At 60.0% G+C, this 114837-nt stretch carries 103 protein-coding genes and 1 pseudogene (2 of these 104 cut by a window edge); 70 read left to right on the forward strand and 34 right to left on the reverse strand.

From position 1 onward, the window contains the following. From L4X63_RS04190 to gltA, 9 genes are all read left to right on the forward strand, one after another. Positions 1 to 639: the 3' portion of a CoB--CoM heterodisulfide reductase iron-sulfur subunit B family protein gene (locus L4X63_RS04190; RefSeq protein ID WP_250677331.1), read on the forward strand. It extends 249 nt beyond the left edge of the window; the window shows 639 of its 888 coding nt (coding positions 250-888); the start codon falls outside the window, past its left edge; its stop codon occupies positions 637 to 639. Positions 640 to 834: 195 nt separating this feature from the next. Beyond that, positions 835 to 2832, forward strand: a complete 1998-nt coding sequence (locus L4X63_RS04195) for a CoB--CoM heterodisulfide reductase iron-sulfur subunit A family protein (RefSeq protein ID WP_250677332.1) — start codon at positions 835 to 837, stop codon at positions 2830 to 2832. 153 nt (positions 2833 to 2985) lie between these two features. Continuing rightward, positions 2986 to 3489: a hydrogenase iron-sulfur subunit gene (locus tag L4X63_RS04200; RefSeq protein WP_250677333.1), complete on the forward strand. Its 504-nt coding sequence runs from the start codon at positions 2986 to 2988 to the stop codon at positions 3487 to 3489. Positions 3490 to 3568: 79 nt separating this feature from the next. Then, entirely contained in the window at positions 3569 to 4513 is a 945-nt protein-coding gene (locus tag L4X63_RS04205; RefSeq protein ID WP_250677334.1) for a 4Fe-4S dicluster domain-containing protein, read from the forward strand. A 12-nt stretch (positions 4514 to 4525) separates the two neighbouring features. Then, the gene (locus L4X63_RS04210; RefSeq protein ID WP_250677335.1) at positions 4526 to 5536 is read left to right on the forward strand and encodes a 4Fe-4S dicluster domain-containing protein; all 1011 of its coding nucleotides are present in this window, start codon (positions 4526 to 4528) and stop codon (positions 5534 to 5536) included. Positions 5537 to 5657: 121 nt separating this feature from the next. Further along, positions 5658 to 6500 (forward strand): FAD/NAD(P)-binding protein, encoded by an 843-nt coding sequence (locus L4X63_RS04215; protein WP_250677336.1) that lies wholly within the window; start codon positions 5658 to 5660, stop codon positions 6498 to 6500. Between the two features lie 146 nt (positions 6501 to 6646). Beyond that, complete coding sequence (locus L4X63_RS04220) at positions 6647 to 7543, forward strand: DMT family transporter (RefSeq protein WP_250677337.1); 897 nt, start codon at positions 6647 to 6649, stop codon at positions 7541 to 7543. A 126-nt stretch (positions 7544 to 7669) separates the two neighbouring features. Then, positions 7670 to 8518 carry a sulfide/dihydroorotate dehydrogenase-like FAD/NAD-binding protein gene (locus L4X63_RS04225; RefSeq protein ID WP_250677338.1) on the forward strand — a complete coding sequence of 283 codons (849 nt, stop codon included), beginning with the start codon at positions 7670 to 7672 and terminating at the stop codon, positions 8516 to 8518. Further along, positions 8515 to 9945, forward strand: a complete 1431-nt coding sequence (gene gltA, locus L4X63_RS04230; protein WP_250677339.1) for an NADPH-dependent glutamate synthase — start codon at positions 8515 to 8517, stop codon at positions 9943 to 9945. The genes L4X63_RS04225 and gltA overlap by 4 nt, the downstream gene beginning before the upstream one ends. Here gltA and L4X63_RS04235 read toward each other — a convergent pair. Continuing rightward, entirely contained in the window at positions 9938 to 10231 is a 294-nt protein-coding gene (locus L4X63_RS04235) for a GIY-YIG nuclease family protein (protein ID WP_250677340.1), read from the reverse strand. The genes gltA and L4X63_RS04235 overlap by 8 nt on opposite strands. A 220-nt stretch (positions 10232 to 10451) precedes the next feature. Here L4X63_RS04235 and L4X63_RS04240 point away from each other — a divergent pair, with 220 nt between their 5' ends. From L4X63_RS04240 to L4X63_RS04250, 3 genes are all read left to right on the forward strand, one after another. Next, a complete protein-coding gene (locus L4X63_RS04240; protein WP_250677341.1) occupies positions 10452 to 11900 on the forward strand; it encodes a flagellar assembly protein A in 1449 nt (482 codons plus the stop codon). Beyond that, positions 11897 to 12346: a response regulator gene (locus L4X63_RS04245; protein WP_250677342.1), complete on the forward strand. Its 450-nt coding sequence runs from the start codon at positions 11897 to 11899 to the stop codon at positions 12344 to 12346. The genes L4X63_RS04240 and L4X63_RS04245 overlap by 4 nt, the downstream gene beginning before the upstream one ends. A 435-nt stretch (positions 12347 to 12781) precedes the next feature. Then, positions 12782 to 13294, forward strand: coding sequence for a type 1 glutamine amidotransferase domain-containing protein (locus L4X63_RS04250; protein WP_250677343.1), 513 nt, complete (start codon positions 12782 to 12784; stop codon positions 13292 to 13294). A 70-nt stretch (positions 13295 to 13364) separates the two neighbouring features. On the opposite strand, the gene L4X63_RS04255 is transcribed toward L4X63_RS04250, so the two are convergent. The 12 genes from L4X63_RS04255 to rpmH form a co-directional block, all read right to left on the reverse strand. Continuing rightward, positions 13365 to 13787 carry a bacteriohemerythrin gene (locus L4X63_RS04255; RefSeq protein ID WP_250677344.1) on the reverse strand — a complete coding sequence of 141 codons (423 nt, stop codon included), beginning with the start codon at positions 13785 to 13787 and terminating at the stop codon, positions 13365 to 13367. Between the two features lie 132 nt (positions 13788 to 13919). After that, positions 13920 to 15152 (reverse strand): LL-diaminopimelate aminotransferase, encoded by a 1233-nt coding sequence (locus tag L4X63_RS04260; RefSeq protein WP_250677345.1) that lies wholly within the window; start codon positions 15150 to 15152, stop codon positions 13920 to 13922. Positions 15153 to 15310: 158 nt separating this feature from the next. Then, positions 15311 to 16114 (reverse strand): 4-hydroxy-tetrahydrodipicolinate reductase, encoded by an 804-nt coding sequence (gene dapB / locus L4X63_RS04265; RefSeq protein ID WP_250677346.1) that lies wholly within the window; start codon positions 16112 to 16114, stop codon positions 15311 to 15313. Between the two features lie 13 nt (positions 16115 to 16127). After that, positions 16128 to 17000, reverse strand: coding sequence for a 4-hydroxy-tetrahydrodipicolinate synthase (gene dapA / locus L4X63_RS04270; RefSeq protein ID WP_250677347.1), 873 nt, complete (start codon positions 16998 to 17000; stop codon positions 16128 to 16130). A 196-nt stretch (positions 17001 to 17196) separates the two neighbouring features. Continuing rightward, entirely contained in the window at positions 17197 to 18450 is a 1254-nt protein-coding gene (gene lysA / locus L4X63_RS04275) for a diaminopimelate decarboxylase (protein ID WP_250677348.1), read from the reverse strand. A 480-nt stretch (positions 18451 to 18930) separates the two neighbouring features. Further along, positions 18931 to 19581 carry a 16S rRNA (guanine(527)-N(7))-methyltransferase RsmG gene (gene rsmG / locus L4X63_RS04280; RefSeq protein ID WP_250677349.1) on the reverse strand — a complete coding sequence of 217 codons (651 nt, stop codon included), beginning with the start codon at positions 19579 to 19581 and terminating at the stop codon, positions 18931 to 18933. Further along, positions 19578 to 21452, reverse strand: coding sequence for a tRNA uridine-5-carboxymethylaminomethyl(34) synthesis enzyme MnmG (gene mnmG, locus L4X63_RS04285; RefSeq protein WP_250677350.1), 1875 nt, complete (start codon positions 21450 to 21452; stop codon positions 19578 to 19580). Before mnmG ends, rsmG begins: the two co-directional genes overlap by 4 nt. 230 nt (positions 21453 to 21682) lie before the next feature. After that, positions 21683 to 23050 (reverse strand): tRNA uridine-5-carboxymethylaminomethyl(34) synthesis GTPase MnmE, encoded by a 1368-nt coding sequence (gene mnmE / locus L4X63_RS04290; protein ID WP_250677351.1) that lies wholly within the window; start codon positions 23048 to 23050, stop codon positions 21683 to 21685. 175 nt (positions 23051 to 23225) lie between these two features. Further along, positions 23226 to 24839, reverse strand: coding sequence for a membrane protein insertase YidC (gene yidC, locus L4X63_RS04295; protein WP_250677352.1), 1614 nt, complete (start codon positions 24837 to 24839; stop codon positions 23226 to 23228). Between the two features lie 18 nt (positions 24840 to 24857). Beyond that, entirely contained in the window at positions 24858 to 25070 is a 213-nt protein-coding gene (yidD, locus tag L4X63_RS04300; protein ID WP_250677353.1) for a membrane protein insertion efficiency factor YidD, read from the reverse strand. Continuing rightward, positions 25060 to 25410, reverse strand: coding sequence for a ribonuclease P protein component (gene rnpA / locus L4X63_RS04305; RefSeq protein WP_250677354.1), 351 nt, complete (start codon positions 25408 to 25410; stop codon positions 25060 to 25062). Before rnpA ends, yidD begins: the two co-directional genes overlap by 11 nt. Before the next feature lie 9 nt (positions 25411 to 25419). Next, positions 25420 to 25569: a 50S ribosomal protein L34 gene (rpmH, locus tag L4X63_RS04310; protein ID WP_183360100.1), complete on the reverse strand. Its 150-nt coding sequence runs from the start codon at positions 25567 to 25569 to the stop codon at positions 25420 to 25422. 271 nt (positions 25570 to 25840) lie between these two features. Here rpmH and dnaA point away from each other — a divergent pair, with 271 nt between their 5' ends. The 6 genes from dnaA to L4X63_RS04340 all read left to right on the forward strand — a co-directional run bounded on the left by dnaA (position 25841) and on the right by L4X63_RS04340 (position 38812). Continuing rightward, entirely contained in the window at positions 25841 to 27214 is a 1374-nt protein-coding gene (dnaA, locus tag L4X63_RS04315; protein WP_250677355.1) for a chromosomal replication initiator protein DnaA, read from the forward strand. A 220-nt stretch (positions 27215 to 27434) separates the two neighbouring features. Beyond that, positions 27435 to 28553: a DNA polymerase III subunit beta gene (dnaN, locus tag L4X63_RS04320; RefSeq protein WP_250677356.1), complete on the forward strand. Its 1119-nt coding sequence runs from the start codon at positions 27435 to 27437 to the stop codon at positions 28551 to 28553. 336 nt (positions 28554 to 28889) lie between these two features. Then, the gene (gene recF, locus L4X63_RS04325) at positions 28890 to 29984 is read left to right on the forward strand and encodes a DNA replication/repair protein RecF (protein ID WP_250677357.1); all 1095 of its coding nucleotides are present in this window, start codon (positions 28890 to 28892) and stop codon (positions 29982 to 29984) included. Between the two features lie 12 nt (positions 29985 to 29996). Continuing rightward, entirely contained in the window at positions 29997 to 32393 is a 2397-nt protein-coding gene (gyrB, locus tag L4X63_RS04330) for a DNA topoisomerase (ATP-hydrolyzing) subunit B (protein ID WP_250677358.1), read from the forward strand. Positions 32394 to 32742: 349 nt separating this feature from the next. Next, positions 32743 to 37587 (forward strand): Ig-like domain-containing protein, encoded by a 4845-nt coding sequence (locus L4X63_RS04335; RefSeq protein WP_250677359.1) that lies wholly within the window; start codon positions 32743 to 32745, stop codon positions 37585 to 37587. A gap of 37 nt (positions 37588 to 37624) precedes the next feature. Further along, positions 37625 to 38812: a hypothetical protein gene (locus tag L4X63_RS04340; protein WP_250677360.1), complete on the forward strand. Its 1188-nt coding sequence runs from the start codon at positions 37625 to 37627 to the stop codon at positions 38810 to 38812. Between the two features lie 279 nt (positions 38813 to 39091). Here the strand turns inward: L4X63_RS04340 and L4X63_RS04345 are convergent, their stop codons facing one another. The 3 genes from L4X63_RS04345 to L4X63_RS04355 are packed head-to-tail and all read right to left on the reverse strand — an operon-like array spanning position 39092 to position 40992. Next, positions 39092 to 39733, reverse strand: coding sequence for an OmpW family outer membrane protein (locus L4X63_RS04345; protein ID WP_250677361.1), 642 nt, complete (start codon positions 39731 to 39733; stop codon positions 39092 to 39094). A 39-nt stretch (positions 39734 to 39772) separates the two neighbouring features. Next, complete coding sequence (locus L4X63_RS04350) at positions 39773 to 40312, reverse strand: FlgO family outer membrane protein (protein WP_250677362.1); 540 nt, start codon at positions 40310 to 40312, stop codon at positions 39773 to 39775. Beyond that, positions 40309 to 40992 (reverse strand): hypothetical protein, encoded by a 684-nt coding sequence (locus L4X63_RS04355; protein WP_250677363.1) that lies wholly within the window; start codon positions 40990 to 40992, stop codon positions 40309 to 40311. The genes L4X63_RS04350 and L4X63_RS04355 overlap by 4 nt, the downstream gene beginning before the upstream one ends. 381 nt (positions 40993 to 41373) lie before the next feature. Between L4X63_RS04355 and L4X63_RS04360 the strand changes: the two genes are divergently transcribed. The 23 genes and pseudogenes from L4X63_RS04360 (at position 41374) to L4X63_RS04465 (ending at position 72489) form a co-directional block, all read left to right on the forward strand. Next, complete coding sequence (locus L4X63_RS04360; RefSeq protein WP_250677364.1) at positions 41374 to 43209, forward strand: TonB-dependent receptor plug domain-containing protein; 1836 nt, start codon at positions 41374 to 41376, stop codon at positions 43207 to 43209. An 8-nt stretch (positions 43210 to 43217) separates the two neighbouring features. After that, positions 43218 to 44072 carry an ABC transporter substrate-binding protein gene (locus L4X63_RS04365; RefSeq protein ID WP_250677365.1) on the forward strand — a complete coding sequence of 285 codons (855 nt, stop codon included), beginning with the start codon at positions 43218 to 43220 and terminating at the stop codon, positions 44070 to 44072. A 354-nt stretch (positions 44073 to 44426) separates the two neighbouring features. Then, positions 44427 to 46931: a DNA gyrase subunit A gene (gene gyrA / locus L4X63_RS04370; RefSeq protein ID WP_250677366.1), complete on the forward strand. Its 2505-nt coding sequence runs from the start codon at positions 44427 to 44429 to the stop codon at positions 46929 to 46931. A 166-nt stretch (positions 46932 to 47097) separates the two neighbouring features. After that, the gene (locus L4X63_RS04375) at positions 47098 to 48624 is read left to right on the forward strand and encodes a HEAT repeat domain-containing protein (RefSeq protein WP_250677367.1); all 1527 of its coding nucleotides are present in this window, start codon (positions 47098 to 47100) and stop codon (positions 48622 to 48624) included. Positions 48625 to 48831: 207 nt separating this feature from the next. Beyond that, a complete protein-coding gene (locus tag L4X63_RS04380; RefSeq protein WP_250677368.1) occupies positions 48832 to 49839 on the forward strand; it encodes an NAD(P)H-dependent glycerol-3-phosphate dehydrogenase in 1008 nt (335 codons plus the stop codon). A 121-nt stretch (positions 49840 to 49960) separates the two neighbouring features. Continuing rightward, the gene (locus L4X63_RS04385) at positions 49961 to 52231 is read left to right on the forward strand and encodes an ATP-binding protein (RefSeq protein ID WP_250677369.1); all 2271 of its coding nucleotides are present in this window, start codon (positions 49961 to 49963) and stop codon (positions 52229 to 52231) included. After that, the gene (locus tag L4X63_RS04390; protein ID WP_250677370.1) at positions 52218 to 53753 is read left to right on the forward strand and encodes a hybrid sensor histidine kinase/response regulator; all 1536 of its coding nucleotides are present in this window, start codon (positions 52218 to 52220) and stop codon (positions 53751 to 53753) included. The genes L4X63_RS04385 and L4X63_RS04390 overlap by 14 nt, the downstream gene beginning before the upstream one ends. Positions 53754 to 54173: 420 nt before the next feature. Continuing rightward, complete coding sequence (locus tag L4X63_RS04395; RefSeq protein WP_250677371.1) at positions 54174 to 55238, forward strand: PAS domain-containing sensor histidine kinase; 1065 nt, start codon at positions 54174 to 54176, stop codon at positions 55236 to 55238. An 18-nt stretch (positions 55239 to 55256) separates the two neighbouring features. Further along, entirely contained in the window at positions 55257 to 57395 is a 2139-nt protein-coding gene (locus L4X63_RS04400) for a hybrid sensor histidine kinase/response regulator (protein WP_250677372.1), read from the forward strand. A 391-nt stretch (positions 57396 to 57786) separates the two neighbouring features. Continuing rightward, a complete protein-coding gene (locus tag L4X63_RS04405) occupies positions 57787 to 58713 on the forward strand; it encodes an ABC transporter ATP-binding protein (RefSeq protein WP_250677373.1) in 927 nt (308 codons plus the stop codon). 514 nt (positions 58714 to 59227) lie between these two features. After that, entirely contained in the window at positions 59228 to 59983 is a 756-nt protein-coding gene (locus L4X63_RS04410; protein WP_250677374.1) for an ABC transporter permease, read from the forward strand. Positions 59984 to 60485: 502 nt separating this feature from the next. Continuing rightward, positions 60486 to 61565 (forward strand): radical SAM/SPASM domain-containing protein, encoded by a 1080-nt coding sequence (locus L4X63_RS04415; RefSeq protein ID WP_250677375.1) that lies wholly within the window; start codon positions 60486 to 60488, stop codon positions 61563 to 61565. A gap of 334 nt (positions 61566 to 61899) precedes the next feature. Further along, positions 61900 to 62919, forward strand: coding sequence for a uroporphyrinogen decarboxylase (gene hemE / locus L4X63_RS04420; protein ID WP_250677376.1), 1020 nt, complete (start codon positions 61900 to 61902; stop codon positions 62917 to 62919). Between the two features lie 254 nt (positions 62920 to 63173). Further along, entirely contained in the window at positions 63174 to 65201 is a 2028-nt protein-coding gene (locus tag L4X63_RS04425) for an ATP-binding protein (RefSeq protein ID WP_250677377.1), read from the forward strand. Between the two features lie 646 nt (positions 65202 to 65847). Beyond that, positions 65848 to 66129 carry a hypothetical protein gene (locus tag L4X63_RS04430; protein WP_250677378.1) on the forward strand — a complete coding sequence of 94 codons (282 nt, stop codon included), beginning with the start codon at positions 65848 to 65850 and terminating at the stop codon, positions 66127 to 66129. Continuing rightward, entirely contained in the window at positions 66130 to 66462 is a 333-nt protein-coding gene (locus L4X63_RS04435; protein WP_250677379.1) for a hypothetical protein, read from the forward strand. A gap of 193 nt (positions 66463 to 66655) precedes the next feature. Further along, entirely contained in the window at positions 66656 to 67033 is a 378-nt protein-coding gene (locus L4X63_RS04440) for a hypothetical protein (RefSeq protein WP_250677380.1), read from the forward strand. Between the two features lie 132 nt (positions 67034 to 67165). Further along, positions 67166 to 68278 carry an HNH endonuclease gene (locus tag L4X63_RS04445; protein WP_250677381.1) on the forward strand — a complete coding sequence of 371 codons (1113 nt, stop codon included), beginning with the start codon at positions 67166 to 67168 and terminating at the stop codon, positions 68276 to 68278. Between the two features lie 189 nt (positions 68279 to 68467). Beyond that, positions 68468 to 69088, forward strand: a complete 621-nt coding sequence (locus L4X63_RS04450) for an NIPSNAP family protein (RefSeq protein ID WP_250677382.1) — start codon at positions 68468 to 68470, stop codon at positions 69086 to 69088. Positions 69089 to 69264: 176 nt separating this feature from the next. Beyond that, positions 69265 to 69360: pseudogene (locus L4X63_RS23845) on the forward strand (zinc-ribbon domain-containing protein); the annotation flags it as partial. Between the two features lie 54 nt (positions 69361 to 69414). Next, positions 69415 to 71226 carry a hypothetical protein gene (locus L4X63_RS04455; RefSeq protein ID WP_250677383.1) on the forward strand — a complete coding sequence of 604 codons (1812 nt, stop codon included), beginning with the start codon at positions 69415 to 69417 and terminating at the stop codon, positions 71224 to 71226. 213 nt (positions 71227 to 71439) lie between these two features. Continuing rightward, positions 71440 to 71877 carry a nucleoside deaminase gene (locus L4X63_RS04460; RefSeq protein ID WP_250677384.1) on the forward strand — a complete coding sequence of 146 codons (438 nt, stop codon included), beginning with the start codon at positions 71440 to 71442 and terminating at the stop codon, positions 71875 to 71877. Between the two features lie 108 nt (positions 71878 to 71985). Continuing rightward, on the forward strand, positions 71986 to 72489 hold the full coding sequence (locus L4X63_RS04465; protein ID WP_250677385.1) for a hypothetical protein: 504 nt from the start codon (positions 71986 to 71988) through the stop codon (positions 72487 to 72489). A 142-nt stretch (positions 72490 to 72631) separates the two neighbouring features. Here L4X63_RS04465 and L4X63_RS04470 read toward each other — a convergent pair whose 3' ends face one another. Together L4X63_RS04470 and L4X63_RS04475 are read right to left on the reverse strand one after the other, a co-directional pair. Continuing rightward, a complete protein-coding gene (locus tag L4X63_RS04470) occupies positions 72632 to 72913 on the reverse strand; it encodes a DksA/TraR family C4-type zinc finger protein (RefSeq protein ID WP_284694456.1) in 282 nt (93 codons plus the stop codon). A 277-nt stretch (positions 72914 to 73190) separates the two neighbouring features. Continuing rightward, the gene (locus tag L4X63_RS04475; protein WP_250677386.1) at positions 73191 to 73790 is read right to left on the reverse strand and encodes an outer membrane protein; all 600 of its coding nucleotides are present in this window, start codon (positions 73788 to 73790) and stop codon (positions 73191 to 73193) included. Positions 73791 to 74133: 343 nt separating this feature from the next. Here L4X63_RS04475 and L4X63_RS04480 point away from each other — a divergent pair, with 343 nt between their 5' ends. Further along, complete coding sequence (locus tag L4X63_RS04480) at positions 74134 to 74940, forward strand: hypothetical protein (protein WP_250677387.1); 807 nt, start codon at positions 74134 to 74136, stop codon at positions 74938 to 74940. A 332-nt stretch (positions 74941 to 75272) separates the two neighbouring features. Here L4X63_RS04480 and L4X63_RS04485 read toward each other — a convergent pair whose 3' ends face one another. Further along, a complete protein-coding gene (locus L4X63_RS04485; protein ID WP_250677388.1) occupies positions 75273 to 75713 on the reverse strand; it encodes a hypothetical protein in 441 nt (146 codons plus the stop codon). 401 nt (positions 75714 to 76114) lie between these two features. On the opposite strand from L4X63_RS04485, the gene L4X63_RS04490 reads away from it, so the two are divergent. The 3 genes from L4X63_RS04490 to L4X63_RS04500 all read left to right on the forward strand — a co-directional run bounded on the left by L4X63_RS04490 (position 76115) and on the right by L4X63_RS04500 (position 77718). Beyond that, the gene (locus tag L4X63_RS04490) at positions 76115 to 76576 is read left to right on the forward strand and encodes a YehS family protein (protein ID WP_250677389.1); all 462 of its coding nucleotides are present in this window, start codon (positions 76115 to 76117) and stop codon (positions 76574 to 76576) included. Between the two features lie 65 nt (positions 76577 to 76641). After that, a complete protein-coding gene (locus L4X63_RS04495) occupies positions 76642 to 77268 on the forward strand; it encodes a LysE/ArgO family amino acid transporter (RefSeq protein WP_250677390.1) in 627 nt (208 codons plus the stop codon). Positions 77269 to 77373: 105 nt separating this feature from the next. Next, positions 77374 to 77718: an HIT domain-containing protein gene (locus L4X63_RS04500; RefSeq protein ID WP_250677391.1), complete on the forward strand. Its 345-nt coding sequence runs from the start codon at positions 77374 to 77376 to the stop codon at positions 77716 to 77718. A gap of 6 nt (positions 77719 to 77724) precedes the next feature. On the opposite strand, the gene L4X63_RS04505 is transcribed toward L4X63_RS04500, so the two are convergent. Continuing rightward, a complete protein-coding gene (locus L4X63_RS04505; RefSeq protein WP_250677392.1) occupies positions 77725 to 78237 on the reverse strand; it encodes a P-loop nucleotide/nucleoside kinase family protein in 513 nt (170 codons plus the stop codon). Positions 78238 to 78472: 235 nt separating this feature from the next. Between L4X63_RS04505 and L4X63_RS04510 the strand changes: the two genes are divergently transcribed. Both L4X63_RS04510 and L4X63_RS04515 read left to right on the forward strand, forming a co-directional pair. Continuing rightward, positions 78473 to 78889, forward strand: coding sequence for a hypothetical protein (locus L4X63_RS04510; RefSeq protein WP_250677393.1), 417 nt, complete (start codon positions 78473 to 78475; stop codon positions 78887 to 78889). 74 nt (positions 78890 to 78963) lie between these two features. Beyond that, on the forward strand, positions 78964 to 79272 hold the full coding sequence (locus L4X63_RS04515) for a YciI-like protein (RefSeq protein ID WP_250677394.1): 309 nt from the start codon (positions 78964 to 78966) through the stop codon (positions 79270 to 79272). A gap of 465 nt (positions 79273 to 79737) precedes the next feature. Here the strand turns inward: L4X63_RS04515 and L4X63_RS04520 are convergent, their stop codons facing one another. Further along, complete coding sequence (locus L4X63_RS04520) at positions 79738 to 80355, reverse strand: hypothetical protein (RefSeq protein WP_250677395.1); 618 nt, start codon at positions 80353 to 80355, stop codon at positions 79738 to 79740. Positions 80356 to 80509: 154 nt separating this feature from the next. Between L4X63_RS04520 and L4X63_RS04525 the strand changes: the two genes are divergently transcribed. The 4 genes from L4X63_RS04525 to L4X63_RS04540 all read left to right on the forward strand — a co-directional run bounded on the left by L4X63_RS04525 (position 80510) and on the right by L4X63_RS04540 (position 83895). Then, positions 80510 to 80836 (forward strand): hypothetical protein, encoded by a 327-nt coding sequence (locus tag L4X63_RS04525; protein WP_250677396.1) that lies wholly within the window; start codon positions 80510 to 80512, stop codon positions 80834 to 80836. A 409-nt stretch (positions 80837 to 81245) separates the two neighbouring features. Beyond that, the gene (locus L4X63_RS04530) at positions 81246 to 81893 is read left to right on the forward strand and encodes a methyltransferase (protein ID WP_250677397.1); all 648 of its coding nucleotides are present in this window, start codon (positions 81246 to 81248) and stop codon (positions 81891 to 81893) included. 91 nt (positions 81894 to 81984) lie between these two features. Next, positions 81985 to 82449, forward strand: a complete 465-nt coding sequence (locus tag L4X63_RS04535; protein WP_250677398.1) for a YaiI/YqxD family protein — start codon at positions 81985 to 81987, stop codon at positions 82447 to 82449. A gap of 66 nt (positions 82450 to 82515) precedes the next feature. Next, positions 82516 to 83895, forward strand: coding sequence for a phospholipase D-like domain-containing protein (locus tag L4X63_RS04540; RefSeq protein ID WP_250677399.1), 1380 nt, complete (start codon positions 82516 to 82518; stop codon positions 83893 to 83895). Positions 83896 to 83925: 30 nt separating this feature from the next. On the opposite strand, the gene L4X63_RS04545 is transcribed toward L4X63_RS04540, so the two are convergent. Further along, positions 83926 to 84279, reverse strand: a complete 354-nt coding sequence (locus tag L4X63_RS04545; RefSeq protein WP_250677400.1) for a DUF134 domain-containing protein — start codon at positions 84277 to 84279, stop codon at positions 83926 to 83928. A gap of 3 nt (positions 84280 to 84282) precedes the next feature. Next, complete coding sequence (locus L4X63_RS04550) at positions 84283 to 84687, reverse strand: NifB/NifX family molybdenum-iron cluster-binding protein (RefSeq protein WP_250677401.1); 405 nt, start codon at positions 84685 to 84687, stop codon at positions 84283 to 84285. A gap of 300 nt (positions 84688 to 84987) precedes the next feature. On the opposite strand from L4X63_RS04550, the gene L4X63_RS04555 reads away from it, so the two are divergent. The 6 genes from L4X63_RS04555 to L4X63_RS04580 all read left to right on the forward strand — a co-directional run bounded on the left by L4X63_RS04555 (position 84988) and on the right by L4X63_RS04580 (position 92754). Then, entirely contained in the window at positions 84988 to 85335 is a 348-nt protein-coding gene (locus tag L4X63_RS04555; protein WP_250677402.1) for a glutaredoxin family protein, read from the forward strand. Positions 85336 to 85372: 37 nt separating this feature from the next. Next, on the forward strand, positions 85373 to 85618 hold the full coding sequence (locus L4X63_RS04560; protein WP_250677403.1) for a hypothetical protein: 246 nt from the start codon (positions 85373 to 85375) through the stop codon (positions 85616 to 85618). 121 nt (positions 85619 to 85739) lie between these two features. Further along, positions 85740 to 89873 carry a DUF3857 domain-containing protein gene (locus tag L4X63_RS04565; RefSeq protein WP_250677404.1) on the forward strand — a complete coding sequence of 1378 codons (4134 nt, stop codon included), beginning with the start codon at positions 85740 to 85742 and terminating at the stop codon, positions 89871 to 89873. Between the two features lie 178 nt (positions 89874 to 90051). Then, positions 90052 to 90252, forward strand: coding sequence for a hypothetical protein (locus L4X63_RS04570; protein ID WP_250677405.1), 201 nt, complete (start codon positions 90052 to 90054; stop codon positions 90250 to 90252). A 4-nt stretch (positions 90253 to 90256) separates the two neighbouring features. Next, on the forward strand, positions 90257 to 90988 hold the full coding sequence (locus tag L4X63_RS04575) for a DUF429 domain-containing protein (protein WP_250677406.1): 732 nt from the start codon (positions 90257 to 90259) through the stop codon (positions 90986 to 90988). 68 nt (positions 90989 to 91056) lie between these two features. Next, a complete protein-coding gene (locus L4X63_RS04580; RefSeq protein ID WP_250677407.1) occupies positions 91057 to 92754 on the forward strand; it encodes a DUF3592 domain-containing protein in 1698 nt (565 codons plus the stop codon). 139 nt (positions 92755 to 92893) lie between these two features. Here L4X63_RS04580 and L4X63_RS04585 read toward each other — a convergent pair whose 3' ends face one another. Beyond that, complete coding sequence (locus L4X63_RS04585) at positions 92894 to 93073, reverse strand: hypothetical protein (protein ID WP_250677408.1); 180 nt, start codon at positions 93071 to 93073, stop codon at positions 92894 to 92896. Positions 93074 to 93239: 166 nt separating this feature from the next. Between L4X63_RS04585 and L4X63_RS04590 the strand changes: the two genes are divergently transcribed. The 5 genes from L4X63_RS04590 (at position 93240) to L4X63_RS04610 (ending at position 99285) form a co-directional block, all read left to right on the forward strand. Continuing rightward, positions 93240 to 93752 carry a MaoC family dehydratase gene (locus tag L4X63_RS04590; protein ID WP_250677409.1) on the forward strand — a complete coding sequence of 171 codons (513 nt, stop codon included), beginning with the start codon at positions 93240 to 93242 and terminating at the stop codon, positions 93750 to 93752. 447 nt (positions 93753 to 94199) lie between these two features. After that, positions 94200 to 96935 (forward strand): carboxypeptidase regulatory-like domain-containing protein, encoded by a 2736-nt coding sequence (locus tag L4X63_RS04595; protein ID WP_250677410.1) that lies wholly within the window; start codon positions 94200 to 94202, stop codon positions 96933 to 96935. 135 nt (positions 96936 to 97070) lie between these two features. Further along, positions 97071 to 97652, forward strand: coding sequence for a LemA family protein (locus L4X63_RS04600; RefSeq protein ID WP_250677411.1), 582 nt, complete (start codon positions 97071 to 97073; stop codon positions 97650 to 97652). Between the two features lie 14 nt (positions 97653 to 97666). Continuing rightward, positions 97667 to 98737, forward strand: coding sequence for a M48 family metallopeptidase (locus L4X63_RS04605; protein ID WP_250677412.1), 1071 nt, complete (start codon positions 97667 to 97669; stop codon positions 98735 to 98737). 26 nt (positions 98738 to 98763) lie between these two features. Next, positions 98764 to 99285: a M48 metallopeptidase family protein gene (locus tag L4X63_RS04610; protein WP_250677413.1), complete on the forward strand. Its 522-nt coding sequence runs from the start codon at positions 98764 to 98766 to the stop codon at positions 99283 to 99285. A 176-nt stretch (positions 99286 to 99461) separates the two neighbouring features. On the opposite strand, the gene L4X63_RS04615 is transcribed toward L4X63_RS04610, so the two are convergent. After that, positions 99462 to 100985: a carboxypeptidase regulatory-like domain-containing protein gene (locus L4X63_RS04615; RefSeq protein WP_250677414.1), complete on the reverse strand. Its 1524-nt coding sequence runs from the start codon at positions 100983 to 100985 to the stop codon at positions 99462 to 99464. A gap of 288 nt (positions 100986 to 101273) precedes the next feature. Here L4X63_RS04615 and L4X63_RS04620 point away from each other — a divergent pair, with 288 nt between their 5' ends. Next, the gene (locus L4X63_RS04620; protein ID WP_250677415.1) at positions 101274 to 102056 is read left to right on the forward strand and encodes an enoyl-CoA hydratase/isomerase family protein; all 783 of its coding nucleotides are present in this window, start codon (positions 101274 to 101276) and stop codon (positions 102054 to 102056) included. Positions 102057 to 102077: 21 nt separating this feature from the next. On the opposite strand, the gene L4X63_RS04625 is transcribed toward L4X63_RS04620, so the two are convergent. The 4 genes from L4X63_RS04625 to L4X63_RS04640 all read right to left on the reverse strand — a co-directional run bounded on the left by L4X63_RS04625 (position 102078) and on the right by L4X63_RS04640 (position 105727). Then, positions 102078 to 102926: a YitT family protein gene (locus L4X63_RS04625; RefSeq protein ID WP_250677416.1), complete on the reverse strand. Its 849-nt coding sequence runs from the start codon at positions 102924 to 102926 to the stop codon at positions 102078 to 102080. Between the two features lie 9 nt (positions 102927 to 102935). After that, on the reverse strand, positions 102936 to 103958 hold the full coding sequence (locus L4X63_RS04630; protein ID WP_250677417.1) for a DUF3187 family protein: 1023 nt from the start codon (positions 103956 to 103958) through the stop codon (positions 102936 to 102938). A gap of 240 nt (positions 103959 to 104198) precedes the next feature. Then, a complete protein-coding gene (locus L4X63_RS04635; protein WP_250677418.1) occupies positions 104199 to 104975 on the reverse strand; it encodes a roadblock/LC7 domain-containing protein in 777 nt (258 codons plus the stop codon). 29 nt (positions 104976 to 105004) lie between these two features. After that, positions 105005 to 105727 (reverse strand): DUF4388 domain-containing protein, encoded by a 723-nt coding sequence (locus L4X63_RS04640; RefSeq protein ID WP_250677419.1) that lies wholly within the window; start codon positions 105725 to 105727, stop codon positions 105005 to 105007. Between the two features lie 443 nt (positions 105728 to 106170). Between L4X63_RS04640 and L4X63_RS04645 the strand changes: the two genes are divergently transcribed. Together L4X63_RS04645 and L4X63_RS04650 are read left to right on the forward strand one after the other, a co-directional pair. Continuing rightward, positions 106171 to 106353, forward strand: coding sequence for a hypothetical protein (locus L4X63_RS04645; protein ID WP_250677420.1), 183 nt, complete (start codon positions 106171 to 106173; stop codon positions 106351 to 106353). A 77-nt stretch (positions 106354 to 106430) separates the two neighbouring features. Next, positions 106431 to 106748, forward strand: coding sequence for a hypothetical protein (locus tag L4X63_RS04650; RefSeq protein ID WP_250677421.1), 318 nt, complete (start codon positions 106431 to 106433; stop codon positions 106746 to 106748). A 123-nt stretch (positions 106749 to 106871) separates the two neighbouring features. Here L4X63_RS04650 and L4X63_RS04655 read toward each other — a convergent pair whose 3' ends face one another. Next, positions 106872 to 107660 (reverse strand): SDR family NAD(P)-dependent oxidoreductase, encoded by a 789-nt coding sequence (locus L4X63_RS04655; RefSeq protein ID WP_250677422.1) that lies wholly within the window; start codon positions 107658 to 107660, stop codon positions 106872 to 106874. A gap of 146 nt (positions 107661 to 107806) precedes the next feature. Between L4X63_RS04655 and L4X63_RS04660 the strand changes: the two genes are divergently transcribed. Together L4X63_RS04660 and L4X63_RS04665 are read left to right on the forward strand one after the other, a co-directional pair. Next, on the forward strand, positions 107807 to 108298 hold the full coding sequence (locus L4X63_RS04660) for a macro domain-containing protein (protein WP_284694457.1): 492 nt from the start codon (positions 107807 to 107809) through the stop codon (positions 108296 to 108298). Further along, positions 108295 to 108702 (forward strand): NUDIX hydrolase, encoded by a 408-nt coding sequence (locus L4X63_RS04665; protein WP_250677423.1) that lies wholly within the window; start codon positions 108295 to 108297, stop codon positions 108700 to 108702. The genes L4X63_RS04660 and L4X63_RS04665 overlap by 4 nt, the downstream gene beginning before the upstream one ends. A gap of 197 nt (positions 108703 to 108899) precedes the next feature. Here L4X63_RS04665 and L4X63_RS04670 read toward each other — a convergent pair whose 3' ends face one another. The 4 genes from L4X63_RS04670 to L4X63_RS04685 form a co-directional block, all read right to left on the reverse strand. Beyond that, entirely contained in the window at positions 108900 to 109205 is a 306-nt protein-coding gene (locus L4X63_RS04670; RefSeq protein ID WP_250677424.1) for a c-type cytochrome, read from the reverse strand. A gap of 55 nt (positions 109206 to 109260) precedes the next feature. After that, positions 109261 to 110721: a hypothetical protein gene (locus tag L4X63_RS04675; RefSeq protein WP_250677425.1), complete on the reverse strand. Its 1461-nt coding sequence runs from the start codon at positions 110719 to 110721 to the stop codon at positions 109261 to 109263. 230 nt (positions 110722 to 110951) lie between these two features. Continuing rightward, entirely contained in the window at positions 110952 to 111602 is a 651-nt protein-coding gene (locus L4X63_RS04680) for a response regulator (protein WP_250677426.1), read from the reverse strand. Further along, positions 111580 to 113034, reverse strand: a complete 1455-nt coding sequence (locus L4X63_RS04685) for a sensor histidine kinase (RefSeq protein WP_250677427.1) — start codon at positions 113032 to 113034, stop codon at positions 111580 to 111582. Before L4X63_RS04685 ends, L4X63_RS04680 begins: the two co-directional genes overlap by 23 nt. A gap of 222 nt (positions 113035 to 113256) precedes the next feature. On the opposite strand from L4X63_RS04685, the gene cowN reads away from it, so the two are divergent. From cowN to L4X63_RS04700, 3 genes are all read left to right on the forward strand, one after another. Further along, positions 113257 to 113559 (forward strand): N(2)-fixation sustaining protein CowN, encoded by a 303-nt coding sequence (cowN, locus tag L4X63_RS04690; protein WP_250677428.1) that lies wholly within the window; start codon positions 113257 to 113259, stop codon positions 113557 to 113559. Positions 113560 to 113580: 21 nt separating this feature from the next. Next, a complete protein-coding gene (locus L4X63_RS04695) occupies positions 113581 to 113988 on the forward strand; it encodes a PaaI family thioesterase (RefSeq protein WP_250677429.1) in 408 nt (135 codons plus the stop codon). 191 nt (positions 113989 to 114179) lie between these two features. Further along, positions 114180 to 114837: the 5' portion of a radical SAM protein gene (locus L4X63_RS04700; protein ID WP_250677430.1), read on the forward strand. The gene runs 86 nt beyond the window's last position; the window shows 658 of its 744 coding nt (coding positions 1-658); it begins with the start codon at positions 114180 to 114182; its stop codon lies off the right edge, out of view.

Here is a 114837-nt window from a genome sequence, read left to right on the forward strand (position 1 = left end):
GCCGCCTGCTTCTCGCGGTTGAAGCACGCCCAGCACAAGATCACCCACGACGAGACCCGCCGCCGCCAGGTGGAAACCGCCATCGACGGTCCCGCCGACGTGAAGAAGCCGGTCAAGCACATCCTTGAGATCCTGGCCCGCGAAGTCGGGCTGGCGAAGCTTGAGGAGAATGTGAAGAAGCCGCTCCTGGGGCTGAAAGTTGCCTGCTACTACGGCTGCCTCCTCACCCGGCCGCCCGAGGTCCCCGAGCTCGATGACTGCGAGGATCCGAGCATCATGGAAGATATCCTCCGCGCGCTCGGTGCCGAGCCGGTCCAGTGGTCGCACCGGATGGAATGCTGCGGCGCCAACTTCACCCTCTCCCGTCCCGGGGTCGTGATGAAGCTCTCCAACGCCATCCTCGATTCGGCCCAGTTCGCCAAGGCCGACTGCATCATGGTCGCCTGCCCGCTCTGCCACGGTAACCTCGATATCCGGCAGGAAAGCATCGAAAACAAGAACCAGGCCAGCTACGAGCTGCCGATCTTCTACTTCACCCAGCTGGTGGCACTGGCCCTGGGCGTCCCCTCTACGGATCTCGGCTTCGACAGCGTCATCATCGACCCGCGGCCCCTTTTGAGGGAAAAGCAGCTCATTTAATTGATTTCCCTTGGCTCCATGTCCCCCCTCCACTTGAGGGAGGGGGTGAGGGGGTGGGGGAATTTGCAACATTGTCCATAGCTTGCAGCTTCACCCACCCCCCAGCCCCCTCCCATCAAGGAGGGGGGGGCTTTCAGTTAGTGGAAGGGGGACAGGGGGATTTGATTCAGCTACGGCTTAATCCCTGAGGAACCTATGTCTAGAATCGGTGTTTTTGTGTGCCACTGCGGCGAGAACATCTCCCGCACGGTGGATGTGGAACAGGTAGCGGCAGCCGCCGGGAATATCCCGGGGGTGGCGTTCTCGTGCGACTACAAGTACATGTGCTCCGACCCGGGCCAGAACCTTTTGAAGAAGGCGATAGCCGAGCACAACCTGACCGGCGTGGTGGTGGCTGCGTGCAGCCCGCGCATGCACGAGAAAACCTTCCGGAAGGCAGCAGGCGCGGCCGGACTGAACCCGTACGTCTGCGAGATGGCCAACATCCGCGAGCACTGCTCATGGGTACACGAGAACCGGGAGATGGCCACGGCCAAGGCCTCCGACATCGTCCACCTCATGGTCGAGCGGGTCAAAAAGGGGAAATCCCTCGCCCCCATCACCGTCCCGGTTACCAAAAAGGCACTGGTCATCGGCGGCGGCATTGCCGGCATCCAGGCGGCTCTCGACATTGCCGACGCCGGCCACCAGGTGCTGGTCGTGGAACGCGAACCCTCCATCGGCGGCCACATGGCCCAGCTCTCCGAGACCTTCCCGACGCTTGACTGCTCGCAGTGCATCATGACCCCCAAGATGGTCGATGTCGCCAACCATCCCAACATCACCCTCTACTCCTATTCCGAAATCGAGAAGGTCGAAGGGTATATCGGCAACTTCCAGGTCACCGTCCGCAAGAAGGCCCGCTCGGTAGACGAGTCGAAGTGTACCGGCTGCGGCGTCTGCATCGCCAAATGCCCCAAGAAGAAGATCCCCAACGAATTCGACCAGGGGCACGGGATGCGGAGCGCCATCTACGTCCCCTTCCCGCAGGCGGTTCCCAACACCCCCGTCATCGACCGCGAGAACTGCACCATGTTCCAAAGCGGCAAATGCGGGGTCTGCGCCAAGGTCTGCGGACCGGGCGCCGTCGATTACCAGCAGGAAGACACCCTCACCGTGGAATCCATCGGCGCCATCGTGGTGGCCACCGGCTTCAAGCTCTACTCCATCGACCGCAAGCCGGAAGGGAGCATGATCCAGGGGTACGGCGAGTTTGGCTACGGCACCATCCCCGACATCGTCGACGGCATGACCTTCGAGCGCCTGGCCTCCGCCTCCGGCCCCACCGGTGGCAAGATCCTCCGCCCCTCGGACGGCAAGGAACCGAAGCAGATAGTCTTCATCCAGTGCGTCGGCTCCCGGGCCAGGGAGAAAGGGATCTCCTACTGCTCGAAGATCTGCTGCATGTACACCGCCAAGCACACCATGCTCTATCACCACAAGGTTCATGACGGGCAGGCCTACGTCTTCTTCATGGACGCGAGGACACCGGGCAAGGGGTACGACGAATTCTGGCGCCGCGCCGTCGAGGAAGAGGAAGCGGTCTACATCAGGGGGATGGTCTCCCGGATGTACCAGAAGGGGGACAAGATAATCGTCATGGGGAGCGACACGCTGGTCGGCGTCCAGGTGGAGATCGAGGCCGACATGGTGGTGCTCGCCACCGCTGTTCAGCCCCAGGAAGGGGCGGATCTCCTGGCCCAGAAGCTCGGCATCTCCTACGACAAGTACAACTTCTACTCCGAGGCCCACGCCAAGCTGAAACCGGTCGAATGTGCCACCGCCGGCATCTACCTGGCAGGCGCCTGCCAGGGACCGAAGGATATCCCGGATACCGTCTCGCAGGCCTCCGCCGCGGCGGCCAAGGTGATGACCCTCTTCGCCAAGGACCAGCTGGAGCGCGACCCGGTGGTGGCCAAGGTCAACGAGAAGTACTGCGTCGGCTGCTTCGCCTGCAAGAAGGTCTGCCCGTACGGCGCCATCGAGGAGAAGGAGATCAAGGACCGCCAGGGGAACGTCGTCAAGGTGATCGCCTACGTGAACCCCGGCGTCTGCGGCGGCTGCGGCACCTGCCAGGCCACCTGCCCCTCCAAGACCGTGGAGCTCGACGGCTACACCGACGAGCAGATCATGGCGATGATCGAAACGCTCTAGGAAGTTTCAGCCGCAAGCATCGTCCCCCCCTTGTTAAAGGGGGGACAGGGGGGATTTGCCTTTCCCCCAGCCAACAAGAAAGCAAAAAGCAAATCCCCCTAAATCCCCCTAAATCCCCCTTTAACAAGGGGGACTTGTTACCGAGGATTACGCATGCACGCTGAACAGGTTAAACACGATTTCGAGCCGAAGGTGGTGGCTTTCGTCTGCACCTGGTGTACCTATGCCGGGGCCGACCTGGCCGGCACCAGCCGGATGCAGTATCCCCCCAACGTCCGGGTGCTGAAGTTTCCCTGCACCGGCCGCATCGATCCCGTCTTCATCCTGCGCGCTTTCCAGAAAGGTGCCGACGGGGTGCTGGTCTCCGGCTGCCATCCGGGCGACTGCCACTACATGGCCGGTAACTTCCACGCCCGCCGCCGCTTCGCCGCCTTCCGCGCCCTGCTCGACTTCGTCGGCGTCGACCTGAACCGGCTCCAGTTCTCCTGGGTTTCCGCCGCCGAGGGCGGGAAATGGGTAGAGGTGGTGACCGAACTGACCGAGCGGGTGCGCGGCATGGGGCCGATGAAGGAATTCAAGGAGCTCGAGCTCGAGGAACAGTGGTCTGCCTCCCTATCCACTCCGGAGCTGAAAGCCGCCTACGACAGCATCACCTGAAGGCCCGGGAATCTTCCCGTTTCACATTCATTCCTGCGTCTTGGCCGCATGAGGCGGGCGCCAGAGGGTGCGATATTTCATGAATGCTAAAGCACAGAAAGCAAAAGGGTGCGGGATTGAGCCGGCCTACTACGATGCCGTTACACAAGCGATCCGCAGCGAGGCGGTAAAGGTCCTCAAGGAAGGCGCTGTCTCCGCGGTGATCGGCTACCTCCCGGGGCGCCGCAAGTCGGCAGCGGTGCCCGCCGTGGTGACCACCGAGGAGGAGGCCGGAAGACTGATCTTCTCCCCCGCCTGCGTTAACAACCTCTCCCTTTACCTGACCAAGGCCAAGAAAGGGATCCTTCCCGGCGGAAAGATCGGCATCGTCGCCAAGGGGTGCGACCTGCGGGCGCTGGCAGGCCTGATGGGGGAATCCCAGATCAAGCGGGACGACCTTTTCATCATCGGCATCAACTGTGCGGGTGTCCAGGGGGCCGTCGCCGCCGGTAACGGGCAGCTGACCGAGGCATCCATCGCGAAGAAGTGCCGCGAGTGTACCGCTCATACTCCCGAAGGGGTCGATTTCGTGGCTGGCACCCTCCCCCACCTCGACGGGCTCACCCCCCTGGAGGCCGAGGAGCTTGCCCGCATCGAGGCGATGCCCCAGGCCGAGCGTTGGGCCTACTGGAAGGAGCAATTCTCCCGCTGCATCCGCTGCATGGCCTGCCGCCAGGTCTGCCCCTTCTGCTACTGCGAGCAGTGCCTGTGCGACAAGAACCGCCCCCAGGCGGTCGAATCGTCTCCCCGGCCGGCCGGCAACACCGCCTGGCATATCGTGCGCGCCATGCACCTGGCCGGGCGCTGCGCGGGGTGCGCCGAGTGCGAGCGCTCCTGCCCGATGGACATCCCCCTGAACCTCCTCAACCGCCGGATGGCCCAGGAACTCAAGGAACTGTACGACTACGAGGCGTCGATGGCTCCCCAGGAAAAGGGGCCGCTCAACCAGTACAAGGAAGACGACGACCAGTCGTTCATCAAGTAGTCGAGGAACCCTATGCCGCAGATAATCACTGAAGCCAATCTCCGCAGCCTGATCGACAGCCTCGTTAAGGAGTCCAAGCTGGTGGTGGGTCCCAAAGAGGCCGGCTCCATGGTCCTCTACCAGCCGCTTTCCAACGGAGCCGACCTGAAGCTCGGCGCCCTCCCCCGCCGCTCCTCCAAGGAACTCTTCTTCCCCATCTGCGAGGACATCCTCACCTTCGGGAAGGAGGATGGGGTGACCAAGGTGAAGGACGTGGACCGTGCGTCCTTCCCGGACGCCGTCCTCATCGGCGCCCTCCCCTGCGACGCCGGCTCCCCCTCCATCCTCGATGCCGTCTTCTCATGGGATTACAACGACGACTTCTACCTCGAGCGCCGCAAGAAGAGCACCATCGTCGGCATCGCCTGCACGAGCTGCGACGACGCCTGCTTCTGCACCGCGGTCGGCTACGCACCGGATTCACCGGCGGGAAGCGACCTCTTCCTCACCCCGCTCAAGGATGGCTCCTACGCCTGCAACGCGGTAACCGAAAAGGGAGAGAAGCTGGTGAGCGCACATGGCAGCTTGTTCAAGGAGGGCGCGGCAGCCGATGCGGCCCCCTTGGCAGCTCCCGATACCGCCAAACTGGATCTGGCCAAGATCAAGGAGTGGCTCAACACTCACTTCGAGGATCCGCTTTGGCAGAGTATCGCCGATGTCTGTCTCGGCTGTGGCGCCTGTGCCTTTATCTGCCCCGCCTGTCACTGCTTCGACATCAACGACGAGGGGACTCCCGACCATGGCACCCGCCGCAAGCACTGGGACGCCTGCGGCTTCGGAAAGTTCACCAACCACGCTTCCGGACATAATCCGCGCGACATCCAGAACAAGCGCTACCGTAACCGGATCATGCACAAGTTCAAGTACTACGACGACAAGTTCGGCAAGACGCTCTGCACCGGCTGCGGCCGCTGCATCAGGGCCTGCCCGGTCGGGATCGACATCGGGGATATCCTCAACAAGATCAATGTCCAAGCCGGGTAGATAAGGTGTGAAGTCCCCCTTTGGAAAAGGGGGATTTAGGGGGATTTTCCCCTGCCGTTTCCAACTGCAAATCCCCCCCTGCCCCCCCTTTTTCAAAGGGGGGAAGTTTTGAGGCCAAGACATGTGCCAGTCGAAGAATATATACCTTCCCAACCTCGCCACTATCGAAGCCATCGTCGATGAGACGCCGGACGTCAGGACGTTCCGCCTGGTTTTCCAGGACGAGAATGTCAGGGAGAATTTCAGCTTCCGCGCCGGTCAGTTTGCCGAGTACTCCGCTTTCGGCGCCGGTGAATCGACCTTCTGCATCGCTTCGGCTCCCACCAGGAAGGGGTACATCGAGTGCTGCTTCCGGAGCGTCGGCCGGGTGACCGAGGAGCTTCGCAGGCTCGAGGTCGGCGACACTATCGGCGTGCGCGGGCCCTACGGCAATTCCTTCCCCATCGAAGATTTCTACGGCAAAAACCTCGTCTTCGTTGCCGGCGGCATCGCGCTTCCGCCGCTTAGGACCGTGATCTGGAACTGCCTGGATCTCCGCGACAAGTTCGGGGACATCACCATCGTCTACGGAGCCCGCTCCGAGGCGGACCTCGTCTACAAGCGGGAGCTGGCCGAATGGCAGGAACGTTCCGATGTCAGGCTGGTGAAATGCGTCGATCCCGGCGGCAACGGGCCCGGCTTCGACGGCAAGGTCGGGTTTGTCCCCAGCGTCCTCGAAGAGGCCGCTCCCAGCGCGGAGAACACCATTGCGCTCGTCTGCGGCCCCCCGATCATGATCAAGTTCACTCTCCCGGTACTCGAGCGCCTCGGCTTCACCGACGACGCAATCTACACGACACTGGAGAACAGGATGAAGTGCGGCGTCGGCAAGTGCGGCCGCTGCAACGTCGGCAACGTGTACGTCTGCAAGGACGGCCCGGTCTTCACCGCCGGACAGGTGAAGGCGATGTCGCAGGAATTCTAGCTCTCTCCTCCTTTGCCAACTCTCCCCCCTTTAACAAGGGGGACTTTCATCTTCAGTCCGTATACTCACCTTCCTCTTGACTTCCCCCTGCGGTTAGGCCAATTTAGCCTCTGTTCCACATCCTACGTCTTCTTCCGACAGGTACCATGCCTTACCTCCTCCTCACCCTAAGCGCCCTCATCTGGTCCGGGAACTTCGTCATCAGCCGCGCCATGAATGCGGTCATCCCACCGGCAGGCTTCGTCTTCTGGCGCTGGGTCATTGCCATCATCGTACTCGCCCCTATCGCCCTACCCAGGCTCCGCAAGGAGTGGCCTATTATCCGGGGCAACCTTCGCTTTGTCTCCCTCTGCGGCCTCTTCTCCGTCACTCTTTTCAACTTCCTCATCTACACGGCGATGCATTACACGACCGCCATCAACGCCGCCCTGGTAAACTCGGCCATCCCGGTCTTCATCCTCATGTTCGCCCGCATCATCTTTTCCCAGCGGGTCTCCTTGCGCCAGCATCTCGGTATCGCCCTGTCCCTCTGCGGCGTCGCCGCCATAATCCTTCAGGGCGACCTTTCCCGCCTCCTCATGCTCCATTTCAACCGCGGGGACCTGCTGGTCCTCGTCGCTGCAGTGGTATGGGCCCTCTACTCCGTGCTCCTAAGGAAATTCCCTGCCGGATTAAACCCTTTCGTCTTCCTCTTCGCTATTTCCGTTGCCGGGCTCGTCTTCCTCATCCCCTTCTACGCCTGGGAGCTCGCTTCCGGCCACTTCCTCACCATCAATACCGCCACCATCCTCAGCATCGGCTACGTCGGGATCCTCGCCTCGGTGGTGGCCTTCTCCGCCTGGACGAGCGGTCTGCGCAGCGTCGGCGCACACCTGGGGGGCCAGTTTATCCATCTCATGCCCGCCTTCAGCACGATACTGGCCGTCCTCTTTCTTGGCGAACGGCTCCGCATGTTCCACGTAGCAGGCATCGTGCTCATCTTTGCCGGTATCCTCTGCGCCACCTTCCGTGTCCAACCCGCCGCAGCCGCCAAACCCAAATAGGTCTTTCTCCCACCACCTTACGGTTTTACCCTCGAACTCGGTATACGGCGTATACGTCCTTGCCACTTCCTCCCCTGCTGCTATTTTAAAGCCATAGCTTTCTATCCCACTTCACAGGTGACCTCGATGTTCCAAGTGATCAGCAACGAGATCCTCGCCGAGAACCTCCACAAGATGGTGGTTTCCGCGCCCCTCATCGCCCGTGCAAGGAAGCCCGGCCAGTTCGTTATCGTCCGTCTCGCCCAAGGGGAAGAGCGCATCCCGCTGACCATCGGCGATGCGGACGCCGAAAACGGCACCATTACCCTCTTTGTCCAGGCGGTCGGGGCCTCCACCCTCAACATCGTCCATACCGCGCCCGGCGGCTTTATCCGCGACGTGGCGGGCCCCCTCGGCATGCCGACCGAGATCCGCACCTGGGGGCGTGTCGCCTGCGTCGGCGGCGGTGTCGGCACCGCCGTCCTCTTCCCGCTGGTCAAGGCGCTGGCGGCGGCCGGCAACAGGATCACCACCATCATCGGCGGTCGCTCCGAGAAATTCATCATCCTGGCTGACGAGTTGCGCCCCCTGTCGGAGAACCTGATGACTACCACCGAGGATGGCTCTCTCGGAGAGCGGGGAATGGTGACCTCTGCCTTGACAGCGCTCATATCCGATCCCGACCGGCGTCCCGAGGCCGTCTTCGCGGTCGGCCCGGTCCCGATGATGAAAGCGGTGGCGGAGGTAACCCGCCCGTATGGAATCGAAACCATCGCCAGCCTGAATCCCATCATGATCGACGGCACCGGGATGTGCGGCGGCTGCCGGGTACGGGTCGGGAACGAGACCAAGTTCGCCTGCGTCGACGGTCCCGAGTTCGACGCCCACCTGGTCGATTTCGACACCCTGGGCGACCGGCTTCGCTGCTACCGCGACCAGGAGGCGGCCAGCTTTTCCGCCGCCAAATGTAAACTTTCGCAGGAGGTACCCTCATGACCGCTTCGCTCTCTGTGAAAGAACGGATGGCCATCCACCGGGCCGAGATGCCGGAGCTTCCCGCCGGCGTCCGTAGCGGCAACTTCAAGGAAGTGAACCGTGGACTGAGCCAAGATCAGGCCGTCCTCGAAGCCCAGCGCTGCCTGCAGTGCAAGCATCGCCCGTGCGTCAACGGCTGCCCGGTCGCCGTTTCAATTCCCGAATTCGTCGGCGCCCTCGCCGCTGGCGAGCTCCCCAAAGCCGCCTCCATTCTCAGGGGAGATAACGCCCTTCCCGCAGTCTGCGGCAGGGTCTGCCCTCAGGAAACCCAGTGCGAGGCGCTCTGCGTCCGCAAGGTGAAAGGGGAACCGGTCGCCATTGGCTACCTCGAGCGCTACGTCGCCGACTGGGCCATGGCCCATCCCGATGAGCTCCCCCCGATCACCCCTCCTGCCAAAAGCGGGTTTTCGGTGGCCGTCATCGGTTGTGGACCGGCCGGGCTGACCGCCGCCGGGGAACTTTCCCGGATGGGACACGCCGTGACCATCTACGAGGCGCTGCACGATACCGGCGGCGTGCTCCGCTACGGCATTCCCGAATTCCGCCTTCCCAAAGAGATCATTGACCGCGAGGTCCGGATCCTGACCTCCCTGGGAGTTTCCATAGAGTGCAACGTCATCATCGGCAAGACCCTCTCCCTCGCCGATCTCAGCCGTACCTTCCATGCCGTCTTCATCGCCAACGGGGCAGGCCTCCCGGTCATGCTCGGCATCCCCGGGGAAAACCTCAAGGGAGTCTATGCTGCCAACGAATACCTCACCCGGATCAACCTGATGGAGGCAGGCCGGCACGAAAGCGCCGCCACACCCGTCCTGAAGGCTTCTGAAGTCGCCGTTATCGGCGGGGGAAATACCGCTATGGATTGCGTAAGGACGGCGCGAAGGCTCGGTGCCAAGCGGGCGATGATCGTCTACCGGCGGGGGGAGGAAGAGATGCCCGCCCGGGTCGAAGAGATCAAGCACGCCAAGGAGGAAGGGGTGGAGTTCGTCATGCTGACCGCTCCCATCGATGTCATTCCGGCGCCGGATGGGTGGGTTGGAGGATTGAAATGCATGCGGATGACGCTGGGCGAGCCTGACCAGTCGGGGCGCCGCCGCCCGGTCGCCATCCCCGGCTCGGAATTCGTCCTTCCCGCCGGAATCGTGGTGAATGCGGTGGGTACCTCGGCCAACCCGCTCTTGACCGCCACCGCCCCCGATCTCTCCCTCAACAAGTGGGGGAATATCACCGTCGACGAACATGGACAGACCAGCATTCCCGGCGTCTTTGCCGGTGGCGATATCGTGCGGGGAGGAGCCACGGTTATTTTGGCCATGGGAGACGGCAAACGCGCTTCCGCCGCCATTGACCGCTATCTTCGTGAAAAGGTGGCCGGAAGACTCAGGTGATCGGCGGGATAGGTGAACAAAGCACGGTGCCTGCAACGTTCTCCGGCGCCGCGATCATGCGATCCTTCTCGCGCCGGGTAAGGCTTTTCAGGTAACACTCTCTCTTGCTTGCCGAGCTGCGGTCATGTTCCCTCTCAAGGTAAACCAGGCGCTCCGGACGGCGGCCGCGGAAGTACTTCGCGCCGCGTCCGGTTGCGTGCTCGTTGAAGCGCCGCTTCACATCGGTGGTAATACCGGTATAGAGGCTCGCGTCAGAGCAAAGAATCATGTAGACCTGCCATTTCATACGCTTCCCTTACCCCATTTCTCCTTCTTTGTCTAATCCATTCTCCCGGGCGGTGCGCCCCGGCTCTCGCCCCGGTACGCCAACTCCACGTTTCTCGATCGCTCCAGCTCCCCTTTGCGCCCTTCCCGCTCTTAAATTACTAATTTACTAAAGAAGAGTATCCCGATGCCGATATAAGAGCCGTAAGGTAGACGATTTTCTCCCCTTTGGCAGGTATTTTATGACCCCAGCCACGACTGAAAGCACGTTAGCCAAGCGGCTGGACCTGACCGGACCCGGTTTCAGGCTGGAGCTCTCCTTTGCTCCCGATCATTCCACCTGCCTCGCTTCCTATCAGCCGGGTGAGGGACCTTTCCTCGGCGAGAAGGACCTGTCCAATTTCCTCTCCGATTCCGGTCTCGGAACCAGCGTCCTTGAAGAGGCGGTGGAGCAACTCCTCGTCCATGCCCAGGAGAACAGGGCCGTTGAGGGGCTGGTCCTTGCCCAGGGCACCCCGATGGTTCCCGGAGAGGATGGCCGGATAGCTCTGTCCATTGGTAGTGGAAAAGGGACCGGCGAGGAAAGCCAGGAGAGCGAAAACGTCGTCGACTTCCACCAGGTCCAGGAATTCATCAACGTCCAGACCGGCGACGTGGTTGCCACCGTCCTGCCCGCAGGGGATGGCACTCCGGGGGTCACCGTGTTCGGCACCGAGATCCCTGCTCCCCCTGGCAAGCCGTTGGCCGTGAAACTCGGCAAGAACGTCGCCCTGGGCGATGACGGCATGACCATCCTGGCCACCGGTTCGGGCCGCGTCTTCCTTCAGGGAAACGAGATATCGGTCGAGGACGTCTACGAGGTGCGCGGCAACGTCGACTTCAAGATCGGCAACATCAACTTCAACGGCTATCTCGAGGTCACCGGGGACATTCTCGACGGGTTCAAGGTTTGCGCCAGCAAGGGGATCAAAGTCGCCGGCAACATAGGCGCCTGCAGCGTCATCTCGGACGGCGACATCGTCTTTTGCGGGATGAACGGCCAGGGAAGCGGTGAAATCCGCTGCGGTGGCAACCTCAAGGCTAATTTCATCTACGAGACCAAAGTGGAGGTGAAAGGGGACATCCTCGTGGAGTCCGAAATCCGCCTTTGCGGCATCAAGTGCTTCGGTGCCGTGCGGGTCAGCAAACGCGGCATCGTCGGCGGCGAGTGCGTCGCCCTGGGCGGCGTCGATGTCGGCACCCTTGGGAGCGTAACCTCGCTCCATACCCGGGTCGTGGTCGGCATCAACTACCGCGACCTCGAGGAGATTTCCCGCTGCTTCGAGGATCTTAAGGAGATCGCCAACCGGCAGAAGGATCTGGAGCTTTCCAAGAACGGCCGGGACGAATGCCTGAAAGAGCGGGCGGTCGTCGCCGGACGGATCAGGGACATTCGCACCCGCGTCTACCCTGACGCAAATCCCAAGATCAATGTGCGCAACGTTCTGTATGGAGGGGTGACTGTCAGCCTCGACATGCTTTCCGAGGAGTTCAGAGAGGAGCGCCCCGGCCCCTTCTCCATGATCGAAAACAAGGTGGAAGGTGGCCCCCGCTTCCTCGGCTTGACTGACCTGTCGTTCAAAGCCGGCGACATAGAAGCAACCTTCATTCGCCAGGCCGAGATTGACCGAAAACGGGTGAATACGCCGTGAAAATACTCATCGTCGACGATTTGGAGATCAACCGTCTCATCCTGGATGCCATGCTGCGCGGCCTTGGCGAGACTTTCATGGCCGTCAACGGGGCCGAGGGAGTTTGGGCCGTGGAGGAAGCTCTGGCGGCCGAAGATCCCTTCGATCTCATCTGCATGGACATCGTCATGCCCGAGATGGACGGGCTGGAGGCGCTGCATACCATCAGGGCGGCCGAAAAGCGCCACGACGCCCAACGGTCGGTGATCATCATGGTTACCGCCAGCCACAGCCCCGAGCACATGTTACAGGCACTGGAAAACGAAGGATGCGACGGGTTCGTGGCCAAGCCGGTGCTCTGGCAGACCCTGCACGAGATGATCAGCCGCTTCGGACTGATTGCCGAGGAAAGCTGGGCCTATCCCGGCGACCCGGCCTGCGATGCAGTCTGCCTTGAAATGGACTGAGTATCGGCTGTCATCGTCGTCTCCTGGAAACAGCAAAGCCGGACCTTTAGGATCCGGCTTTGTTTGTTATGACACCTGCAGGGTCACCCGCAGTAGTTAATATTTCGCCTTGTAGTAGGCCCTGCACTGGGCAACTACCAGTGCGGCCGATGCTGCCAAGGTTACCGCCAACGTCCACTCGACAAATCCTATCATCGGTTTACCCTCTGTCTGTCTGCTGCCGCTTTGTTCCTGCGACTCGTTCACTATATTCTACCAGATCACTCTTATTTTTTGATATTGATTTTCAGCTGGAAGCGGTTACGGTCCCCGTGGCAAGCATCCGGGAGTTATATTAGTACCCCTTCCCGGCCCATTCTTGGTAAAATCTTAAGTAGCGGCAGATGCCGCTGTTTAATTTTCACGTCATTCCAGCAACTAACGATGGAGGTTCACATGACAGCCAAGAACGTACTCATTCTAAGTGCCAACGATTTCGAGGACACCGAGTTGCTCGTTCCCCTGTACCGCCTGCGTGAGGCCGGGTTCAACGTGGATGTAGCCTCCGAAAAACGGGACGCCATCCGCGGGAAACATGGGTACGAAGTGCCGGTGACCAAGATCTTCTCCGAAATATCGCCTGATGACTACGATGTCCTCGTCCTCCCCGGCGGCAAGGCACCCGCTGCCATTCGGGACATCCCGAAGGTCCAGGAGATAGCCAGAGCCTTCCTGACCGGAGGCAAACCGGTAGCGGCGATCTGCCACGGGCCGCAGATTCTCATCTCGGCCGGACTCCTGCGCGGCCGCAAAGCGACCTGCTACAAAACGGTAGCCACCGAACTGCGTGAATCCGGAGCCCTGTACGAAGATGCCGAGGTCGTGGTCGACGGTAACCTGATAACCTCTCGTGAGCCGGGTGATTTGCCGGCCTTCGACCGGGAACTGATGAGAATGATCGGCGACTAGAAGAACGAGGCAGGTGGTAAGGGTGAAGGGGGCCTCCCCCTGAACGCGGGGGAGGTTTCCAAGGCTTAAGTCAGTTTGCAGGCCCAGGTAACGCTGCCGAAGCATCGGTCAGCAGATGGCAGGCCAGGGTGACGTCCATCTTTTTAATGTGATTGGTGATCCACTCCTCCAGGAAGCTTATGGTTTCCAGCGACAGGTACTGGACTCCCTTGTCGTGTTCCTTCCGAAGCGCACCTACCTTGTTGAGAAAAAAGGCATGCTCCCTTCTATGAGCGGCTATCTCAGGATATACCCCGTCCAGCATCCAGAGTTCCTCACTCCGGAAGTGGTACTTCGTGTATTCCTGCAATTCGTCCAGCACCGGTCCAATGTCTATTACCCCATCCACAAAATCCTGGTGAACCTTCCCGAGGATACCTACTAGTTTTCGGTGATGGGTGTCGATCTCCTGGCACCCCAGCACCAGTGCTTCGTTCCACTCCAAAATCTTCATAACATCCTCCTTACCACCCTCTTTTCGGGCTGCGGGCCGAATTAGTTTAATGAAACATTGCAGCCGCGGATGGGGGATAAAAAAAGGCGGCCCTTTGTGGGGGCCGCCCTGGTGAATCTACCGGTGATGATGTTACTTCAGGTTCTTCTTGATCCTCTCCACCGCTTCGATGACGTTGTCGCGGTTGCCGAAGGCGGAGAGGCGGAAGAAGCCTTCACCGCTCGGGCCGAAGCCGCTGCCCGGGGTGCCGACGACGTTGCACTCGGTGAGGAGCTTGTCGAAGAAGTCCCAGGAGGTCATCCCGGCCGGGGTCTTGAGCCAGATGTAGGGGGCGTTGACGCCGCCGTACACGGTCAGGCCGGCAGCGGACAGGCCTTCGCGGATGATGCGGGCGTTCTCCATGTAGTAGTCGATGACCGCCTTGGTCTCTTTCCACCCCTCGTCGGTGTAGACGGCGGCAGCGGCCTTCTGGACCGGGTAGGAGGCACCGTTGAACTTGGTGGTCTGGCGGCGGAGCCAGAGCTTGTTGACGCTGTACTTCTCGCCGGTGGAGGTGGTTCCTTCCAGCTCTTCCGGTACGATCACCAGGCCGCAGCGGACGCCGGTGAAGCCGGCGGTCTTGGAGAAGGAGCGGAACTCGATGGCGCACTTCTTGGCCCCCTCGACCTCGTAGATGGAGTGCGGGATGGCCGGGTCGGTGATGAAGGCTTCATAGGCTGCGTCGAAGAGGATGATGGAGTTATTGGCCAGGGCGTAATCGACCCACCCTTTCAGCTGCTCCTTGGTGGCCACGGCGCCGGTCGGGTTGTTCGGGAAGCAGAGGTAGATAACGTCCACCTTCTCCTTCGGATAGGCCGGGAAGAAGCCATTCTCTTCGTTGCAGGGCATGTAGACGAGCCCTTTGTAGTAGCCTTTCTCGTCGGCTTCGCCGGTGCGCCCGATCATGACGTTGGTGTCGTTGTAGACCGGGTAGACGGGATCGCCGATGGCGACGGTGTTGTCCAGGGCGAAGATGTCCAGGATGTTGGCGCAGTCGCACTTGGAGCCGTCGGAGATGAACATCTCGGTGGTCTTCAGCTCGACGCCGAGCGGCTTGTAGGACTTCTCGATGATCGCGTCGATCAGGAAGTCGTACCCCTGCTCCGGGCCGTACCCCATGAAGGTGTCGGCCTTGGCGAGATCGTCGACCGCGTCGTGGAACGCTTTGAGGACGGTCGGGGTAAGCGGCTGGGTGACGTCGCCGATGCCGAGGCGGATCACCTTGGCGTCGGGGTTGGCAGCGGCAAAAGCGCGGACCCTGCGCCCGATCTCCGGGAACAGGTAGCCGGCCTTAAGTTTGAGGTAGTTGTCGTTAATCTGTGCCATCAAAATCTCCTTCGGAAATCAGTACTTGCTTCAATCAAATCTCCCCCCTTGTCAAAGGGGGGCCGGGGGGGATTTGCCGTGGTAAACCACAAGCAAATCCCCCTAAATCCCCCTTTGACAAGGGGGACTTAAGGGTCAAAGCGTTCGGGTGCGCCCGTTTACCGCAGCCCGAGGACGTCCTGCATGTCCCAGACGCCGGGTTTGGCGGTTACCACCCATTTGGCGGCGCGGACGCTCCCGCGGGAGAACATGTCGCGGGTGTGCGCGCGGTGGGTGATTTCGACCCGCTCGCCCATGCCGATGAAGTAGACGGTGTGCTCGCCGACGATATCTCCGCCGCGTACGGTTTGCATCCCGATTTCCTCGTGGGTCCTTTCGCCGCAGATCCCTTCACGGTGGTAGTTAGCCACCTTGTTGTAGTCGCGGCCAAGGGCGTTGGCCACCACCTCTCCCATCCGTACAGCGGTACCGGAAGGAGAATCCTTCTTCATGCGGTGGTGAGCTTCAACGATCTCGACGTCGAAGTCTTCCCCGAGGATCTTGGCCACGTCGGCCAGGACCTTGAAGCAGACGTTGACGCCGACCGACATGTTGGGAGCGATGACCACCGGGATCTCCTTGGCGAGTTCGGCGGCCAGGGCGCGCTCCTCAGGGGTGAACCCGGTGGAGCCGATCACGATGGACTTCTTGTTAAGTGCGCAGACTTCCAGGTTTTTCAGGGAAACCTTGGGGGTGGTGAAGTCGATCAGGACGTCGCACCCCTGCACGACGGCGTTGAGGTCGTCGCTGATGGCGACCCCGATGGCCCCGAGGCCGGCGTTGAAACCGGCATCCTGGCCCACCATCGGGTGGCCGGGACGCTCGAGGGCACCGGAAAGCTCGGCACCGTCCGCTTCCTTGATAGCGGCGATGATCCTTCCACCCATGCGGCCGGCGGCACCGCAGACAGCTATTTTAACCATGACGTTTCCTCTCTTAGATCAGGCCGTACTGCTTCATGATGGCGGAGAGCTTGGTGTTGCTCGCCTCGGTCAGCGGAGCCAGCGGCATACGCACCTCGGCGCTGATTTTGCCCATCAGGGAGAGAGCGGTCTTGACCGGCACCGGGTTGCTCTCGATGAACATGGCGTTGGAGATCTTCAGAAGATGCAGGTGCAGCCTCTTGGCCTCCTCCATGTTGCCGGCGAAGAAGGCGTCGACCAGCGAGGAGACTTCCTTCGGCATGATGTTGGCGGTCACCGAAATGACCCCTTTTGCGCCGCAAGCCATCATCGGAAGGGTGATGAAGTCGTCGCCGGAGAGGACGGTGATGTTGTCGCCGCAGAGGTCGAGGACCTCGGAAGCCTGCTGCAGGGAGCCGGTGGCCTCCTTGATGGCGACGATATTCTTGTGCTTGCAGAGGCGGGCAACGGTCTCCGGAAGGAGATTCACGCCGGTCCTGCCCGGAACGTTATAGAGGATCTGCGGGAGCTCAACGGCGTCGGCTACCGCCATGTAGTGGCGGTAGAGCCCTTCCTGCGAAGGCTTGTTGTAGTACGGGGTGACCAGCAGGGCGCCGTCGGCCCCGAGCTCCTTGGCATGCTGGGTCATCTCGATCGCTTCGCGGGTGCTGTTGGAGCCGGTGCCGGCGATGACCGGAACGCGCTTGTTGACCTGGTCGACGACGATTTCGATCACGCGGTCGTGCTCGTCGTAATCGAGGGTAGATGCCTCGCCGGTGGTGCCGCAGGGGACAATGGCGTCAGTGCCGTTATCGATCTGGAAATCGACCAGCTGACGCAGCTTCTGCTCGTCAACCTCACCGTTGGTGAACGGGGTGACAATGGCTACGATACTTCCTTTAAACATGGGCTACCTCCTATTGGTGCCGCTAGTACGGTAAATGGATCACTTTGGGCCCGGGTCGGTGCCGAACTAAAGCAGACTTCTACCTAAAACTCCCCCCTTTGAAAAAGGGGGGCAGGGGGGGATTTGCCTCTGTAAGACCAAACCAAATCCCCCTAAATCCCCCTTTTTCTAAGGGGGACTTCCTGGGACTCCTCCGTTACAGGAAGGACGGGAGCTTCTCGCCCTTCACGAGGTCGGCCATGGTTTCACGCTCGCGGATGACCTCGAACTTGTCACCGGAGACCATGACTTCGGCAACTCTCGGACGGCTGTTGTAGTTGCTGCTCATGGTGAAGCCATAGGCGCCCGCGGACATGAAGGCTATCAGGTCGCCCTGCTTGAAGTTCGGAATTTCACGGTCTTTGACGAGGAAGTCGCCGGACTCGCAGATCGGGCCGACCACATCGGCCACCAGCACGCCGTCCTGATCCTTCATCACCGGTTTTACCCCGTGGAAGGAGCCGTAGAGGGCCGGACGGGCCAGGTCGTTCATGCCGGCGTCGACGATGACGAAGTTCTTTTCCTCGCCTTTCTTAGTGAAGAGGCACTTACCGACAAGAATGCCGGCGTTGCCTACAAGATTCCTCCCCGGCTCGAACAGAAGATGCAGTCCAAGCTCCTTGGTTTCTTCGAGGATCGACGCGCCGTAAGCCGAGGGCAGCGGCGGTTCCTCATCGTTGTACTGGATGCCGAGTCCGCCACCCAGGTCGAGATATTTCAGGTTGATACCCATGCCACGAAGCCCTTCCACGAGACGCTTGAGCTTCTTGATAGCGTCCACGAACGGGGAGACCTTGGTCAGCTGGCTGCCGATGTGGCAGTCGATGCCGAGGATCTCGATATTGGCCATCTTCTGCGCGCGGGCGTACTGCTCGAGGGCGCGCTCGATGTTGATGCCGAATTTGGCCTTTTTGAGGCCGGTGGTGATGTACGGATGAGTTTCGGGGTCGACGTCCGGGTTGACCCTGATGGCGATGCCGGCTTTCTTCCCAAGACGGCCTGCCACCTCGTTGATCCGGTCGAGCTCCTGCTCCGACTCGATGTTGAAGAGGAGGATGCCGCTCTCGATGGCGTACTCGATCTCGTCATCCCTCTTGCCGACGCCGGAGTAGACGACCTTCTTCGGATCGACACCGGCAGCCAGGGCACGGTAGAGCTCCCCGCCGGAGACGATGTCGACACCGCCGCCCAGGTTGATGAAGTTCTTCAGGACGGCCAGGTTGGAGTTGGCCTTCACGGAGTAGCAGATGGTATGAGGCACGGAGGCGAAGGCCTCGTCCATGGCCTTGAAGTGACGGGCAAGGGTTGCCTGGGAGTAAATGTAAACCGGGCTGCCTACCTTGGCGACGATCTCCTTGATCGCGACGTCTTCCGCGTAAAGCTCGTCACCCTTGTACTGAAAATGATGCATTGGTTCTTCCCCTTTCGAGCTATCTAAAATTTGGAGCGTAAACAATAAAAGTTTTTGTTTTTAACATAGAACCCGGTGCGTTGTCAAAAGTATTGCTCTTCCGTTCTAACAGTGTTTTGCCGCGCTTACCTCTTGCCTTGCAGCAGAGCATGAGACGGTAGGCCTGGGGGACCTGACTGGGCGAATCTGCCTAAAAAATAGGCTTCCATATTTGCCACACAGCAGCATTTCTCAACCTAAGACAATCCGCAGGCAGAGTTTTGACTATGGAAGGGAATTTGCCCCGTTTTTGGTCCAATTTCGACTACCACACTCATTCGATTAATATAATTTAACCGATTTCTTTGACTTATCTATGTCCTGATGACGGTGCGACTCTAATTCACTCTGACGACACCCATTTCGTCAGGCTCTGTCACTTTCCTCGGCTGCCCTAAGCGCACCCTCCCTTTAAGGGGAGGGTCGAGGTGAGGAGGAGGGTTACCCTTTCCTGATCAGCACGAGACTGCGGTGCTCGTCCGAACAGGGGAGCGGAAACTCGATGACCTTTTCGATCCGCGCTCCCATCTTGGCCAATTCATTTTCCGCCGCCGAAGCCTCCTCGGCACCGTTACGTCCCTTCATCGCCACGATGGTCCCGGTCTCCTTCAAAACTGGCAGTGCCATGGATACGAACAAGGGAAGCTCGGAGAATGCGCGGGAGACAACCCAATCGAAACTTTGGGCATATTCGTCGGTCAGAGTTTCCGCCCTGACATGCCGGGCATCGAAGCCTGCAAACTTCAAAAGCCTGGCAGCCTGCTTCTGAAAACTGATCTTTTTCACTACCGCATCGACGGAGATTACCTCCAGGCCGGGTATAGCTATCTTGGCAGGTATGCAGGGAAAGCCTCCACCGGAGCCGATATCGAGCATTCTGCCACCGGTGACCACTTTCAGCAGGCTAAGAGAATCGACGAAATGTTTTACCGCAATACCCTCATCATCGAAAATGGCGGTGAGGTTGATCTTCCGGTTCCACTTTTTGAGCTCTTCAGCGAAGAGATCGAGAGCTGCAAACTGAGCGGAAGAGAGCGTAATGCCCAACTCCCCTACCCCTTTAACCATCAGATCCTTGGCCCGCTGGTTCATTTCGCACTCCGGGCTTTCAGCGCAATCGACAGAATGGTGATCCCGGCGGGCGTCACGCCAGGGATGCGCGATGCCTGACCAAGGGTATCGGGGCGGAACTTGGCGAGCTTTTCCCGTACCTCGGTGGAGAGGCCCAAGAGACCGGAGTAGTCCATGTCGGCAGGAATGGGAGTCCCTTCCAGCTTGGCCGAACGGTCGACCTGTTCGAGCTGGCGGTCGATGTACCCCTTGTACTTGATCTGGATTTCGAGCTGCTCGCGGATCGTTTCGGGAAGCTCCATGATCTCCGGATAGATGCGGGCCAGCTCCTGGCAGGTGAAATCCGGGCGGCGGAGAAGTTGTTCGTAGCTGATGGCGTTCTGCATTCCGGACAACTGCCACTCCTCCAGAAGCTCCTCCCCGGCGGCGGACGGGCTCAACCGCAGCTTACCGAGCCGCTCGAGCTCGCTCGCCACAAGCTCCTTCTTGGCGACAAAGCCGTTCCAGAGGTTATCCGGCACCAGGCCGACGGCATGACCCTTCTCCCGCAGACGAAGGTCGGCGTTGTCTTCCCGGAGAAGCAGCCGGTATTCGGCCCGGGAAGTGAACATACGGTACGGCTCCTTGGTCCCCAGGGTCACCAGGTCGTCGATCATGACCCCGATGTAGGCCTCACTACGGCCAAGTACCAAGGGCTCCTTTCCCTGGACCCTGAGGCCAGCGTTGATACCGGCCATGAGCCCCTGCGCCGCAGCCTCTTCGTAACCGGAAGTCCCGTTGATCTGGCCGGCGTGATAGAGGTTGCGCACCAGCTTCGTTTCCAGGGATGCGTGCAGCTGGATCGGATTGACGTAATCATACTCGATGGCATAGGCCGGACGCATGATCTCGACGTTCTCCAGCCCTTCGATACTGCGGTAGAAGGCCCACTGGATATCGATGGGAAGCGAGGTGGACATGCCGCTCGGGTAGACCTCAACCGTGTCGCGCCCTTCCGGCTCCAGAAAGGTTTGATGCCGGTCCTTCTCCGGAAAGCGGACCACCTTGTCCTCGATGGAAGGACAATACCGGGGGCCGATCCCCTCGATGATCCCGGCGTAGAGCGGGGAGCGGTCCAGGCCGCTGCGGATAATCTCGTGCGAACGCGGGTTCGTGTAGGCGATATGGCAGGGGACCTGCGGCTGCTCTATCGAGGTATTGGAGAACGAGAAGGGGATCGGCCGCTCGTCGCCGTACTGCGGTTCCAGTCTCTTGAAGTCGATGGTCCTGCCGTCAAGCCTTGCCGGAGTACCGGTCTTCAGGCGGCCGACCTCGAAACCGTAGGCGTTGAGGGAATCGGACAGGCCGATGGAGGGGAGATCCCCTGCCCTGCCGCCGGGATAATGCACCAGGCCGATATGGATCAGGCCGCGCATAAAGGTACCGGTGGTAAGAACGACGGTCTTGCCGGCATACCTCACACCGCCGCGGGTGTCGATACCGGCGACGGCTCCATCCTCGAGGTAAAGGGCGGTCGCCTCACCCTGCTTCAGGTCGAGATTATCCTGCTGCTCCATCACCTGCTTCATCCGGAGCCGGTATTGCTGCTTGTCCGCCTGGGCGCGGGAGGCACGCACGGCCGGTCCCTTCTTGGTATTCAGGATGCGGAACTGAATACCGGTGGCATCGATATTACGCCCCATCTCGCCACCCAGCGCATCGATTTCCTTCACCAGGTGCCCCTTGGCCAACCCGCCGATTGCCGGGTTGCATGACATGAGGGCAATAGCATCCAAGTTAATGGTTAGCATGAGGGTCGAGCACCCCATCCGGGCCGCAGCCAACGCAGCCTCGCAACCGGCGTGTCCGGCTCCCACCACAATGACATCATATTGCTTGTCGTAGACTATCAAGTGCGTACTCCGAAGTTTGTTTCTGGATACAACCTTTTCCTCACCTCACCGTTCCCCTTGAAAGGGAGCGAGAGTCCAGAATGCGGAAAGAAGTATGGAATAGATGAGACGACCAAAAATGTTTCACGTGAAACATACTCCAGCGCCCCACTCCTTTATGCCTGCCTGCTCCCCTTTAAGGAAAGGGTTAGTGTCAGGCTAGGTGAAAATGTTTCACGTGAAACATTCCGCTACTTGCCGATACAGAAGCTGGAGAAGATCCGGTCCAACACATCGTCGGCGGTAGTTTCCCCGGTAACCTCACCGACGGCAGCCAAGGCGTCACGAAGATCGATGGCCAAAAGCTCCATAGTGAAGCCTGCCTCCAGGTTCCCGATGAACGTCTCCAGGGAGAAACGGGACTTCAGCAACGCGTCCCGGTGGCGGGCCTTGGATACCGCGACGAATTCGCGGCCATCGACCGCCTTTCCATGCATGAAAGCATCGGCAATAGCCTTTCTAAGCTCGGGGATACCACTACCAGTTGCGGTCGAGATACTAACCGCCACAGCATGTATGGAATCCGGCAGGACCGCCACGGTAGGAAGGTCCCCTTTATTGACCACGGCGATCATCGGTTTGGTACCGACCGCTTCCAGGATAGCGGCATCCTCTTCGGTAAAGGCACCCGAGCCGTCGACGACGAAAAGAACCAGGTCGGCGCGGGGGATCCGTTCCAGTGTTAGCCTTACACCTTCCTGTTCCACCTGGTCTTCGGAATCCCGGATACCGGCGGTATCGAGAAGCTTGACCGGGAGACCGTTGATGTTGACGACCTCCTCGATGAGATCCCTGGTGGTCCCCGGGACGGCGGTTACGATGGCGCGCTTCTCTTTCAGAAGGGTGTTAAGCAGACTCGACTTCCCGACGTTCGGCTTCCCGGCTATCACGACCGAGACCCCGTCACGGATCACCCGCCCTTCCTCGAACCCGGAGATCAAGGCATCGAGTTCATCCAGGGCAGGCCGGACGCGGGCCAGGACATCGGTATCGACGGCGACATCGACATCGTCTTCGGGGAAATCGACCAGCGCCTCGACGTAGGCCAGGGCATACAGTATCCCCTCCTTGACCGTCTCGATCCTCTTGGAAAGAAGCCCCTCCCGCTGATGCTGGGCGAGAGAAAGCGAGGCGTCGGTTTTGCTGGCGATAACATCCATAATGGCTTCGGCCTGCACGAGGTCGATCCGCCCGTTGAGGAAGGCCCGCTTGGTGAATTCGCCGGGCTCTGCCAACCTGGCACCCTCCCCCACCACCAGCGACAGGATCTTGGAGACAACCAGGGTGCCGCCATGGCACTGGATCTCGACAACATCCTCACGCGTGTAGGAATTGGGCGCCTTCATGTACACCGCCATCGACTCGTCAAGCACGTCTCCGGTGGCGGGTACAACAATCTCGCCATAAGAAAAACGGTGGCTTTTTAGGCCACCGTCGGACTTCATTTTAAAGATGGAGTGGGCAATCGCCAGAGAGGAAGGGCCACTGATCCTGACGATCCCGATTCCCCCCTCCCCTACGGGAGTGCTTATTGCCGCTATCGTGTCACGCACATACATGCTAAACCGCCTACCTTTGCCCCCTCCCCTTTCCTTAGGAATAGGGTCCCCCCCTTGTTAAAGGGGGGACAGGGGGGATTTGCCTGTAACTATTTCTCCTGCCGGCTACCCTCTACCCGAAGCCCACTCCCTCAAGGGGCGGGGGAACCAGGATCGAAAAGGGAAACCGGGCCGCCTACGCGTTCACCGTCTTGTTGATGTAGTACTGCTGGGCGATGGTGAGAACGTTGTTCACCAGCCAGTAGATAACCAGACCGGACGGGAAGTTCAGGAACATGAAGGTGAACACCACCGGAAGCGCCAGCATCATCTTGGCCTGGACGGGGTCCATGTTGGTCGGGGTCATCTTCTGCTGGATGAACATGGTGATCCCCATGATGATCGGGGTGACCAGGTACGGGTCCTTCGCGGAGAGGTCGGTGATCCAGAAGTAGAAAGGCGCATGGCGAAGTTCGATCGAGTACATGAGCGCCCGATAGAGGCCGAAGAATACCGGGATCTGGATGACCATCGGGAGGCAGCCCCCCATCGGGTTCACCTTGTGGGTCCGGTACAGTTCCATCACTGCCTTGTTCATGGCGTCGCGGTCGTTCTTGTACTTCTCTTTCAGCTCAGTCATCTTCGGCTGCAGCTTCTGCATATCCTTCATCGACTTGTAGCTCTTATGGGTGAGCGGGAAGAAGAGAAGCTTAAGAATGAAGGTGATGATGATAATGGCCAGGCCGTAGTTGCCGACGTAATTATAAAGGAACTTCAGGGCATAGACGAGCGGCTTCGCGATCGGTCCGAACCAGCCATAGTCGATGGCCTCCTCCAGACGGTGACCCTGGGCTTTGAGAATGTCGAGATCTTTGGGACCGAAGTAGAGAGTGTAGTTGACGGAGCCGGTCTGCCCGGGAGCGACGGATACGGTCGGGGATGTGATATCGCGAACGAGGGTATCGCCGTTCGGGTGGGTGATCCTTACGTTGGCGATACTGCCGTTGTCGGCGATCACGGCATCCATGAAGTACTTCTCGGAGAAGGCGGACCAGATCACGCCATTGCTGAACTGCAGCGGAGACTTCTGAACCTTGTCGAGTTTTTCGGTCTGCACCTTGTTGTCGGCCAGAGTGAAGGGGCCGTACACCTCGTACCGGCTCTCACCTTTGTGGGCGATGACACGGTCGTTGGCCAGCAGGTGAATGGTGCCGTCGATCTTGGCGGCCCCGCCGTTCTGAACCTCCTCGGTCAGCCCGATGTGATAAACGTTGCCGCCAAAGCTGTAGACCTTGCGGAAATGAATCCCCTGGGGAGTGACGGTGGTGAACTCGAGAGTTCCCTTGGAGCCGTCGGCAAGTTTGAGGTTTTGGCCCGTGCTATTGTAGACGGTCTGGGGGGTGATCCCGAACTCGCGGGAATCGGAAAGCGAAGTATACCTGTCGGGAGTGGTCTCGTTGACAAGCACGATGTCACTGGTTTTGGGATCGAGAGTCTCTTTGTACTTCTTCAGTACGAGTTTCTTCAGACCGCCGCCCTGGGTGGAAAAAACCGCCGTATAAAGGTCGGTGTCGACGGTGATATCGCGCGCGGTGGCGGATCCCTGCGGGGCTGCCGGTACGGGGGTGGCGGGAGTGGCCGCTTGGGCTGCCGGAGCGGCAGCGGTTGCGGGGGCACCGGTCTTGGGGGCAGAAACGGCAGCAGGCTGGTTGGCTACCGGGGCCGCCACCTTGGGCGCGGGGAAAATCGCGGAGTAACCATAAACTACCGCGATGGAGAGCAGTATCGCAATGACGACTCTTTTTTCCATTAAGTTCTCCTGAAGGGACTACTTGACCGGATCATAACCGCCCGGGTGGAATGGATGACAACGCAGAATCCGGGCGGCCGTGAGCCAGAGCCCTTTGAGTGGACCGTATTTTTCTAGTGCTTGTAAAGAGTATGACGAACAGGAGGGGTAGAAACGGCAGGAAGAGGCCTTGAACGGAGAGATGTACCTCTGATAGAGAACAACCAGGCCTATTAAAATCTTAGTTAGCATGTCTTTTACGCAGCCGCCCGAAGGCGGCTGCTAATTCGTCCGAGACCTGGTGATAGTCAAGCACGTCTGCCCCTTTTTTGGCAACAATGTTAATGTCGGCCTGCAGGAAAAGAGACTTGTTCTGCCTGTAAAACTCCCGAAGCCTTCTTTTGATCCAGTTGCGAACGACGGCGTTCCCGACTTTCTTGCTTACCGTGAGGCCGACCCGGGTGCCATCCCCCTTTTCCTTCCAGAGCAGAAGAAAATGGGGAGTGTGCAGTTTCGAGGCACCCTGGTTGAACTGAAGAAACTCGGGACGCCGGCGCAGCCGTTCCGCTTTGGAAAAAGATGATCCGGACAAGAAGAGAAATTACTTGGTGGCGATGCCTACGGCAAGCCGCTTCCGCCCTTTAGCCCTTCTCCTCTTGATAACGAGGCGGCCGTTTTTGGTGGACATGCGGACCAGGAAACCGTGGGTCCTTTTGCGGGAGGTATTGCTGGGCTGAAACGTTCTTTTCATCTCTATGACTCCTTAAGGGTGGTAATATACAGTGATTTTAAAGGCAAGTAGTGAACTTAAACACAAAGAGCTACCCATGTCAAGGTGTTTTTCCCTGGCCAAGTTTTGCCTTGCAAAATAGGGGTGTCAATGCTAGTCTGCCGCTGTTATAAATTAGCACTGTTTTATCCTGTGCAAAACCTCATAAGCACCTGAAATCCTCGCCGATATTTATTTTCAACAGCTGTTGATAAGACTGTGCAAAACAGCTATCCAAAAAAGGTTTCTCTCCATGGAAAATGTTTGGCTAGAAGCCCTGGCAAATCTTAAGAAAGTACTCACCGGACAAACCTATACCACCTGGATCGACCCCATGAAGTACATGGGAGCCACCGATGACACCATAGTCCTGGAAGTACCGAGTTCCTTCTTTCAAAAATGGGTCACCGACAAGTACCTCCCGATGATCAAGGAGTCTATCTCCGCGGTGACTGCCACCGATTACCAGATAGAGTTCCACATCGCCGAGACCAAGCCGGATGCGAAAGCGGCACCCAAGGCCGAGAAGGAACCGAAGGCCGCCAGGGAAAGAGTTAAGGACAAGGATGCCGAGAAGGTCAAGGAGCTGGAGAAAAAGCCCGACCTGGCCGGCAACCTCAACCTCAAGTACACCTTCGAATCGTTCGTCTGCGGCCCGAGCAACCAGTTCGCCTACGCCGCCTCCCAGGCGGTCGCCAACAAGCCGGCCACCAACTACAACCCGCTCTTCATCTACGGAGGCGTCGGTCTGGGCAAGACCCACCTGGTCAACGCCATCGGCAACGACATCCTCGCGAAGAACCCCAAGGCCAAGATCTGCTACTACTCGTCCGAGAAGTTCATGAACGAGATGATCAACTCGCTCCGCTATAAGAAGATGGACGAGTTCAGGAATAAGTTCCGGAAGATGGACCTGCTCCTCATCGACGACATCCAGTTCATGGCCGGCAAAGAGGCGACCCAGGAAGAGTTCTTCCACACCTTCAACGCCCTTTACGAATCCCACAAGCAGATCGTGGTCACCTCGGACAAGTTCCCCAAGGACATCCCCGGTCTCGAGGAGCGCCTCAGGTCCCGTTTCGAGTGGGGGCTGATCGCCGACATCCAGCCGCCGGGGGTGGAGACCAAGGTCGCCATTCTGAAAAAGAAGTCCGACATGCACCAGGTGAACCTCCCGGACGACGTTGCCCTTTTCCTCGCCGAAGGGGCCACCAGCAACATCCGCGAGCTCGAGGGGATGCTCATCCGCCTGGAGGCCTTTGCGAGCCTCACCGGCCAGGCCATCACCCTCTCCATGGCCCGCGAGGTCATGAAGGACATCATCGTCGAGAAGACCAAGGACATCACCGTCGAGATGATCCAGAAGATGGTGGCCGAGCACTTCCGCATCAAGGTTTCCGAGCTCAAATCGGACAAGCGCTTAAAGACCCTGGTGGTTCCCCGCCAGATTGCCATCTTCATCTGCCGCGAGCTCACCAAGGCCTCCTATCCGGAGATCGGGGACAAGTTCGGCGGCAAGGACCACTCCACCATCATCCATTCGGTAAAGAAGGTGGAGAAGCAAATGGCGGCCGACGCAGATTTCAAGTCGACTGTGGAAGACATAAAGAAAAAGCTGTTTATGTAGCACGGGATAAGTGTGGATAACTCGGCCCAAGAAAGGCTTCGACCCTCCGCCTGTGCAGAACCCGGCAAAACTCCCGATTCGTTCCCGGAGTTTCCCTCATCATAAACGCAAGTCAAATCAACAGGTAAGGGGCCTTATCAACTTTTCAACAGGCCCTATCAACTACTACTGAATTGATATATTAAACATAATAAAAGAAGCGAGGGGGGAAAGGAGAGACATGGAATTCAGGATAAGCAAAGAGATCTTTTTGAAGGCACTCCAGAGAATCCAGGGCATCGTGGAAAAGCGCAATACCATGCCGATCCTCTCCAATGCACTTCTTGAAGTTCAGAACGACCTCCTCTACATCACTGCTACCGACCTCGAAGTCGGTATGAAGAGCTCCTACCCGACTACCGTCATCCGCGAAGGGAAGATCACCGTCTCGGCCAAGAAACTCTACGAGATCGTGAAGGAGATGCCGGACGAGGAGATCCACTTCTCCACCAAGGACAACGACTGGGTCGAAATCATCTGCGGCAAGGCACGCTTCAACATCGTCGGCCTGTCGTCCGAGGAGTTCCCGTACTTCCCGAAAGTGAAGGACGAGAACTTCCTGGTCTTCAAAAACGAGATCCTGGCCGACATGATCGAGAAGACCTCCTACGCGATCTGCTACGACGAGACCAAGTACAACCTGAACGGGGTCTTCATCAAGGCGGTCGAGGAAGCCGGAAGCGCAATGATCCGGATGGTCGCCACCGACGGCCACCGTCTCTCGGTCGCCCAGAAGGAGTTCACCGGCAACATCGGTGCCGAGCTCGGCAAAGGTGTCATCTTCCCGAAGAAAGGTATCTTCGAGTTGAAGAAGATGGTCGAGGAAGAGGCCGGCGAGATCATGCTCGGCTTCATGGACAACTCGGCGGTCATCAAGAAGGGGAACACCGTGGTGGTCATGCGGCTCATCGACGGCGAGTTCCCGGACTACACGAAGGTCATCCCGTACCAGAACGACCGTATCGTCCAGGTGAGCCGGGACAAGTTCCTGCACTCCTTGAAAAGGATGGCCATCCTCTCCAGCGAGAAGTTCAAGGGGGTCAAGATCGACGTGGATCCCGAGCAGATGATCATCTCCTCGAACAATCCGGAACTCGGCGAGGCACGCGAGGAGCTCGAGGTGAGCTACGACGGGACCGACATCTCGGCCCGTTTCAACGCGAAGTACCTGATCGACGTCCTCTCCGTAATGGAGCAGCGCGAAGTCGAGCTGAAGCTTAAAGACGAGCTCTCCCCGGTCATCATGAAGGCCGCCGACGGAGACGACTTCATGGCCGTCATCATGCCGATGCGCCTGTAGAAGCGGTGCGTAACGCGCCCCCCCCTTGTTAAAGGGGGGCTTGTCCACCGTAGCCTTGCGCGAAGGCGGGACAGGGGGGATTTGCTGTTGACGGGCCTTTCCTCGCGTAAGCTTCCCCCACCCCCCTTCCCCCTCCCTCAAGGGGAGGGGGAAGCTTAGATTAACGGCGGGAACTATTGGCGTTAAGTAATTTGTTCCTTAATAAGCGCTGCCCATGTTATCATGGAAAATTGTGGTGGTAGCAAGGGGTGACCACGTTCCACGTGGAACCAGTAAAGCCGAAGGTATAACGAAGGGAGATATGCGGGTAGGCCCACCAATGGCAGAAGGGACCTGATGAAACTCATCAAGCTGAAACTCGGTTCCTTCCGCAACCTGAAAAACCTTGAGCTCGAGCCCGGCGAGAAGTTCAACGTGTTTTACGGCAACAACGGCCAGGGCAAGACCAACCTGCTGGAATCGATCTACCTCCTCGCCACCATGAAGTCCTTCAAGCAGGCGAAGAATGCGGAATTGATCGCCTTCGGAGCCGACTTCGCCCTTATCAAGGGGGTGGTCGAGCGGGACCGGGTCCGGCGCGAGATATCTCTGCTTCTGGAGAAACAGGGAAAAAAAGCCAAGGTCGACGCCAAGCTTGCGACCCGGGTGGACGACTTCTTCGGCAACCTCAACGTGGTGGTCTTCACACCGGAAGAGATCTCCATGGTGCGGGGCGGCCCGGATTTAAGGCGCCGCTACCTGGACCGCGCGGTCTTCACCTGCGATCTCGACTATCTCAAGGCGTACCACGACTACGCGAAGATCCTGAAAAACCGCAACGCCCTCCTGAAGATCAACGAAACTTTCGGGATGGAGGTCTGGACCGAGCAGCTGATCCAGGCGGCGCTGTCGGTGATCGAGAGAAGAAAGGCGTACCTCGCCGAGATCGGGAAGCTCCTCCAGGGGTTCTACACCCAGATCTCCGGAAACGACGAAGAGGTCAGGATCAGCTACCGCCTCCACGGCGTCGACGACGAGGCCTTCCAGGCCGATCCGGCCAAGGCGCTCGCCACCGCCATCAAGGATCACGCCGCCGAAGAGAGGCGCCGCTGCTCCACTGCGATCGGCCCCCACCGGGACGATCTCTACTTCGGACTCGACGGCCGCTCGACCAGGCACTTCGCATCCCAGGGGCAGCAGCGGAGCTTCGTGCTGGCCTTGAAAATGGCGGAGATCGAGTACATCACCCGGACCTTCGAGGCGCCGCCGGTGTTGTTACTGGACGACATGACCAGCGAGCTTGACCGGGAGCGGAACTCCAACCTGATGGAGTTCCTGAACAAGCGGGAGATGCAGGTGTTCATCACCACCACCTCGCTCGACAACGTCTCCCATCAAGGAATGCATAATTACCGAACCTTCCGTATCAAGGAAGGAACCGTACTGAACTAGCAGAGGGGATAGATGACAGAAGATCAAGGCGATTACGGGGCAGATAAGATCAAGGTTCTCGAAGGGCTCTCCGCGGTAAGGAAGCGTCCGGCCATGTACATCGGCTCGACCGCCTCGCAGGGGCTCCACCACCTGGTGTACGAGCTGGTCGACAACTCGATCGACGAGGCACTGGCCGGCTACTGCGATTCCATCCAGGTTGTCATTCATCTGGACGGCTCGGTGACCGTCGTGGACAACGGCCGCGGCATCCCGACCGACATGCACCCGACCGAAGGAAAGTCGGCCGCCGAGGTTGTCCTCACCGTGCTCCACGCGGGGGGCAAGTTCGACAACACCTCCTACAAGGTTTCCGGCGGTCTCCACGGCGTGGGAAGCTCGGTCGTCAACGCGCTCTCCAACCGGCTGGACCTGGAGATCCGCAGAAACGGGAAGATCTTCACCCAGAGCTACGAGAAAGGGGTACCGCTCGCTCCGCTGAAAGAGGAGGGGGAGACCAAGAAGCGCGGCACCAAGATCACCTTCATGCCGGACGACACCATTTTCGAGACCACCGAGTTCTCGTTCGACGTCCTTTCCCAGCGCCTGCGCGAGCTCGCCTTCCTGAACGCCGGCGTCAGGATCAAGATCCACGACGAGCGGACCGAGAAGGAGCACGACTTCTTCTACGAAGGGGGGATCAAGAGCTTCGTCGAGTACCTGAACCGGAGCAAGAACTCGGTCAACCCGGACCCGATCTACATCAAGGGTGAGCGAAGCGGCGTCGATATCGAGATCGCCATGCAGTACAACGACTCCTACGACGAGAAGGTCTTCTCCTTCGCCAACAACATCAACACCCACGAAGGCGGTACCCACCTGATCGGCTTCAAGGCGGCGCTCACCCGTACCATGAACAACTACGCGGGCGCCAACAACCTTCTCAAGAACGTGAAGGTGAACATCTCCGGCGACGACCTCCGCGAAGGTCTCACCGCGGTCATCTCGGTCAAGATCCCGCAGCCGCAGTTCGAGGGGCAGACCAAGACCAAGCTCGGCAACTCCGAGGTGAAGGGGTACGTCGAGACCCTGGTCAACGAGAAGCTTGCCACCTACCTCGAGGAGAACCCGGCCATGGCCAAGCGGATCCTCGAGAAATCGATCGACGCCGCCCGTGCCCGCGAGGCAGCCAGGAAGGCGCGCGAGCTCACCCGCCGCAAAGGGGCTCTCGAGGTCGGCACCCTCCCCGGCAAGCTCGCCGACTGCCAGGAGAAGGACCCGGCGCTTTGCGAACTGTTCCTGGTCGAGGGCGATTCCGCAGGCGGCTCCGCCAAGCAGGGGCGCGACCGGAAGTACCAGGCGATCCTCCCCCTCAAGGGTAAGATCCTCAACGTCGAGAAGGCCCGCTTCGACAAGATGCTCGCCTCCCAGGAGATCAGGACCCTGATTTCGGCGCTCGGCACCTCGATCGGCAAGGAAGACTTCGACATCGCCAAGCTCCGTTACCACCGCATCATTGTCATGACCGATGCCGACGTCGACGGCTCGCACATCCTCACCCTGCTCCTCACCTTCTTCTTCCGCCAGATGATGGAGCTGATCGAGCGCGGCTACCTCTACATCGCCCAGCCGCCTCTGTACAAGATCAAGCGCGGCAAGAAGGAGCTCTACCTCAAGAACGAGGCGGCCCTGCAGAACTACCTCCTCGAGGAGGGGACCGAGGACATGACCCTGAAGCTCGGGAGCGACGAGCGGGTCTACCGCGGCAAGCAGATCATCCCGATCCTCAACCAGCTGATCGACTACGACACCCTTTTCGACAAGGTGGTCAAGAAGGGGATCAACGAGCAGCTCTTGCGCATATTCCTCAAGGGCAACATCAAGAACGGGATCGAGGAGTTCTCCGACCTGGAGGCCCAGCTTCCCAAGCTCAAGGACGCCTTCCCCGAGACCGAGTACAGCGTGATCGAGGGGCAGAACGTCACCTTCAGCTTCGGCAACCTCCGCGTGAGGATCGATCATCAGGTGGTGGGGGTGATCAACTCCTACGAGTACGGGATGCTGGTGGACAACTACAAGAAGGTTGCCGCCATCTTCGGCGATTCGAAAACCACCACCGGCAAGGCGACCATCTATTCCGAGGAGAAGCAGGTCTTCGAAACCGAGCGCCAGGAGGACATCCTCGCCTACTTCCTCGATACCGCCAAAAAGGGTCTCTACATCCAGCGCTACAAAGGTCTCGGCGAGATGAACCCCGAGCAGCTCTGGGAGACCACCATGCACCAGGAGAACCGTGTGCTGTTGCAGGTGAAGATCGAGGACGCGGTGGCTGCCGAGGATATCTTCACCGTCCTCATGGGAGACCAGGTCGAGCTGCGCCGCGACTTCATCGAGCAAAACGCGCTCAACGTCTCCAACCTCGACATCTAAAAAAAATCGCCGCCCGCTTCGCGGGAATCTAACAAAAAAGCCGCCCCCACATCAGTGGAGGCGGCTTTTTTCGTACTCAACGTTATATCTCCCCACACGGCTTTACCTGATGCCCGAGCGTCATTGCCAGAACTCGGAATGTAAGGTTTCATTTTCCTCGTAAACGCCCGGCCTTCCGCAATAACCGCTATTTTTCCCCTCATTTTTTCCTTGGAAATACCGAAACACTCAGCAGGTGGGGTATTTATGCCCCGCCACCGAAGGCAGCCGGGCTTTGGAATAGTTTCGTATTCCGGGCCGGCGCCCGGTACCTGCACCCGGTCAGCGGTGCACCGTCCCAAGGATCCTTATGAAAAAAATAAGCTCGCGTTTCCTCTGCCGCTGGCAGTTGATCGTTGCCCTCCTGGCCGCCATGACTTGTTCGGCCACCAGCGCCCGGGCCGCCACCGTCTTCAACAACTGGAGCAGCGGCGGGCCGTTCCCCACCCCGTCCAAGGCGAAAGTGACCTCCCTGCTGGTGACGCCAACCACGCCTACCCCCACGATCCTGGCCGGGACCGACGGCGGAGGGATCTACACCATGCCGGAAGGGGGGAGCAGCTGGTCCCAACTGAACTCCGGACTTTTGGACAGGTCGGTCCGCTCCCTGGCAGTTCATCCGGTGGACCCCCAGCAGCTCTACGCCGCCACCGCCTCGGGTGTCTTCAAAAGCGGCAACGGCGGGCTCGCTTGGAGCGCTGCCTCCACCGGCCTGGGGAGCAGCGACGTCCGCGGCCTTGCCGTCGATCCGCAGACCCCCACGACACTCTACGCGGTCACCGCGTCCGGGGTATTCAAGAGCACCGACAGCGGAGGCAGCTGGTCCGCGGCCAATTCCGGTCTCACCACGTTGAACGTGCGGGCGCTCCTGATCGACCCCACCGCCACCGCCAACCTCTACGCGGCCACCGACCAGGGTGTCTTCGTGAGTACCAACGCGGCGGGGAGCTGGACCGCGGCCGCGGCGCTCCCCACCAGCGACATCCTGAGCCTTGCCTGGGCCGCCACCACTCCCACCGCCACCGTGCTCGCCGGTACCAATGGATCGGGCATCTACGCAAGCACCGACGGAGGTGCCAGCTGGAACAGCGACAACGCCTCGCTGGGAAACCTCACCGCCAACGCCATCCTGATAGACAACCCCTCCAACCCGGCCACCGCCTACGCGGCCACCGCCAACGGCGTGTACAAGCAGCAGTACAACTCGGGGACCTGGAACAGCTGGGCCGCTGCAAGCAGCTCGCTTCCCACCCCGGCCGTGGTCCAGGCGCTCGCCAACGATCCCGTCACCCGCACGACTGTTTTCGCCGGGACCAACTTCGGCGCCTACCGCAGCACCAACAGCGCAGGGAGCTGGAGCACGCTGACCGGCCTTCGCGAGGGGCGGGCTATTGCCGTCAAGCCGACCGACAGCACGGTGATGGTGGCCGGTTTCGGCGGCGGCGGGATCTACCTGTCGAGCGACAGCGGCGGCAGCTGGACGGCGAGCCCCGATGCCAGCGCCTCCTGGCTCTTCGTGACCTCCCTTCTCTACGATCCGAGCGGGTCGCCCCTTTACGCGGGAACCGGCAACGGCGTCTACAAGTCGGCGGACGACGGGGCCTCATGGAGCGATATCAGCGCCACCCTTGCCAGCCGCGACGTGAGGACCCTTTCCACCGGCGGCGGCTATACGCTGATCGCCGGAACGGGGGCCGGGATCTTCGTCTGGAACGGCGCCGGCACCTGGAGCGCGTACCCGGGCGGGGAGCCGACCAACCAGGAGATCACCTCGCTCGCCTGGCGCGGAAGCTCGCTCTTTGCAGGCACCAACGGCGGCGGGGTCTTCCGCTCGGACAGCGGCGGCAGCTGGAGCCAGGTTATCACCGGGCTCACCAGCACGGTGGTAACCTCCCTGACCGTCGATGCCGCCAACGTGTACGCGGGGACTTCCGCGGGCGTCTTCCGCTCGGCCGACAACGGAGCCACCTGGACCGCGGCCAGTTCGGGAATCAGCTCCCCCATCCGCTCGCTCGCCTACTCCGGGGGCACGCCCGCCTTCCTGACCGCCGGCACCGGCGGCGGGGGGGTATTTTTCTCCACCAACTCCGGAGACGTCTGGAGCGCGATGAACACCGGTCTCACCGACCTGACCGTCAATGCGCTGAGCGCCAACGCCGCCACCAAGAAGGTGTTCGCGACCGGCCCGGCCAAGAAGCTCTTCGGGCTGAACCTGAGCCCGGTCTCCACCATCACCCCCGCGGCGCCGCTGGCCGCTAGCCCCCTGAACGTCGGCAACATCAACGTGGGGGACACGAAGTCCACCGCGCTTACCCTGCAAAACAGCGGCACCCTTCAACTCCGCATCTCGGCCATGACCCTGGGGGGGACCGATCAGGGACTCTACGCCGTGGTGGCCGGGGGAGGACGTCCCTGCGACCTCACCACCTTGCCCACCCTTGCCATCGAGGCCGGCGATTACTGCACGGTCCTCGTAAATTTCACCCCCACCAGTTCGGGGACCAAGACCGCTTCGGTGTCGATCTACTCCAACGCACCTAACCAGCCGATTCTCGAATACCTCAGCGGGAAGGGGGCCTATCCGCCGCAGGCCACCATCGTCGCGCCGGCCGGAGGCGCTACCGTCAGAAACCCGGCTGCCGTCACCGGTACGGCACTGGATTACAGCCAGGCCGACGGTACACCGAGTAACGGCAGCACGCTGGCCAAGGTCCAAGTCTCCGTGGATGGGGGCGCAACCTGGAACGACGCAACCAAGAACACCACCCTCAATACCTGGACTCAATGGAGCTACAACTGGACGGCCACACCACTCCCCGCCAACGGTGCCTACGTCATCAGCGCCCGGGCCATCGATACCAACGGGTACACCCAGACCGCGCTCTCCACCGTCAACATCACGGTGGACAACACGCCGCCGGTGACCACCATCACCTCGAAGCCGAAGCTCCTCGACAACTCGGCCGCCGGCCAATTCACCTTCACGGTCAACAAGGCCGGCTCGACCTCACAGTGCCAGATCGACACGGGATCCCTCGTGGCCTGCAGCTCTCCGTTTACCTACTCGGGCCTCACCGACGGGAACCATACCTTCTCGGTGATCTCGACCGACACGATCGGCAACGTGGAGACCTCCGCCAAGAGCTACAGCTGGGTCATCGACACGGTTCCCCCCACCGCCAGCATCGACACGGTGCCGGCCCTGATCACCCCGCTCAACAACGCGACCTTCGCCTTCTCGGCCAACGAAGCCAACTCCACGTTCATCTGCACCCTGGACGGGGTGGCGGCTCCCTGCGTAAGCCCGGCCAGCTTCTCGAACCTGGCCGATGGCAACCACCTCTTCTCGGTGCAGGCAACCGACCCGGCGGGCAATACCTCCACGAGCGCCCCGACCACCAAGAGCTACAGCTGGATCGTGGATAAGAACGACATGCCCACCTCGACCCTCACCGTGCCGCTCGCCCCCATCTCCGGATCGAGCTTCCTCTTCACCGGATCCGCTGCCGACCACATTTCCGGGGTCAAGGTGGTGAACGTGACCATCAACGGCGGCAGCGCTAACGCGGCCATCGACACCTCCGTCAGCCCCGCCCTCCCCTGGTCGAGCTGGGGCTACCTCTGGGCGCTGCCGCTCAACGGCACCTACTCGGTGCAGGTGCAGGCGACCGACCAGGCGGGGAATCTGCAGACCACCGCTGCCAGCGGCAACATCATCGTCGCCAACCCGCTCCCCGACTGCCAGTTTTCTTCTCCGGCCAACGGCGCCCTGGTCGGCAGTGCCACCCCGCGGGTCATTACCGGCACCGCGCAGGCTGCTACCGGCGGGCTTCCGCTGCAGAAAGTCCAGGTGGCGGTATTCCCCACCGCGGCTCCCCCCGCCTCCCCGGCCTGGGTAGACGCCTCCGGCAGCACCAACTGGACCTACAACTGGCAGTTCCCCGCCGACGGAAGCTACACCATTCAGGCCCGCGTGCTCGACACCGCGACCAACCTGGCCGGGGCGGTCATCGGCAACCCGTCGCCGATCGTCAGCAGGAACGTCATCGTCGACACCACCCCGCCGGTCTCGGCGGTAACGCCGCTGGCCAATCCCAACATCACCGGGCATCTCATCATGCTGGCAGGGACGGCGGACGATCCCAACTCCGGGACCGGCGTGAGGGACGTCACCGTCACCCTAACCAGCATCCCCGGCGGCACGGTGAGCGGGGCCGCAAGCTACAGCAGCGCAACCAAGAGCTGGAGTTACACGAGTCCGCAGCTCCCCGACGGCCTGTACCAGGTACAGATCACCGCCACCGACAACGCAGGCAACGCCCAGCTTATCCCGGCCACCACCGCGGTGACCCTCGACAACGTCCCTCCGGTCACCACCATCGGCGGCGTCCCGGCCCTCCTCTCCAACCTTCCCCAAGCGACCTTCTCGTTGCAGGCCAACGAACCGGCGAGCTTCACCTGCACCCTGGACGGGGCGACCGCCCCCTGTGCCTGTAACGGCGGGTCGACCAGTACCACCTGCGTCCAGAGCTACAGCGGTCTCGCCAACGGTGCCCACTCTTTCTCGGCGGTGGCCAAAGACCTGGCGGGGAACGTGGAGACGGTTCCCAAGTCGTACAACTGGACCGTGGACGTGGTGCCGCCAACCGTCAACTCGGTCACCCCGGCGGACGGGAGCAAGCGGCTCAGCGTGGCGGGCACCGTGGTGACCATCACCTTCAATAAGGATGTCGATCCCTCGACGCTGACCCCGGCCACCTTCTACCTCGACCACGGCGCCACCGGGACCATCGGCTACAACGCGGCGACCCACACGGCCACCTTGACCCCGAGCGGTCCGCTCTCCTACACCACCACCTACACGGTGACGGCGTCCAGCGGCATCAAGGACTTTGCGGGCAACAGCCTGGCAACCTACAGCTGGAGTTTCGCCACCGACCCCGACGGCGACGTGAATCTCGACGGCAAGGTCGACATAGCGGACGCCTTGCTCTGTCTGCAGATGGCGGTGGGCGCGGCGACGCCGACCCCGGAGCAGCTTCGGCACGGGGACCTGGCCCCCTTCAAAAACGGCAAACCGCTCCCCGACGGCAAGATCGACGCCAGCGACGCGATGATGATCCTGCAGAAGGTAGTCGGCAATGTTGCCTGGTAAAGCAACCGGAAAAAAGCCTCTCAAGGAGAGTGGAGATATGCGCAAGATAAGCGTTCTGAAGATAGGGATATTGGCAATCATGACCTTCGTGGCCGGCTGCGCCGGCGGGGGAAGCTCGACCGGCGGGACCGCCACCGGAGGCACACCCCAGCCGTCCAACACGGTGATAACCGGTGTGGCTGCCAAGGGGGTGATCGCGGGAGGGGCCGTCAACGTCTACGCCCCGTCGTCTACCGGGGACCTCTCGGCGAGGATCCTCCTGAAGAGCACCACCACCGACAGCTCCGGGAGGTTCACCGTCGGCCTGGGGGACTACTCCGGTATCGTGGAGGTGGAGGTGAGCGGGAACTATACCGACGAGGCGACCGGGTCCCAGCTTTCCATAAGTGCGGGAACCTTGCGGGCCGCGGCGGTGGCCGCCAATGCGGGCGATACGGTGGCGGTGACGGTAACGCCGCTAACCGAGCTCGCCGTCCGCCATGCACTGTCCGGCATCTTCCTGACCGAGGCCTCCGTCAGGGCGGCCAACGCGCTGATCTCCAACCTCTTCCAGATCGATATCATGGCCGTCGCACCGGTGGCGCCGAATCTCCCCGCGGTGACCGCGGCCAGCCAGGCGCAGAAAGACTACACCATCATGCTGGCCGCGATCTCCAAGTGGGCCGCCACCGCCGGTTCCTTGCAGGCGGTGCTGGATGCCTGCGACCACGACCTCTCGGCCACCAACCGTCTCTCGGCCGCCACCGCTGCCCAGTTCCAGGCCGCCCTGCAAAGCTTCCTCAGCGACAGCGTCCACAACCAGACCGGCGTCACCGCCGCCTCCCAGGCACTTAGCGACGTCGGGAAGTACACCGGGGTGCTGACGCTCTCCACCCAGGGAACCGCGACCGCCCCGATCACCTCCCTGCAAGTAACCGTCACCCTTCCCGCCGGAGTGGCGGTGAAAAGAGACGCCAGCGGCGCCCTCATGGCCTCCGCCTCAGGCGTGGCGTCCCAGGCCGCCGCCTTCGGGAAGAACCTGACTTCCCCCAACACCCTGGTGCTGGCCCTGATCAGCACTCCGGGTTTCGGCGTCGGGGAGTTCGCCAGCGTCACCTACGTGGCCAATCCCGGTGTCATCCCGACCGCCAGCGACTTCGCCATCGGCAACGTGGCCATCACCGGCTTCGACGGCAGCAACAGCTTCAACATAGCGCTCAACGTGGTGCCGGCCATCAAATACTGACAAAACCGATTAGAACGCGGATGACGCGGATTGAGCGGATTAACGCGGATAAGGCAACGGCAGAGGCAAGGGCTTGAGGGTTAAGCCAAAAACAGGGACAAGACAAACCCAATAGAACACGGATGACACGGATTGAACGGATAACGGCGGATAAGACAAAGGCAAAGGCTTGAGGGGTAAGGCTAACACCAAACTCCCCCTTTCCCGAGGGCACACGGAAACAAAAAAGGGGATGCACCTTCGGCGCATCCCCTTTCTACGTTACCCTTTTACCTCGAATCAGAACGCGTACTTCAACCCGACGTTCAGTATCGAGCCACCCATCTCCCACTTGCTCTTGACCTTGGCATTCTGGGCGGTGGTCACCTCCAGGTCGGGCTTCACGGAGAACCACTTGTAGTCGGCCCCGATCATGAACCTCTTGGTCAGCTTCCAGTCCCCCCCCGCCACCACGTGATACCCCAGCGCCCCACCGTGGCTGCTCTCCTGCACGGTCGGGATCCCGCCGTTGAAGAACTCGACCTTGTTGTCGATGAAGGTGAAGTAGTATCCCACCCCCGCCCCGGCGAAAAACTGCAGTTTTTCGGTATCGAGGATCCCCTTGGCCGTTGCGGTAACCGGTATGCCGTAAATGGTCTGGGTGGTGCTGGTATCGGCGGTGGTCACCGACCCATGGGCGGTGTAAAAGCCGGTCCCAAGCTCCAGGGCGGCGTAGGTATCGGGACGGTACCCAACCGCTACCTCGGCGCTGTACCCGGAATCGAGGTTCTTCAGCCCCCCCTGCCCGTTCGCGTCACCCTTGCCGTTGGGAAGGAACATCCCCCCCTTGACCGAGAAGTAGCTGGTCTCGTCGGCCGAAGCACCGGCTGCGGAGGCGAGCACCAGTGCCAGTGCCAGAATCACTCTTGCAGATTTTCCCATCAGTATCTCCCTGGCCACCCACCGGGGGGGCCTCATCCTTTATTGCGGGCCGTTCCAGAGCATCGCGCGTACGTCGGAGCCCAGGGGCAGCGAATAATCGACTGCCGAAATTGCTACGTTATCCCCGACCCCCACCAGCTTGACGGTGAGGTAGAGGGCTCCCCTCGATTCCGCATAGGTTCCCACCAACACCGCCTGGGCCTTGTGGGAGAGGGTGATGTCCTTGATCTCGCGGGAAAGGAGCAGCTCCCCCTGCGATTGCCTGACGAAGATGCTGTCCCTCAGTTTCAGTTCCACGACCGAATACCCTTTCTGGGTCAGCCTGGTGGCCAGCTGTTCTGCCACCATCCTCCCCAGCCGCGAACTGTTCAGGTCGTCGATGTTCACCAGCGATGCCACGATGATCGGCTGCCGCCGGTTGAGCTCTTTGCCGGAAGGAATGTTCTGGAGCAGATCGTCGACGGTCTGGTGGCTGGACGCGATCAGCGGATCCTCGGTGTCGGGGCCGGAACCCGAGAAAGTCGCGCACCCGGAGCTAAGAAGGAGCAGCGCTATCAGCAGGAGTCGTCGCATTTTCATTGGCCCACCACCTTGAATTCCTTGACTTTCACCGGGGTTACCTTCTGCTGCTGATCGATGAACAGGCTCGTGTCCTCGTCCTCGATGTAGTAGATGTCCGATTTCCTGAAGACGTACCGGTTGTCGCTGACGATGGACGTGGTGACGATAAGCTCGGTATGGGTGGCGCCGCCGGCATAGTGCCCCAGGGCGTAATCGGCCAGCCCGGTGAGCCCGAGGGTGACCGGGAGGGCGGCCGATGCGGCGCCGACGGTGTCCCTGATCACCCAGATTCCCGCGGCCAGCGCGGTGAGCGTGCCGGGGATGTGGGTATAGCGGCTGCTCTCGTGGCGCAGAAGCTGGGTCTCGTACGAGATGGCCAGCCCCTCCTTCGGTACCGCGCTGACCGGCAGCCCGCGGTTCACCAGCCGGGTGATCAGCAGGTTACTAAAAGCGGTGTTGAAGGCTGCCTTCCCCTCCATCGGCTTGACGTAGAGGGGCTCTTTGCCGAGCTCGACTTTATGGTCGCGCACGGCAAACTGGGTCTGCTGCGCGATGTCGTCCGCCAGCACGTCCCAGTGATGGGCCGCCTTCACCTTCTTCTGGGTGGTGAGCGGAAAATTGGTCGCCACCGGAACCCGCGAAGCGCACCCGAACAGGAAGAGCAGCACGGAGACGATCAAAGTCGCGCGTAGAATCATGGGAAAACCTCCACTGCCAAAAAGGCTTTGCCGGGCACACCAGCTCTCCGGCCTCACAGACTTATTCGGGCGAATGGGGAAAAACTTTAATAAACGTCGCAGCCGCGCGGATTTATCATCGCCCCCGCGGCCGGTCCGGCCATCCGGGGCTTCCCTTCACCCGAAACCGCACCGCCTTCCCCTCCGGGAACCCTCAGTTTTGGCGGGTTACCCGATCAGGCGGCTCCTTTGGGTCCGGTGGGAATAATGGTATTTCCGTCATAACCTCCTTTACGGTGCCGACTTTTTCATGATAAGGTTCGCGCGGCCATGGGCAACGATGCCCAAGTTTCGGCCAGCGGGTCTGTATTGCTTTTTTTGCCATCGAACAAAAAAACTTGGGTGCTGGCCGCCCTCCTTCTCCTCGTCTCGGTTCACGGCGCGGCCGCGGCCGAGCCCGAAGAGAGCCGTACCCTCGCCATCTTCGGCGACGAGGAGGCCACCCCCCTCCCCTCCCCGGCCACCCGTCCCGTTTCCAAGATCGCCGAAAACGTCACCGTCATCACCGCCGACGACATCTCACGCCTCAACGCCCACACGCTCGCGGACGTCCTCCAGACCATCCCCGGCATCCAGCTCGATTACCTCAGGACCCCCGGCTCCTTCACCTTCTTCAACATCCAGGGGGCGCTCAACTCCAACGTGCTGGTGCTCATCGACGGCATCCGCCAGAACGACTTCGACCAGGGGATAGCTTCCCCCGGGGTGATCCCCGTCCAGCAGATCGAGCGGATCGAGATCGTGAAGGGGGCCGCCTCCGGCTCCTGGGGATCGGCGCTGGGAGGGGTGGTCAACATCGTCACCAAGACCCCTGACCCCGACCGCGCCGTCTCGGGGATGGTCTCGGCCTCGACCGGAACCCGCTTTACCGCCGACAGCCGGGCCGAACTGAGCGGCACCGTCGACCGTTTCGGGTACTACCTGAGCGCCGGCCACCTCCGCTCGGACGGCTTCACGGCCAATACCGCGACCACCTCCGACAACCTGTACGGGAAGATCTCCTATGCTCTTCCGGGCGGGGGAACCACCACCCTCGGCCTTTCCCGGGTGGCAGACCTGCCGGGGCAGGACGAGGGGGACACCGCAAAGTGGGGTTTTGTCCACGACAACAGCACTTTCCGGCGCGATTACGGCTTCCTGAGGTTTGAGCAGCCAATCGGCGACCGGCTCAACCTGGCGATGCAGGGATACGCAACCCGCCGGGACGATCATGCCATCTACGGCGGCCGCGACGGCCAGGGGAATATCGTCTACTTCAGCGACTCCGCCGTTAACGACTGGACCCGCGGCTTGAGCGGCTCGCTGACCTGGGGGGACCGCCGGACTAACCTGGTGGCCGGGGCGGAATATGCCCATCTGCACGCCGAGCAGGGCGACCTCGTCAATCCCCCCCCCACATACGACCGCACGCTCGACAGCTATGCGCTTTATCTCAACGGAACCTTCTCGGTCGGCAACCTCTCCGTCCTCCCCGGTGTCCGGGTGGATCAGACCGGCCCCTGGGGGGAGCGCACAAGCTCGTGCCTCGGGCTCGCCTACGAGCTGGGAGAAAAAACCACCCTGCGGGCCTATGCCGCCCAAGGGTTCTCGCTTCCCAAACTGGTGGACGACACCGGTATCCAGCGGGTGAAGACCGTCCAGGCCGGGGTGGAAACGGGAGTGTTCCCCTTCCTCTGGCTCAAGGGGACCTACTTCTTCAACGCGCTCAGGAATACCTCTTCCAGCGGCGGCACGATCACGGTCACTGACCAGGACATCCAGGGATACGAGCTGGAGCTTCGCACCAGTCCGGCCTATGGCTTCTCGCTTTCCGGCGGTTACACCTACCTCTACGCCGTGGACGTCAATGCCGATCGGCGCCTGCAGACCAACAGTCAGCAGTCCATACCGAGCCAGGTGTACAAGGTGGCTCTCCACTACGACCGGCCGGAGCTCGGCCTGCGCGGGACGGTGACCGGCTCCGGCGTGGTCTGGAACGCCGCCCCGGATTTCCAGGCCAGCTCGCGCGGGATGGCGTGGGACCTGAACCTGAACTGGAGGCCGTTCCCGGAGAGACCGTATGTCCCCGAACTTTTCTTCTCCGCCCATAACCTCTTCAACGCCGTCCAGACCACCTACACCACCCTCTACACCAACGCCATGCGCTGGTTCGAAGGGGGAGCGAGGCTCCGGTTTTGAGGAGAGCGATGCTGATCATAGCGCTCCTTCTCTGGGGGGTACCGGCCTCGGCCCGGGAGATCCTGGTGGTGGTGAGCCAGCGCGCTACCATGTACGAGCAGGCGCTCAAGGGGTTCCGCGCCTCCTGTCCGGCCGACATCCGCGTCGTGGTGCTCGCCGACTACGCCGACCCCGATCTCGGCCGGGTGATCAGGGAGGAGCGGCCGCGCCTGACGGTCACCATCGGCGACGGGGCGCTGCAGGCGGTCCGCCGGGCCCACCAGAAACCGGGCATCGCCCTGATGACGCTCGGCCTCAGGAACCAGGACGCCACCCAGTCCGGGATCTCCGGGGTCGGCCTCTTCGCTCCACCCGAGGAGTACCTCGCCTCCTTCCGCCGCCTCGGCGTCAAGCGGATCGGGGTGATCTACGATCCCTCCCGGACCGGATGGTACGTAAAACAGGCCCGGGCCCAGGCCAGGCAGTACGGGGTGGAGCTCGTCTTGCGCGAGGCGGTCAATCCCCGCCAGACCATCAACCTCCTCACCCAGTTCAGGGGGAACGTCGACGGCCTTTGGCTTCTCCCCGACGCCAGCACGCTCACCATGGAGTCCCTCGAGGCCTTCTTCCTCTTCTCGCAGGCGCACTCGGTGCCGGTGGTATCCTTCACTTCCAACCACCTGAGGCTCGGGGCGCTCTTGGTGGTGGAGGCCGATCCGGTGGAGATGGGGAAGCAGGGGGGCGAGATGGCCCAGCAGATCCTCAAGGGGGGGCGCAGCGACCTCGCCACCCGCACCCCGCGCAAAGTATCCGTCCGGGTCAACGAGGCGGTGGCCCGCCGGCTCGGCTTCCACTCCGAGCTTTCCGCCACCCTCGTCAAATAACCTCCTCCGGAGCCGTCCTTTCCCGAAGAAAACCCTCCCTCTCCTCCTCTCTAGCTGCATGACAACTGGATGAAATTCCCCCCCGAACTGTCAGAAAGTGGTTTCCTTGCCCGCGTAAGTATGGTAAGTTGGCCAGTCACAATTCCCGGCCGCAACCTCTTTATTTAACTCCGCTTTGGGTGTGAGTGTCATGAGAGCGGCATGAGAGTTGCGAACAGAGAGGTTGAAGTCATAAACCTCCAGTGAAATCGCTTTCAAGGCGGCGATTTCTCCGCGCTTTGACTTCCGTGACCACAACGGAATCCGCCTTTTGCCTGAATTTCCGTCAAGGTCATTGCCTAGAAAGAGGGATGCATGGTTCTCAATCAGCTGAACAAGGTATCGGTAAACATCGAAGACGAGATGAAACGCTCGTACATGGACTACGCGATGTCGGTCATCGTCGGCCGCGCGCTTCCGGACGTGCGTGACGGGTTGAAGCCGGTTCACCGGCGCTGCCTGTACGCCATGTACGACATGAGCAACGACTGGAACAAGCCGTACAAGAAGTCCGCCCGCGTCGTCGGCGACGTCATCGGTAAGTACCACCCCCACGGCGACACCGCCGTCTACGATACCCTGGTCAGGATGGCGCAGGACTTTTCGCTCCGCTACCCGCTGGTCGACGGCCAGGGTAACTTCGGTTCCATCGACGGCGACCGCCCGGCCGCCATGCGTTACACCGAGATCAGGATGGAGAAGCTCGCCCACGAGCTTCTGAACGACCTCGACAAGGAGACCGTGGAGTTCGGCCCGAACTACGACGACTCCTTGAAAGAGCCGCTGGTTCTCCCCTCCAAGTTCCCGAACCTTCTGGTCAACGGCTCGGCCGGCATCGCGGTCGGCATGGCCACCAACGTCCCCCCCCACAACCTCTCCGAGGTGGTGGACGGCATCGTGGCGATCATCGACAACCCCGAGCTCACCTTCGAGGAGCTGATCGAGCTGGTCCCCGGCCCCGACTTCCCGACCGCCGGCTTCATCTACGGCCGCGAGGGGATCGTCTCCGCCTACAAGACCGGCCGCGGCATCATCCAGATGCGCGCCAAGGCGGTGGTCGAGACCCAGAAGAAGACCGAGCGCCAGTCGATCGTGGTCACCGAGATCCCCTACCAGGTCAACAAGGCCCGCCTGATCGAGAAGATCGCCGAACTGGTCAAGGAGAAGAAGATCGAGGGTATCTCGGATCTCAGGGACGAGTCCGACCGCGAGGGGATGCGGATCGTTATCGAGCTCAAGAAGGACGAGAACCCGCAGATTATCCTGAACCACCTCTACAAGCAGACCCAGATGCAGTCCTCCTTCGGCATCATCATGCTGGCCATCGTGCATAACCGGCCGCGCATCCTGAGCCTCAAGGAGACGATGGAGTTCTTCATCGACCACCGCAAGGAAGTGGTCACCCGCCGCACGATCTTCGACCTGCGCAAGGCCGAGGAGAGGGCCCACATCCTGGAAGGCTTCAAGATCGCCCTCGACAACATCGACGAGGTGATCGCGCTGATCAGGGCCTCCGCCTCCCCCGCCGAGGCCAAGGCCGGCTTGGTGGTCCGCTTCGGCCTCTCCGAGATCCAGTCCCAGGCCATCCTCGACATGCGGCTGCACCGCCTGACCGGGCTCGAGCGCGAGAAGATCCTCGAGGAGCTCAGGGAGATCCTCAAGTACATCGCCCGTCTGAAGGAGATCCTCGCCTCGGAGGCCGAGATCCTCAACATCATCAAGGGCGAGCTGCTCGAGATGAAGGAGAAGTTCGGCGACGTCCGGAGAAGCGAGATCATCGGCCAGACCGCCGACATTTCCTTGGAGGACACCATCGTCGAGGAAGACATGGTGGTCACCATCTCCCACACCGGCTACATCAAGCGTAACGCCGTCACCCTCTACCGCGCCCAGCGCCGCGGCGGCAAGGGGAAGACCGGGATGAAGACCAAGGAAGAGGATTTCGTCGAACAGCTCTTCATCGCCTCCTCCAAGGACTACCTGATGTTCTTCACCGACGCCGGGAAAGTCTACTGGCTGAAGGTCTACGAGATCCCCGAGGCGGGACGCGCCGCCCGCGGCAAGGCGATCGTGAACCTCTTGAACCTGGCCGCCGGCGAGAAGATCACCACCATCATGCCGGTGAAGGAGTTCGTCGAGGACAAGTTCATCATGATGGCCACCAGAAACGGCGTCGTGAAGAAGACCAACCTGATGGAATACTCCCACCCGCGCCTCGGGGGGATCATCGCCCTGAACCTCGACGATGGGGACAAGCTCATCTCGGTGGCGCTCACCGACGGCAAGCAGGACGTGCTCCTCGCCTCGGCCAGCGGTAAGTCGATCCGCTTCAAGGAAGACGAGGTCAGGACCGTCGGCCGCGTCTCCCGCGGCGTGCGCGGCATGACGCTCGAGGACGACGACCTGGTGATCGGGATGGCCATCCTGAACGAGCACTTCACCGATTCCACCCTCTTCACCGTGACCGAGAACGGCTACGGCAAACGGACCGAGATCGGCGAGTACCGCTGCCAGTCCAGGGGTGGCAAGGGTGTCATCACCATCAAGACCACCGAGCGTAACGGCAACGTGGTCGACATCCACCAGGTCTCCGACGAAAACGACCTCATGCTGATCACCGACCAGGGCAAGATCCTCCGGGTCCCGGTGGCAGGCTTCTCCATCATCGGCCGCAACACCCAGGGTGTGCGCCTGATGGTCATGGAGGCGGACGAGCGGGTGGTCGCGGTGGCCCGTCTGGCCGAGAAGGAAGAGGCCGAGGATATCGAGGACGATGAGGAAGAGATCGCCGCGCTGGAAGAGCCGGCCGGCGAGGATTAAACCACCTCCCTCTGAGGATTAACCCCCTCCTTCGGGAACCAGGTCCCCTCCTTTGCGAAGTTTTCGAGACTTCCGGGGACATCGGGTCCCCCCCTTTGAAAAAGGGGGACTTGTTAACACCATTTTGGACGGCGCAGTAATGCAATGAAGTGTTGTGAAGGGCGATATGGGTCAGATTGCTAAGATTGACGACTCCCTCAGGGAGCGGCGGGCTATCCTGGAGATCCTGGACCGGATCCGGGGATGCGGGGCGACTCTGCAGGAGATGGAACAGTTCGGCCACCGGCTGCGTCAGGGGGGTAACCGGGCTTTGAGGCCGCTTCTGCGCGAGCTCTGGAGGGAAACCTCCGGGGAGATGATCACCAAGTATGCGTTCCTGCTCGACTTCTTCGAAACCTCCGGCTGGATCGACGAAATGATCCAGATCGCCATCAAGCGCCGGGACCTCAATGACGAGGCGAAGACGGCGCTCCTCATCGCGCTGGAAGGGTACGGCGTCGACGTGCACTCCCCCCCCTTCCGCGGCATCGAGTTCGCCGGCATCAGCAATCCCCTCGAAAACGTCTCCCACGGAGCGGTCCGTGCCGGTGAGGAAGGTGTCGTCAGCTCCCTGGACGACTTCCTCTCCTACCCCGAGGAGATCCAGCGGGGGATGATCTCCCGCTTCGCCAGCTCCGGCGACCCGCACGCCTGCCGCCTTTTGGAGGCGGTGCTCTGGCACGAGGACCCCGAGCTGGTCCGGGCGGCGCTCGATGCCCTCGGGAAGATCCGCAACCCCGAAGCGGCCGGCGCCCTCTCCCGCTACCTCGCCGACGCCCCGTCCCAGTTCGCGGACCGCACCGAACGAAACCTCAGGAGACTCTCCTTCCTCGGGATCCCAGCCCCTTCCTCCCAGCCGATCGGCGGCTACCACGCGGGCTACGCCACTCCCCCGGACGGGGACGGCTACCGCTCGCTGATGATCTCCCGCTGGACCGGCGACGGCGAACTCGCCGCCCTCTACATGCAGGTCCACGAGAGAAGGGGCCTTCTGGCCGCCTGGGGGGCCGCCAACCTCGACGAGGAGGGATTCAAGGCCGAGGTGGAAGGGTTCAGCGTGCAGGACGACCTGCTCCCGGTCGATCCCTCCTACGTGATTGACCTGATCCGGGACGCCCTCTTCTGGAGCAAGGAACTCTGCTATCTCCCGGCCGACTTCTACATGAGGCGCGGGATGTTCTCCGGCACCGAACTCTCCCCGATCCCCTACGTCCCGGTCTTCAGCCGCGCCGATAACGGCCGCCGGCTGAGCTTCGCCGAGGGGGAGGAGACCTGCCGCGAGATCTTCGGCGATCCCTTCTTCTCCGGCTGGTTCCTGGCGGGCGAGCGCGTGCAGCCGTACGCCGAGGAGTACCAGGGTGGCGCCGACCGCGAGAAGGTGCTCGAGCGCTTCTGCCGCGAACTTCTGACCCCGGAAGTCGAACTGATCCGCGAGCGGATGCTTTTGACCGCCGACCTGATGCGGCGCTGCGGGAGAAAGCCGAACCTGGTAGGGAGGATGGTGTCCCTGGCCGAGAGCCTCGACAACAATCCCCTCCCCCATCATCTCCATCCGTTTTTGCGGGCCTTCGCCATCGAAAGCCTGGAAATCGCCCGCGAGGCGCTGGCCCAGCAGGAGGAGCTCACCCTCCTTCCGCGGGAAGAGCGCCAGTAACAAGATGTTCCCTCCCGCCCCCTCCCGTTGAGGAAGGGGGCCGTGGGATGGGGAACGCCGGGTGCGAGCAGCATACCGGCCTCCCGCCCATAGGTTCCCTCAAGGTTCCCCCCTTTGCGATGTGTCCGCTGAAGCCTCGGCGAAGGGGGGACAGGGGGGATTTTTCTTTTCTTAATTCACCAGCTTTTCCGGAGAAGACAGGCATCCATGCACCACCACGAGAAAGTAGCAGTCATAGGGGCCGGTAGCTGGGGGACCACCCTGGCCGACCTTTTGTCCAAAAGGGGTCACCAGGTAACGCTCTGGGCGTACGAGCCCGAGCTGGTCGAGGAGATGCGGACAACCCGCGAGAACAGCATGTTCCTCCCCGGCATCAAGCTCCACGAGAAGCTCTCCTTCACCAACGAGCTGGCCGAGGCGTACCGGGGCTGCACCATGGTGCTCTGCGTGGTCCCCTCCCAGCTGGTCCGGCGGGTGATGGGGGGATCGGTTTCGCTCATCCCCACCGATGCCGTCTTCGTCTCCGCCTCCAAGGGGATCGAGGTCGACACCCTGGACACCGTCTCGCAGATCTATCAAGAGATCCTCCCTCCCGAGCTCTACGCCCGCTTCGCCGCCCTCTCCGGCCCGAGCTTCGCACGCGAGGTGGCGCTCGAGATGCCGACCGCGGTGGCCGCCGCCGCCGAGAGCGAGGAGATCGCCCGCCGCGTGCAGGAGGCCTTCACCACCAGCTTCTTCCGGGTTTACCGTAACGACGACGTGACCGGGGTCGAGCTCGGCGGGGCCATCAAGAACGTGATCGCCATCGCCGCCGGGATCTCCGACGGCCTCGGCTTCGGGTGCAACACCCGGGCCGCCCTCATCACCCGCGGGCTCGCCGAGATGACCCGCATGGGGATCGCCATGGGAGCCCAGGCCTCGACCTTCGCGGGGCTGGCCGGCATGGGGGACCTGGTGCTGACCTGCACCGGCGATCTCTCCCGCAACCGTTCGGTCGGCATCCAGATCGGCCAGGGGAGAAAGCTCTCCGAGATCCTGGGCGAGATGCGGATGGTGGCCGAAGGGGTGAAGACCACCGAGTCCGCCTACAACCTGGCGAGAAAGCTCAAGGTGGAGATGCCGATCATCGAGAAGATGTACCAGATGCTCTACGAAGACAAGCCGGCCCGCGAAGCGGTGCTGGAACTGATGACCCGTAACCTCAAAGCGGAGTAAGCGGGACGATCCTACGGTAAGTCCCCCTTGCCCCCACCTTTGACAAGGGGGGGGCCTTGCCTTTCCCCGGGATCCCGAGGGGCGGCAGATCGTGACTAATCAGTAAATACAAAGGATGGCGATGCAACCTCGTTTTGGCATACGAACCAAGCTGCTTCTGTCCATCCTCGCCATCCTTCTCCTCTCCTATTCCACCCTTCTCTATTCGACCATGAACACCCTCTCCGCTTCGCTCCACAACGAGTCGCAGCGGAGCCTCGAAGCCAACCTGAAGTTCGCCCGCAGCCAGTTCAGCGACCGTTCCGACATCGTCAAGTACACCCTTTTGCAGTCCTCGCTCTCCAACACGCTCCAGGCGCACCTCGCCGGGCGCGAGAAGGGGGCGCTGGTCGTGCGGCTCAACAAGTGGCACACGGTCCTCCCCTTCCTCGACCTCATGGTGGTGCTCGACCGCAACAAGCGGATCCTCGCCAGGATGGACGGCAAGGCGGCCGGCCAGACGGTGGAATTCCCCGGGGTGGTAGACCAGGCCATGGCGGCCAAGAAGGTGATCACCTCCACCGAGCTCATTCCCGCCCCCCTCCTCTGCCGGGCCGGGGTGACCGGGTTCTGCGGGGGGGCGCGGGCCGGGGGCGAGGCCATGGTGGTCACGGTGACCGTTCCCATCCTCGACCAGAGCGGCCAGGTCCTCGGCTGCGTGGTTACCGGGGACATCATGAACCGGCACCCGAACCTCCCCACCGAGCTCAAGGACGTCTTCGGTTCGGACGTGGTGGTGACCATCACCCAGCGGGGGATGAGGATCGCCTCCTCGCTTCCCCAAAGCCAGGCGAGCTCCTACCATCTCGACGCCCGGGTGATGGACTCGCTGGAGCGCGGCGAGATCTTCCGCGGCGACACCACCATCGACGGCATCCAGTACGAGACCGCGGTCGATCCGCTGCTCAACTCGCGCGGGGAATTCGTGGGATCGCTCGGGGTGGCGGTCTCCATGGAGCGCTTCAGGAAGCTTCGGCAGGAGAGCCTCGACAACATCATGGCCTCCGCCATCCTCGGCATCATCGCCTCCTTCGGGCTTGCCTTCATCGCCTCCCGCAAACTCACCGGCCCCCTGAGGGAGCTCGCCGCCAAGGCCCGCCGCATCGAGCGCGGCGATTTCGATCAGCGGGTCGAAGAGACCCAGTCCGACGAGGTGGGGGTGCTGGCCACCTCCTTCAACACCATGGCCCAGGCCCTTAGGGACCGGGACCGGATCATCAACAGGAAGACCGGCGACCTCCAGGATCTCAACGAGCAGCTGGAGAAGAAGGTCACCGACCGCACCTCCGCCCTCACCATGGAGATGGGGAGGCTCGAGGCGGTGCTCACCTCGCTCGCCGAGGGGGTCGTGGTGACCGACCGCGACAACCACGTGGTGCTCTATAACCCGGCCGCCCAGGAGATGTTCGGACTGGTCCCCCACCGGGTGATCGGGCAGGCGATCGAGAGGGTATGCCAGCTCGGCGGTTTCGAGGGGCTGATCGGGCGCATCCGCGAGCTGCGCGACCCCGAGGCATGGGGAGGGAGCAGCGTGGACATGTCCGTGCGGGGGAAACCGTTCAAGATCTACCTCTGCTCCCTCAACGACGAGCAGGAGGAGTTCGGCGGCATCGTCGTCTCCATGAGGGATGTGAGCGTCGAGCAGCAGGTGGACCGGATGAAGACCGACTTCATCTCCACCGTCTCCCACGAGCTGAAGACCCCGCTCACCTCGATGAAGGGGTCGCTCCAGCTCCTTTTGAACCGCGGCAAGTGGCTGACCGATACCGAAAGGCAGCTTTTGACGGTATGCTTCCGGAACACCCAGCGGCTCATCCGCCTGATCAGCGACATCCTCGACATCTCCGGGATCGAATCGGGGGGGATGCTCTTCACCTTCCGCCCGCTCGCCTTGGGCGAGGTGGCGGTCTACGCGGTCGAGGAGATCAAGTCCTACGCCATGAGCCGCGGGATCACCATCGTCAACACGGTCGGCGAGCATCTCCCGCACGTCTACGGCGACAGCGACCGTCTCATCCAGGTGATGACCAACCTCCTCTCCAACGCGGTGAAGTTCTCGCCGGATGGAAAGGTGGTGATGGTGACCGCCGAGCGGGAGGGGAACTACGTAGTGGTCTCGGTGGCCGACCGCGGCAAGGTGATCGAGCCCAACGACCGCGACAAGCTTTTCAAGAAATTCCAGCAGATCCGGGGAACGGAGCGGCAGAAGGGGGGGACCGGACTGGGCCTCGCCATCTGCAAGGAAATCGTGGACCGCCATCACGGGCGGATCTTCTACACGGCAGCCAAGGAGTACGGGAACACCTTCAGCTTCACGGTGCCGGTCATGGGGGAAACCGATGGACAGGGATAAGATACTCATCGTTGACGACGAGGCGGACATCGCCCTCATTCTTAAACTTCAGCTGGAGGACGCCGGTTACCAGACGGTGAGGGCCCGCGACGGGGTGGAAGCGCTGGAGACCCTGGACCGGGAAGCCTTCTCGCTCATCCTCCTGGACATCAAGATGCCCCGCATGGACGGGCTCGAGGTGCTCGGCAGGATCGGGGGGGAGAAGGTCCCGGTGGTGATGATGACCGCCCACGGCTCCGAGGACATCGCGGTCGACGCCATGAAGAAGGGGGCGCTCGACTACATCTCCAAGCCGTTCGAGACCGAGGACATGCTCCAGAAGGTCAAGCGCGCCATCGCCCAGGACCGGACCCGCAAGGAGAAGGAGAGCCTGGCCCGCCAGCTCGACGAGGAGCGCCTCAAGATGCAGGCGGTCCTGCACGGGATGGCCGACCTCCTTTTGGCGGTGGACATCGAGGGGAGAATCATCACGGCGAGCCGCCAGGCGGCCAAGGTGCTCTGCGACGGCGGCTGCGTGCTTACCGGGCAGATCCTCGAGGACGTTTTGAGGGCCGATGTGGCGGGTGGGGAGCTCCCGAGCCGGACCGTGCTCCGCACCGGCGAGCCCTGCCTCGACGTGGCCTACACGATGAGGGCGGGGACCAAGGAGATTCCGGTCCTCTCCTCCGCCGCCCCCCTGCGTAACAGCGCAGGCGAAGTGGTGGGAAGCGTCGAGATCATCCGCGACATCTCCAAGCTCAAGGAGCTCGAGCAGGAGAAGGAGGATTTCGTCTCCATGCTCTCCCACGACCTCAAGTCCCCCATTACCGCGGTGGTTGGGTCCATCGACCTCGTGCGCGAGGCGAAGCTCGGGCCGGTCAACGGTGAGCAGGTGGAGTACCTCGAGGCGGCGGTGGAGTCGTGCGAGGAGATGGTGGAGATGATCGACACCCTGCTCGGCATCCACAAGTTCGAGGCCGGCAAGATGCGGCTCCAGTTCCGCGAGGAGAACCTGACCCTTTTGGCAGCCAAGGCGGTGGCCAAGTCGCAGCCGGTGGCCCAGCGCGGCGAGATCAAGCTCCTCGCCACGGCGCCCGCCGAGCTCCCGTCGGTCTCCGTCGACCGTAGCGCCATCAACCGGGTGCTGGGGAACCTCCTCTCCAACGCGGTGAAGTTCACCCCGCAGGGGGGCAAGATAGAAGTGGCGCTCGACCTGGTGGAAGACGTGGCGTCCGTGGTGGGCGAGATCCCGCCGGAGAGCTACCAGGAGCGGGAACTTCCCAGGGAAGGGGCCTTCGTGCGGATGCAGGTGCGGGACACCGGGGTGGGTATCCCGGAGGAATCGCTGGGGACCATCTTCGACCGCTTCGTGCAGGCGAGGAACCGGCGGCTCGGCAAGACCCGGGGGACCGGCCTGGGGCTCGCCTTCTGCAGGAAGGCGGTCGACGCCCACAACGGCTTCATCTGGGCCAAGAGCAAACTGGGCGAGGGGAGCATCTTCACCATCATCCTCCCCGCACTCCCCGAGGAACCGGAAGAATAATCAAGGTCAACGGCGATAGAACGCGGATGACGCGGATTGAACGGATTTACGCGGATACTGCGAAAACCTTTTAAAGTTGAACCCGGAAACTAGGTCCCCCCCTTGTCAAAGGGGGGGCAGGGGGGATTTGCAGTTAGAAAGCGGCCACCAGGGTCCCCCCCTGTGCTCACACCGGCCACCCGCCTCACCCCGTAAAAGTTGGGTCAAAAAAGAAGCATCTGTCATAAAAGTAAAATACTCTAAAAAAGTATTCTCATTATCCCCCTTTGTGTTGTAGAATCTATGGTACGCTTTAGCAGACGGCAGATACGTTAACTCTCAGGCAGAGAAGCAGTGCGGCGCTCACAGCGCTTGAAGGCGGGCGATGCCCTCCTCTGTGTTTCCTGTTATCGTTTCTATCTGATATGGCCGGGGGCGACCATGACAAACCTGAGCGACGGAAGCTACAGGGAACTTTTCGACGGTAACCCGCAACCGATGCTAGTACTGTGCGGGGAAAACGGCAGAGTGCTGGCAGCCAATCGTGCGGCCCTCTCTTTGTACGGCTACGGCCGCGAAGAACTTATGGACCGTACTCTGCGCCAGCTTACCGCCGCGGACGGCACCATTCCCCCCGGAACCGGCGATCGCGTCTCCTCAGACCGCCACCGTAAGAAAGACGGCACCCTCTTCGGCGTCGATCTTCGCTGGCACTCCACCACCTTCGAAGGGCAAACGGCCGAGCTCGTCACCATCAGCGAGGCACGCGAGGCGCGGGTAGCCGACCTTGAGCGCCAGGTGGCCGATCGCGCCGCCGAGCTCAACTCCTCCCAGCGCGAGCTGGAAACCTTCTGCTACTCCCTCTCCCACGATCTCAAGGCCCCCATCCGCCACATCGACGGCTTCAGCAAGGCCATCCTGGACGACTTCTCCCCGCAGCTCGACCCCCAGGCGCGCGAATACCTGGTGCGGATCGGCCAGTCCGCCGCCAAGATGTCGCAGCTTCTCGAGGCGGTCGGCCAGCTCGCCCGGGTCTCCCGCACCGACCTCGACCGGCAGCCGGTGAACCTGAGCGTCCAGGCCCAGATCTACCTTTTGGGGCTCAAGCACCGCTTCCCCGGCCGCGATGTGGAGATCGACGTGGCGGAAGGGGTGAGCGTGCAGGCCGATCCCCGGCTGGCCCGCCAGCTGGTGGAGATCCTTCTGGACAACGCCTGGAAGTTCTCCTCCAAGACTGAAAGCGCCCGGATCGAGTTCGGAGCCGCGGAGAAGGAGGGGGAACTGGTCTGTTTCGTGCGCGACAACGGCGCAGGATTTGACATGGCCTACGCGGAAAAGTTATTCTCCGTCTTTCACCGGCTGCACCGCGCCGACGAGTTCGAAGGAAGCGGCGTGGGGCTTGCGGTGGCCCAGCGGATCGTCCGCCGCCACGGCGGGAGGATCTGGGCCGAGAGCGCACCCGGCAAAGGCGCCATCTTCTATTTCACCCTTCCTGCACCGCAATAACGAGAACAAGGCAGCACGATGTCCAAACTCCTGAAGGTCCTACTGGTCGAAGATTCCCCCGAAGACGGCATGCTCCTTTTGCGCGAGTTGAAGCGCGGAGGTTACCAGCCCCAGCACCGCCGGGTGGAGAGCGCGCCCCAGATGCGGGAGACGCTGAAGGCCGACAACTGGGACGTCATCCTCTCCGACTACCATCTCCCCGGCTTCGACGCGCTCGGAGCCCTGCGCGTGCTCCACGACAGCGGGCAGGATCTCCCCTTCATCATCATCTCCGGCAAGGTCGGCGAGGACCTCGCGGTCGCCGCCATGAAGTCCGGCGCCCACGATTACCTCATGAAGGACAACCTGACCCGCCTGATCCCCGTGGTCGAGCGGGAGCTCAGGGAGGCTTCCGAGCGGCGGGTACACCGGGCCACCCAGGAAGAGGTGGTGCGGGCCAAGGCCGAGTGGGAGGCGGTCTTCAACGCGGTCTCCGACCTGATCTTCATCACCGATTCCGAGGGGATCGTGGAGCGGTGCAACCGCAGGGCGAGCGACTACTTCGGCGGCTACGGGCAGGTGCTCGGGCGCTGGATCGACGCCATCTTCTTCGGGGAGGGAGAACCGGAGCAGAAAGTCTTCCGCTTCGTCCACATGATGGGGAACGAGGTCGAGGAGGACGTCACCTTCCCGAACCTGAAGGGGTGGTACAACGTAGCGAGCTACCCGATGAAGTTCGAGCACGGCCGAAGCGGCTACGTCTTCATCATCAAGGACATCACCAAGAGGCGCGAAGTCGAAGAGGAAAAGCGGACCACCGACCGCGAGCTCCTCACCATGTACGCGGTCGCCTTCAAGCTCAAGTACACCCAGGGGCTCGCGAAGCTGACCGGCGAGCTCCTCTTCCAGCTGCACAACATGCTGCAGATGGAATTCTCCTTCATCCATCTCTACCGCAAGGAGCGGCTGGCCATGCAGGGCTCCCTCGGCCTCTCCGCCGGGATGGACGCCGCCATGAAGTCGCTCCCCAAGACGAGCCAGTGGAGTCACCTCACCCAGAAGGGGAAACCGTTCGAGGGGGACGGTGCCGACGACCGGTTCCCGCCCAAGGCGCGGGGCGAGGCCAAGGAGATGGGGATCCATTCCTGGTGCTGCGTGCCGATCATGGTCGGCCAGGAAGTGGTCGGGGCCATGACGGTCGGGACCCGCTCCGAGCGCGTGTTCAATCCCCGCGAAGTCTTTCTCCTCTCCTCCATCGCCGGGCAGTACGCGGTCCTGGTGGAGAACTACAACCTGTACGACCAGATGAAGGAAAAGGCCGACGAGCTCTACCGGAGCAAGGAAGAGCTGAAGGTCAACCTGCAGAAGGTGAGGAGAGCCAACCTCGAGCTGGGGAGGCTCAACACCGCCAAGAACAACTTTATCGGGATCGCCTCCCACGAGCTGAAGACACCGATCACCTCCATCATGGGGGGATCCGAGTTCCTCCTGAAGTATTCCGGCCTGCAGATGACCCCGGAACAGCACAGTATCCTCGCCTCCGTGTACGAAGGAGCCTCCCAGCTAAGAAAGCTCGTCGAGGATCTCCTCTCCATCTCGCGGATCGAGACCCAGGGGACTAGCCCGCAGAAGCGTCCCGTCAATCTGGTGCAGCTCGCACGCGAGGCGCACGACCTGTTCATCCTCCCCCTCTCCGAGCGGCACATCGCCGTCCACGTATCCGGAGACGAGAGCCCGGTCCCGGTCGACGAGGCCTTCGCGCTTTTGGCGGTGAAGAATCTTTTGGAAAACGCCATCAAGTTCACACCCGACGGCGGGACCGTCGAGCTGACCGGCAGCAAGGTCAAGTCGAACCAGGTGAAGAGCATGGTGAAGACCCTCAAGCACTTCTACCCGAACTTCCCGGGGAACCTGGCCCAGGCCGGCACCTACTACCATTTCCAGGTAAAGGACTCCGGGATCGGGATCCCCGAAGAAGAGCGGGTGCGGATCTTCGACAAGTTTTACGGCGTGGGAGAGATCGAGCACCACACCTCCGGCACCACCGCCTTCATGAGTAAAGGAAGCGGCCTGGGGCTCTCCATCGTCAGGGGGATCATGGAAGTCCATCAAGGCGCCGTGTGGGTCGAAAGCGAAGAAGGGAAAGGAAGCACCTTCTCGCTCCTGTTCCCGCTATAGGCAAAACCATAGAACGCGGATGACGCGGATTGAGCGGATCAACGCGGATAAATCAAAGGCTTAAGGGTTACCCCGAAGTCAGGATCTTTAACGATTTTGACGTATCCCCCATAGCATGTGTTTGATCCGCCTTTATCCGTAGTTTCCGTGTCATCCGTGTTCCCATGTTTTCGCCTTAACTCTAAAGCCTTTCGGGTTTAATCCGCGTAAATCCGCCCAATCCGCGTCATCCGCGTTCCGATTTTGATTTTGCTTAAGGTGTAACCCAGAGTTTTTGTCTAATCCGCCTTTATCCGTTCCATCCGTGTCATCCGTGTTCCCCTGGTTTAGGTTCATAGTTCCAGATTTTGACCCATTCGCCTTGTCCCCGATTTCCATGTAAACTTCAACCATGCACCCAGCCATCCGCCTGCACGAAATAACCAAGACCTACGGCGACTTCACCGCCGTCAACAGCTTCAACCTCGAAGTCGAGCGCGGCACCGTCTTCGGCCTCCTTGGCCCCAACGGCGCGGGCAAGACCACCCTGATCAAGATCCTCACCACCCTCATGCGTCCGACCTCCGGCGACGCCTTCGTCGAGAATTACAGCGTCACCACCGCCGGCAAAAACGTCCGCAGCGTCATCGGCGTCGTCCCCCAGGAAAACAACCTCGACCGCTACCTGACCGCCCGGGAAAACCTCATCCTCCACGCCCGTCTGCACGGCATGCCCTCCTCCGAGTACAACCGGCGCATCGACGAACTGTTGGAGATGACCGGCCTCTCCGGCCGCCAGAAAGATTTCCCCGACACCTTCTCCGGCGGGATGCAGCGCCGCCTGATCGTCGCCCGCGCCCTCGTGCACGAGCCCCGCGTCCTGTTTCTGGACGAGCCGACCACCGGCCTCGATCCCCAGTCCCGGCGCGGCGTATGGGACTACATCCGCGGCCTCAGGAAGACCATGACCGTCTTTCTGACCACCCACTACATGGACGAGGCCGACATGCTGTGCGACCGGATCATGATCATGGACCACGGCGTCTCCCTCGCCGACGGCACCGCCGCCCAGCTCAAAGAAGCCTTCTCCAGAGCCCACGTGTACGAAGTCGAGTTCAGGGAGAACAGCGAACAGTACGAAAAAGTGATCCGCGCCCTCCCCTTCGTGAGAAACGTCGAGAAGATAGAAGAGACCTACCGGATAACCTTGGAGAGCGAGCGGTACATAAAGCAGATGATGGACGCCCTGTCCGGCGCGGAGATACGGAAGATCTGTCTAAAAGAGCCGACCCTGGAAGACGTCTTCATCTCCCTGACCGGGGAGAAGATAAGGGAGTAACGATAAAGGCGGATAAACCAGAGGCATTAGAACGCGGATGACGCGGATTGAGCGGATCACCGCGGATACGGCAAAGGCGAAAGGCAGAGACAAAGCATGGAACACGGATGACACGGATTGGACGGATAACGGCGGATACGGCAAAACCTATTTAGGGTAAAACCTGAAACCGGAACGGAAGTCAAAACCATAGAACACGGATGACGCGGATTGAACGGATAACCGCGGATACTGCAAAAGCACGTTCAGTTATGCTTAGGTTTAAGGTGTAACCCCCAAAGTTTTTAGTTTGATCCGCCTTTATCCGTAAAAATCCGTGTCATCCGTGTTCCCAGGTTTAGGGTTAACCCCAAAGCTTTAAGGTTTAATCCGTGTAAATCCGCCCGATCCGCGTCATCCGCGTTCCGGTTATGTTTAGCTTTACGCTGTACCCCAAAAGTTTTGTAGGCTTGATCCGCCTTTATCCGTTCCATCCGTGTCATCCGTGTTCCATCGTCCTTTACGGAGCCGATAAATGTTCAAAGGTGCGATATCAATCTGGGGTCGCGACATGCTGGTCCTCCGCCGGAGCATCCTCTCCGAGCTGATCGCCGTCGTCGCCTACCCCCTCACCCTCTACCTTGCCTTCGGCTACGGCCTCAAAGGCTACATCAACGCCGTCGACGGCGTCCCCTACTCCCTTTTCATCGCCCCCGGCCTCATCTCCATGACCGCCGTCAACGCCGCCTTCGACGAATCCGCCTGGAGCATGTGGTTCCACCGCCGCGTCCAGCGCACCATCGAGGAATACCGCACCACCCCGGTCACCGTGTACGACATCGTCATCGGCAAGATCTTCTCCGGCTTCTCCCAGGGCTCCATCAAAGGCGCCGTCGTCTTCCTGGTCATCGCCCTCCTGACCCCCTTCCGGATCGACTACGCGCACCTCCCGCTCTACCTCCTGGTGATCGCCATCTCCTCCATGACCTTCTCCTGCTTAGGGACCATCTGCGGAACCGTCATCGACAAGCCGGAAAACATCGGCCGCGTCAATTCCGTCGTCATCGTCCCCCTCATCTTCATGGCCGGGATCTTCTTCCCCCTCTCCTCCTATCCGGCGATGATCCTCCCGATCATCAAGCTCCTGCCGACCACCGCCGTCTTCGAAGGCGCACGCGACGCCCTCCTCTTCGGAACCGTCCCCCTCCCCTACCTGATCAATCTCGTCCTCACCGCCGCCCTCCTCTTCGCCATCGCCGTCTACACCTTCAACCGCAAAATGTCCGAGTAGCCACGGAGAAAATCTGATTTAGCCACTGAGACACGGAGAACGTCCGAGAAAACCATAGCCACGGAGACACGGAGAACATCTGAGACACCAAAACTGGGGGGTGACTTAAAGACGGAAAGTCTTTGATTTGGCCCTCCCCAAAAGTTTGTTGTTAGGCATTTGCCTCACTCAGATTTACTCCGTGTCTCCGTGGCAAAGGGTTCTCAGAAGTTCTCCGACCTCCTCCGTGACAAAGATTAAAGCCTTTTTCTTTTCTCCGGTTTCCTCCGTGTCTCCGTGGCAAACGCCTTTCAGCGATTATTCTTGAGTTATAAACCCCTTTCATAGTAATCTTTGCGTTAAACTTCTACCCTGGTCATCAGCCCACCCAGAAGGGGTGAGCCGGATGAGAGAGCGCTCCTGTTGCAGAGCCAGAACCTTTGGCGCGAATACCATTCCCTGCCCAAGTCTATGAGCCCCCCGCCGCACGCCGCGCCATCCAGGACGACATTGGAGAAAATAGATGGCTGAAGAGTTTGTGCCCAAATGGATAGCCTGGGAAACTACCCAGCGCTGCAACCTCAAATGCGTCCACTGCCGCTGCTCCTCCGAGCTGACCTCGTCCGAGGGGGATTTCACCACCGAAGAAGGTAAGAAGCTGATCAAGGAGATCTCCGAGTTCTCCAAACCCGTCATGGTCCTCTCCGGCGGCGAGCCGCTGATGAGGCCGGACATCTTCGAACTGGCCGAGTACGGCACCTCGATGGGGCTCCGTATGTGCATGGCCACCAACGGCGCGCTCGTCACCGACGAAGTCTGCGAGAAGATGAAGAAAGCCGACATCAAGATGGTGTCGCTCTCCCTCGACGGTTCCACCGCCGAGACCCACGACAATTTCCGCCAGTGCCCGGGCTCCTTCGAAGGAGTCATGCGCGCGGCCGAGCTCTTCAGGAAACACGGCCAGAAGTTCCTGGTCAACTCCTCCTTCACCAAGCGTAACCAGACCGACATCGCCGCCACCTTCAAAGTCGCCAAGTCCATCGGTGCCACCGCCTGGTACATGTTCATGATCGTCCCCACCGGCCGTGGCGAAGAGATCATGAACGAGCTGATCTCCAAAGAAGACTACGAAGAGATCCTCGACTGGCACTACCACCAGGAGAAGATGGAAGACGACATCCTCATGCGTCCGACCTGCGCGCCCCACTACTACCGGATCGTGCCGCAGAAAGCCAAAGCCGAAGGCGAGAAATTCGAGCGTCGCTCGTTGACCTTCTCCACCGGCGGCGGCAAGGGCTGCATCGCCGCCCAGACCATCTGTCTCATCGACTGCTACGGCAACCTGAAGCCCTGCAGCTACTTCCACAGGACCGCCGGGAACGTGAAAGTCACCCCGTTCAAAGAGCTCTGGGAGAACAGCGAGATCTTCAAAGATCTGAGGAACTTCAAAGCCTACAAAGGCAAGTGTGGCCAGTGTGAGTACATCAACGTCTGTGGTGGCTGCCGGGCGAGAGCCGATGCCGTGCATGGCGACTACATGGAAGAAGAACCGTTCTGCAACTACGTACCGATAAAGGTACAGCGCGAGCAGGACAAGAAGTAAGGCGAACCATAGAACGCGGATGACGCGGATTGAGCGGATCCCCGCGGATTAACCCAAAGCTTTTAGGGTTAAACCAAGATTTAAGGCCTAGACCCAGGTGTTCCCCTAAAAGCCTTTGCTTGATCCGCCTTTATCCGTAACATCCGTGTCATCCGTGTTCTATCAAGGTTCAGATTTTGTTTTAACCCCAAAGATTTAGATTTATCCGCGTAAATCCGCGTAAATCCGCACAATCCGCGTCATCCGCGTCATCCGCGTTCTATTCGCTTTTGCTTTTTGTGCTTTTATCCGCTTTTATCGTTTGTACTTTTTTTAAACCAAGGAGGGATATTCAATGAATACTAGATTTCTCGACGCCTGTTGGGGGAAGCCCGTTGACGTAGTACCTGTCTGGCTGATGCGTCAGGCCGGCCGTTACCTTCCCGACTACATGCGCGTTCGTTCCACCTGCACCTTCCTCGAACTGTGCAAGACCCCCGAGCTGGCCTGCGAAGTGACCGTCCAGCCGGTCGACATCCTCGGTGTCGACGCCGGCATCCTCTTCTCCGACATCCTGACCCCGATCGAGCCGATGGGTATGAAACTCGACTTCACCCCTGGCCCCGTCTTTGAAAAGCCGATCCGCACCATGGCCGACGTCGAAGCACTGAAGATCCCCAAGATGGAGACCGACGTCCCCTACGTGCTCGAGGCCCTGAAACTCATCCGCAAGGCCCTGGCCACCAAGGTTCCCCTGATCGGCTTCGGCGGCGCCCCCTTCACCCTCGCCTGCTACATGGTTGAAGGCAAAGGCTCCAAAGACTTCGCCGCCCTTAAGAAGATGATGTACGCCGAGCCGGAAGTGTACGCCGCCCTGATGGAGAAGATCACCACCATGGACATGGAGTACCTGAACGCCCAGATCGCCGCCGGTGCCCAGGCCATCCAGATCTTCGACACCTGGGGAGGCATGCTTTCCCCCGCCGACTACGAGCGCTACGTCCTCCCCTACACCCAGCGTCTCATCAACGGCCTGAACCGTACCAACGTCCCCGTCATCCACTTCGTTAAAGGCGCCGGCACCATGCTCGAGATCGTGAAGCAGGCAGGTGGCGACGTGATGGGCCTCGACTGGCACATCAACCTCGGCAAAGCCCGTGACATTCTCGGCGACATGGCCGTCCAGGGCAACCTCGACCCGACCGTGTTGTTCGCCCCGAAGGAAATCATCGAGCGCGAAGTGAAAAGGGTGCTCGACGAAAACGCCGGCCGCCCCGGCCTGATCTTCAACCTAGGCCACGGCATCCTTCCCACCGTCCCACCGGAAAACGCCATCTACATGGTAGACTGCGTCCACCGACTCTCGCAGAAATAGGCGCTTCGTCAAAGGGCGGCCCCGAAAGGGCCGCCCTTTTTTGTACCTGAGCCAGGAGGCTATCAGGAAATTTGCCTATGTTTTGCCTTGCAAAATACCAATAGCTTTGTTCTAATCTGCCTCGCTGAATACGTGCAGTTAAATCGCAAAGACTTTCGGGCCTATTTGGCGTTTGTTCAACCGACAAGATGGAAACACCATGAAACGCATGGGTGGTGTTCAATCCAGCAAGCATCAAACACAGGAGAAGGTGTATGGACCCGTTGCTGTTAAGTGAACGTATAAAGAGGACAATAGAATTGAGCGAAAGCCAATTCCGTGAGTTTAAAAGCGCCTGGGAGGGGCACCCTGACAATAAAAAGCCACGGGATTCAAAGTCAGTTGCAAAAGATATAAGCGAAACTTTGGTTTCCTTTGCAAATGCTGAAGGTGGTGAACTTCTTATAGGTGTTGAGGATGACGGTACAGTAACAGGCATAGGATATAGGGATGAAATAATTGGTAACCTCTTGGCCATCCCTAAAACTGGAGTGCATAAAGATACTCCGTTGGTGGGTGCTATAGCGAGAACTATTGCGATTGAAGATAAAACGATCCTCTACTTCTCCATTGATAAAAGCACTGTAACTGTACACCAAACGAGCGACGGCAAGTGCATGCAGCGAAGAGATAGGGAAAATTGTCCTGTTTCAGCAATGCATTTACAGTTTGAGAGGCAAGAACAACTTTCTCGCGAGTACGATCGATCTTTTGTTGATCGCGCTGAGGTTCTTGATCTTAATTTAGATTCAGTAAGAAACCTTTCTGAGTACATAATAAAAATGTCACCCGAAAAATGCCTTCAATACTTAGGTCTAGCCGAGTACGGAATGGGCCTTTTAAAACTACGACGAGCAGCGCTTCTCCTCTTTGCGAAGGATGTATCTCTTTGGCACCCTCGTTGTCAGGTACGGGTAGTTCGAGTACGTGGAATCGAGATGAAGACCGGAAGGGAATACAATGTAACCTATGACGAGGTTGCAAGAGGAAACATTCTCGAACTCATCAATTCGGCGTGGGAAAAACTTAGACCGCATTTGGTTGAGACAAAATTAACTCCAGATACTTTGTTTAAAGAGCAGGTGATGTACCCGGAAGATGCGTGCAAAGAGGCATTGATCAACGCCGTCGTACACAGAGATTATAGCATTGAAGGTCAAGGAATTGAGATATTTATCTACGATGACCGTATGGAAATCAAATCACCTGGCAGTTTATTGTCAACTATTAAAGTTGATGAGTTGCGAAAGCTTTCCGGAAGGCACGAATCTCGAAATGCTTTAATTGCGAGAACTTTAAAGGAAATAGGTTACGTTAGAGAAATGGGTGAGGGAATGAGGCGCATTTTTCAATTAATGATGCAATCAGATCTTGTTCAGCCCGAACTCAAGTCAGTGCCCGGAACCTTTTCTATCACCCTCCGCCACAGATCTGTTTTTTCGGAAGCTGATCAGGTATGGCTTAATGGATTTAAACCTATCAAGCTGAGTAGAGAGGAGATGTTGATTGCATTGTTGGGGAAGGCAGGAAAAAAAATTTCTCCTCAGCAGATATATGACACATTAAATCTGGTTGATTGGGATGTGTATAGAAGTATTTTTGAACAGGCCCACTGGAAGGGGCTTATTTACAACGCAATGGCAAAAAGCGAGAAAAACCGACTTGCAGCTAACAAGAAAATGTCCAAAAGAGAGTTACCACGCATTGCTGTCCATGATCCTGAAGTTATTGAAAAAAGTTTACTTGATATTTTTTCGGCCATACGTTCAATAGGACCAATCAGAATGTTTGATACAAAGTTCATAGAAAACATCACGTCACGTCTTCCTGAGGGTAACATTTATAAAAGTGAGTTAAGTATTACGCATTTTACTAAATTATTAGTGTTCATTCAAGTGATTGACGAAAATAAACTTCCAACTAAGTTAACTGAAAGAATGTGGGATGATTCGACAGTCAGTGGCAATGAAATAAAAACTAAAGGTTTAAAGCAATTATCGCCACAACCTGCGTCAGGTCGAAGGCTATATGTGGCCAACCTACCAAGCAAGTGCAATAAAAAGGAAATAAACGAATTCTTTAGTAATTACGGAACTGTCACTGACATAGACAAAAGGCCCTACTTTGCCTTTGTAGAAATGTCAACTTGTGCTGAAGCTGAGACAATTTTGCGTGAACGTTCCCTGGAACTACTTGGGAGTATACTGAAAGTATCACCAGCAACACCAAAAGATAAAAAATAATGGCACACGGGGGGAAACAAGACCGGCATGAAGAGGAATGATTGGAAGCCTTTTTTGTCCGATGACGAGCAGCTACAGATTAAATTATCAATTGAAGCTCCAGAGCGGCAGGTAATTCTAATTGATTAATTTCACCTAGTGAATCTTGTGATAGCGTTTCATGCAAAGACTGTATTCACAGATAATGAGTTGACGGAATATTTAGAGAGAGCAGCGGCGACTATCTCGGTTCCAGATGGGTCTGCTACCTTTGCTCATTTGCTGAATCAACTGGTGAAGACGCAGAGGGGACGTCGAAGGCGTCGGCAGCAGAAATTCGAGGGGGTCACCCATTAAAGGCTGTCGGTCAAGGGCAAAAAACTCCCCTAAACAAGAACATTACCTTTCCTTGCTTTGTCGTTTGCAGTTACCGCCATCCGTACCGTTGCCGTTATTTCTTTCTATTTCGATGTCAGCCTCATCTACATCAAGTCACCCATCAGGATCTAGGCCGTTTTGACAGCCTCATCTCGGCACTTTCCGCCTTTCGCGGACCAGAAATTTCGGTTCCAGGCCGTGTCAAAGCGGTCTTCAAATGTCAAGTACGTCGCTTTGAATTTCTCAGAAAGAAATGCTGAGTACAGCAACAAAAAGAAGGGAGAATGAGATGACTGAACACGCAAAATTAGATAAATCAGTAGAAGACGAGGTTGCGAGACTAAAAAAGAATAGTTATTTTATTAGTCTTTTAGGAGCTGTAATCGGTGGAATCTCTTTGTTTGTTAGCACCTATGAGTTATTTTCCGGAACAATGGTCTTCTCAAAAATGGTTTCTTCCTTCCATAAGTGGTTCTACCATCCAGAAAATATCAACGAGGTAGTAAAGCTATTTACTGCAATAATTGGCGCAGCTGTAGGTTATAACATTATCAAAAAGGAGGATAGATAGATGGTTGCTATCCTCCAATATATTAACGAAGCTGCCGTGACATGTGCAATTATCGCCTTCACGGTAACTGCAATCGTTAGAATTCATGCGGGTGCTAAGTTGAGGTTGGAAGATCTCTTAATTAGGGGTATGGCTGCAAGCGCCATCCCGACCGGTTTCGCCCTTTTACTATCGGCATTCGACCCTTCTCTTCTTCAAAAGATGTCAGGATTCAATATCCACATAGCCACAGCAGGGTTGGCCCTCATATACATATCCTTGAAAAGTGTCTTCGATAAACCTAAAGAAATGGAGTTTGAGCGTCGGCCTTCACCTGCACCAATACCTGATTAACCATTTTGGAGAACGGCATGGGGGCAAAGGCTGGGGTCAGGCTTGCAATGTTGCAATCTAAGCTGACAGATTTGGGGAAAGCCTGGGGGGCAAGTCTTGAATGTTGAATCTCAATGGGGAGGAGAGCCGGAGGGGACGTAGGTATCTTATTAAGTTGTGAGCGGAATATTGCCTGAATGTAAAGGGGGGATATGTGAAATACGATCCAGGATGCGCACCTGAGCCTGCGGAATGGCTCGCTTTGGACGAGCAAATTCGCATGAAGCTTGTGGAAGATCATCACAACTCTGCCAACATAACCCTGCCGAATGTGACGCTCCATGCAGGTTTCCACGTCATCGTCGAGAATAGGATTGCGGAAGCCAATGCGCCGACTGTTGATGCGATCACTCGCCTGATGGGTGCAGGTGTGCCCCGTCATGACGCTGTCCACGCGGTCGCCTCGGTGCTCGCTGAAGAGATCAACGTCCTTATGAAGAGCAAGAACCCGGATGCAGGAAAGTTCGAGGACAAATTCGCGACCACAGTGGCGCAGCTAAATCCAAAGGACTGGATACAACCAGGCACGTGAATTCGAGGGGGCAGGTCTGGAAAACGGGATAGGGTGTCAAGTTCCAGACCTGACCCCTTAGTTTCCCTGCTCTCTACTCTACCCGAGGCCCTTACAGATTCTGCTGAAGACCCTAAATTTAAGGGAGACGAAATGCCGTTTAATTCCGAAACTAAAGCTAGAATGTTTATCCGGTGCGGAAGGTTGTGTTGCTTATGTTTGAAGCAGTGTGGCACCAACATCGAAGTTGCGCATATTGTAGATGAACATGCCGGTGGAAGCTGTGATGAAGAAAATGGTATACCGACCTGTTTTGATTGTCATCAGGAGATCGGGGCGTACAGTGATAAGCATCCAAAAGGGAATAAGTTTTCTGTGAATGAACTGAAAGCCCGCAGGGATCGTGTGTATCAACTTGTGGAAAGCGGGACTCTCTACGCTCAGGTAGTTGCTTCACAGGCCAGAAAAAATGCTGGGGATACAAGCTTTGTTGATTTGCCGGCCTCATCACCGCCTCCTTCGCCGTCTGCTGAAGGACAACGTTTGATGAAGGTGTTGTCATCTCGTGGTGGACTAGAGTCTCCAGCGCGGAAGCTACAGTTGCTTTCACAGGCTGACAGAGCCTATGTAATTGACGAACTATTAAGGCAAGTTTCGGATGAGCTCATATCTGGGGAAGACAATGAAATTACAATTCCTGTTTTGGCGCGAATCGCCAATTCCAATGTTGTTCCTGATCAGGAACGTTGTCTTATAGTAGAGAGCATGACTAGAAATGTGTCATTATTTGGCGATTTGGACTCAAAGATTACTCTTCTAAGATACGTGACACAGGAAACCCTTTTAGCCGCTTCTCCTGAAGTTAGATCCAGTCTCTTTGAAGAGCTAATTAATGTTGTTGGTCGTGATCAGTATGACGAAGTAAACGCACTTGTCCCTGTTTTAGTTGATCACGCTCTTGATATACCTTCCGAACTTAGAGGAGACTATATTGTAGCTTTGCTTGACCAAGCTGATTCTGATTCTTGGCATGGCGCTCCCGCGGCAGAATCCGCTCTCCGTCACTTGCCGGAAGAGGTCGTCAAGGATGGAATTCATCTTGTAGACCAAGATTTTCTGTACTGGAAAGGACGTAGACAATACGTTAAAGATTTCGTCAAACGTTATGAGAAGTTGGCGCACAGCGAGCAAAAGCAGCTTTTCCGAGACCTCCTCGTCTTAAGCAATGTTGATTTTGCTACCAAGTATTCTCCAACAGAAGACTGAGGGGGCAAAGGCTGGGGGCAGGCTCGCAATGTTGCAATCTCAGCTAACGACTTTGAAACTATGCAAGCCTGACCCGATGGCCTTCCTCTGGTGCGCTCCCACTACGTTATGCCTCCCACATAGGCCTGATAGTCGATGTAGTCGAATAGCGTTCTGATTTTCGGTTCGATGAAATATGATGGAGATATTATGCACACTATCTACGAACTCACGACCCTCTCTTGCCCGCTCTTGTCCTTGTCTAAGGCGTGGGACGGCGCGCGCGCTTTCATAGGCGAGGACGATGCGGCAGGCGAGCTTCTCGGTAGCTGGCGAACCGAGATCGGTCAACTCGGGCGGCTTTTGCTGTTGCGCGGCTTTGAGACCGCAGAAGAGTTGGCAGCCGAGCGTCGTCGTGCGCTCTTGAGCGTCGATCCATTCCACGCGGGTGGCGTTGTAACCGCGTTGAGCATGGAAAGTTATGCTCCATTCCCCTTCCTGCCTCCCGTTCAACCCAGGCCCATGGGCGGCATCTATGAGTTCCGCACCTACCATCTGAAACCGGGCGGCTTGCCGCCAACCCTTGCCGGTTGGAAAAAGGCAATCAAGCCAGCCCGTGAGTACACCAGTCATCTCGTCATTAACATGTACTCGCTGGACGGGCCGCCACGGATTACCCATATTTGGGGCTTCGAGAGTCTGGAACAACGCGCGGCGCTCCGCGCGAAGTTTTATGCTGCTGGGCTCTGGCCGCCTCAGGGAGGCCCAGAACAGATCGCGGAAGCAACTTCGACTATTGCTTTGCCCGAGGACTCGTCTCCGCTTCGTTGACGCTCCTAATTGGGGGCAAAGGCTGGGGTCAGGCTTGCAATGTTGCAATCTAAGCTGGCAGATTTCCAGAGGCAATGGGGGGACAGGCTTTCAAGTTCTCAAGTTGCTGACGAAGCGGTTGTTAACTTTAAACCTTCGAAGCCTGGTCCTAAAGAAGTCCCACGTGGGGGGATAACATGAAGATCACCTGCCCCTCGTGTGGGTTTGCTGCCGAGGTGCCCGAATCAAACATCCCGCACAATTCTGCTTCGGTCAACTGCCCGAGGTGCAAGACCTCTTTCCCCCTAGCACTCACCGCTTCGCCAGATCCCGCCCCCGATCCGAGGATGACCTGCCCGAAGTGCGACCACGAGCAGGAGCGAGCGGCGGTATGCGCCCGTTGCGGACTCATCTTCGCCAAGTACGCCTCACGTGCCTCCCAATCGAAAGTGCTGGAGGAGCAGGCCGCCGCGCCGGCTCCCCTCCCGGAGCCTGAAGCACCGGCGCCGGCGAAGCCGGTAAAGCCACCCGGTTGGCCTCAACTGGTCACCGGCTGCCTGGCCGCCCTTATCCTCTGCCTACCGCTGGTCAGAATGATGGGTGGCATCCTCGCGGGGAGCCACCTCATAAGCGAGAAGGGAGACATCGGAACCGGGATCCTGCTGGTAATGCTGGTGCTCTTCACCAACGGGGTCATCGCCCTTTACGGTGCCGCGGTCAGTTTCAAAAAAACCATCTTCGGTCCAGCCTTCGCCACCCATGTCACCGTGGTAGTCGTCGTCAGCCAGTTCACTGTCGGCGGTGGACTCTCCTTCCGCTTCTTTTACGCGATCTATGCCGTCATCCTGCTGTGCATCTCGTCCGGGGTGATGGCGCTGGCCAAGTGGGCCACCCGTGGCGTCATGATCTTCAACTGCCTGGCGCTGTTGCTGCTGGCCAACTACCAGACCGTCTCCAGGTTGTACAAGGGCGCTACCCACTCGATGCAGGTCGGGATCGATAATCGCAAGCACCAGGCGGAGCTGAAAGCGATCGACGAATTCTGGAGTAAAGTCTTTGCCGGCACCATCAGAGCGGAGGAGCTCAAGGCGAAGCATCCCAAGCTTTCCGCTCCCGAGGTGGCCGACGAGGAGATCAGTCTGCTCGAGAGAAGAATCGCGGCTGAAAAGCCTCATCTCGAGGAAAGACTCCTCGATGCCATGCTTGACCTCTTCAGCGGAAAACACCTGGAGGCAGTCGACTCGGTAACCCTGGACAAGCCGAGCGGAATGTCGGACGAAGAATACAAAAAGTACTACGAGAGTACCTTCAGCCGCAAAGATTACGGCGACAGGGCCATCTGCGCCCTCGTCACGTTGCCAGAGCTCCCTCCCAACATCATCGACCGAATCATCTCGTCTGCCACCAGCCCCGCGCCGTTGATCGCCTTTGCGAAATACCCCCAGGTAACCCCGGCCATTTTAAAAGCCGTTTTCGACCGCAGCCGTCGTGTCAATGCGGAAAGGGAGATCACAGAGGCGTTCAAGGCGTTGGCGTCCAATCCCGGCACTTCACCCCAGGTCATGTCGGCACTGGCGGGGACGAGAAGTGTGTTGATCATGAAGGATCTGGCGGCCAATCAGGGATGTCCGCAGGATCTGCTCGAGCGCCTGGCCCAGTCGACCATCGACAGGGTGGCGGACGCGGCCGGCAACAATCCGGCGGCCTCGCCCAAAGTGAAGGAGATCTACTACCTCCGCAGCCATTTCAGCAGCGCACGGCAGGGCGTCCGGCCGAGATGGAAAGAGGTGCTTGGCGCTGCGTCGGTTCCGGGAAGCATTTACATCGACACGACAGCGCCGGAGCCGGCATTCCACAACGCCTACAAGCTGAAAACGCTGGTAAAGCTCACCCAACCGTTACGGCCATCGGATGGTTCCGATGCAACGTGTGGATCCACCTACGCTATGGAGGAGAGCATAGTTGTCCTCTGTGCGGCAGACGAATTCGTTGCCGACGAGTCCGTTTTCACCAGGGGGATCCAGCTTTTCCATCAGACCAGATACGACAGCACGGGCAAGCTCATAAAGGAGCTAGAAATCCAGGGGGTTCATAACTTCTGTACTCCCAACTACAGCTTCGATGCCCTGAAAAGGATCGCCTGTCCTCGGGTACTGTGATAAAGGACAGGCAATGGGGGGACAGGCTTTCAAGTTCTCAAGTTGCTGACGTAGAATTCAAGGGGGCCAGGTCTGGAAACCGGAATAGGGTGTCAAGTTCCAGACGAGGCGAGAAGGGGCGACACTTGTCCATTTGGACCGGTGGCTGATTGACAGCAGGGAGCTTGAAGAGGGCTTGAAACTGCTTTAGGTTTGCCTGGAAGGAGATAATTTATGGACATGTTTATGAGTGCCGCCATCGAGGAGGCCGAGAAAGGGCTGACTGAAGGAGGAGTTCCCATAGGATCGGTCCTGGTTCACGACGGAAAAATTATCGGAAAGGGGCACAACCGCAGGGTCCAGGAAGGAAGTGTTGTTCTTCACGGGGAGATGGATGCGTTGGAGAATGCAGGGCGGCAGCCAGGATATGTTTATCGGCAATGCACCCTGTATACGACTCTATCACCTTGCTCCATGTGCAGTGGAGCGATCCTCCTGTATGGCATACCCAAAGTGATCGTCGGAGAGAACTCAACTTTTATGGGTGAAGAAGACCTGTTGCGCGCAAGAGGTGTTGAGGTTGAGGTGCTTCAAGATCCGAAATGCATCGAGTTAATGCAACGCTTCATCAGGGAGAATCCCGCAGTTTGGAACGAAGATATTGGTATCTAGCGTAATTCGAGGGGGTCAGTCTGGAAACCGGAAAAGGGTGTCAAGTTCCAGACCTGCCCCCTAAGGTTTTTTGAGGGGAGATGGGTGCTAGTAGATAGGAAGGGTGCGATGAAGCTGGGGATCACTGGGAAACTCGTTTTAAAAGCCGCCCTGTTGGCGATGCTCCTTGCTCTGGCTTCGAGTTGTGGTGGGGAAGGGGGGAGTAACCAGAAAACGGTGCTGAAACTTTCCACGACCGGGCTACCGTCGGAACCCATCTCCAGCATCTCCATCAGCATTGCCATGCCACAGGGAGTTCAACCACGACTCAATCCCGACCTTTCAGTTCCAGATTCCGTAGTACAGGTTTCCGGTGTCGCCATGCCGGGCTCGACAAGTAATGTGTGGTTCGGCTTGCCTCGTAATGGAAGTAATTTCGGTGGCGGCCTCAATTTCACTATCACCACTTCAAACCCTGCCGGCTTCGGAGTGGGCGAGTTTGCCACCGTCTCCCTTGATGCCGGTTCTCACACCTCGAGTGATTTCACCATCTCACCGCTATTCTCTGCGGCCGGTATCGACCATGCTCCCGTGTCCGGGATCTCGCCAACCCTTGCGGTCGTCTATGAGTGATGGAACTACAAAAGGGGCGAAGTAGGACGGCGGCTCGCAATTCGTGAAGGGGCAAAGGCTGGGGTCAGGCTTGCAATGTTGCAAGGTCGAATAATGCTCCGGTCAGGTCTGGAATCGGGCATCTCCCCCCGAGGCTTTCCTGTTACTTCAGCTGGCTGTCTTTGCTACCTCTCCGGTTGTAGAGCGCAGCCGCCTTCAGTTTCTTTTCGAGCTCCGCCTGGCAGGCAACACAATATCTGACTCCTGGCAGTGCTTTTCGGCGCGCTTCCGGAATGGCAGCCTCACACTCCTCACAGTGAGCCCGGCTTTCACCAGCCGGTAACCGGCTCTTAGCTAATTCGACGGCGGCTTCGACCGTGGCATCTATCTGATCCTGCACCGCCCCGTCTTTGGACCAACCAACCGCCATCATGGCTCCTTTCATTTTCGATCTGGAAGGTGGCTTCGTGTTCCCCTTCTAGGTGGATGTACCCTGCAACATCCTATTATAGCCATTCGCTGGGTACGGTTGTGTAGATTTTTGGTCAGTCATGGGGGTCAGATCTGGAAACAGGAGCGAGGCCAAAGGCGAGAGGTTCGGGGGGGGGCAGGTCTGGAAACCGGAATAGGGTGTCAAGTTCCAGACCTGGCCCCCAAGTTTTTTCGTACTGGGGGGGAAATAAAAAGGCAACGGGAATTGCCGTTGCCTCTGAAGATGGGGGTTAGAAGTTGTAACGGATACCTGCCATGATGCTGCTTGAGCCGTATGAAACGCTTACGCCGTTTGCTGCAAAGTCAGATGCTGAACCTTGATAACGATACAAAAGGTCCATGTTTATAGCTTGGTCCACCGGGTATGAAGCTCCAACCGTGAACTGGTACCCAAACTGGTTGTCACTGTCATTCTCACCAGGAACGCTAAGTTCGCCATGAAGTAATCCCAGACCTACACCTACAAATGGTTTGATGGGAAAAGTATCGGCTTTAAAGTCATAATATGCGTTGACCATATAGCTGGTGACGGTTAAATCCGAATCGTTGACGTTCACACTCCCGCCAGGGCCAGATAAGGAACTCAGATCAGCTTTTTTGAACCCAAATTCTCCTTCAACACGGAGGGGTTCGAACTTTTGTCCGACTGCCAGGTTGAAACCAAAGCCAGCATCATAGTTAGCGGTGGCTGTTCCGGAGAACCCGGACACCTGAACATCGCTATCATGCACGATTGCAAGTCCCAAAGATGCACCAACATACGGTCCTGCTAAAGCGGTAGAGGAAATGAATGTCAGGATTCCCAGCGTTGGCAAAAGGATTTTTTTCATTGTGTTGTCTCCTTGTAACTAAAGAAATGTACTGCAGGTGCATGGAGTTACTTGGACTGAGGTGGGCGGACTCCGTCCCTTATGTGTAGCTTGTTGAGTAGTAAGCGATTTGCGTGGCAGGTGTAAGTTTGATTAATTACGCCTCTTTGTTTTGGTAGGGAGAAATATATAGGTGTTTTTTTGAAATGTCAAAGTTAAATTTGTAAAACCTCATTGTTTTATATAAAGTCTTGTGCGTGGGGGATAACCAGCACTCACTTCACTGGAGGTTGTTCTGCAAAAAATTGATGGATTTCTGCCCTCTCCCAAAAACAACGAGGGTTTCCGCAAACATGTAATTATCGTGCCCGGTTTTCTTACTGAAAATGAGAACCTAGACTTTGGCCTTCACCCCGAACAAAGTCTTCCCAGTCATGGAAGCCGCTACTGGTTCAGGCATTTTGTAGATAATCAAGACTCGATCCGGGCAAACGTCCATTACTTCAATTGGCCTTCCGGTAGTCTCCGTAAGATGCTGGCAGAAGTAATGCCTCTCCTGTCGGTTTTAGCTGGGGCTTCCACAATTGGAACCACAATTGCCTCTAGGATTCTTCCGTGGAATATGATGTCCGATCACATGCTGCCCCTCCGGAGGCTCAAACCTCTAATACAACTTTGGCCAAAAGCAGTCGGTTATGCAGACCAGCAGTCGGCAAAGCTCGTCGATCAAATTAATGAATTCAACGGTACTGTCTACGTAGTGGGACACTCTCTCGGGGGGCGGATTGCGGTCAGGCTTTTGGAGCGCCAGCACACAATACGGACGGACCAGCTTTGTATATCTGCCATGGCTCCAGCGATCGCTGAGAGTGAAACGAGGATCTTCCCTTCGAATCCCCACATAAAATCGGAAGTTTTCTTCAGCAGAAGCGATCTGATTTTGAATGGTTTTTATAGGATGGGTGAGGTGAAAGCTGAGCATGCATTGGGATACATTGGCCCCCAATCATGTTATAACAACGGGTTCACGAGCATAGATGTCACCAGCAACGAATTCTGTAAAGCGATGGGACATATGGATTACGAAGCGCATGTTCTCGGTCTATTGAGAGTGCACTCCGCTTTTTGGCACGGATTCGTCTGCTCCGACAGACCTGAGCCTGGCGATTAACCCCTCTGGGGCGGCGGATGGGCCGATTCCCAGGAGGCGCGTCGGTAAAATTTACAAAACGGAGAAACACGATGCTGGCGTTTCCTTTTGGTACCCCGATTACACCGGTGCGGCAGACGGACAGCATCCGCGTCAGGCTGCGCGATTAGGCAGGTACTCGAAGGATTGGTGGGAGCTCCATGACAAGTGGATTTCAAACACCGCTAGTTCGATCTCGGCAGGTCTCGCTCTCCACTAAACGGCAGACGATGGGGCCATGCTTTGAACGTTTCAAGTTGGGCGTACTGTTGCGAGGTTTTTCAAACCTTCTAAGTCTGGCCCCATAGTCTTCGCTATTTTTCCGGCTTGAGGATGGAAAGGGCAACCAGCAACAGCAGCGCTGCAGTCTGCAGGGTGGCGGCCGCCGCTCCCCATCTGAGCGTGGCGGAGAGCAAAAAAGGCCCGGAATCCCAGCGGGAGTCGACATGCATGTTCTGCAGGCCGGGCGCGAGCCAGAGGGTGCCGAAAACAAGCAGTATGGTGGTAACCGCACACTTCTCGGTGATCCAGCGGCGCTTCAGCCCCCATGGCTTTGCCGCACCCAAAAGGAGACCGGTGACGGTGGTGATACCGGCGGAGGGGGTTATCAGGTAGTCGTCCAGGACTTCGATCAGCCGCTTGATGGTGAAAGCTTCATCGGCCCATGAGGAGGACCCGGCGAGCTTGAGTAAGATGAGAATCGACAGCCCTCCGCCTATCCATCCACACACTGCCGCGGAGTGCAGTCCCTTCAAAAAAAGACGTATTGCGGTTACTCGCCGAGTATTCATCGTGCACCCCCCGTCTCAACCCGCTGTCTCCAAGAGAGCAAGTTGGATGCCGGCAGAGACCGGAAGCCGCAAGATGGATAACACGCTCTTGTATAAAGGTTTTCAGCGGCGGCACACCATTGTTGTGGTCGGTTGCAGCTGTGCTGAAGCTGAACAGGGCTGTCAGTATACAGAACTGATGAAGCGCGCGAGTTCATTGTTGGAGTGGGAGAGGACCACCAACAGATCATCATCAAACCCAGGGGACGTACTTGATATTTGATGTTTGAGGTCATCCCGGTGCATCCAGCTTCCGGAATATCAAATATCGTCCCTTTGAATTTCAGTTGAAACCATATTGAGCCCAAGGAAGCAAGAGGTGATGCTTGACCAATAACGATCTGTTGCGCAGACTCCGGTACGCGCTGAACTTGAATGGCGAGACCATCGCCGGTCTGTGTGCCCTCGGCGGGTATGAAATTCCGCCGCTCGAGGTGCTGAAGCTGCTGAAAAAAGAAGACGAGCCGGGTTTCGCGGTCTGCGACGACCTGGCGATGGGGGCCTTCCTGGATGGCCTTATCGTCTCGCGCCGGGGAGTGCAGGAGCCCAAACCGGATGCCGCGCCGAAGGTGGCCGTCCGCTTGGAAAACAACCTGATCCTGAGAAAGCTGAGAATCGCGCTGGAGCTGAACGAGGAGTCGATGCTGGCGGTAATGGCAAAGGCAGGGGTGAAAATCTCAAAGTCAGAGTTGTCCGCAATGTTCCGCGCCAAGGGGCATAAGAACTACAAGCCGTGCGGCGACCAGTTCCTTCGCAATTTCATCCGGGGACTCACCATGGGGGCCTAAAGGGGATACGCATGTTCAATGGGAGGCCCTCCAATTGACCCTCCCATTTTTTTTCGCCAAACATTATGATGACCAACAACTTTCCGACATCTGTTCTAGCAGGCTTTGGGCTGGGGGCGAGCCTTATCGTCGCCATCGGGAGCCAGAATGTTTTCGTGCTAAGGCAGGGGCTGAAATCGCAACACGTCTTCGCGGTCAGCACCATCTGCTTTCTGTGCGATACGCTTCTCATTTCCCTTGGCGCCGGAGGCTTTAGCCGCCTGGTGGCATCCTCACCGGCACTGATGAAGGCGACCCTGTGGGGAGGTGTCGTTTTCCTTTTCGCCTACGGGGTGAGATCTTTCCGGGCCGCCGCCAAGCCCGGCACCCTCACCACGGATGCTGGCGAGGAACAGCAGGCGGGATTGGGCCGAGTCGCCCTGACGGCGCTCAGCCTCAGTCTCCTCAATCCCCACGCCTTTTTGGACACCGTAGTGCTCCTGGGTAGCCTGGCAGGTCATTACACCGGGACTTCACGTCTATTCTTTGCCCTGGGAGCAATTTCGGCGTCCTTCACCTGGTTCTACCTACTCGGTTTCGGAGCGATGGCATTAGCCCCTCTTTTTCGCAAGCCACAGGCGTGGCGGGCCCTGGACATCTTGGTTGGATGCACCATGTGGGCGATCGCGGCCAAACTCGCCTTGGCAGGGTGAGGGGAAAGCTCGATTCCGGCCGGTCTTGCTCCCCACTAAAGAGGCGGGTGGAGAAGGTAAAGGCCGCTAACTTTTAACCTGCTTGATCTAGAGGAGCCTTGCGGAATGACCGAAACAGTTTGTGATTTCTACTGCGATAAGATCTTGTCCGGCGTTGTGCCGGTGCCGGTATGTTTCGAGAACGAGCAGGTCTTCGCGTTCCATCACACCAACCCTATCTGGGAAAATCACGTCGTCCTCCTGCCCAAAAAGCACGTCGAATCCCTCATCACCTTGGAAGAGGCCGACAATGAGCTGCTGCTGGAGCTCATGCGGGCCGCGAAGGCGATCGCCGGTGATTTCATGGCCCGCTTCGGTGCCGCCCGGGTCTACACGAACCTCGGGGAGTACCAGTCTTCCAAACATCTCCATTGGCACATCGGCTCCGGCAAACAACTGAGACCGTACTGAGCCCGATCAGTCATCGTGCAGGACGAGATTCAAACCTTCCCCGGGGGAGGGCGGAACGAAGTAGCGGGTTATTTGGTCGAAGGCTTCCTCGCTTAAAGTGAAGGGATGGCTGCCGGAGGCGTTCCGTTCCCGCAGCCGTTTCTTGCAGGTCTCGTTGGTCACCTCGAGATAGTGGAGCTCATGCCGTGCACCGGCCTCATCGCTTAGGTTTTTTGCCCATTGACGATGGGGAGGCGTGTTGGCTGGAAAATCGAGGACCACGGACATCCCCTGCCTGAGCAGGCCCACGATGAGACCGCCTAACACGTCACGGACTCTTCCGGTGCAGCGAACATATCCGGCGAGATCGCTGATTTCTCCCGGATAGAGCCGGGCGAGCCAATCGTCTTCCTCGATCAGCACGGTGTGGGCCTTGGAGGCCAACTGTGCGGCCAGGGTCGACTTGCCTGCCGCCGCCTTTCCGCAGACAAGGTAAAGGGTCGAAGAAAATGTCTCCTGCAATAGTTCCTGTGATGACATCTGTACCTCCGGTGTTGTAAAGTCTCGCCGGGAGCGGTAACAAAAAAACCCGCTCCTGTGGGGGGCGGGTTTCTTGTTCGTCTGCTTGCTTTACAAACGTCAGCCTATCCCGCCGCTCCTGAAATGGCGATGATAATAATGGCGGAGATGTGAAGCTGGCGACGGGTCATGACGCTGAATTTGCCTCACAACCCGGCCGTTGTCAATAAATAACCCGCAGTTAAAGGAGCTACCTATGGCGGTTCTGGTTGAAGGTATTTCGGTGATCGTTCGTCGGGCCACCATCGATGAAAAATTCCCGGGTGGTTGGGAGGCGTTCAAGGGGATCGTCCCTAACCGGACCTTGTGCTCCGACGACGAGGTGGCCCGCGTCGGTTTCCTCTCTGCCGAGGACGTCCAGTCGTTCGTGGCGGTACTGGAAGAAGCCGGTTTCCAGTTCGTCAGCGAGGGGACGGCGGTCGATATCGCTGTTGCGGACCAGAAGGCGGGTTTTACTGCGAACTGCTCCTGGGCGGAGTTCGGCCATATCGAGCTCGGTTCCCCCGATCGGGAGATCAGCGCCTGCCGTCTCGCCGGCTCCTCGTACAACCAGCTGGTAGCTCCTGCCGGCTGGCAGTACGAAGGTTCACTCAGCGAAAGCCTTCGCGGGTGAGATCCGGGAGGTTGACGGCGTAACGCACATATCGAGGACGGTACCGGGAATGTCTGAGAAGGGACGGGGGTAACATGCACTACCTGCTATTTTACGAGATTTCAGCGGACTACCTGGCCAGGAGAGGTGAGTTTCGGGCGGAACACCTCGCGCTGGCCTGGCAGGCTGCGGAGCGGGGCGAGCTTGTTCTCGGCGGGGCACTGGCGGATCCGGTGGACGGGGCGGTCCTCCTTTTCAAGGGGGAATCCGCCGAGGTGGCCGAGCGTTTCGCCAAGGCCGATCCCTACGTCACCAGTGGGCTGGTCACCAAGTGGCGGGTCCGCCCCTGGACTACAGTCGTCGGTGCCGAGGCGAGCACTCCCGTTACCCCTAAAGGGACTTGACAGGGCATTCGATGATTGAGAAGAGAAAACGAAGCTTCGCAGCCGGAAATCGTCATTTTCTGCTGAAAAGTGACAATTTTTTTTCTGAAAATGCAATTTCGTCATAAAAATTGTCAATTTTTTTTCAAAATCGTTACTTTTTCCCAGAAAGTAACGATTTCTCGCAAAATATCATCATTTCAGTATAAAAATTGACACTTTTCAAAAAAAATCGTCACTTTTGATTCCGAAAGTAATAATTTTTGCTGGGAATTGTAGATTTTAGATCCAGAATGGTGATGTTCGCCCGTTGATACGTCTTGGAGAAGAGGGATTGGGGCAACCGGCGCGGAACGTCGCAAAAGCGGCAGAGAAGGTAAGCGGACGTTTCTGGTAAGGTGGCGAACAAAAGGGGGGGAGGGGCGTGGGATATAAGGCCCCCACCGGAATGAACTCCTGCCGGATGGGGGCTTCAGGTAAAGGTCGCTATCGGGCCGGAGGCACGTTGACGAAGTTGGACCAGGGCCCTGTCTCCGCTTTCCCGCGCATTCCGCGGATCTTGAGCCAATTGTTCTTGGCTCGGTTCAGCAGTCCCTGGAGCGGTATCTTCTTGCAAGCGGTCGACGAGGCGATAAGTTTCCAGTTGGTTTCGACGTTGGGATCCTCGTCGCAGCCCCACACTTCATAAAGTTTCGCATTGAGGACCCTGTCGACGGATGCGAAGGGTTGGCCGTCGGAAGCGAAGGTGACCCTGAACCCGCTGGGGCGCGAGAGCGCGGCCGATGCCGTTTTGGATGCAGCGGTGTTGAGGCCGAGGGTCGCGGAAACCGTGGGGTCTTTGATGGTGACCGCCTTGGCAAGCCCATGGAGGATGGCGAGGCCCTGGTAGACGGCATTACGGTTGGCCTCGAATTCTTCGGCCTTGTCGGAGTTCCCTGCTAGTAGGGCAGTATAGCTCGAGGCATAGTTCTCGTGGATGGTCCGGTACACTTCCGGGGTGGGGACCAGCGCAACCAGGTGGGCGTAAAACTCCTGCGTGAATACCTGAGTAACGCCCGCGGATCGGGTAATAAGCTCGGGGTCGCTCTCGTTCTTGTAGGGCATAGGCACCTCCATTGGAAATTTTTAACTATACTAGCTCGTACTGCACAAATTGCAACTGACCACGTGTCGATTCTAATCTTCGGCCCACCAGGGCCCTTTCCTGGACACCCGGCTCTCCGGGTGGCCACAACCTCAGCCGGTTAGGGAGTTTGCTATGGAACTTGAGAATCCTGCAGTCCCGGTTAACCATGAAGCGATGCTGGCCGTAATACGCAGACGTAGGTGGTATCTGTGGGGACTTATCCTCCTCTACCTCCCGGTAACGATGACGATCCTGAGGTTGACGGAATCGGTAAAGGTCACCGGCGCTTTCTTCGGCATCTGGGTTGTGCTCCTTTGCGTAGCCATGGCCCTTTACGCCTGCTGCAAATGCCCGGGGTGCGGCAAGACCTTCCACATGAAGAACTCGACACTTTCTTTCTCCCGCAAATGCCGCCACTGCGGCCTCGATATATCCGGTGGTGGCGACGGAAGGGGATAACCGAAAAGATGCAAGCCGGGTTCCCCGGGGCGAATGTTGATTGGAGGACTGAACGTAAGAGATGGAAAGCCATACTTGGTTTATAGGCCCGTTGCTATCGGTGTTGGGCGCTTACCTAACTTACCGGCGAAAAGACGTCGGGAGATGGATGCGGCAACGGAGAATCGACGGACTCAAGACGGAGGTGGAATTGGGCACCTGCGATGTATGCGGTCAACCGATGAGGAGAATTAAAACGCTCACCGGAAAAAGAGCCGGGCAGGAAGCGGCGGTATGCAAGCACTACCCTGAGTGTGGCTTTGTCCGGTGGGGTAGATGAGAATGATAGTTCTGAGGGGTTGGATGAATGGGCATACCGCCCGATGGGGGCGATACGGATCGATCTTCTCGTAACAGACTGAATGAAAGGATGGCGCCGCTATTTTCCGGCGACACCCTCTTTGACCGGATCGCCCGTGCGGTCTGCCGTGCCGGATGCCTGCCCCGCAAGGAGCTCTATGAGGCGTGGGAGGTGGCTCGTCGTGTCCACCGGCGGTTTAGGGGCGGGAGGATGGTGGACCTCGCCTCCGGGCACGGGCTGGCGGCACAGATCCTTCTGATCCTGGACCGGGAGCTGCGGGAGGCGGTGGCGGTGGATCGGCGGATTCCGGAATCGGCCGCGAGGCTCGCCAAGGAACTTGAATCGGAGTGGCCGGCGCTGCAGGGGCGGGTGACCTTCAGGGAAATGGAGCTGCAAGAGTTGCCGCTTTCGCACGACGACCTGGTCGTTTCCGTCCACGCCTGCGGTGGGCTCACCGATCTGGTGCTGGAGCGGGCAGTGGCGGCCCGTTGCCGGGTGGCCGTGCTCCCCTGCTGCCATGATGTGAAAAACGCAGACGACGGCGGGCTCAACGGCTGGCTGGACGGCCCCCTGGCGGTGGACGTCACCCGGGCGGCCTATCTCCGCTCGCACGGATACCGGGTCTACACGCAGACCATTCCGGGCGACATCACTCCTAAAAACCGTCTCCTTTTGGGCGAGCCGATGCCCCCATCCTCACCCCGGCCCTCGCCTTGAAGGGGAGGGAGAGAGGGGAAGCTGCCAACGAAGGGGGCAGGGGGATTCGGCAGAACGGAAGAGTAGCGCTAATCAGGGAAAGGAATGCAGTATGAAGATATGGGTGGATGCCGACGCCTGTCCGAGGGTGATCAAGGAGATTCTCTTTCGAGCCTCGGAACGGTTGAAATTACCGCTATGCCTGGTAGCCAACCATGCGTTGACCAAACACGAGACCCGCTACGTTACGTCGGTTCAGGTTGGCAATGGTATGGATATCGCCGACGACTATATTGCGCAGCACGCAGAACTTGAGGACCTGGTCATCACCGCGGATATTCCGCTGGCGGCGAGAATCGTCGAGAAGGGCGGGGTGGCGCTCGACCCGCGGGGGGAGCTCTATACCGAGGAGAATGTCGGGGAACGGCTTGCCATACGGGATTTCATGACGGATCTTCGCTCGAGCGGGCTTACGACCGGCGGCCCGCCCCAGTTCAGCATGACCGACCGCCAGCGCTTTGCCTCTTCCCTTGACCGGATACTGACCAAAATGCACCAGGGAATCCGGCCGGTTTAGCAAGGCGCCGGGGAGTATGAGCATCGCCCGATGGGCAGTCGGCGGTAAATGGTATAACATAGTAACATGAGAAGGTTGAAGGCCATCTGTGTCACCATCGTAGTGCTTACGCTGACCCTGGGCGCAGCGTGCGCTCCGCTGCCGGACGTCGCCAAGCTCGCCCAACAGGCGCAAACGGAGAAGCCTCCGCGGATCCTGACGGCCAGGGGGATGCTCTCCGGGAAGAAAAGCAAGGCGATTATGGAGCGGCTGCAGGGGCCGTCGTACCGGAGCGACCTGCTGCTGCGCCACAGCGCGGTGATGGAGATGGTGACCGGTACTCCCTTGACCGGCGGGAACAAGGCCAGGCTCCTGGTCGACGGCAGGACGACCTTTGCGGCCATATCCGAGGCCATTCGCTCCGCCACCGACAGTATCAACTTAGAAATCTACAAGATCGACAACGATGCCGCCGGCCGCATGATCGCCGATCTCCTGCTGAAAAAACAGCAGGCGGGGGTGCAGGTCAACATCATCTACGACGGGTTAGGGAGCCTCCTGACCCCACCTTCCTTCTTCGATACCATGCGCAAGGCGGGCGCGCAGGTGGTGGGGGTGAACCCGCTGAAAGGCGGGGGACCGGCAGTGCCCGGCACCTTGCATGCCGACCATCGGAAACTGCTGGTGGTCGACGGCACCCGGGTGATCACCGGCGGCGTCAACATCAGCCAGGTCTACACGAGCACCCCTTTCAGCGGCAAGCAGAGCCAAAAGGCGCCGGTCCCGTGGCGTGACACCGACGTCGAGATCGAAGGGCCGGCGGCGGTCTTTCAGGAGCTTTTCGTCGGGATGTGGCTGAGACAGAAAGGACCTCCGCTCTCCCGGGCCAGGTACTTCCCCCCGCAGAGCGCGAAGGGGAACGCCCTGGTCCAGGCGATCGGGAGCACTCCCGGAGAGAGTAACCGGATCACCTACATTTCCTACCTCTGTGCGATGATCTTCGCCAAGCACGCCATCCACATCACCAATGCCTATTTCATTCCCGACGACCATACCCTCGACGCGCTGACCGATGCGGCACGCCGCGGGGTGGACGTGAAGATCATCGTCCCCTCGATAACCGACTCCAATGCCGCCTACTACGCCATGCGCTACAACTACGCCGAGCTGTTGAAGGCGGGGGTGAAGCTGTACGAGCGGCGCCACGAGCTCTTGCATGCCAAGACGGCGGTCATCGACGGAGTCTGGTCCACGGTCGGCTCGACCAACATGGACTTTCTCAGCCTATCCAGGAATTACGAGATCAATGCCATCGTGCTCGGCCCGAAGTTCGGTTCGCAGATGGAATGGCTCTTCGACAAGGACCTCGCGGAATCGAAGCAGATCACCTGGGAAAAGTGGAAGCACAGGTCGTTGTGGGAACGGACCAGAGAGCTCCTCGCCCACGCGGTCTCCCACCTGTTGTGAAAGCCGGTCCTGCTGTTGGGACGCATCCCGTCACTCCCTCCCGCACGCACGGGGGCCTTCGGCTGGACAGGCTTCGCCGGCAGCAGGCTCCGGCTCGGCAAGGTTTTCTATCGCCAGCGCCTTCCCTCCGGCCAGGGCGTTGGCGACCTTGCAACGTCCGCTGGCCAAAAGCCTCTGCACGGTGCCGCGGGAAACTCCCATGCAGGCACCCGCTTCCTCCTGGGTTTTTCCCTCGCCGTCGCAAAGGTGCAGGGCCTCAAGTTCGTCGTGGGCGAGCCGGACCATCTCCAACTCGCCAAGAGGCGTGCCGGCCGGCTTGAAAACCACCGGAAATCCGGCACGGTAGGGGCAGGTGCAGTTCCTCGGTTTACGGGGACGCGTCATGGTTCAGTGGGAGCAACCATGGCCTTGTCCGTGGCCGTGGTCGTGCCCGTGCCCGTGCCCGCCGCAGGTATGCCCCGGCATGAATTCGGGAAGGGCGTTTTTCCCCAGAAGCTCGATGTTCTCCGCAACCGTCCCCTGGCTCGCCTGAAAGACCCTTATGCCTGCGTTATTGAGCTTGAAGAGTGCGCCTCCGCCGATGCCGCCGACCGCTATGGCGTCAACCTGTTCGCCTGCGAGACCGGCAACCGGGTTGCACGCTCCATGCTGATGAACCAGGTCCTCGTTCTCTATCGTCCGCAGCTCGTTACGGGAAGTGTCTACCACCAGGAATTTCGGCGCGGAACCGAAATGACCGTAAACGGCGCTCTCCATCCCATGGTCTTCCAACACCGGAAAACAGATTCTCATCGCTACCTCCTTCGGAAATGTGTATATGCACAAAAAATACATTCAAATTTTTGTATGTCAACAGAAATTCACGGAAGCTATTTAATACTGCGAGGGCCGAACGGATCCACAATTTCCGGAACTTCATGGGTGTCCGGTAACTTAGGCCTTGAAGTGGGGGGGGCTGGCGTGGTATCTCTGGCACGCCGGGAGGCAGTATTTCTCTGGGATAGCGGGCACCGCCCGATTGCATGAGGTTTGGGATGCCGGTTGAAGGCCGGGGAGGGTGGGAGAGAGTCACCGCCCGCCGGAGAGGAGACGATGATGCTTCGCGTAGTGATGGTGGTTTTGGCGGTGTTCTTGGCGCTCCCGTCCTCCTCCCGGGCGGAAGGGAGCGGGACGGCGGGGCAGGGCGCGGCGCAGCCCCGGTTTCGGGGCGTCGTGGAGGTGTACGGAACGTCGTGGTGCGGGTACTGCAAGAAGATGCGGAGTTATCTCGAACATAAGGGGGTCCGCTACGTCGTGTACGATATCGAGAACGATGACGCCGCCTACCGCCGCTTCAAGGCGATGGGCGGGGACGGTGTCCCGCTGACGGTGATCGGCTCCCACAAGGTGGACGGATATTCCCCGCAGCAAGTGGATCACTACCTCGAGACAACCAAGTAGGCGATTGCCCTCGCCACGTACGATGGGGAGATCCTGAATGGAGAAACCTTCATACAGCGGCGTGATCGCGGCGACGCTCGCATACTGGGCTTGGGAATCGCAGGCGTCCGGTAACATCCGGGTGGATCTGCTGCTGATCTATCCGCTCCTTTTTTTCGGGTACCTCCGCTTTCTGTGGCCAGGGTTCCGGTGGTTGTCGATCCTGATCAGCCTGTTTCTCATGGCCGTCAACCTGGTTTTCTTCGCCAACTCATATACGTGGTTCCACAAGAACCTTGGATGATGCATTTCCCCCATCCTCACCCCGACCCTCCCCCTTGAAGGGGAGGGAAGCTGGCCGGAGGGGATGAGTGGACAGATCTTTTTATCGCAGAGCAAAGAGAGAACGAGGAGAAAACGAGACGATGCAGACCGGCACCCCCCGCTTCAAGACGATCATCCTCGCATTTACCGTAGGTTTGCTGTCTTTCGCCGGTCTCGCGGGCCCCGCCCGGGCCGCCGGCACTCCTTCCTGGGAGGAGCCTTTCTTTTCCCTGAGTGGCAAGAAGCTGGCCGCAGCAGCCAACGGAGCCACCAGGAAGGATAAGGGGAACATCTCGGTGCTCCTTGACGAAGGGAGCTATTCCTTCGACAGCCAGGGGCGCTGCACCACCCGTTTCCGCCTCGTCTACCGGATCATGAACGAGACGGGACTCGAGCGCTGGTCCAACATCAGCTCCGGGTGGTCTCCCTGGCACCAGGAGCGCCCCGTCCTGCGGGCCCGCGTGGTGACCCCGGACGGCGTCGAGCATCTCCTTTCCCCGCAGACCATCAGCGACGCTCCCGAGCGGGAAGATTCTCCCGACCTTTTCACCGACCGCCGGGTGGTGCGTGCTCCTCTGCCGGCGACCATGGTCGGTGCGGTCGTCGAAGAGGAGGTCACCACCACGGAGAAATCCCCTTACTTCGCCGCCGGCCAGGTCAACCGTTTCGTATTCGGCCGCAGCGTCATCACCCACAAGACCCGCCTCACCATCGAATTCCCCACCGGCCATCCCGTTAAGTACGTGCTACGCCTCCTCCCCGAGATGAAACCCGACCGGAGCGAGGAAAACGGCCGCACCCGTCTCGTCTTCGAGGCCGGAGCCCTGGAGGCCGACAAGCCGATCGAGACGGAGATGCCCGGCGACCTTCCCCGCTGGCCCGAGGTTGCCTTCACCACCGGGCGGAGCTGGGGGGAAGTCGCTACCGAGTACGGTAAAGTCGTCGACCGCCAGCTCGGCGGTTCCGATCTCTCTCCCCTGGTGAGGAAGCTGACCGGCGACACCAACCGCCGCGAGATCATCGTGGAAAAACTGCTCGCCTACGTCCGCAACGATATCCGCTACTCCGGCATCGAGTTCGGCAGCGGCACCATCGTGCCCCGGCTGCCGGAAGCAACCCTCGAGCAGGGGTACGGCGACTGCAAGGACAAGGCGGCGCTCCTCGTCAAGATGCTGCAGTCGGCGGCGGTCCCCTCCTTCGTGGCGCTCATCCGGGCCGGTTCGGCGGATGACGTCGATCCCGCCCTTCCCGGCTTGGGGGCCTTCGACCACGCCATCGTCTACATCCCGGGAAGCCCCTCGCTCTGGATAGATCCCACCAACCAGTTCAGCCCGGCAAGGGAGCTTCCGCTGGAGGACCAGGGACGCTGGGCCATGATCGCCGGGCCCGGTTTCCCTTCCCTGCTTGCCACCACCGAATCGAAGTCCAAGGACAACCGGGAGATGGAGACCAGGGAATTCTTCCTCTCGGAAGACGGACCCGCGCGGGTGATCGAGACCACCCAGGCCTACGGGGCGGTGGCCGCGAGCTACCGCGACGATTACAGCGCCTCCACCGAGCAGGTGCTCCGGAAGCAGATGGAAAAGTACGTAGGCGAGGCCTACCGGGCGTCGAAGCTGGACGATCTGAAGGTATCCGACCTGAAGGACCCCGCCCGCCCGGTGACTATCCGCCTGGAGATGAAGCAGGCGGACCGCGGCTTCACCGACGACAAGACGGCTGCGGTCGCCATCTCCCCGTCGATCGTGACCACCCGCCTGCCGGGGGTGCTCATCGGCGAGGAGAAGGAAGGGCATCAGCGCCCCGATGAAGTCCGCGTTAACGACTTCCAGCTCCACGAGCCGCACATATGCGACATCAAATACCGGATCGTCCCGCCTGCCGGGTACCGGGTGCAGAGCCTTCCCGATTCCGGCACGGTTCCGCTGGGGACCATGACCTTCTCCAAGGAGTTCACCCAAGAGGCCGACGGCAGTGTCACCGGCCGCCTTCGTCTCGACACCGGAAAGCGCCGGATGACGGCGGCGGAATTCGAGGCCACCAAAAAGGCGGTCATGGATCTGCGCAGCGAGGACTCGCTCTACGTCCTCTTCGAACATACCGGCCAGGCGCTGATCGCTGCCGGGAAGGTGCGCGAGGCGCTGGCCGAATTCCGGCGGTTGATCAAGCTGCACCCCGAGGAGGCGCTCCACCACGCCCAGCTGGCCCACGCCCTGATCAAGCTCGGTATGGGGAGCGAGGCCCGTAAGGAAGCCGAGCGGGCGGTCGATCTCGAGCCGGACTCCTACCTCGCCCACCGCACCCTCGCCTATGTTCTCCAGCACGACCTGGTCGGCAGGCTGCGCGGGAAAGGTTTCGACCGCCAGCGTGCCATCGCGGAGTACCGGAAGGCCAAAAAGCTCAACCCGTCCGATCTCCTGACGCGGGCCGACCTCGCCATCCTGCTGGAATTCGACGACAACGGGAGGCGCTACAGCCCGGACGGCGACCTCGGGGGAGCCATCAAGGAATACCAGGCGATCCGGAAGGAGTTGAAGAAAAAGGAATTCGACAGCAACCTCCTCGTCTGCCTTTTGAAAACGGCGCGCTGGAAGGAGCTGCGGGAGCTGACGCTGACCCTCGAGCCGTCGGAGTCCAACGAGACGCTCCTCATAGCGGCCACCGCCGTGGAGAAGGGGACTGCCGCCGCGCTGAAGGAGGCAAGGACCAGGATCAACAACGCTACGACCCGCCAGAGCTGCCTCGACGGGGCGGCCATCGAGCTGGCCAAGCACCGCCTGTACCGCGACGCGGCCCTCCTTCTCGACGAAGCGGCCAAGGGAAGCCCCAACGCCGCGACCCTCAAAAGAAAGAGCGCCGCGCTGAAAAAGGTGAAACTCTTCGATACCTCGCTTTCGGACGCCACGGGTCCCACCTCGGTCTTCAACGAGCTTTACGCCGTCGTCAGCGACCCCAAAACCGGAGCGGACGGCATCCTCTCCCTCTTTTCGCAGGTTCCCTACGACGAGCTGAAGAAGGAAAGCGGCAAGGCGCTCGACGAACTGGTCAACACCTTCAGGGGGAAGGTCGGGGAGAATGCCGGCGGCAGCGAGCGCTACCTGGCGGAAGTCGCTGCGGCGGTGATGGATTACCGCCTCGAGGGGGACGACCGGAGCGGCTACCGGATCGACGCGACCGGCCCCGGCGTTCCCGAGGAATCCCGGTTCCGTCTCTACGTGGTCAGGGAGAAGGGGAGGTACCGCATCCTCGCCGCCGAAGGGGAGCTCCCGATCCTGGCGCTGGAGAGTTTGGCCCGGCTGGAGCGCGGCGATGCCGACGGCGCCGCTATCGTGCTCGACTGGGCGCGGGACGAAATCTCCGCCGGCAGGGGGGACGATCCCCTCGGCGAGCATCCTTTCCGCCTGGTCTGGGGACGGGAAGGTTCGGCTCGCACCGATGCAGAAGCGATCCGGCTTGCCTCGGCGGTGCTCCTTTCCAAAGCACCCGGCAAGTGGGTGATCCCCTACCTCGTGTCCAAACGGAGTACGGCGAAGGGAGACACACTCAAGGCGATAGACGAGGCGCTGCTGGTAGCCTATGCGGTGAAGGAGAAGGACAAGGATCTCCTCGCTCTGAGCGACCGGCTGGCGGCAAGCTATCCCTCCTCGCGGGTGCCGTACTACTATGCCTCGCTGGCCGTCTATCACCAGCGCCGGTGGGACGATCTGCAAGCGAGGTCCACCCGGGAGCTACAGCGGGACCCGAAAAATAGTCTGGCCGTAAGCCACTTGGCCAGGTGCGCCTCCCGGCGTGGCGATTTCGACCTGAGCGCGAAGCTCTACCGGACGCTTGACGAGACCGGCCTGGCCAATTCCACCGATTACAACGAGCTCGCGTGGCTCGGGCTTTTCAGGAAGGGGGACCTTGCGGAAAGCGTGAAGTACGGCGAACGGGCGGTAACCCTGTCGGGGGGGAAGGTGAGGCCGCTTCTGCACACGCTGTCGTCGCTGTATGCCGAGACCGGCAAGCCGTCCGAAGCCCGGGAAACGATAGTCAAATCGATCGACAGCGATGACGACGAGCTCGGGCCGGGCGACTGGTACGTCTTCGGCCGGATAGCGGAGGAGTACGGCGAGATGGAAGAGGCCAAGGCCGACTACAAAAACGTCGTCGAGACCGACTCCGGCTCCATCATCGGCAACATCTCCTGCTACGTGCTGGCCCAGAAAAGGCTCGCCCAGATAGAGCGGCGGTAAATCCGGCAGGGAACCGGATTTCCCATCATGCAGCATGGCGCCGGTTTCTCTTTCCCTAGCGACGATCACTCTGGCTATTTTCCAGAATTTTGGCTAATTTGCGGAGGAGCCCCGGCGGCCCGGAAGGCGGCCGGCAAAATGGCGGGGAGATCGTTACCGGTCGGATCAGGAGAAGGCGTTGGCGAAGAACGAGGAAACACCGAAGAAACATCCCTGCCCCGACTGCAAATTCTGCCAGTGGTGCTCGGATGACCGCTGCAGGATCTGCCTCCCCCGGAAGGGGTGCGCGAGAAAGCTCTCCCTGGCGGAGCAGATCGAGCTCTACGAGAGGCTCAACTCCGAAAAGAATAAACAGCAAACGGAACCGGGAGAGGAGTAGCGGTATGTGCAAGCATTGCGGGAATCCGGGGACGGTGCATCGCGTCCCGACCATGGTCGCGGGGGTGGACGGCTGCGGCGCGAAGTGGCTGGCGATCGCGCAGGAGCCGGGGAGGCGCCGGTACCTGGCGAAGGTGCTTCGCTCGGAGGAGCTCGCGGCCCAGAGCTGGGACCTGATCGCCATCGACATCCCGATCGGCCTGCCGGATCGCGGCAGGCGGGAAGCCGACTGCGAAGCCCGCCGGTTCATCAAGCCCCGCGGCAGCAGCGTCTTTCCGGCCCCGATCCGCCCCGCCCTGGCGGCCTCCTCGTGGCAGGAGGGGTGCGATATCACCGAAGCGGTGGACGGCCGCCGCATCTCCCAGCAGACCTTCGGGATCCTCCCCAAGATCCGCGACATCGACGGCTTCGTCAGGTCCACCAATCTGCGGGACCGGATTTTCGAGGTACACCCCGAGGTATCTTTCGCCGTATGGAACCGGGGACCGATGCAGTCCGCCAAGCGCGATCCCCAGGGGCACCAGGACCGGCGGGCCCTGATCGCGCGCCACTTCGGGGAGGACGCTTTCGAAAGTGTCGAAGCCCAGGTCCGGGGGGAGAGGGTAGCTCCCGACGACATCGCCGATGCCTTCGCGGCCCTGTGGTCCGCCAACCGGATCCTCATCGGGGCCGCCGCGCGCTTTCCCGCGGATCCGGCCCTCGACTCCCACGGGCTTCCCATGCACATCTGGTACTAGTTGAAAGAGGACGCTGCGGCCAGCCGGTAAGGGTTGGGTGAGACACTTGCTATTGTATGGGGGGAAGCTTGGCGGATGAGGGATTGAGGCTCCTTTTCAGGGGCGAGATCGCGGTGGGAGCCGAGCCGCTGCGGGTCCGGGAGGAACTGGCCCGCCTGCTCAAGCTGGACTCCGATAAGGTGAAGTTCCTGTTCGATGGCCGGACCACGGTCATCAAGAGCAACCTCACCCGCGAGGACGCCGAAAAGTACCGCCGGATGTTCGATGCGACCGGCGCCGTCTCCATTGTCGAAGAGCCCGGGATGCCGGCTCCCCTCTACCCCCTTCCGCCGGAAACCTCACCCCCTCACGCTGCCGCCTCCACCGCTTACGCCGCTGTCTCAGCCCAACATGCAATAGACTCCGCCCCTCACGAAACAGCCTCTGCCCCCGACGCCGCTGTCTCCACGCCTCACGATACAGCCTCTACCCCCCTCGCCTCCGCCCCGAAAGAAGCGGTCTTGCTTGCTCCCCCGCCGGGCTCCCTTCTCCGCGAGCATTCGCCTGGGCCACTTTCCGGCACGTCGCCGCTCCCGGCCAACCGTTCCAATACCGCCATCCCGGGGACACCGTCCTACGGGTTCTTCTCGATGCTGATCCTGCTGCTGGGGGGAGGACTTCTCTGCTTCGGCCTCTTCAAACTCTTCGACACCGTCAAATTTGCCACCGCCTCGGCGAGCGCCACGGGAACCATCACCGGCTTCAGCGCGAGCAGGGGAAGCGGCACGAAAGCCTCGACCACCTTCGCACCGGAGGTTGCCTTCCGCGCCCCGAGCGGCAGGTTGATCAGGTTCCGGTCGCAGCTCAGCACCAACCGGATCACCAACAAGACCGGCGAGCGGGTCCCGGTCAAGTACGACCCGGGGAATCCGCATCACGCCGAGATCGACAGTTTCCTCCCGATGTGGGGGCTCCCGATCATCCTGCTGGCGATCGGGATCGCCTTCACGTGGGGGGGGAGCACCATGGTGGTGCGGCAACGGAGGGCGAGGCAGCCGATCTTCGGAGGGGGGAAGCTGGAAACGATGGCCTGCCCCCGCTGCGGTTTTTCGCAGCCGGCGACCAGGCTCTGCAGGGTCTGCAGGATCGACATCCCGCACTACCAGGAGGCCATCAGGCGGGCGGGCGGCTTTCCGGGCAATCTCACCGGCAAGCAGCGGGTGGTGTTCGCGCTCGTGCTGCTCGTGGTGGTGTATTTCGCCTTGGGAAGCTGTGCAAGCAAGTGGAAGGAATTTTCCTCCACGGCGTCCGGCGGCATCGTGCCGTACACCTGGAGCGACAGCTTTCATCACTACGAGATCACGGTCCCGGTGGATTGGCAGGCGCAATCGACGGCCAACGTGGCTGGCGCCTTTCCCATCCTCCAGTCGGAGCCGGCCCCCATGTACCAGTTGGTGATCACCTCGAAGGCCAACCCGGCCACGGTAATCGCACTCGGGGTTTCGGCGATCCCGGCGGAACGGATCGTGACCGGCGGTTGGGAGGGGATCGGCGCGGAGGCTATCGGCAACCAGAAAAAGGTCGTGGCCGACGTCGTCCAGCACAACGGGCTAACCCTGCACCGGTTCGGCTACGAGACGCCGCTGGGTTACCGCGAAGACGCCTATTTCCAGGCGGAGAATCACATCATCCTGGTCCGCTTCGCCGTCCCGAACAGCACCGGGAACATCGAGGCGGAGATCTCCCGCGCGCGAGGCGCGGTGATGACGAACCTCACCGGCACCTAAGGGGAGGGGATCACAAGTGGCCGCAGTGATCCCCTCGGCCTTCAGATGAGATGTAGAGGAAGGGGAGGGTGGCCGAAGGCCGGGTGAGGGTGGTTTTGGCAGGTGAAAGTCAGGTGCTGGCCGTTAACATGCGGGGAGATCAGGCGTAGACGGAGAAACCACCCTGTTGCGGGCTGGTCGGGGCGACCTGCTGGGCGATCATGTTGACCATCTGCATCTGGGCGTCGGCGGCTTTCTTCACCATCGACATGCTGGCGGCCTGCTGGGTCATGGCGAGCTGGTTCGCTACGCCTATCGCTGCTATCTGAGATACATCCATGGTTGGATCCTCCATTACTACATGGTATCGGCAGGATCGGGGATAGCTTTAGCGGAGTGTGGTGGCAAGGCCCAGTTTGGCTAAAATCCCCCCTGTCCCCCCTTGGACAAGGGGGAGACCTTGGGATGCTGGGGTGGTGGGTGAAAAACTTCGATAGGAGGGGACGATGACGGTGAAGAATGGGTGGACCGGGAGGTTTTTCGAGGATTTCGAGGTGGGGGACATTTACCGCCATCCGTTGGGGAGGACGGTGACCCAGACGGACAACATCTGGTTCACGCTGCTGACCCAGAACACGGCTCCCATCCACTTTGACGAGTACTACGCAAGCCAGACAGAATGGAAGAAGCCGCTGGTCGATTCCACCTTCACGGTGGCGCTGGTGACCGGGCAGAGCGTCACCGACATCTCCCAGAACGTATTCGCCAACCTCGGATGGGACGAAATCCGGCTCCCGGCGCCGGTCTTCGAGGGGGACACCATCTACTCCCAATCGGAGGTCCTCGAGAAACGGGAGTCGAAATCCCGCCCCAACATCGGGATCCTCACCGTGAAGACCATCGGCTTCAACCAGGAGGGCACCGTGGTGATCACCTTCAAGCGCACCCTCATGGTCTTCAAGCAGGGCTTCGGCCCGACCATCGCGCAACCCAAGCTGGAAACTCCGGGCCCCCAGTGAACCCTGGCCGGTATCCTGCGTACGCGCGAACGATCAGGCGGAGATGGGCGTGAACCGGTTAAGAGTTAAAAAGTGCCGAAAAATAACAGTATAGGCAGAATGGGGCGATCCGTCACGGGCGCCCTTTTTCTATTTCGCAGAAAGGATTTTGGTGTAGCAGAAATAATATTAGTATTTATTAACAGATTGATGTTTCCCAGAATCTATCTGGAGACGCCGCACAGACCGTAAAAAAATTCACTGTGAATTATTTTACGATCAAAGGTAAACCATCGTATTTTATAACAAAGTTCGCAGTGAAAGAGAGTGCTGTAAAAATTCTCACACTGGAGAAGCAGAGCGGCCGGTTGCGATTAGCCGGAAAAACGGTGACTTAGCCTCTGGCACGACTATTGTAAATAACAGCCGTCCTTTTTTTATCCCCTATCACCCATTTTGGAGAGCGCCGTGAGGAAATCACTGACGTTGCTGACTACCGTGTTTGCCGGTTTATTCCTGTTCCACTCGTTTGTTTTCGCAGCTGATTCAGCAGCTCCCGAAATTCCCAAGCCCAAGGGAGCCATCGCCGGGACGGTTAGCGAGGACTCCGGCACGCCCGCGGCGGGGGTAAAGGTCGAGGCGTTCTCCTGTGTGGACGGCCTGGCCGCCGCCTCGGCGGTCTCCGGCCAGGCCGGTGCCTACACCATTCCGGCGCTGGCCGACGGCTGCTACCACGTGAGGTTCAGCGGCGCCGGCTTCGAATCGTCCTGGCGCGGGAAACCCCAGTACCGCGACACCGCCGAGGAGGTCAAGGTCAACGGGGGGGCGGTCACCGGGATCGACGCCACGGTCTCCCCATCGGACACCACCATCTCCGGGGTGGTCAAGGCGGTGGACGGGACCCCTTTGCCGGGAGCCTGGGTAACCGCGGTGCTCCCTTCGGAAAAATCGGAGGTGTCTTTGAGCGACGGGGTGACCGATGCGAAAGGGGCCTACTCGGTCAACGTCTCGTCGGGCAAGCACGTGGTGCTCTTCGCCAAGAAGGGGTATTCGAGTGAAATCTACGGGGGCTCCCTGACCAACCCCACCAGGGTGGAAGCCTTGGCGGAAAAGCCGGCGGCCGGGATAGACGGAATCCTTACCCGCGGAGGCTCGATCGCCGGGAGCGTTAAAAACGAAGCGGGTAAAGGTTTGCCGGGGATCATCGTGGCGGCCATTGCACCGGGGTCTACCTCTCTTCCGGTCGGCAAGCGGACCGACGCGGAGGGGAACTTCGTCCTCGACGGGCTCGCAACGGGGAAATACTGGCTGATGTTCAGCGACCAGGAGGAAACCTACCTCCCCCAGTGGTACGACGGCAAGACCGGCCCGGACGGCGCTACCGTGGTCCCGGTGACCGCGCCCAACGCCACTTCCGGCATCCGCGCCGTCCTCCGCACCGGCGGCAGTATCTCCGGCAGGGTAACCGACCCGGCCGGTAATCCGGTGGCGGGAGCCGCGGTAATGGCCGAGTCGACCAACACCAAGGAGAACGGCTTCGGCTACGCGGCCACCGACCCCTCCGGCAACTATACGATACACGGCCTCGCCGGAGCCAAGTACCTGGTATCCTTCCGGGCGCGCGGAGGGACGCTCCTTTCCCGCTACTACCGCGACTCGGCGGCCAAGGATGCCGCGGCCCCGGTCGAAGTGGTGGCCGGGCAAGCCACCTCGAATATCGACCAGATGTTGCCGCAGGGGAGAACGATCACCGGGAGCGTGAAGAACGGAGCGGGGGAGCCGGTCCACGGCGCATCGGTGCAGGTTGTCCCCGCCGAGAAGGAGAGCAAGGTGGAGCCGGTATTCGGGCAGGCCGACGAAAACGGAGCCTTCACCGTGGCGGTGCCGGACGGAAATTACCTGGTCCAGGTCAGGGCCCAAGGGTACCTTCCCCAGTGGTCTGGAAACCGTCCGGAGAGGAAGGACGCGGCGGTCATCCCCCTTTCGAAGGATCAGGCTACTGCCCAGGCCGACTTCGTCCTGGTCCGCGGCGGGTCCATTTCCGGAACCGTCAGGAACCGGGCGGGGGCCCCGATAGCGGGGGTGAGGGTATCGGCCAGCGAGGCCGCCACCGGGGAGCGGGGCGATTCCGGCACCTCCGATGCGGAGGGGAGATACACCATCATGTCGCTCAGGGTGGGGAACTACCGCCTGAGCGCCGACGGATCGACAGCCGGATACGTAGAGACCAAGCTTCCCCAACCGGTGGCGATCGCCGAGACGGGGGCCCAGGCCGAGAATGTGGACTTCGTCCTGTTCCAGGGTGGGGAGATCTCCGGCCGAGTGACCGATCCCGACGGCAACCCCGTCCTCTGGATGTCGGTGGCCGCCTACGATCCGGTCACCTGGGACGAGATCGGGAGCACCTCCACCGAGATGGACGGCCGTTACCGGCTGGCCGGGCTCCCGGAAGGGAAGTACAGCATCCGTTTCGAGCAGTACGGGTCGAAGTACCCGGTGCAGTGGTACAAGAAGAAATTCAAGCGGGAGGAGGCGGCCCAGGTCGATGTCTCCGGCACCGCGGCGGTGACCGGGGTGGATACCGTGATGGTCCCGGGAATGGCGCTGAGCGGAACGGTCACCGATACCAACGGGGGCGCCCTGGCCGACACCAAGGTGGAGGTCTACGGCGGCAGCGAAGACGAGCCATTCGCCACCACCAACACCGACTCCGGCGGGAAGTACACGGTGGCCGCCCTGGCACCCGGGTTCTACCGGCTCCGCTTCAGCCACGAAGGGTTCGTCCCGAGGTGGACGGGGGGGAGCGACCGCAGATCGGCTACCCCGGTGCGGGTCGGGGATTCCGACCTGGCGGGGATCAACGCGGCCCTCGTGAAGGCCTCGGGAACCTTCTCCGGAAAACTGATGAATCCCGAGGGGCACAAGGTAGGCCAGGCCTGGCTCACCGTTTTGGACGCCGCCAGCGGGGCTGCGGTGGCCGACGAGCGGATCTGCGAGTGCAACGGTCTCTTTGACACCCCGGTTCCCGGCGGGTGGTACCGGATCAGGGTCGAGCGGCACGGTCAGGTCTTCTGGTACCGGGGGACCAGCCAGGAGGACGCGGCGACGCTGCCGGGGTCGGGGGCCATCGGCGGGCTCGACATGGTGATCGACGATTCCGGCGTGAAGAACAAGCAGGCGCAGGAGCTGAACCGGCAGCCATAGAGAGAACAGCTATCCCCGGCGCGGTAAAGGGGAGACGGTCGGTTGGCAGGGTAGGGTGACGGTATTATTCGATATTTGTCAGCGTTCGTGGTAAAGATGGAGCAATTTGCTGCTCATTAACCGGAGGTGTACTTCATGACAGGTCTCATCGTGGTCGGTGTCATTGCCGTTATTTTGGTGTTCGTGCTGGTGTCCGCGTACAACCGCCTCATCTCCCTGAAGGGGCAGACGCAGAATGCCTGGAAGCAGATCGACGTGCAGCTGAAGCGCCGCCACGACCTGATCCCGAACCTGATCAACTCGGTGAAAGGGGCCATGGAGTTCGAGAGGGAGACCATGGAGGCGGTGATCTCCGCCCGTAACTCCGCGGTAAAAGTGGCCGCCACCGCGACCCCGGAAACCGCTTCCCAGCTGGCCGCCGCCGAGGGGACGCTGACCACCGCGCTCAACCGCTTCATGGCGGTGGTGGAGGCCTATCCGGATCTCAAGGCGACCGGAAACATCTCCCAGCTCCAGGAGGAGCTCTCCTCGACCGAGAACAAGGTTGCTTTCGCCCGCCAGGCCTACAACGATACCGCTACCGTGTACAACGTCACCCAGCAGCAGTTCCCCACCGTCCTCATGGCCGGCATGGCCGGCGCCGCTCCCGCCCAGCTCTGGGAGATCACCGAAGAAGCCGATCGCGCCGTCCCCACGGTCAACCTCTCCTTCCACTAGTCCGGTAACGACGCATGGCGACTTTTACCGATCTCCAGGAGAAGAACCGGCGCAAAACCCGGGTCATCGTTGTCTGCTTCGTCCTTTTCTTCATTTGGCTCGGGGCGGGACTGGATCTGGCGCGCTATTACTGGAGCGGCGGCAATACCAGGTTCCTCCAGCACTATTACGGCCTCTTTTTCCGCTCCCACCCCCAGGTCACCACCGGAGCGGGACCGGTTCACAACCAGAAGCATTTCCAGCCGATCTTCACCCTGCTGGTCGGTTTCGCCGGGGTCGGCCTCGCCTGGTGGAGCCTTTCCAACGCTTCGGAAAACGTGCTGACCGCGATGTGCGCCCGCCGTGCCAGCAAGAACAACTCTCCGGAAGAGCAGATGCTGATCAACGTGGTGGAGGAGATGTGCATCGCGGCCAGCATGCGCCCTCCCAAGGTCTGGATCATCCCGGACCCCGATCCTAACGCCCTCGCGGTGGGGCTTGAGGAGGGGGACTATCACGTCGCGGTCACCGAGGGACTGTTGCGGGCGTTGAACCGGGACGAGCTGCAAGGGGTGATCGGGCACGAGCTGGCCCACCTGAAAAACCAGGACACCAGGCTGATGACGGCACTCACCGTGCTGGTCGGCCTGGCGGCGCTCATCTCGGAATTCGTGTCGAGAAACCGGTACTGTTCGGTGGACGTGCGGGGCGGAAACGATGATGACAACAAGATGGGGGCGCTGATCTTCGGCCTCTGGTTCTTTACGGTGCTTTTGGCCCCGCTGGCGACCCAACTGATGGCCATGCTGGTGAGCCGCGAGAGGGAGTACCTGGCGGATGCTTCCTCCGCCCAGTTCACCCGCAATCCCGAGGCATTGGCGTCCGCGCTGGACAAGATATCGTCGGCGGTCGCCCCGACCGCCCTGGTGAAACCGGCCAGCGCCCACCTCTGCATCGCCTCGCCGACAGCTTCGGACCTCAGCTACGACTGCGAGAGCGACTGGTTCGCCACCCACCCCCCCATCAAAAGCCGCATCCACCGGTTGAACACCATCGGTGCCAACTGGAAGGCGAAAGCGGCCCGGGAAGCGGCCTCGGCGGGGTGAGCCGGGGAGAAAGGAAACGGAAAATAATGAATAGCGAAACGCGGACGTTCAAGTACCTCGCGGGGTACTCGGAAGAGATTCAACGGAAGGTGGCCCAACTGGTGGACGGGGGGAAACTGACAGAGGCGCTCCTCAAGAAGTACCCGGCGCCGCACGATGTCAGGACCGATGCTGCCCTCTATGACTTCACCATGGAGATCAAGAACGAGTACCTGAAAAAATCGCAGCCGGTCAGCAAGGTGATCTTCGATCCCACCATCTCCGACGTCAACCGCGCGCTCGGCCTCCACTCATTCGTCTCGCGCGTGCAGGGGGCCAAGCTCAAGGCCAAGAACGAAATCCGCGTCGCCTCCCTCTTCAAGACCGCACCGGCCGCCTTCCTCAGGATGATCGTGGTGCACGAGCTCGCCCATTTGAAGGAGAAGGAGCACAACAAGGCCTTCTACAACCTCTGCGAGCACATGGAACCGGAGTACCACCAGCTTGAGTTCGATACCCGGCTGTATCTCACCCACCTCGACCTCGCCGGGCCGCTCTACGCCGGGTAGCACCGGTTCTCTCAAGTCCCCCTTTGGAAAAGGGGGATTTAGGGGGATTTCCCTGCTGCCAACGTCACAAATCCCCCCTGTCCCCCCTTTTTCAAAGGGGGGGACCTTCTATCTCCAGTTTCCCGACGAACCCTTTTAAAGGGGGGACCTGATTCCCCCCCGAATCCTGCCAGGCGTTACTGGTGCATGGACGGCATCGGCATGTAATCGTTGTGGCAGACGTAGCAGTTCCAGATCCAGTAGGTGTCGCCTTGCAGTTGCATCGGGATGCCGTTGTCGGCGGGGTTGGTGGAGGTGTACTCCGCGTGGGTGCTGTTGTGGCACGCCTCGCAGTAAATCTTGCCGTTCATCTCGGAGGCGGGTGAGTTCATGAACCGGGAGTTGCGGTAGAGGGTGTTGGGGTTCTCCTGGTGCTTCGCGTCGTGGCAATCGGCGCAGCGGGGCTCCTGGAGCCAGGGCTGACGACCGGCGGTGAGGCCCGCGGTCATGGCGGCCAGGTCGCCGTGGCAATCCTTGCACTCTTTCCCGACGTGGTACATCTCGCCCCGCAGGCACCTGGTCTGGGGGCCGGGGTGGCAGTTGTAGCAGTCGGGGGTGTTGGGATCGGCGCTGACGTTCACCTTGTCCTGGTGGAATCCGTGCATGGCCAGCGACAGGTTTTTAACTCCCGGCTTGCCGCTCAATCCAAGCGCGTTGTCGCCATGGCATTCGGCGCAGAGGTGGAGGGTGCCGTTGGCGCGGTCGGCGACCAGGTGGGTGCCGCTGTTGGTGTCGTGGCTCTGGAGGATGTTGAGGAAGGTGTTGGTGGCTCCGTGGCAGTTCGAGCAGTTGAGCTCGGTGGAGATGGGGGCGACCACGCTGGTGGTGGCGAGCACCGCGCCGCTGGAATTGTCGGTGACGGTGATGGTCGCCTTGCCGTAGGGATCCCAGGTGCCGTTGTCGTCGTAGGGGGTGATGGGAATCCCGGTGGCGACGAAGCCGATCCCGTTGGCATCGCGGGACATGGTGCCTGCCAGCGGGGTCCCGGTGATGCCGCGGTTGGGCGTCGTGTTCCACCCGTAGGACCTGAACTGGTAGCGGCTCGTGTAGTTCCAGAAATTGGTGTGCAGTGTCGAGTCGGTCTTGTTGGGGAAGGCGTAGCTCACCGTGACGCCGCTCGTCACCACCCCTTCGCCCCGCTTGAATACCTGGGCATGCAGCGTGTTGAAGGGGGGAAGGATCATGAAGTGGGAGTAGTCGTCCTGCGCGCAGTGCATGCCGAGGTCGTTCCAGGCCAGGATCACGTAGTTCATCCCGGCGGCCGGGATCTGCTGGGAGGGGGCGACGTTGTCGTAGTTTTGGTAGGCGGCATGAGCGGCGGTGAGGTACCAGTCGATGGTGGTACACGAACCGGCGGCCACGCTGCAGCAGCGGGAGGTCGCCTCGTAGCCGGCCGCGGAGGCGGTGAGGGTGTAGCTGCCGGGCTGGCGAGCGAGGCTGAAGTGGCCGGTGGCGTCCGTCGTTGCCGTCGCGGTGCCGTCGCTTACGGTGACTCCGGCCAGCGGCGCTCCGCTGGCGGCGTCCTTGACCACCCCGGCCACGGTGCCGGAAGAACCGGTCCCGCTCGAACTGCTTCCGCCTCCGCTGCAGGCAGCGAGCCCGGCAATAACGAGACAGACCCCCACCATCCTCACAAAAAAGCCAGTGCCGGACATTTTCATGCTCAACCTCCATCTGAGACGACTGATTCAGTATCGGGATTATTGTATTGGAATACTCTAAGAGTATGCGATGTGAGGATGAGCGAGTATGGGAAAATACTAGTAGAGGTCCGGAAACTGTCAAGTTTTCTGCCTTTTAGTGTCAGGTAACTCTCCTATATCATTGTCAAAAAATCTGTTGCAGGATAACTGCAGGTTCGACTGTATTTCGGCCATGAACTGTGTTAAAAATCGGTAACAACCGGTAGACGATACGACGAAGCGCACGCAGGGGAGGGCGAGGATTCCATGGGGAAGGTCCGGCTGGAGAAACGGGACAGGATAGCCTACATCACGCTGCAGCGTTCGGAGGCTCTCAACGCTCTCGACGACGAGTTGAACCACGAGCTGTACGATGCGTGGAAGGAGTTCGCGGCCGACAACTCGGTTGACGTGGCGATCATAACGGGGGAGGGGAAGGCGTTCTGCTCGGGGGCCGATCTCAAGACCTTCATCCCGAAGTGGGAGAAGGCCAACATCGCCGACGTCAGAAACAACGCCCGGGGGATCGGGATCGCAGGGGGAATCACCCGCGGGCAGCACCGGATCTACAAGCCGGTGATCGCAGCGGTCAACGGGTACGCGATCGGCGGGGGATTCGAGCTCGCGCTCGCCTGCGACATCCGGATCGCGTCGGAGCGGGCGAAGTTCGGCGTCTTCGAGGTGCGCTACGGTCTGCACCAGGGGGACGGCGGGCTGGTACGTTTGATGGCGATTGCGGGGATGGCGACTGCGCTGGAGTTGACCCTCACCGGGCGGGAGGTCGACGCCGAGGAGGCGTTCCGCCTGCGGCTCGTCAGCAAGGTGGTCCCCCACGACGAGCTGATGGAAACCGCCGAGCGCTACGCCGCCATGATCCTCGCCAACAGCCAGCAGGCCGTCCGTTCCGCCAAGGAAACCATCCTCAACATCACCGGCCTCTCGATAGACAAGGCCCTCCAGATGGAAAGCCTAAAAGCCTATTCCTGCCTGGGAGATTTCAGCGACGCCCGCGAGCGTCTGGAGGCATTCGCGAAGAAAGAAAAGGCGTAGAGGGCGAAACCCCTTCCACCTTTAGTGCAGTGCCGTTTTCTTGATGATCCCGCCGGAGGCGTCGGCTAGCGGGTGGAGAACGACGAAGGCCGAAGGGTCGACCTCGTCGACCACGTTGCGCACCCGCCCGATTTCCAGCCTGGTCACCACGCAGTACAGGATCCGCATCTCCTTCCCGGTCATTCCCCCTCTCCCGTGGTAGATGGTCACCCCGCGGCTCAATAGCCGGATGATTCCCTCCCTGATCTCGTCGCTCTTCTCCGACATGATGATGATCGCGTTGTACTCCTCGACCCCGTGGAGCAGGAAGTCGACCGTCTTCGAGGCGGCGATGTAGGTGAGGATCGAGTAGAGCGCCTGATCGACCCCCATGACGAACACCGCGCTGCAGAAGATGAAGATGTTGAGGATGAGGATGACGTCCCCCACCTTGAGGAGATGGCTACTCTTACTGATGAGGAGGGCAGCGATCTCGGTGCCGTCCAGCACGGCGCCGCCGCGGATGGCGAGACCGATTCCCGCCCCGATGAAGAAGCCGCCGAAGACCGCGGTCAAAACGCTGTCCGGGGTGACGTCGGGATAGCTGACGAACTTGAGCGCCAGCGCGAGGCCGCCGATGGCGAGGGCGCTCTTCAAGGCGAAGATGCCGCCGATCTGGCGGTAGCCCAGGGCGATGAAGGGGAGGTTGATGACCGGGATCAGGATGGCGAGCGGCCAGCCGAGCGCGTTGGAGAGGAGCATCGAGATACCGGTGACGCCGCCGTCGATGAAGTGGGACGAGACGAGAAAGCCCTTGATTCCCATCCCGGCGGAGAGGATTCCCGCGATGATCAGGGCGATGTTCAACAGTTCCCGCAGCAGTTTTTTCATGACGCTACCCTAGAATCTGGTCGCCAGGCTGGCGTGGAAGGAGATGTCCGGCGCACGGTCGACGGTTATGTCCTCGGAGACGCCGAGGTCGAGCGAGGTCCGGCCAGTGAAGGCGATGGTTCCCCCCATGATGAGGATGGCGGATACCGCGTTGAGCTCGACCAGGTCGCTGTCCTTGTAGAAAGGGGAGTGCGACGAGAGCTGCAGCTTGAAGGCGATCGAGTCCCAGGGGCTCCATCCCGCCCCGATGCTCCCGAAGCCGGCGAAGTTACGCTGCTGATCGGCCAGCACGCTCCCCCGGGTCATCGCCATTGCGCCAAGAGCTCCGAAGAAGGCGCCGGTACCGGCGCTGCCGAGATCGAAGTCGTGATCGGCGGTTACCCAGAGGGCGAAGTCGGTGCTCCCGCTGCCGGAAAGATCGCCCGGATCCCCGGTGGGAACCTTGAGCTCCCCCCGCAGCGCAACGGCGTTGGCGGCATCACGGTAAAGCTGCGTCGCCGCGGCGAGCCGAAGATCGCCCAGCCCGGCGTGGGAGCCGGTGAAGAGGAGCTTGGCGGCGCCGTCCTTTTCGTACTGGTACAACAGCCGGTTTCTCGGGTAGGCCGATCGGGTCCCGTTGGGGAGATTGAAAAAATGGTGCCATCCCTCAAGGAACCCGTCGAGGACGCCGCCGCTTTGGTAGACGCCGGGCAGCTCCAGTCCCGCTTCCCACCGGCCGGTGAGGCCGCGGTAGCAGGAGAGGGTCCCGCGCACCGCTTCCCCGTCCAGCATGATGCTCTCGCGCTGGGTGGCATCGTGGGCGAAGTCGTTGGACCAGTCGACCGCGAACCGGCACTCGGTTTCCCGGGGGCGGAGGAGCTTGGCACGTCCGGGGGCCGGAAGCCCGAAGATCTGCACGAGCGGACTCTGGTCGAAGGTCGCAAAGGGAGTGATCTCGGCGGCAACGGCAGGAGCCGGCATGACACAGAGGAGTATGAGAGTGAGCGTTATGAGCAGAAGGCAAAGCTGTGCGGGGCGGTTCATAGTGGTCATGTGGCACAAGGTCGCTGTTGTAAGGGGAATGAAATAGAGCCGGGGGGGCGGCAGTCAGGAAATTATGCCGTCGCAGAGTCACAATGACAAGGGGATGGGGCAATTTAGCGGCTGGATGCGGCAAAATCCCCCCTGTCCCCCCTTTGACAAGGGGGGGACGTTGGTTCCGCCGTTGTTAAAGGGGGCCCCTGGTTTCTGCGGCTTAACAGTAAGCCCTAAAAAAGGGGGCGTGGGGACGGGTTAGATCATTTCCCAGCCGAGAAGACCGCCGCCGATGTCGAGCTCCGCAACGACGGTATCGCCGGCCTTGGCGCCGATCGCCTCGATCGCGCCGAGAGTGAGAATCGCTTTCCCGTCATAGAGGTGGTCGCTGTCGCTGGCGATGATGGTGACCGGAAACTTCTTGCTGACCTTGGTGGTCATGTTGGTGAGCTTCACCTTCTTGAACGAGCCGGTCTTGAAATGGTCGCTCAGCTGGACTGCGGTGGAGCGGTTGATCGCCACCGACGCGAGCATGCTGGCCCAGTAGGTGCTGGCGGTTTTCTCCTGCACGAGTACGGAGAGCCCGAGACCCTTTCCCATCGCCGGAAGGGTGACCGGTGCCTGCGGCTGGTAAACCGGGGCGGCAGCCGGGGCCGCCATGGGGGCTGCCTGCGGAATTGCCTGCGGAGCCGCGGCGGCGCTCTCGCGGGCGGCCACCAGCCGGTCCAGCCGCTTGGCCGCTACGTTCAGCGACATGGTCAGCAGGGAAAGGTTGATATCCTTCTGGCAGAGAAGGAGCAGGTACGACTTGGCGAGAGCCTTCACCAGGACCCGGACATCGTTGAAGCGGAGATCAAGGAACTCGAGGCCGCCGGTGGAATGCTCCATGGCCAGCGCGCAGTCGGTAATGGAGAGGGCCGCCTCCTCGAGCATGGGGAGATCGTACAATGGAGGAAAGGCCTGCTCGCTCACCTTGCCGTCTTCGCCGCAGACGAAACACCCCATCACCCCGGGGACACTGTTAATTTGTTGCATGACCGCCAACATAGCCGTTCCCTCCCGAGTTACTTCTTACTACCGAACATCTTGCGGATGTCGTTCTCGACGCTGACCGCGGAACTCCCCTTTTCGACCGCCACCCCGAGGTAGCTGCTCTTGGAGTCGAAGAGGAGCAGGTGCTTGCCGTTACCGTGGGCGACCGCCGATTTGACCTCTCCCAGGGCGAGCGCGCCTCCGATGGTGTTCCCGATCATGGCGAGGAAGGTGGTCTCGGCAGCCAATGTCTCACCGTCGAAGCTGGTGTCGTCGATCGAGGTGCCGTCTTTGCCGACCAGGATGGCGTATTCGACCCCGGAAATGGTGCTTACCGCCCCTGCCACGCTCTGCCTGGCCTTTTCAACCGGAGCAGCGGCCTTCACCGGGGCCGGCGCTTCCTTGGGCACCTTGTTATCCTCGTCCATCAGTCGCATTGCCTCCAACAGTAAATGGTTGAGGGTGGCCTTGATGGTATAGGCGGTGGTGGTCACCTTGGGCTGGAGATGGAACTTTCCGCCGGGCCAGCGGATGATCTGGTAAAACGCCTGCTCGCCCGAAATGTCCCCCTGTTCGGCGTGGATGACCTCCCCGTCCCTGAAAAAGATGCTCCCCGCACGGACACCGTACTCGAGCGTCATACACCCGGTGAAACGGTTATGGCCGTTCATCTGGATGACATCGGCGAGGGTGACGCCGGTCATTGCCCCGACAAAGCCGTCCGCATGATCCTGTAAGCGATCTTCGGCTGTCATAACATCCTCCATTTTGAAAGCATTCCGCCGCAGTGACCTAAGGGGGTGGCGGAACCGGGACAAAATTATAACGCAGTTATACTAAGTGTCAACAGTAGACTGATTGGAAGGAGCGATTTCAGGATCGGCCTTTTATTTATTGGCGTGTTACGTGCGTTTTATTTTGGCGGTATTGTTTTGAGAAAAAGGGGGGCTTGGTGTGAGGAGGGTGGATTAGTCACATGCTCTCAGTGGTGAAGAGCAGGTCCTTACAGAACGTGCTCTTGCCACTGGCGGGAATCCCAATCAAGATCACTGCGGCCGGTTTTTTCATGTTTTGTCATATTAGGCATTTCCCGCTGCACGCAAGCCATCCCAACCGCCGACGCCGCCGGCGGAGAATATTCCCCACGTCGGGTGAGGAGGACGTTTTGGTGAGATAATCCGGCTCCAGGAGCGGGAGGATGGCACGATGGATTTCCTCGGGCCGCTCGCCTTCTTCCCGCGGCGCGGTGGTCCTGGCGGCGCTTTTGGAGAAAATCTGCGGAGAAGAGGCTGCGGTGCGTGGGATATTCGACAACTTACGTGCCGCCCGCCGCGAGGTCATGGTAATGCATCTAATGAAAACGCGGACTTATGGCGAATGAAACGATCTGGCACGCAGCTGGCAATAAGGGTAGGCAACGGGCAAAACGTCCGAATCCATCTTTGAAGGAGAAACGACATGAATAAGGCATTGATTGCAGCGGTAGCTCTGGCGGTTGGGGTTCTTTCGGTGGGAGCGGTAAGCGCATCGGCGGCAAATTCCTGCTGCGATACCGGCAACTGCCCCCAGGCCACCGCTGCCCCGCAATTTAACAAGGATACGGCCAACCTGAGGAGCGAACTGAAAGCCAAGGATCTGGAGCTGCGCGGCCTCTACGCCCAGGACACGGTCGACCCGCACCAGGTGAGCGCCCTCGAAGGGCAGATCAAGGAGCTGAAAGGCCAGATCAGGCAGGCCGCCGGAAAGTACAACATGCCGAGCTGCTGCCAGGGGTAACCGGCGGCGCTGTGCGAGAGGGAGGGCCCCACGAGCCCTCCCTGAGCCACGCCTCCTCTATCTGTTGAAATCCTGCCGTCTCTCACCCAGCTTGAAAACTCCCCGTTTCAAACAACCGGCCGTCTAGAAACAGGCGCGAACGACGCCGCCATCGACCCGCAACGCCGCGCCGTTGGTGGCGGCGGATAGCGGGCTGCTCAGGAAGGCGACCAGCGGCGCGACCTCGTCGGGGGTGGCGAAGCGCTTCAGGAGCGAAGTCGGGCGGACGGTCCGGAAGAACTCCTGCTCGAACTCGGCCAGCGGTTTCCCGGCGCTGACGCTGGAAACGAATTCCTCCACCCCGGCGGAAAGGGTCGGGCCGGGGAGGACTGCGTTGGAGGTGACCCCGGTCCCGGCCAATCCCTCGGCGATCCCGCGCGAGACCGCCAGCATCGCGGTCTTGGTCATCCCGTAATGCACCATTTCCACCGGGATCTGGATGCCGCTTTCGCTGCTGATAAAGATGATCCGCCCCCAGTTGCGCTCTTTCATCCCCGGCAGGTAGTGGCGGGAGAGGCGCACGGCGCTCAACACGTTCACCTGGAAGATGTGCATCCATTCCTCATCGGTGATCTCTTCGAACGGCTTCGCCTCGTAGATGCCGAGGTTGTTGACCAGGATGTCGACCCCGCCGAACCGGCGGACCAGGTCGTTGGCGGCCGCGGCGGTGGCCAGGTCCCCGGCGAAACCTTCCAGCCGCGCCTGCGGAAAGAGCTCCCTTATTCCACGGATGGCGGCGCTTACCGACTCCTCTTGTCTTCCGTTCACGATGACGCGGCTCCCTTCGGCAGCCAGCGCTTTTGCTATCGAAAAGCCGATCCCCTTGGTGGAACCGGTAACCAGCGCGAGTTTCCCCTCTAGTTGCAGATCCATATCTTGATCCTCCCGATCGTTTGAGATGTTGCTGGTTTAGATTGTGGACGCAAAAACAATGTTGGCAAGGCGGCTCTCAGCGAAGGCGCGAGTAAAGCCTGTCCTTTGAGCTAACGGTGTGCTAAAACTCCTGCAGAAATGCGGCTATGAGAGAGTTGACGGGAGGAGCCATCAGGGAAACGGTCGATGACATCTGGCGTCACCTGGGACGGGCGGTCATCTGCATCACGACCAACGGCCAGGTCTCGAAGAAGGGGAGTGCGGTGCTCGGGCGCGGCTGCGCGAAGCAGGCGCAGGAGCGCTTCCCGGAACTTCCGCTTCGGCTGGGAGCGCTGCTCGCGGAAGGCGGCAACCATGTCCATCTCCTCGGAGACGGCCTGGTCAGCTTTCCGGTCGAGGAGACTCCCTGGTCGAACCCGGAGCTCCGCCTCATCCGGCAGTCGGCGGAGGAGCTGAGGGCGCTGGCCGATCTCCACGGCTGGACGGAGATCGTCGTCCCCCGGCCGGGATGCGGCGGGGGAGGGCTTAACTGGAACGACGTGCGCCCGCTCCTGGAGGACCTCTTCGACGACCGCTTCACGGTGGTGACAGCCTGCGAAGAGCGTGCGCGCCCTTGGCAGGAAGTGAATCCGGCATGAAACCGGCCGGGACTTCCATCATCTTCGTCGACGACCGGGACCGGGTGCTGCTCCTTTTGCGGGACGACCGTCCCGATATCCGCTACCCCAATCAGTGGGACATTCCGGGGGGAGGGGTGGAGCCGGGAGAGACGCCCGAAGAGACCATCGTCCGGGAGATGAGGGAGGAGATCGGGCTCGAGCTGAAAGGGGCTGAACTCTTCGAGCGGACCGAGTTTCCGGACCGGATCGAGTACACCTTCTGGAAGAGGGCGAACCTCGTCATCGAGGAGATCGACCTCATGGAGGGGCAGGAACTTCGCTGGTTCACCCGGGAGGAGGCTGCCGCAACACCGCTTGCCTTCGGGTTCAATCCCACCATTGAGGCCTTTTTCCAAAGGCTTCCCATCCTGCACGGTGCCTGATGCAGCCGCGGCCAGAAAGGGAAAGGATGCCGCCGGCGTCCCTTTGGGGGAGGGATCCGGAATAGTTTCCGGATCGTCATAAGCGAGACGTTACGACAAAGGGGACGGTCACTTCTTTACGAAGTAGCCCGTCCCCTTTTTGTTCGTCCCTTTTCCCCCGCGGGAACGCAGGGCGTTGAAATACGGTTAGTTATTTCCTACTTCGTCTGTTTACCGCCCTGACCGTTTCCAGCCGGACCGTGGGTGGCGACGAGGTAGTCCAGCAGTGCCGGCACTTTGCCGCTGGGAATGTCGGCTCCGAAGCCGGACATCCGGTCGATCTGCTCCTGCCATTGGCTGCGGGAAAGATGCAGGCCATCCAACGGCCTCATATCCGTGGAGTGGCAGGGAGCGCAGATTTCCTGGTAGGCCTTGGCGCCCTCTTCCACGGTCCCGGCAGAAGCGGCGGCGGCCAATCCGGCGAGCGCGCAGGCTGCCAGCGTGCTTTTAGCGAATGGAGTCATGTTCACCTCGTGAAGCGGGGGGAGGAGGACCTCCCCCGTAATTTCCTGCCGGCAGCTAGAAGCCTACCATGAATTTCGCCGAGAACCCGTCGTCCTTCAGCCCGGCGGTGCTGATCCGGTCGCTGAACTCGTGATGGCGGTACTCGCCGGCCAGCTTCATGTTGGGGGTGACCAGGTACTGGGTCCCGGCCACCACGTCCCATTCGGTAGGCCTGGTTGCGCCGTTGTGGCCGTCGTCGTAGGTGTTGCCGCGCAGCCAGTCGTAGCGGGCGTAGGCCACCGACTTCTTGGTCGGCTGGTAGTTGAGCTGGTGGAAGCCGCCCTGCCAGACGAACTCCTTGCCGAAACCGGTCGGATCCCCTTCCCGGTTGTACATGTACTGGTTCTCGAGCCAGACCGGGATGCCGAACGGTGCGAGGCTCAGGGTCATGTCGGGGCCGATCCTGGAATCGGAGTTCTTGGCGAGCTTGCCGGACATGATGCCCGCGGCCTGGCCGGCGTTGATGATGGAGTCGTCATAGATGTTGCCGGTGTAGAAGCCGAAGACCCCGAGGGACTGCCCGTACCAGCGCATGACGTAGCGCCCGTAGACCGCCTTGCTGACGTTGTTGTCGGCGTGGGTGTTCGAGGCGTTCATCACCCCGGCGTGGTATTCGAACCAGAAGGTCTCCTTCTTGCTGACGTCGGTGACCTCATGGCCGGGAACGACCATACCCATAATCTCGGCCTGGACCTGCGGCTCGCTCAGGCGGAAGAGCCCGTCGTCCTGGTCGCTGGTGAGGAAGGTGTCGGTCTTCTTCGGGCTGATCAGATCGAGCGGGCGGCGCTCGTAGATCAGGTACTGGTTGATGGAGAGGCGGACCTTGCCGGGGGAATAGGCCAGCGGCGGATGGGTGATACCGGCGAGCAGGCTGACGCTGTCACGGGGTACGGTTCCTTCCGGCAGGAGGTTGTTCCAGAAGAATTTGGCGACCTCGAAGGCCGGGGAGGCGGAGGCGAACTGGATATTGCCGGTGGCGGGGTCGTTGGCAGCGGCGCGGCCGGTCGGGGTGAATTCCCAGGCCTTGGTCTCGTACATCGGGAATTCGATGAACGCGGAGAGGTGCTTGCCGACCGGCGAGGTGAGGAAGATACTGGCGTCCTCGAGGGCTATGGAAGAGCCGACCCTCGTGTTGCTGCCGCCGGTTTCCGGATACCTTTTCTCGGCCCGGTACTCGTAGCCGACACCGGTGACGATGGAGAGCGGCAGGGTGGTCGGAATGGAGATCAGGCCGTTGGAGATCTCCATGTCGGGGGAGACCGGCTTGAGGTCGTGTCCGCCGATGGCGCGGTAGCCGGAGAGCCTGAACTGGACACCGGCGCCGGTGAGCGCGCCCCAGACGGTGTGGCAGACCGAGCAGTCGATGCCGTACCTGCGCGAATAGTTGGCGACCGCCCAGGCGTCGGTCGAGACCAGCGGCAGCGACGTCGCTGCCAGGACTGCTGCCATGATTCCCATCCAAATTCTTTGCTTCATGATGCCTCCGGACGTTTTTGTGCAATAGAAGACCAATGCACAGCATTAAATCTGCCTAATACTCTGGGTGAAATGAAGGAGCTGAAGTAGGCGAGTATCTGGAGGGGAATAGTACGAAGCAATGAGAATTGGAACAATGGAAAAGGTTTTCACAGAATGGCACGAAGATGTGAAGTATTCTTCACATCTTCCGTGGGGAGGGGAGTTTGCCGCCGGTCTGGCGGCAATCTTCATTCGGAAAGGATCTGCTCCAGGGTTTTAAGACAGTCCATCACTCTCAAGCCCTCCCGGGTGAGAAGGTATGACTTGTCCTCGTGCTGCTCGATGACCCCTGCCTCCTTGAGGATTCTGAGGTGGAAGACAACCTTGGTGTGGTCGTCGATCCCCAGCGCACGGGTGATCTCCATGAGACGGACCTGCTCTCCCTGGTGAAGAAGCTTGAGGATGTTCCGCCGGATCGGGCTGGCGAGGGCACTCAGGGTCTGGTCGATGGCAAGGCACCTGATGCCGTCCTCGAACTTGGCCTCTTCGAGGACCTTCCTGATGGTGGTCAGCAACTCCGGCACCTTGAACGGCTTGGAAAGGTAGTCGGCGGCACCTTTCCTGATGGCCTCGATGGCGTTCTCCACCGTGGCGAAGGCGGTGATCATGATGATCTTTGCCTTCGGCAGGGCCCTGCGCAGCTCGGCGAGGGCGTCTATCCCGGTGCCCCCCGGCATGAGGTGGTCCAGGAGAATGACGTCGAAGTCCCGCTGGCGGCAGAAGGCCAGCGCCTCCTTCACGGAGCCGGCGCTCTCGCAGCCGTACCCCTCCCCCTGGAGGAGATCGAGCAGGTGGCCACGGATTTCGGCGTCGTCGTCAACGACCAGAATTGTCTTCATGGGGGCTCCTTACCGGAAGCCTGACCGTCAGCGTGGTCCCTCTTCCTACCGCGCTGGCGATCTCCAGGCTTCCGCCGTGCTGTCTGATGATGCCGTAACAAATGGAGAGCCCGAGTCCGGTGCCGTCCCCGAGCTCCCTGGTGGTGAAAAAGGGATCGAAGGCGCGGGAGAGGTTCTCCTGCTCGATACCGACCCCGGTATCGGCGATGGCGATCTCGGCGAGGCTCCCCTTGTGGCTGGCGGAGAGGGTGATGGTCCCGCCTCCCGGCATGGCGCGCACCGCGTTATCGAGGATGTTGATGAAGACCTGTTCGAGTTTCCCCTGGTCCCCCATCACCTCGGGGAGACCGGGAGGAAGCTTCTTCACCACGGTGATCCCCCTGAGCTGGTAGGACATCAGGGTGAGCGCCGCCTGTACGACCGCCTCGATCCGCAACGGGGTAAAGGCGGACTCCTGCTGCCGGGAAAACTGGAGCAGTTCCTGGGCGATGAGCGAGGCGCGCTCGATATTATGCTCGACGGCGGCAAGCTTCGCGGTGATCTCGCCGGAATTCCCCGATTTTTCCAGTTTCCTCGTGAGCAGCTGGATGCCGAGAGATGCGTTGGTGAGGGGATTGTTGATTTCATGGGCGATGCCGGCCGCGAGCTGGCCGAGCGAGGTCAGCTTTTCGGCCTGGACCAGCCGGCGAGCCTGCTGCTCAATCTTCTTCCTCGTTTCGACGTCGAAGATGTTGAGGGCGCTGACGATGAAGTAGCTGATCAGGAAGGCGGAAAGGGTCCTCAACAGCTCGACGGGGAGCGGGAGGACGATAGGAAAGGACGGGGAGAAAACGGTCAGCAGGGCGTAAAAGAGAAAGACGAAGCCGGTGGCCCGCAGCTTCCGGGAGAAGCGGAAGCTGAGCCCGGCCAGTTCCCGGGAGTGGGCGAGCAGGCCGTAGCCGGCCAGCAGGCCACCGGCGATCCCGAAAGTGATCCGCGAAGCGAACTCCGCCCGCTCCAGCAAAGGAAGCCAAAGCGGCGTCTTGACGTCCGCCGTCTGGTAGATATTGATGGCCACCCAGGCGGCCAGCAGCGGCAGGGTGACCCGCTCGGCCCATGGCAGCCGGAAGGTGTGGAGCCCCCGGGAAAGTGATATTCCGAACCGGAGCAGACAGACGAATGACGCCGTGGCGAGCACCGCGGCCAGGGCCTTTTCGGCGAGGATCTGATCGGCGCTAAGCCTCCCCCCCTCGATCAGGGGGCCAAGCTCGAGCCACTCACGGATCCCGTGGAGGAATCCGAAAGCCCCCAAAAGCCAGAGGCTGTCCGCCAGGCCGAGCTCGCTCCCTTCCATGTCCTTTGCCGCTATGGCAACTCCCAGGAAGAAGAAAGAGGCGCCGTAAAGCAGATAGATCAGGTAAATCGGGTTGATGTGATAAAAAAGGTGGTTCACACTTGTCCGGGCCTCTTTCATTCATTGATAACGGGGCAGGTTACGGAAAATGTACCCCAGATCGGCAAAGGTATACAACCATTACGCCCAGCCGGTGACATTTTGTTGCCTTAGCCCATTTCATCCATGCTATAGTCGCCCCGGCCAACGGTGCCCTTCTGTCAATGACGACATTGGTTGCTTCAGAAACGTCTCATTGAAAGAATGGAGGATACCGCCCAGATGAAAGCAAAGAGTACCGACCGCTATGTGAGCTTCAAGGGGATCGACGGCGACGGCAACGCCAAGAGGGTGGTTGCCATGCTGAGGCGCCACATCGACGACCCGGAAAAGACCAACCTCTTCTGGGAGCGCTTCAAGGAGAAGCTCGCCGCGGCGGCCGATCCGGAGGCGGCGGGCGGGAGGCACCTGGACGAACTCTTCCTCGTCCATTCCTACCTCAACAACATCCGCGAGCTGTTCGAGGAGTACGAGGACCGGGAGGCCCTGGAACTTCTGGAACAGGTCGAGTCGGAATCCTGCTAGCGGGATGGAAAAGGAGCAGACATGAAGCCGATCGAACCGGCCACCCTCGCCTCCGGCAACGCCATCTCCCTCCTGCGCACCCTCGATATCCACCTGCGCGAGATCGGCGACGACTACGCCATCATGGAGGTCACCGTCGCCGGCATCCACCAAAACTACTTCGGCGGCGCGCACGGCGGGCTCATCGCCACCCTGATGGACACCGTCTCCTTTTTCCCGCGGCCGCTCCTTCCTTCCGGAAGGCTCTGCACAACCACCAACCTCAACGTCACCTACGTCCGCCCGGCCGCCGTGGGCGACGTCCTGACCGCCCGCTCTCAGCTTGTTCACCAGGGGAAGAGGATGGCCAGTCTCAACATCACCGTCACCAATCAGCACGGCAAGCTCGTGGCTCATGGTACGGCAAGCCTGATGCTGACGGCGTCATAGCCGAAGCTTCCTTGCCGGCCGTGACTGTTCCCCCCGCCGATCAAAGCAAAAATACCGCAGCGATAGCACCTCCCATCCATAAAATTTGATTTTATTAATCTTTATGGCACTCTTTATCCATCCGCGCCGATAGCAGATCCACAATTGAATAACCGGATGCCAGCGAAACGCCACGGGCAAGGAGGTGGAGGATGCCTTTACACCGTCTGCAGTTTCATGTCACTCACGACTGTCCGGTCAGCTGCCGTGAGTGCGAGACCAAGTCCGGCCCGTGGAACGGTCCCTTCCTCGACGCACCCTTCATGATCGAGGTGATCGACGAGGCGTGGGTGCTCGGATGCCTGAGCACCATCGTCTTCGCGGGGGGAGAGCCGCTCCTCAAGCGTTACGAAATCGAACAGGTCCTCCTCCACGCCCAGAAGCGGGGGCTGAGGAGCCGGGTGGTCACCAACGCCTACTGGGCGGCCAGTCCCAAGGGGGCATTCCACACCCTTCTCGACCTCCAGCAGGCGGGACTGAGCGAAGTGACCCTCACCTGCGACGATATGCACCAGGAGCTGATCCCGCTCGACTACATCAAAAACGCCTTCGTGGCCGCCCGCGAGCTCGGCATCCCGGTGCTGGTCTTCATGAAGCCGGCGCTCGAAGCGGTCATCACCCCCGGTTACCTCGGCACGTTCCTGGAGACTACGCTGCACGGCTGCGGCGAGGTTGGCGGCGATCTCCTGAAAGAGGGGGAGTACCTGGCCTACCCCGATCCCGCCTCCTGGGGCGCGCCCCGTAACGGCACCCAGATCCTGATGATCGTCTCCCCCACCAAGGACGCCCGGGTCTGCCAGGGGGTGAAGG

Origin of the sequence: Geomonas sp. Red32, from assembly GCF_023652955.1 — a bacterium.
Lineage (GTDB): Bacteria > Desulfobacterota > Desulfuromonadia > Geobacterales > Geobacteraceae > Geomonas.

What these genes read in the sequence shown, in the direction of transcription:
- L4X63_RS04195 (WP_250677332.1), top strand. Translation starts at nt 835, where the DNA reads ATGTCTAGAATCGGTGTTTTTGTGTGCCACTGCGGCGAGAACATCTCC.
- L4X63_RS04200 (WP_250677333.1), top strand. Translation starts at nt 2,986, where the DNA reads ATGCACGCTGAACAGGTTAAACACGATTTCGAGCCGAAGGTGGTGGCT.
- L4X63_RS04205 (WP_250677334.1), top strand. Translation starts at nt 3,569, where the DNA reads ATGAATGCTAAAGCACAGAAAGCAAAAGGGTGCGGGATTGAGCCGGCC.
- L4X63_RS04210 (WP_250677335.1), top strand. Translation starts at nt 4,526, where the DNA reads ATGCCGCAGATAATCACTGAAGCCAATCTCCGCAGCCTGATCGACAGC.
- L4X63_RS04215 (WP_250677336.1), top strand. Translation starts at nt 5,658, where the DNA reads ATGTGCCAGTCGAAGAATATATACCTTCCCAACCTCGCCACTATCGAA.
- L4X63_RS04220 (WP_250677337.1), top strand. Translation starts at nt 6,647, where the DNA reads ATGCCTTACCTCCTCCTCACCCTAAGCGCCCTCATCTGGTCCGGGAAC.
- L4X63_RS04225 (WP_250677338.1), top strand. Translation starts at nt 7,670, where the DNA reads ATGTTCCAAGTGATCAGCAACGAGATCCTCGCCGAGAACCTCCACAAG.
- gltA (WP_250677339.1), top strand. Translation starts at nt 8,515, where the DNA reads ATGACCGCTTCGCTCTCTGTGAAAGAACGGATGGCCATCCACCGGGCC.
- L4X63_RS04235 (WP_250677340.1), bottom strand. Translation starts at nt 10,231, where the DNA reads ATGAAATGGCAGGTCTACATGATTCTTTGCTCTGACGCGAGCCTCTAT.
- L4X63_RS04240 (WP_250677341.1), top strand. Translation starts at nt 10,452, where the DNA reads ATGACCCCAGCCACGACTGAAAGCACGTTAGCCAAGCGGCTGGACCTG.
- L4X63_RS04250 (WP_250677343.1), top strand. Translation starts at nt 12,782, where the DNA reads ATGACAGCCAAGAACGTACTCATTCTAAGTGCCAACGATTTCGAGGAC.
- L4X63_RS04255 (WP_250677344.1), bottom strand. Translation starts at nt 13,787, where the DNA reads ATGAAGATTTTGGAGTGGAACGAAGCACTGGTGCTGGGGTGCCAGGAG.
- L4X63_RS04260 (WP_250677345.1), bottom strand. Translation starts at nt 15,152, where the DNA reads ATGGCACAGATTAACGACAACTACCTCAAACTTAAGGCCGGCTACCTG.
- dapB (WP_250677346.1), bottom strand. Translation starts at nt 16,114, where the DNA reads ATGGTTAAAATAGCTGTCTGCGGTGCCGCCGGCCGCATGGGTGGAAGG.
- dapA (WP_250677347.1), bottom strand. Translation starts at nt 17,000, where the DNA reads ATGTTTAAAGGAAGTATCGTAGCCATTGTCACCCCGTTCACCAACGGT.
- lysA (WP_250677348.1), bottom strand. Translation starts at nt 18,450, where the DNA reads ATGCATCATTTTCAGTACAAGGGTGACGAGCTTTACGCGGAAGACGTC.
- rsmG (WP_250677349.1), bottom strand. Translation starts at nt 19,581, where the DNA reads ATGAACCAGCGGGCCAAGGATCTGATGGTTAAAGGGGTAGGGGAGTTG.
- mnmE (WP_250677351.1), bottom strand. Translation starts at nt 23,050, where the DNA reads ATGTATGTGCGTGACACGATAGCGGCAATAAGCACTCCCGTAGGGGAG.
- yidC (WP_250677352.1), bottom strand. Translation starts at nt 24,839, where the DNA reads ATGGAAAAAAGAGTCGTCATTGCGATACTGCTCTCCATCGCGGTAGTT.
- yidD (WP_250677353.1), bottom strand. Translation starts at nt 25,070, where the DNA reads ATGCTAACTAAGATTTTAATAGGCCTGGTTGTTCTCTATCAGAGGTAC.
- rpmH (WP_183360100.1), bottom strand. Translation starts at nt 25,569, where the DNA reads ATGAAAAGAACGTTTCAGCCCAGCAATACCTCCCGCAAAAGGACCCAC.
- dnaA (WP_250677355.1), top strand. Translation starts at nt 25,841, where the DNA reads ATGGAAAATGTTTGGCTAGAAGCCCTGGCAAATCTTAAGAAAGTACTC.
- dnaN (WP_250677356.1), top strand. Translation starts at nt 27,435, where the DNA reads ATGGAATTCAGGATAAGCAAAGAGATCTTTTTGAAGGCACTCCAGAGA.
- recF (WP_250677357.1), top strand. Translation starts at nt 28,890, where the DNA reads ATGAAACTCATCAAGCTGAAACTCGGTTCCTTCCGCAACCTGAAAAAC.
- gyrB (WP_250677358.1), top strand. Translation starts at nt 29,997, where the DNA reads ATGACAGAAGATCAAGGCGATTACGGGGCAGATAAGATCAAGGTTCTC.
- L4X63_RS04335 (WP_250677359.1), top strand. Translation starts at nt 32,743, where the DNA reads ATGAAAAAAATAAGCTCGCGTTTCCTCTGCCGCTGGCAGTTGATCGTT.
- L4X63_RS04340 (WP_250677360.1), top strand. Translation starts at nt 37,625, where the DNA reads ATGCGCAAGATAAGCGTTCTGAAGATAGGGATATTGGCAATCATGACC.
- L4X63_RS04345 (WP_250677361.1), bottom strand. Translation starts at nt 39,733, where the DNA reads ATGGGAAAATCTGCAAGAGTGATTCTGGCACTGGCACTGGTGCTCGCC.
- L4X63_RS04350 (WP_250677362.1), bottom strand. Translation starts at nt 40,312, where the DNA reads ATGAAAATGCGACGACTCCTGCTGATAGCGCTGCTCCTTCTTAGCTCC.
- L4X63_RS04355 (WP_250677363.1), bottom strand. Translation starts at nt 40,992, where the DNA reads ATGATTCTACGCGCGACTTTGATCGTCTCCGTGCTGCTCTTCCTGTTC.
- L4X63_RS04365 (WP_250677365.1), top strand. Translation starts at nt 43,218, where the DNA reads ATGCTGATCATAGCGCTCCTTCTCTGGGGGGTACCGGCCTCGGCCCGG.
- gyrA (WP_250677366.1), top strand. Translation starts at nt 44,427, where the DNA reads ATGGTTCTCAATCAGCTGAACAAGGTATCGGTAAACATCGAAGACGAG.
- L4X63_RS04375 (WP_250677367.1), top strand. Translation starts at nt 47,098, where the DNA reads ATGGGTCAGATTGCTAAGATTGACGACTCCCTCAGGGAGCGGCGGGCT.
- L4X63_RS04380 (WP_250677368.1), top strand. Translation starts at nt 48,832, where the DNA reads ATGCACCACCACGAGAAAGTAGCAGTCATAGGGGCCGGTAGCTGGGGG.
- L4X63_RS04385 (WP_250677369.1), top strand. Translation starts at nt 49,961, where the DNA reads ATGCAACCTCGTTTTGGCATACGAACCAAGCTGCTTCTGTCCATCCTC.
- L4X63_RS04390 (WP_250677370.1), top strand. Translation starts at nt 52,218, where the DNA reads ATGGACAGGGATAAGATACTCATCGTTGACGACGAGGCGGACATCGCC.
- L4X63_RS04395 (WP_250677371.1), top strand. Translation starts at nt 54,174, where the DNA reads ATGACAAACCTGAGCGACGGAAGCTACAGGGAACTTTTCGACGGTAAC.
- L4X63_RS04400 (WP_250677372.1), top strand. Translation starts at nt 55,257, where the DNA reads ATGTCCAAACTCCTGAAGGTCCTACTGGTCGAAGATTCCCCCGAAGAC.
- L4X63_RS04405 (WP_250677373.1), top strand. Translation starts at nt 57,787, where the DNA reads ATGCACCCAGCCATCCGCCTGCACGAAATAACCAAGACCTACGGCGAC.
- L4X63_RS04410 (WP_250677374.1), top strand. Translation starts at nt 59,228, where the DNA reads ATGTTCAAAGGTGCGATATCAATCTGGGGTCGCGACATGCTGGTCCTC.
- L4X63_RS04415 (WP_250677375.1), top strand. Translation starts at nt 60,486, where the DNA reads ATGGCTGAAGAGTTTGTGCCCAAATGGATAGCCTGGGAAACTACCCAG.
- hemE (WP_250677376.1), top strand. Translation starts at nt 61,900, where the DNA reads ATGAATACTAGATTTCTCGACGCCTGTTGGGGGAAGCCCGTTGACGTA.
- L4X63_RS04425 (WP_250677377.1), top strand. Translation starts at nt 63,174, where the DNA reads ATGGACCCGTTGCTGTTAAGTGAACGTATAAAGAGGACAATAGAATTG.
- L4X63_RS04430 (WP_250677378.1), top strand. Translation starts at nt 65,848, where the DNA reads ATGACTGAACACGCAAAATTAGATAAATCAGTAGAAGACGAGGTTGCG.
- L4X63_RS04435 (WP_250677379.1), top strand. Translation starts at nt 66,130, where the DNA reads ATGGTTGCTATCCTCCAATATATTAACGAAGCTGCCGTGACATGTGCA.
- L4X63_RS04445 (WP_250677381.1), top strand. Translation starts at nt 67,166, where the DNA reads ATGCCGTTTAATTCCGAAACTAAAGCTAGAATGTTTATCCGGTGCGGA.
- L4X63_RS04450 (WP_250677382.1), top strand. Translation starts at nt 68,468, where the DNA reads ATGCACACTATCTACGAACTCACGACCCTCTCTTGCCCGCTCTTGTCC.
- L4X63_RS04455 (WP_250677383.1), top strand. Translation starts at nt 69,415, where the DNA reads ATGACCTGCCCGAAGTGCGACCACGAGCAGGAGCGAGCGGCGGTATGC.
- L4X63_RS04460 (WP_250677384.1), top strand. Translation starts at nt 71,440, where the DNA reads ATGGACATGTTTATGAGTGCCGCCATCGAGGAGGCCGAGAAAGGGCTG.
- L4X63_RS04465 (WP_250677385.1), top strand. Translation starts at nt 71,986, where the DNA reads ATGAAGCTGGGGATCACTGGGAAACTCGTTTTAAAAGCCGCCCTGTTG.
- L4X63_RS04470 (WP_284694456.1), bottom strand. Translation starts at nt 72,913, where the DNA reads ATGAAAGGAGCCATGATGGCGGTTGGTTGGTCCAAAGACGGGGCGGTG.
- L4X63_RS04475 (WP_250677386.1), bottom strand. Translation starts at nt 73,790, where the DNA reads ATGAAAAAAATCCTTTTGCCAACGCTGGGAATCCTGACATTCATTTCC.
- L4X63_RS04495 (WP_250677390.1), top strand. Translation starts at nt 76,642, where the DNA reads ATGATGACCAACAACTTTCCGACATCTGTTCTAGCAGGCTTTGGGCTG.
- L4X63_RS04500 (WP_250677391.1), top strand. Translation starts at nt 77,374, where the DNA reads ATGACCGAAACAGTTTGTGATTTCTACTGCGATAAGATCTTGTCCGGC.
- L4X63_RS04505 (WP_250677392.1), bottom strand. Translation starts at nt 78,237, where the DNA reads ATGTCATCACAGGAACTATTGCAGGAGACATTTTCTTCGACCCTTTAC.
- L4X63_RS04510 (WP_250677393.1), top strand. Translation starts at nt 78,473, where the DNA reads ATGGCGGTTCTGGTTGAAGGTATTTCGGTGATCGTTCGTCGGGCCACC.
- L4X63_RS04515 (WP_250677394.1), top strand. Translation starts at nt 78,964, where the DNA reads ATGCACTACCTGCTATTTTACGAGATTTCAGCGGACTACCTGGCCAGG.
- L4X63_RS04520 (WP_250677395.1), bottom strand. Translation starts at nt 80,355, where the DNA reads ATGCCCTACAAGAACGAGAGCGACCCCGAGCTTATTACCCGATCCGCG.
- L4X63_RS04525 (WP_250677396.1), top strand. Translation starts at nt 80,510, where the DNA reads ATGGAACTTGAGAATCCTGCAGTCCCGGTTAACCATGAAGCGATGCTG.
- L4X63_RS04530 (WP_250677397.1), top strand. Translation starts at nt 81,246, where the DNA reads ATGGCGCCGCTATTTTCCGGCGACACCCTCTTTGACCGGATCGCCCGT.
- L4X63_RS04535 (WP_250677398.1), top strand. Translation starts at nt 81,985, where the DNA reads ATGAAGATATGGGTGGATGCCGACGCCTGTCCGAGGGTGATCAAGGAG.
- L4X63_RS04540 (WP_250677399.1), top strand. Translation starts at nt 82,516, where the DNA reads ATGAGAAGGTTGAAGGCCATCTGTGTCACCATCGTAGTGCTTACGCTG.
- L4X63_RS04545 (WP_250677400.1), bottom strand. Translation starts at nt 84,279, where the DNA reads ATGACGCGTCCCCGTAAACCGAGGAACTGCACCTGCCCCTACCGTGCC.
- L4X63_RS04550 (WP_250677401.1), bottom strand. Translation starts at nt 84,687, where the DNA reads ATGAGAATCTGTTTTCCGGTGTTGGAAGACCATGGGATGGAGAGCGCC.
- L4X63_RS04555 (WP_250677402.1), top strand. Translation starts at nt 84,988, where the DNA reads ATGATGCTTCGCGTAGTGATGGTGGTTTTGGCGGTGTTCTTGGCGCTC.
- L4X63_RS04560 (WP_250677403.1), top strand. Translation starts at nt 85,373, where the DNA reads ATGGAGAAACCTTCATACAGCGGCGTGATCGCGGCGACGCTCGCATAC.
- L4X63_RS04565 (WP_250677404.1), top strand. Translation starts at nt 85,740, where the DNA reads ATGCAGACCGGCACCCCCCGCTTCAAGACGATCATCCTCGCATTTACC.
- L4X63_RS04575 (WP_250677406.1), top strand. Translation starts at nt 90,257, where the DNA reads ATGTGCAAGCATTGCGGGAATCCGGGGACGGTGCATCGCGTCCCGACC.
- L4X63_RS04585 (WP_250677408.1), bottom strand. Translation starts at nt 93,073, where the DNA reads ATGGATGTATCTCAGATAGCAGCGATAGGCGTAGCGAACCAGCTCGCC.
- L4X63_RS04590 (WP_250677409.1), top strand. Translation starts at nt 93,240, where the DNA reads ATGACGGTGAAGAATGGGTGGACCGGGAGGTTTTTCGAGGATTTCGAG.
- L4X63_RS04600 (WP_250677411.1), top strand. Translation starts at nt 97,071, where the DNA reads ATGACAGGTCTCATCGTGGTCGGTGTCATTGCCGTTATTTTGGTGTTC.
- L4X63_RS04605 (WP_250677412.1), top strand. Translation starts at nt 97,667, where the DNA reads ATGGCGACTTTTACCGATCTCCAGGAGAAGAACCGGCGCAAAACCCGG.
- L4X63_RS04610 (WP_250677413.1), top strand. Translation starts at nt 98,764, where the DNA reads ATGAATAGCGAAACGCGGACGTTCAAGTACCTCGCGGGGTACTCGGAA.
- L4X63_RS04615 (WP_250677414.1), bottom strand. Translation starts at nt 100,985, where the DNA reads ATGAAAATGTCCGGCACTGGCTTTTTTGTGAGGATGGTGGGGGTCTGT.
- L4X63_RS04620 (WP_250677415.1), top strand. Translation starts at nt 101,274, where the DNA reads ATGGGGAAGGTCCGGCTGGAGAAACGGGACAGGATAGCCTACATCACG.
- L4X63_RS04625 (WP_250677416.1), bottom strand. Translation starts at nt 102,926, where the DNA reads ATGAAAAAACTGCTGCGGGAACTGTTGAACATCGCCCTGATCATCGCG.
- L4X63_RS04630 (WP_250677417.1), bottom strand. Translation starts at nt 103,958, where the DNA reads ATGACCACTATGAACCGCCCCGCACAGCTTTGCCTTCTGCTCATAACG.
- L4X63_RS04635 (WP_250677418.1), bottom strand. Translation starts at nt 104,975, where the DNA reads ATGCAACAAATTAACAGTGTCCCCGGGGTGATGGGGTGTTTCGTCTGC.
- L4X63_RS04640 (WP_250677419.1), bottom strand. Translation starts at nt 105,727, where the DNA reads ATGACAGCCGAAGATCGCTTACAGGATCATGCGGACGGCTTTGTCGGG.
- L4X63_RS04645 (WP_250677420.1), top strand. Translation starts at nt 106,171, where the DNA reads ATGGCACGATGGATTTCCTCGGGCCGCTCGCCTTCTTCCCGCGGCGCG.
- L4X63_RS04650 (WP_250677421.1), top strand. Translation starts at nt 106,431, where the DNA reads ATGAATAAGGCATTGATTGCAGCGGTAGCTCTGGCGGTTGGGGTTCTT.
- L4X63_RS04655 (WP_250677422.1), bottom strand. Translation starts at nt 107,660, where the DNA reads ATGGATCTGCAACTAGAGGGGAAACTCGCGCTGGTTACCGGTTCCACC.
- L4X63_RS04660 (WP_284694457.1), top strand. Translation starts at nt 107,807, where the DNA reads ATGAGAGAGTTGACGGGAGGAGCCATCAGGGAAACGGTCGATGACATC.
- L4X63_RS04665 (WP_250677423.1), top strand. Translation starts at nt 108,295, where the DNA reads ATGAAACCGGCCGGGACTTCCATCATCTTCGTCGACGACCGGGACCGG.
- L4X63_RS04670 (WP_250677424.1), bottom strand. Translation starts at nt 109,205, where the DNA reads ATGACTCCATTCGCTAAAAGCACGCTGGCAGCCTGCGCGCTCGCCGGA.
- L4X63_RS04675 (WP_250677425.1), bottom strand. Translation starts at nt 110,721, where the DNA reads ATGAAGCAAAGAATTTGGATGGGAATCATGGCAGCAGTCCTGGCAGCG.
- L4X63_RS04680 (WP_250677426.1), bottom strand. Translation starts at nt 111,602, where the DNA reads ATGAAGACAATTCTGGTCGTTGACGACGACGCCGAAATCCGTGGCCAC.
- cowN (WP_250677428.1), top strand. Translation starts at nt 113,257, where the DNA reads ATGAAAGCAAAGAGTACCGACCGCTATGTGAGCTTCAAGGGGATCGAC.
- L4X63_RS04695 (WP_250677429.1), top strand. Translation starts at nt 113,581, where the DNA reads ATGAAGCCGATCGAACCGGCCACCCTCGCCTCCGGCAACGCCATCTCC.